102 protein-coding genes, 3 tRNA genes and 1 pseudogene (2 of these 106 running past the window's edge) are annotated in these 114,796 nt (G+C 68.4%); 57 read left to right on the top strand and 49 right to left on the bottom strand.

Annotated elements, in window-relative coordinates:
- On the top strand, window positions 1-2,523 hold the 3' portion of the coding sequence (locus ACEWX3_RS23770; protein WP_374157849.1) for a helicase HerA domain-containing protein. Its footprint begins 690 nt before the window's first position; the window shows 2,523 of its 3,213 coding nt (coding positions 691-3,213); its start codon lies beyond the left edge, outside the window; the stop codon is at window positions 2,521-2,523.
- Between the two features lie 49 nt (window positions 2,524-2,572).
- On the opposite strand, the gene ACEWX3_RS23765 is transcribed toward ACEWX3_RS23770, so the two are convergent.
- From ACEWX3_RS23765 to ACEWX3_RS23755, 3 genes are read right to left on the bottom strand one after another with little or no spacing between them, the layout of a single operon-like run.
- Window positions 2,573-3,931: an APC family permease gene (locus ACEWX3_RS23765; RefSeq protein ID WP_374157848.1), complete on the bottom strand. Its 1,359-nt coding sequence runs from the start codon at window positions 3,929-3,931 to the stop codon at window positions 2,573-2,575.
- A complete protein-coding gene (locus ACEWX3_RS23760) occupies window positions 3,928-5,559 on the bottom strand; it encodes an amidohydrolase (protein ID WP_374157847.1) in 1,632 nt (543 codons plus the stop codon). Before ACEWX3_RS23760 ends, ACEWX3_RS23765 begins: the two co-directional genes overlap by 4 nt.
- On the bottom strand, window positions 5,556-6,536 hold the full coding sequence (locus tag ACEWX3_RS23755) for a nitrilase-related carbon-nitrogen hydrolase (protein WP_221349570.1): 981 nt from the start codon (window positions 6,534-6,536) through the stop codon (window positions 5,556-5,558). The genes ACEWX3_RS23760 and ACEWX3_RS23755 overlap by 4 nt, the downstream gene beginning before the upstream one ends.
- 69 nt (window positions 6,537-6,605) lie before the next feature.
- Here ACEWX3_RS23755 and ACEWX3_RS23750 point away from each other — a divergent pair, with 69 nt between their 5' ends.
- From ACEWX3_RS23750 to ACEWX3_RS23735, 4 genes are read left to right on the top strand one after another with little or no spacing between them, the layout of a single operon-like run.
- Window positions 6,606-7,214 carry a TetR/AcrR family transcriptional regulator gene (locus tag ACEWX3_RS23750; RefSeq protein WP_374157846.1) on the top strand — a complete coding sequence of 203 codons (609 nt, stop codon included), beginning with the start codon at window positions 6,606-6,608 and terminating at the stop codon, window positions 7,212-7,214.
- A gap of 9 nt (window positions 7,215-7,223) precedes the next feature.
- Complete coding sequence (locus tag ACEWX3_RS23745; RefSeq protein WP_207064881.1) at window positions 7,224-7,655, top strand: nitroreductase/quinone reductase family protein; 432 nt, start codon at window positions 7,224-7,226, stop codon at window positions 7,653-7,655.
- A gap of 38 nt (window positions 7,656-7,693) precedes the next feature.
- On the top strand, window positions 7,694-8,110 hold the full coding sequence (locus ACEWX3_RS23740; protein ID WP_207064880.1) for a pyridoxamine 5'-phosphate oxidase family protein: 417 nt from the start codon (window positions 7,694-7,696) through the stop codon (window positions 8,108-8,110).
- 47 nt (window positions 8,111-8,157) lie between these two features.
- The gene (locus ACEWX3_RS23735) at window positions 8,158-9,021 is read left to right on the top strand and encodes a DUF4344 domain-containing metallopeptidase (protein WP_286182501.1); all 864 of its coding nucleotides are present in this window, start codon (window positions 8,158-8,160) and stop codon (window positions 9,019-9,021) included.
- A gap of 91 nt (window positions 9,022-9,112) precedes the next feature.
- On the opposite strand, the gene ACEWX3_RS23730 is transcribed toward ACEWX3_RS23735, so the two are convergent.
- The 3 genes from ACEWX3_RS23730 to ACEWX3_RS23720 form a co-directional block, all read right to left on the bottom strand.
- Window positions 9,113-10,108 carry an alpha/beta hydrolase family protein gene (locus tag ACEWX3_RS23730; RefSeq protein WP_221350874.1) on the bottom strand — a complete coding sequence of 332 codons (996 nt, stop codon included), beginning with the start codon at window positions 10,106-10,108 and terminating at the stop codon, window positions 9,113-9,115.
- A 195-nt stretch (window positions 10,109-10,303) separates the two neighbouring features.
- A complete protein-coding gene (locus tag ACEWX3_RS23725) occupies window positions 10,304-11,020 on the bottom strand; it encodes a phytanoyl-CoA dioxygenase family protein (RefSeq protein ID WP_374157845.1) in 717 nt (238 codons plus the stop codon).
- Between the two features lie 87 nt (window positions 11,021-11,107).
- Window positions 11,108-12,322, bottom strand: coding sequence for a multidrug effflux MFS transporter (locus ACEWX3_RS23720; protein ID WP_374157844.1), 1,215 nt, complete (start codon window positions 12,320-12,322; stop codon window positions 11,108-11,110).
- Window positions 12,323-12,386: 64 nt separating this feature from the next.
- Here ACEWX3_RS23720 and ACEWX3_RS23715 point away from each other — a divergent pair, with 64 nt between their 5' ends.
- The gene (locus ACEWX3_RS23715) at window positions 12,387-12,833 is read left to right on the top strand and encodes a MarR family winged helix-turn-helix transcriptional regulator (protein ID WP_207064876.1); all 447 of its coding nucleotides are present in this window, start codon (window positions 12,387-12,389) and stop codon (window positions 12,831-12,833) included.
- Window positions 12,834-12,888: 55 nt separating this feature from the next.
- On the opposite strand, the gene ACEWX3_RS23710 is transcribed toward ACEWX3_RS23715, so the two are convergent.
- Window positions 12,889-15,324 carry a glycogen/starch/alpha-glucan phosphorylase gene (locus tag ACEWX3_RS23710; RefSeq protein ID WP_374159932.1) on the bottom strand — a complete coding sequence of 812 codons (2,436 nt, stop codon included), beginning with the start codon at window positions 15,322-15,324 and terminating at the stop codon, window positions 12,889-12,891.
- A gap of 239 nt (window positions 15,325-15,563) precedes the next feature.
- On the opposite strand from ACEWX3_RS23710, the gene ACEWX3_RS23705 reads away from it, so the two are divergent.
- Window positions 15,564-17,576: a diguanylate cyclase domain-containing protein gene (locus ACEWX3_RS23705; protein ID WP_374157843.1), complete on the top strand. Its 2,013-nt coding sequence runs from the start codon at window positions 15,564-15,566 to the stop codon at window positions 17,574-17,576.
- Here ACEWX3_RS23705 and ACEWX3_RS23700 read toward each other — a convergent pair.
- The 5 genes from ACEWX3_RS23700 to ACEWX3_RS23680 all read right to left on the bottom strand — a co-directional run bounded on the left by ACEWX3_RS23700 (window position 17,505) and on the right by ACEWX3_RS23680 (window position 23,284).
- Complete coding sequence (locus tag ACEWX3_RS23700) at window positions 17,505-18,530, bottom strand: NAD(P)/FAD-dependent oxidoreductase (RefSeq protein ID WP_374157842.1); 1,026 nt, start codon at window positions 18,528-18,530, stop codon at window positions 17,505-17,507. The two genes, ACEWX3_RS23705 and ACEWX3_RS23700, sit on opposite strands and share 72 nt — an antisense overlap.
- Complete coding sequence (locus ACEWX3_RS23695; RefSeq protein ID WP_374157841.1) at window positions 18,527-19,051, bottom strand: isoprenylcysteine carboxyl methyltransferase family protein; 525 nt, start codon at window positions 19,049-19,051, stop codon at window positions 18,527-18,529. Before ACEWX3_RS23695 ends, ACEWX3_RS23700 begins: the two co-directional genes overlap by 4 nt.
- 8 nt (window positions 19,052-19,059) lie before the next feature.
- Window positions 19,060-20,121, bottom strand: a complete 1,062-nt coding sequence (locus tag ACEWX3_RS23690) for a type III polyketide synthase (protein WP_374159931.1) — start codon at window positions 20,119-20,121, stop codon at window positions 19,060-19,062.
- Between the two features lie 20 nt (window positions 20,122-20,141).
- A complete protein-coding gene (locus ACEWX3_RS23685; RefSeq protein ID WP_374157840.1) occupies window positions 20,142-22,421 on the bottom strand; it encodes an MMPL family transporter in 2,280 nt (759 codons plus the stop codon).
- Window positions 22,422-22,522: 101 nt separating this feature from the next.
- On the bottom strand, window positions 22,523-23,284 hold the full coding sequence (locus ACEWX3_RS23680) for a M15 family metallopeptidase (protein WP_374157839.1): 762 nt from the start codon (window positions 23,282-23,284) through the stop codon (window positions 22,523-22,525).
- Window positions 23,285-23,445: 161 nt separating this feature from the next.
- Between ACEWX3_RS23680 and ACEWX3_RS23675 the strand changes: the two genes are divergently transcribed.
- Window positions 23,446-23,667 (top strand): hypothetical protein, encoded by a 222-nt coding sequence (locus ACEWX3_RS23675; protein ID WP_207064869.1) that lies wholly within the window; start codon window positions 23,446-23,448, stop codon window positions 23,665-23,667.
- Here ACEWX3_RS23675 and ACEWX3_RS23670 read toward each other — a convergent pair.
- The 10 genes from ACEWX3_RS23670 to ACEWX3_RS23625 form a co-directional block, all read right to left on the bottom strand.
- Window positions 23,664-25,010, bottom strand: a complete 1,347-nt coding sequence (locus ACEWX3_RS23670) for an NAD(P)-binding domain-containing protein (RefSeq protein ID WP_374157838.1) — start codon at window positions 25,008-25,010, stop codon at window positions 23,664-23,666. The genes ACEWX3_RS23675 and ACEWX3_RS23670 overlap by 4 nt on opposite strands.
- 32 nt (window positions 25,011-25,042) lie before the next feature.
- Entirely contained in the window at window positions 25,043-27,361 is a 2,319-nt protein-coding gene (locus ACEWX3_RS23665; RefSeq protein WP_374157837.1) for a DUF1989 domain-containing protein, read from the bottom strand.
- Between the two features lie 16 nt (window positions 27,362-27,377).
- Window positions 27,378-27,752, bottom strand: a complete 375-nt coding sequence (locus ACEWX3_RS23660; RefSeq protein WP_152515628.1) for an ethanolamine utilization protein — start codon at window positions 27,750-27,752, stop codon at window positions 27,378-27,380.
- A gap of 182 nt (window positions 27,753-27,934) precedes the next feature.
- The gene (locus ACEWX3_RS23655; RefSeq protein WP_374157836.1) at window positions 27,935-30,325 is read right to left on the bottom strand and encodes a YbhN family protein; all 2,391 of its coding nucleotides are present in this window, start codon (window positions 30,323-30,325) and stop codon (window positions 27,935-27,937) included.
- Window positions 30,326-30,594: 269 nt separating this feature from the next.
- A complete protein-coding gene (locus ACEWX3_RS23650) occupies window positions 30,595-30,915 on the bottom strand; it encodes a hypothetical protein (RefSeq protein ID WP_207064865.1) in 321 nt (106 codons plus the stop codon).
- 372 nt (window positions 30,916-31,287) lie between these two features.
- Window positions 31,288-31,599 carry a hypothetical protein gene (locus tag ACEWX3_RS23645; RefSeq protein WP_221349540.1) on the bottom strand — a complete coding sequence of 104 codons (312 nt, stop codon included), beginning with the start codon at window positions 31,597-31,599 and terminating at the stop codon, window positions 31,288-31,290.
- Window positions 31,600-31,750: 151 nt separating this feature from the next.
- Window positions 31,751-33,436, bottom strand: a complete 1,686-nt coding sequence (gene recD, locus ACEWX3_RS23640; RefSeq protein WP_374159930.1) for an exodeoxyribonuclease V subunit alpha — start codon at window positions 33,434-33,436, stop codon at window positions 31,751-31,753.
- A gap of 2 nt (window positions 33,437-33,438) precedes the next feature.
- Window positions 33,439-36,726 carry an exodeoxyribonuclease V subunit beta gene (gene recB / locus ACEWX3_RS23635; RefSeq protein WP_374157835.1) on the bottom strand — a complete coding sequence of 1,096 codons (3,288 nt, stop codon included), beginning with the start codon at window positions 36,724-36,726 and terminating at the stop codon, window positions 33,439-33,441.
- Window positions 36,726-40,001 (bottom strand): exodeoxyribonuclease V subunit gamma, encoded by a 3,276-nt coding sequence (gene recC, locus ACEWX3_RS23630; protein WP_374157834.1) that lies wholly within the window; start codon window positions 39,999-40,001, stop codon window positions 36,726-36,728. Before recC ends, recB begins: the two co-directional genes overlap by 1 nt.
- Window positions 40,002-40,042: 41 nt before the next feature.
- A complete protein-coding gene (locus ACEWX3_RS23625; protein ID WP_374157833.1) occupies window positions 40,043-40,777 on the bottom strand; it encodes a DUF3060 domain-containing protein in 735 nt (244 codons plus the stop codon).
- A gap of 133 nt (window positions 40,778-40,910) precedes the next feature.
- Between ACEWX3_RS23625 and ACEWX3_RS23620 the strand changes: the two genes are divergently transcribed.
- Window positions 40,911-42,014: an NAD(P)/FAD-dependent oxidoreductase gene (locus tag ACEWX3_RS23620; RefSeq protein WP_207064923.1), complete on the top strand. Its 1,104-nt coding sequence runs from the start codon at window positions 40,911-40,913 to the stop codon at window positions 42,012-42,014.
- Here ACEWX3_RS23620 and ACEWX3_RS23615 read toward each other — a convergent pair.
- From ACEWX3_RS23615 to ACEWX3_RS23595, 5 genes are all read right to left on the bottom strand, one after another.
- Complete coding sequence (locus tag ACEWX3_RS23615) at window positions 41,992-42,981, bottom strand: magnesium transporter CorA family protein (RefSeq protein WP_374157832.1); 990 nt, start codon at window positions 42,979-42,981, stop codon at window positions 41,992-41,994. The genes ACEWX3_RS23620 and ACEWX3_RS23615 overlap by 23 nt on opposite strands.
- 118 nt (window positions 42,982-43,099) lie before the next feature.
- Window positions 43,100-43,801 carry a crotonase/enoyl-CoA hydratase family protein gene (locus tag ACEWX3_RS23610; protein ID WP_207064859.1) on the bottom strand — a complete coding sequence of 234 codons (702 nt, stop codon included), beginning with the start codon at window positions 43,799-43,801 and terminating at the stop codon, window positions 43,100-43,102.
- Window positions 43,802-43,876: 75 nt separating this feature from the next.
- A complete protein-coding gene (locus ACEWX3_RS23605; RefSeq protein WP_374157831.1) occupies window positions 43,877-44,911 on the bottom strand; it encodes a phospholipase effector Tle1 domain-containing protein in 1,035 nt (344 codons plus the stop codon).
- 60 nt (window positions 44,912-44,971) lie between these two features.
- The gene (locus tag ACEWX3_RS23600) at window positions 44,972-45,295 is read right to left on the bottom strand and encodes a DUF2510 domain-containing protein (RefSeq protein ID WP_207064857.1); all 324 of its coding nucleotides are present in this window, start codon (window positions 45,293-45,295) and stop codon (window positions 44,972-44,974) included.
- A gap of 16 nt (window positions 45,296-45,311) precedes the next feature.
- Entirely contained in the window at window positions 45,312-46,028 is a 717-nt protein-coding gene (locus tag ACEWX3_RS23595) for an MBL fold metallo-hydrolase (protein ID WP_374157830.1), read from the bottom strand.
- Between the two features lie 202 nt (window positions 46,029-46,230).
- Here ACEWX3_RS23595 and ACEWX3_RS23590 point away from each other — a divergent pair.
- The 11 genes from ACEWX3_RS23590 (at window position 46,231) to rplA (ending at window position 51,159) form a co-directional block, all read left to right on the top strand.
- A tRNA-Thr gene (locus tag ACEWX3_RS23590) sits at window positions 46,231-46,303 on the top strand.
- Window positions 46,304-46,354: 51 nt separating this feature from the next.
- A tRNA-Met gene (locus tag ACEWX3_RS23585) sits at window positions 46,355-46,428 on the top strand.
- A 41-nt stretch (window positions 46,429-46,469) separates the two neighbouring features.
- On the top strand, window positions 46,470-46,637 hold the full coding sequence (rpmG, locus tag ACEWX3_RS23580; RefSeq protein ID WP_003929651.1) for a 50S ribosomal protein L33: 168 nt from the start codon (window positions 46,470-46,472) through the stop codon (window positions 46,635-46,637).
- Between the two features lie 58 nt (window positions 46,638-46,695).
- Window positions 46,696-47,175 carry a (3R)-hydroxyacyl-ACP dehydratase subunit HadA gene (gene hadA / locus ACEWX3_RS23575; RefSeq protein ID WP_207064855.1) on the top strand — a complete coding sequence of 160 codons (480 nt, stop codon included), beginning with the start codon at window positions 46,696-46,698 and terminating at the stop codon, window positions 47,173-47,175.
- Window positions 47,162-47,590: a (3R)-hydroxyacyl-ACP dehydratase subunit HadB gene (hadB, locus tag ACEWX3_RS23570; RefSeq protein WP_374157829.1), complete on the top strand. Its 429-nt coding sequence runs from the start codon at window positions 47,162-47,164 to the stop codon at window positions 47,588-47,590. The genes hadA and hadB overlap by 14 nt, the downstream gene beginning before the upstream one ends.
- A gap of 12 nt (window positions 47,591-47,602) precedes the next feature.
- On the top strand, window positions 47,603-48,157 hold the full coding sequence (gene hadC, locus ACEWX3_RS23565; RefSeq protein WP_163673145.1) for a (3R)-hydroxyacyl-ACP dehydratase subunit HadC: 555 nt from the start codon (window positions 47,603-47,605) through the stop codon (window positions 48,155-48,157).
- A 167-nt stretch (window positions 48,158-48,324) separates the two neighbouring features.
- Window positions 48,325-48,397, top strand: a tRNA-Trp gene (locus tag ACEWX3_RS23560).
- Window positions 48,398-48,471: 74 nt separating this feature from the next.
- A complete protein-coding gene (secE, locus tag ACEWX3_RS23555; RefSeq protein WP_207064852.1) occupies window positions 48,472-48,939 on the top strand; it encodes a preprotein translocase subunit SecE in 468 nt (155 codons plus the stop codon).
- 28 nt (window positions 48,940-48,967) lie between these two features.
- Window positions 48,968-49,813, top strand: coding sequence for a transcription termination/antitermination protein NusG (nusG, locus tag ACEWX3_RS23550; protein WP_374157828.1), 846 nt, complete (start codon window positions 48,968-48,970; stop codon window positions 49,811-49,813).
- Between the two features lie 70 nt (window positions 49,814-49,883).
- Window positions 49,884-50,312: a 50S ribosomal protein L11 gene (gene rplK / locus ACEWX3_RS23545; protein WP_152515646.1), complete on the top strand. Its 429-nt coding sequence runs from the start codon at window positions 49,884-49,886 to the stop codon at window positions 50,310-50,312.
- A 139-nt stretch (window positions 50,313-50,451) separates the two neighbouring features.
- Complete coding sequence (gene rplA, locus ACEWX3_RS23540; protein WP_152515647.1) at window positions 50,452-51,159, top strand: 50S ribosomal protein L1; 708 nt, start codon at window positions 50,452-50,454, stop codon at window positions 51,157-51,159.
- Window positions 51,160-51,629: 470 nt separating this feature from the next.
- On the opposite strand, the gene ACEWX3_RS23535 is transcribed toward rplA, so the two are convergent.
- The 8 genes from ACEWX3_RS23535 to ACEWX3_RS23500 all read right to left on the bottom strand — a co-directional run bounded on the left by ACEWX3_RS23535 (window position 51,630) and on the right by ACEWX3_RS23500 (window position 59,728).
- Complete coding sequence (locus ACEWX3_RS23535) at window positions 51,630-51,989, bottom strand: hypothetical protein (protein ID WP_286182489.1); 360 nt, start codon at window positions 51,987-51,989, stop codon at window positions 51,630-51,632.
- A 46-nt stretch (window positions 51,990-52,035) separates the two neighbouring features.
- A complete protein-coding gene (locus ACEWX3_RS23530) occupies window positions 52,036-53,325 on the bottom strand; it encodes an RNA polymerase sigma factor (RefSeq protein WP_374157827.1) in 1,290 nt (429 codons plus the stop codon).
- 5 nt (window positions 53,326-53,330) lie between these two features.
- Window positions 53,331-54,032 (bottom strand): YciI family protein, encoded by a 702-nt coding sequence (locus ACEWX3_RS23525; protein ID WP_374157826.1) that lies wholly within the window; start codon window positions 54,030-54,032, stop codon window positions 53,331-53,333.
- 282 nt (window positions 54,033-54,314) lie between these two features.
- Window positions 54,315-55,211 (bottom strand): cyclopropane mycolic acid synthase family methyltransferase, encoded by an 897-nt coding sequence (locus ACEWX3_RS23520; protein ID WP_207064848.1) that lies wholly within the window; start codon window positions 55,209-55,211, stop codon window positions 54,315-54,317.
- 144 nt (window positions 55,212-55,355) lie between these two features.
- Window positions 55,356-56,240: a cyclopropane mycolic acid synthase family methyltransferase gene (locus ACEWX3_RS23515; protein ID WP_207064847.1), complete on the bottom strand. Its 885-nt coding sequence runs from the start codon at window positions 56,238-56,240 to the stop codon at window positions 55,356-55,358.
- Between the two features lie 112 nt (window positions 56,241-56,352).
- Window positions 56,353-57,255 carry an alpha/beta fold hydrolase gene (locus tag ACEWX3_RS23510; RefSeq protein WP_207064846.1) on the bottom strand — a complete coding sequence of 301 codons (903 nt, stop codon included), beginning with the start codon at window positions 57,253-57,255 and terminating at the stop codon, window positions 56,353-56,355.
- Window positions 57,255-58,661, bottom strand: a complete 1,407-nt coding sequence (locus ACEWX3_RS23505) for an AarF/ABC1/UbiB kinase family protein (RefSeq protein ID WP_207064845.1) — start codon at window positions 58,659-58,661, stop codon at window positions 57,255-57,257. Before ACEWX3_RS23505 ends, ACEWX3_RS23510 begins: the two co-directional genes overlap by 1 nt.
- Before the next feature lie 68 nt (window positions 58,662-58,729).
- Window positions 58,730-59,728, bottom strand: a complete 999-nt coding sequence (locus tag ACEWX3_RS23500) for an oxygenase MpaB family protein (RefSeq protein ID WP_207064844.1) — start codon at window positions 59,726-59,728, stop codon at window positions 58,730-58,732.
- Window positions 59,729-59,820: 92 nt separating this feature from the next.
- Here ACEWX3_RS23500 and ACEWX3_RS23495 point away from each other — a divergent pair, with 92 nt between their 5' ends.
- Window positions 59,821-60,429: a TetR/AcrR family transcriptional regulator gene (locus ACEWX3_RS23495; protein ID WP_374157825.1), complete on the top strand. Its 609-nt coding sequence runs from the start codon at window positions 59,821-59,823 to the stop codon at window positions 60,427-60,429.
- Between the two features lie 4 nt (window positions 60,430-60,433).
- Here ACEWX3_RS23495 and ACEWX3_RS23490 read toward each other — a convergent pair whose 3' ends face one another.
- Together ACEWX3_RS23490 and ACEWX3_RS23485 are read right to left on the bottom strand one after the other, a co-directional pair.
- Window positions 60,434-61,036, bottom strand: a complete 603-nt coding sequence (locus tag ACEWX3_RS23490) for a DinB family protein (protein ID WP_374157824.1) — start codon at window positions 61,034-61,036, stop codon at window positions 60,434-60,436.
- 1 nt (window position 61,037) lies between these two features.
- On the bottom strand, window positions 61,038-61,568 hold the full coding sequence (locus tag ACEWX3_RS23485) for a DinB family protein (RefSeq protein WP_221349512.1): 531 nt from the start codon (window positions 61,566-61,568) through the stop codon (window positions 61,038-61,040).
- A gap of 61 nt (window positions 61,569-61,629) precedes the next feature.
- Between ACEWX3_RS23485 and ACEWX3_RS23480 the strand changes: the two genes are divergently transcribed.
- Window positions 61,630-62,628: a helix-turn-helix transcriptional regulator gene (locus tag ACEWX3_RS23480; RefSeq protein WP_374157823.1), complete on the top strand. Its 999-nt coding sequence runs from the start codon at window positions 61,630-61,632 to the stop codon at window positions 62,626-62,628.
- Here ACEWX3_RS23480 and ACEWX3_RS23475 read toward each other — a convergent pair.
- Window positions 62,595-62,948: a hypothetical protein gene (locus tag ACEWX3_RS23475; protein WP_207064839.1), complete on the bottom strand. Its 354-nt coding sequence runs from the start codon at window positions 62,946-62,948 to the stop codon at window positions 62,595-62,597. The two genes, ACEWX3_RS23480 and ACEWX3_RS23475, sit on opposite strands and share 34 nt — an antisense overlap.
- Window positions 62,949-63,117: 169 nt before the next feature.
- Here ACEWX3_RS23475 and ACEWX3_RS23470 point away from each other — a divergent pair, with 169 nt between their 5' ends.
- The 10 genes from ACEWX3_RS23470 to ACEWX3_RS23425 all read left to right on the top strand — a co-directional run bounded on the left by ACEWX3_RS23470 (window position 63,118) and on the right by ACEWX3_RS23425 (window position 81,381).
- A complete protein-coding gene (locus ACEWX3_RS23470; RefSeq protein WP_374157822.1) occupies window positions 63,118-64,023 on the top strand; it encodes an ROK family protein in 906 nt (301 codons plus the stop codon).
- A gap of 272 nt (window positions 64,024-64,295) precedes the next feature.
- Window positions 64,296-64,823: a 50S ribosomal protein L10 gene (gene rplJ / locus ACEWX3_RS23465; RefSeq protein WP_152515659.1), complete on the top strand. Its 528-nt coding sequence runs from the start codon at window positions 64,296-64,298 to the stop codon at window positions 64,821-64,823.
- 51 nt (window positions 64,824-64,874) lie between these two features.
- On the top strand, window positions 64,875-65,270 hold the full coding sequence (gene rplL / locus ACEWX3_RS23460; protein WP_152515660.1) for a 50S ribosomal protein L7/L12: 396 nt from the start codon (window positions 64,875-64,877) through the stop codon (window positions 65,268-65,270).
- 224 nt (window positions 65,271-65,494) lie between these two features.
- Window positions 65,495-66,571 (top strand): ABC transporter ATP-binding protein, encoded by a 1,077-nt coding sequence (locus ACEWX3_RS23455; protein ID WP_207064837.1) that lies wholly within the window; start codon window positions 65,495-65,497, stop codon window positions 66,569-66,571.
- Window positions 66,572-67,180: 609 nt separating this feature from the next.
- Window positions 67,181-69,043 carry an alpha/beta hydrolase gene (locus ACEWX3_RS23450; RefSeq protein ID WP_374157821.1) on the top strand — a complete coding sequence of 621 codons (1,863 nt, stop codon included), beginning with the start codon at window positions 67,181-67,183 and terminating at the stop codon, window positions 69,041-69,043.
- A gap of 71 nt (window positions 69,044-69,114) precedes the next feature.
- Window positions 69,115-71,025, top strand: coding sequence for a hypothetical protein (locus ACEWX3_RS23445; protein ID WP_374157820.1), 1,911 nt, complete (start codon window positions 69,115-69,117; stop codon window positions 71,023-71,025).
- A gap of 272 nt (window positions 71,026-71,297) precedes the next feature.
- The gene (locus ACEWX3_RS23440) at window positions 71,298-74,810 is read left to right on the top strand and encodes a DNA-directed RNA polymerase subunit beta (RefSeq protein ID WP_207064834.1); all 3,513 of its coding nucleotides are present in this window, start codon (window positions 71,298-71,300) and stop codon (window positions 74,808-74,810) included.
- 59 nt (window positions 74,811-74,869) lie between these two features.
- Window positions 74,870-78,835 carry a DNA-directed RNA polymerase subunit beta' gene (locus tag ACEWX3_RS23435; protein WP_374157819.1) on the top strand — a complete coding sequence of 1,322 codons (3,966 nt, stop codon included), beginning with the start codon at window positions 74,870-74,872 and terminating at the stop codon, window positions 78,833-78,835.
- A 444-nt stretch (window positions 78,836-79,279) separates the two neighbouring features.
- Window positions 79,280-80,032: a deoxyribonuclease IV gene (locus ACEWX3_RS23430; protein WP_374157818.1), complete on the top strand. Its 753-nt coding sequence runs from the start codon at window positions 79,280-79,282 to the stop codon at window positions 80,030-80,032.
- Window positions 80,033-80,205: 173 nt separating this feature from the next.
- The gene (locus tag ACEWX3_RS23425) at window positions 80,206-81,381 is read left to right on the top strand and encodes a phosphatase PAP2 family protein (protein ID WP_307726958.1); all 1,176 of its coding nucleotides are present in this window, start codon (window positions 80,206-80,208) and stop codon (window positions 81,379-81,381) included.
- Here the strand turns inward: ACEWX3_RS23425 and ACEWX3_RS23420 are convergent.
- A pseudogene (locus tag ACEWX3_RS23420) lies at window positions 81,319-81,585 on the bottom strand (cupin domain-containing protein); the annotation flags it as partial. The gene ACEWX3_RS23425 and the pseudogene ACEWX3_RS23420 overlap by 63 nt on opposite strands.
- Before the next feature lie 244 nt (window positions 81,586-81,829).
- Here ACEWX3_RS23420 and ACEWX3_RS23415 point away from each other — a divergent pair.
- From ACEWX3_RS23415 to ACEWX3_RS23400, 4 genes are all read left to right on the top strand, one after another.
- Entirely contained in the window at window positions 81,830-83,482 is a 1,653-nt protein-coding gene (locus ACEWX3_RS23415; RefSeq protein WP_374157817.1) for an acyl-CoA dehydrogenase family protein, read from the top strand.
- A 73-nt stretch (window positions 83,483-83,555) separates the two neighbouring features.
- Window positions 83,556-84,494 (top strand): crotonase/enoyl-CoA hydratase family protein, encoded by a 939-nt coding sequence (locus ACEWX3_RS23410; RefSeq protein ID WP_374157816.1) that lies wholly within the window; start codon window positions 83,556-83,558, stop codon window positions 84,492-84,494.
- Window positions 84,495-84,505: 11 nt separating this feature from the next.
- The gene (locus ACEWX3_RS23405; RefSeq protein WP_207064921.1) at window positions 84,506-85,228 is read left to right on the top strand and encodes a PaaX family transcriptional regulator C-terminal domain-containing protein; all 723 of its coding nucleotides are present in this window, start codon (window positions 84,506-84,508) and stop codon (window positions 85,226-85,228) included.
- Window positions 85,225-85,998: a crotonase/enoyl-CoA hydratase family protein gene (locus ACEWX3_RS23400; RefSeq protein WP_374157815.1), complete on the top strand. Its 774-nt coding sequence runs from the start codon at window positions 85,225-85,227 to the stop codon at window positions 85,996-85,998. The genes ACEWX3_RS23405 and ACEWX3_RS23400 overlap by 4 nt, the downstream gene beginning before the upstream one ends.
- Window positions 85,999-86,001: 3 nt before the next feature.
- On the opposite strand, the gene ACEWX3_RS23395 is transcribed toward ACEWX3_RS23400, so the two are convergent.
- Together ACEWX3_RS23395 and ACEWX3_RS23390 are read right to left on the bottom strand one after the other, a co-directional pair.
- A complete protein-coding gene (locus ACEWX3_RS23395; protein WP_374157814.1) occupies window positions 86,002-86,400 on the bottom strand; it encodes a DUF3060 domain-containing protein in 399 nt (132 codons plus the stop codon).
- A 1-nt stretch (window position 86,401) separates the two neighbouring features.
- Entirely contained in the window at window positions 86,402-86,740 is a 339-nt protein-coding gene (locus ACEWX3_RS23390; protein WP_221350863.1) for a DUF3060 domain-containing protein, read from the bottom strand.
- Between the two features lie 195 nt (window positions 86,741-86,935).
- Here ACEWX3_RS23390 and ACEWX3_RS23385 point away from each other — a divergent pair, with 195 nt between their 5' ends.
- The 10 genes from ACEWX3_RS23385 to ACEWX3_RS23340 all read left to right on the top strand — a co-directional run bounded on the left by ACEWX3_RS23385 (window position 86,936) and on the right by ACEWX3_RS23340 (window position 96,349).
- Window positions 86,936-87,484 carry a DUF3558 domain-containing protein gene (locus tag ACEWX3_RS23385; protein ID WP_207065460.1) on the top strand — a complete coding sequence of 183 codons (549 nt, stop codon included), beginning with the start codon at window positions 86,936-86,938 and terminating at the stop codon, window positions 87,482-87,484.
- Between the two features lies 1 nt (window position 87,485).
- Window positions 87,486-88,016, top strand: coding sequence for a DUF3558 domain-containing protein (locus ACEWX3_RS23380; protein WP_221349490.1), 531 nt, complete (start codon window positions 87,486-87,488; stop codon window positions 88,014-88,016).
- Window positions 88,017-88,109: 93 nt separating this feature from the next.
- On the top strand, window positions 88,110-88,685 hold the full coding sequence (locus ACEWX3_RS23375) for a TetR/AcrR family transcriptional regulator (RefSeq protein WP_207065458.1): 576 nt from the start codon (window positions 88,110-88,112) through the stop codon (window positions 88,683-88,685).
- A gap of 317 nt (window positions 88,686-89,002) precedes the next feature.
- Window positions 89,003-89,377, top strand: a complete 375-nt coding sequence (gene rpsL, locus ACEWX3_RS23370) for a 30S ribosomal protein S12 (RefSeq protein ID WP_152515674.1) — start codon at window positions 89,003-89,005, stop codon at window positions 89,375-89,377.
- Window positions 89,377-89,847: a 30S ribosomal protein S7 gene (rpsG, locus tag ACEWX3_RS23365; protein ID WP_011558402.1), complete on the top strand. Its 471-nt coding sequence runs from the start codon at window positions 89,377-89,379 to the stop codon at window positions 89,845-89,847. Before rpsL ends, rpsG begins: the two co-directional genes overlap by 1 nt.
- An 80-nt stretch (window positions 89,848-89,927) precedes the next feature.
- Window positions 89,928-92,033 (top strand): elongation factor G, encoded by a 2,106-nt coding sequence (fusA, locus tag ACEWX3_RS23360; RefSeq protein WP_207065457.1) that lies wholly within the window; start codon window positions 89,928-89,930, stop codon window positions 92,031-92,033.
- 106 nt (window positions 92,034-92,139) lie between these two features.
- On the top strand, window positions 92,140-93,330 hold the full coding sequence (gene tuf / locus ACEWX3_RS23355; RefSeq protein ID WP_152515676.1) for an elongation factor Tu: 1,191 nt from the start codon (window positions 92,140-92,142) through the stop codon (window positions 93,328-93,330).
- A 306-nt stretch (window positions 93,331-93,636) separates the two neighbouring features.
- Window positions 93,637-94,485, top strand: coding sequence for a cutinase family protein (locus tag ACEWX3_RS23350; protein WP_207065456.1), 849 nt, complete (start codon window positions 93,637-93,639; stop codon window positions 94,483-94,485).
- 53 nt (window positions 94,486-94,538) lie between these two features.
- Entirely contained in the window at window positions 94,539-95,357 is an 819-nt protein-coding gene (locus ACEWX3_RS23345) for an SHOCT domain-containing protein (RefSeq protein WP_374157813.1), read from the top strand.
- A 131-nt stretch (window positions 95,358-95,488) separates the two neighbouring features.
- A complete protein-coding gene (locus ACEWX3_RS23340) occupies window positions 95,489-96,349 on the top strand; it encodes a mycofactocin-coupled SDR family oxidoreductase (RefSeq protein ID WP_286182624.1) in 861 nt (286 codons plus the stop codon).
- Here ACEWX3_RS23340 and rocD read toward each other — a convergent pair.
- Both rocD and ddaH read right to left on the bottom strand, forming a co-directional pair.
- Window positions 96,346-97,551: an ornithine--oxo-acid transaminase gene (rocD, locus tag ACEWX3_RS23335; protein WP_374157812.1), complete on the bottom strand. Its 1,206-nt coding sequence runs from the start codon at window positions 97,549-97,551 to the stop codon at window positions 96,346-96,348. The genes ACEWX3_RS23340 and rocD overlap by 4 nt on opposite strands.
- 14 nt (window positions 97,552-97,565) lie before the next feature.
- Entirely contained in the window at window positions 97,566-98,456 is an 891-nt protein-coding gene (gene ddaH, locus ACEWX3_RS23330) for a dimethylargininase (protein ID WP_221349483.1), read from the bottom strand.
- A 112-nt stretch (window positions 98,457-98,568) separates the two neighbouring features.
- On the opposite strand from ddaH, the gene ACEWX3_RS23325 reads away from it, so the two are divergent.
- Entirely contained in the window at window positions 98,569-99,015 is a 447-nt protein-coding gene (locus tag ACEWX3_RS23325; protein ID WP_207065451.1) for an Lrp/AsnC family transcriptional regulator, read from the top strand.
- A gap of 70 nt (window positions 99,016-99,085) precedes the next feature.
- Entirely contained in the window at window positions 99,086-100,279 is a 1,194-nt protein-coding gene (locus ACEWX3_RS23320; protein ID WP_221349481.1) for an FAD-dependent oxidoreductase, read from the top strand.
- Between the two features lie 131 nt (window positions 100,280-100,410).
- On the opposite strand, the gene ACEWX3_RS23315 is transcribed toward ACEWX3_RS23320, so the two are convergent.
- From ACEWX3_RS23315 to mftR, 3 genes are all read right to left on the bottom strand, one after another.
- Window positions 100,411-101,754, bottom strand: a complete 1,344-nt coding sequence (locus ACEWX3_RS23315) for a VOC family protein (RefSeq protein ID WP_374157811.1) — start codon at window positions 101,752-101,754, stop codon at window positions 100,411-100,413.
- Window positions 101,751-102,269 carry an RNA polymerase sigma factor gene (locus ACEWX3_RS23310; RefSeq protein WP_374157810.1) on the bottom strand — a complete coding sequence of 173 codons (519 nt, stop codon included), beginning with the start codon at window positions 102,267-102,269 and terminating at the stop codon, window positions 101,751-101,753. The genes ACEWX3_RS23315 and ACEWX3_RS23310 overlap by 4 nt, the downstream gene beginning before the upstream one ends.
- Before the next feature lie 175 nt (window positions 102,270-102,444).
- Window positions 102,445-103,023: a mycofactocin system transcriptional regulator gene (gene mftR / locus ACEWX3_RS23305; protein ID WP_207065447.1), complete on the bottom strand. Its 579-nt coding sequence runs from the start codon at window positions 103,021-103,023 to the stop codon at window positions 102,445-102,447.
- 82 nt (window positions 103,024-103,105) lie between these two features.
- On the opposite strand from mftR, the gene mftA reads away from it, so the two are divergent.
- The 7 genes from mftA (at window position 103,106) to mftG (ending at window position 109,620) form a co-directional block, all read left to right on the top strand.
- Window positions 103,106-103,198: a mycofactocin precursor MftA gene (gene mftA, locus ACEWX3_RS23300; RefSeq protein ID WP_207065446.1), complete on the top strand. Its 93-nt coding sequence runs from the start codon at window positions 103,106-103,108 to the stop codon at window positions 103,196-103,198.
- A gap of 2 nt (window positions 103,199-103,200) precedes the next feature.
- Window positions 103,201-103,512 carry a mycofactocin biosynthesis chaperone MftB gene (gene mftB, locus ACEWX3_RS23295; RefSeq protein WP_374157809.1) on the top strand — a complete coding sequence of 104 codons (312 nt, stop codon included), beginning with the start codon at window positions 103,201-103,203 and terminating at the stop codon, window positions 103,510-103,512.
- Window positions 103,509-104,696, top strand: coding sequence for a mycofactocin radical SAM maturase (mftC, locus tag ACEWX3_RS23290; RefSeq protein ID WP_207065444.1), 1,188 nt, complete (start codon window positions 103,509-103,511; stop codon window positions 104,694-104,696). The genes mftB and mftC overlap by 4 nt, the downstream gene beginning before the upstream one ends.
- 13 nt (window positions 104,697-104,709) lie before the next feature.
- Window positions 104,710-105,885 carry a pre-mycofactocin synthase MftD gene (mftD, locus tag ACEWX3_RS23285; protein ID WP_221349471.1) on the top strand — a complete coding sequence of 392 codons (1,176 nt, stop codon included), beginning with the start codon at window positions 104,710-104,712 and terminating at the stop codon, window positions 105,883-105,885.
- A 103-nt stretch (window positions 105,886-105,988) separates the two neighbouring features.
- The gene (mftE, locus tag ACEWX3_RS23280; protein WP_207065442.1) at window positions 105,989-106,744 is read left to right on the top strand and encodes a mycofactocin biosynthesis peptidyl-dipeptidase MftE; all 756 of its coding nucleotides are present in this window, start codon (window positions 105,989-105,991) and stop codon (window positions 106,742-106,744) included.
- Window positions 106,741-108,153, top strand: coding sequence for a mycofactocin biosynthesis glycosyltransferase MftF (gene mftF / locus ACEWX3_RS23275; protein ID WP_374157808.1), 1,413 nt, complete (start codon window positions 106,741-106,743; stop codon window positions 108,151-108,153). The genes mftE and mftF overlap by 4 nt, the downstream gene beginning before the upstream one ends.
- A gap of 3 nt (window positions 108,154-108,156) precedes the next feature.
- Window positions 108,157-109,620 (top strand): mycofactocin system GMC family oxidoreductase MftG, encoded by a 1,464-nt coding sequence (gene mftG / locus ACEWX3_RS23270; protein WP_374159929.1) that lies wholly within the window; start codon window positions 108,157-108,159, stop codon window positions 109,618-109,620.
- Here mftG and ACEWX3_RS23265 read toward each other — a convergent pair.
- Together ACEWX3_RS23265 and ACEWX3_RS23260 are read right to left on the bottom strand one after the other, a co-directional pair.
- On the bottom strand, window positions 109,613-110,272 hold the full coding sequence (locus tag ACEWX3_RS23265) for an aspartate/glutamate racemase family protein (RefSeq protein ID WP_207065440.1): 660 nt from the start codon (window positions 110,270-110,272) through the stop codon (window positions 109,613-109,615). The genes mftG and ACEWX3_RS23265 overlap by 8 nt on opposite strands.
- 11 nt (window positions 110,273-110,283) lie before the next feature.
- Window positions 110,284-111,912: an MFS transporter gene (locus tag ACEWX3_RS23260; protein WP_374157807.1), complete on the bottom strand. Its 1,629-nt coding sequence runs from the start codon at window positions 111,910-111,912 to the stop codon at window positions 110,284-110,286.
- A 122-nt stretch (window positions 111,913-112,034) separates the two neighbouring features.
- Between ACEWX3_RS23260 and ACEWX3_RS23255 the strand changes: the two genes are divergently transcribed.
- Complete coding sequence (locus ACEWX3_RS23255; RefSeq protein WP_207065439.1) at window positions 112,035-112,688, top strand: TetR/AcrR family transcriptional regulator; 654 nt, start codon at window positions 112,035-112,037, stop codon at window positions 112,686-112,688.
- Here ACEWX3_RS23255 and ACEWX3_RS23250 read toward each other — a convergent pair.
- Entirely contained in the window at window positions 112,654-113,931 is a 1,278-nt protein-coding gene (locus ACEWX3_RS23250; protein WP_374157806.1) for a cytochrome P450, read from the bottom strand. The genes ACEWX3_RS23255 and ACEWX3_RS23250 overlap by 35 nt on opposite strands.
- Window positions 113,932-114,052: 121 nt before the next feature.
- On the opposite strand from ACEWX3_RS23250, the gene ACEWX3_RS23245 reads away from it, so the two are divergent.
- Window positions 114,053-114,796 carry the beginning of a carboxylesterase/lipase family protein gene (locus ACEWX3_RS23245; protein WP_374159928.1) on the top strand. Its footprint extends 834 nt past the window's final position, so 744 of the gene's 1,578 nt are visible here — the first part of the coding sequence; it begins with the start codon at window positions 114,053-114,055; the stop codon falls past the right edge of the window.

The raw sequence follows: 114,796 nt of genomic DNA, 5'->3' as shown, positions 1-114,796 counted from the left end.
CTGGTGGCGCTGGTCGGCCCGTCGGTGCTGGCGGTCGACCAGATCGACACGCTGCTGGCGGCGTCCCTCGCGCAGCCGGGTGACGCCGGGGACACGCTGCTCGAGCAGGTCGCCCACGGGTTGATGGCGCTGCGACAGACGACACGGCGCACGGTGTCGGTGGTCGCGTGCCTGCCCGCGGTGTGGGAGAGCATCCGTGACCGCGCCACCGCCAGCGTGGCCGACCGGTTCCGGGTCACCGGGGTGCTGACGCCGGTGCCGTCCGCCGACATCGGCCGGGCGATCCTGGAGCGCCGCTTCAGCGCCAGCTACGCGTCGGTCGACTTCCGGCCGCCGTATCCGAGCTGGCCGATCCGGCCGTCGGCGTTCGACGAGGCGCTGGACTACACGCCCCGTCAGCTGCTGATCCGCGCCGACACCCACGTGCGGCAGTGCCTGCGTCACCGCGAGGTCCTCGAGCTCGACCACCTCGCCGAAGACGACGGCCCGGTCTGGGACACGCAGGAGGGCGACCGGAACGTCGCACCGTCCTCCGAGCTGGACCGCGCCTTCGCCGACTACCGGCGTCGCGCGGTGCCCGCCGCCGCGCTGGACCCGGAGGGCGAGGACGTCACGATGCCCGAGCTGCTGGGCGCGGCGCTGACCGCCTGGATCGCCGAACGCGACGGTGACCAGGCATACCTGTGCGATCCGCCGCCCGGCGCGCACGTCATGCTGCACGGCCGGTTACGCCAGAGCCTGGACGCCGCGACCGACGACGAACGGCACTGGGCGTTCCGCGCGGTGGCCGCCAGCAACGCGCTGTCCGCGCAGAGCCGGGTCCGCAAGGCGTTCACCGCCGCCGGTCTGCAGGCCGGTTCCGACCGCAGGCAGCTGTTCCTGCTGCGCAACACGCCGTGGCCGACGGGCCCCAAGACCGCCGAGCTGATGGCCGACGTGCACGCCGCCGGCGCGCGCACCCTCGAGCTCGGTGACGACGACCTGCGCACGATGATCGCGCTGCGCGACCTGATCAACGACGACCATCACGACCTGCCCGGGTGGTTGCGCCGCAACCGGCCCGCCCACGGTTTGACGCTGCTGCGCCAGGCGCTCGGCGGCGAGGGGGACACCCCCGCGCCGGCTGTCGAGGAAGCCGGGCCCCGGCTCGAGGAAGCCGGGCTTGGTCCCGAGGACGCCGGGCCCGGGCTCGAGGACGCCGGCACCGAGGACGCCGGCACCGAGGACGCCGGCACCGAGGACGCCGGCACCGAACCCGACGTCATCGACGTGCCCGACATCCCGGTGCCCGACAACGAGATTCCGCTCGGCCGGGACCTGCACACCGAGGCGCCGGTGACGATCGAGCTGTCCGCGTTGCGCAAGCATGTGGCGATCTTCGCCGGATCGGGATCGGGCAAGACCGTGCTGATCCGCCGGCTGGTCGAAGAGTGCGCGCTGCGCGGGGTGTCGGCGATCGTGCTGGACCCCAACAACGATCTGTCCCGGCTCGGCACCGCCTGGCCCGAGCCGCCGTCGGGATGGCGGCGCCCCGACGGTGCGGCCGCCGCCGAGTACCTGCAGCACACCGACGTCCGGATCTGGACACCGCGACGCGCCAACGGCGCCCCGCTGGCCTTCCAGCCGCTGCCCGACTTCGCCAGCGTCGTCGACGACCACGACGAGTTCATCGATGCCGTCGAATCCGCCTGCGCGGCACTGGAACCGCGGGCACTGATCTCCGGTCAGACCCAGAAAGCCGGCCGGGCGCGTGCGGTGCTGCGAGAAGCGTTGCAGTACTACGGCACCACACCCGCGCCGACCCTGCCCGGCTTCATCGGCCTGCTCGCCGACCTGCCCGACGACGTCAGCGGGCTGGCAGACGCCCGCAAGATCGCCGGCAACATCGCCCAGGATCTGCAGGCGGCGATGGTCAATGACCCGCTGTTCGGCGGCTCGGGCACCCCGGTCGACCCCGGCGTGCTGCTCACCCCGGCCGACGGGTACCGGGCGCGGGTGTCGGTGATCAGCATGATCGGACTGACCTCCGAGGAACAGCGGCAGAGCTTCGTCAACCAGCTGCAGATGGCGCTGTTCGCGTGGATCAAGCGCAACCCCGCCGGGGAGCGTCCGCTCGGCGGGCTGCTGGTGATGGACGAAGCGCAGACCCTCGCCCCGTCACGAGGATTCACCGCCTGCAAGCGCAGCACCCTGGCGCTGTCGTCGCAGGCCCGCAAGTACGGCCTGGGGTTGGTGTTCGCCACCCAACATCCCAAGGCGCTCGACAACAGCATCCCGGGCAACGCGGCGACCCAGTTCTACGGCCTGTTGAACTCGCCCGCCCAGATCGAGACGGCGCGTGAAATGGCCCGCGCCAAGGGCGGTCTGGTCGACGACATCAGCAGGCTGCGGGCCGGGAACTTCTACGTCGCCACCGAAGGCGAGGCGTTCCACCGCATCGTCGCGCCGTGGTGCCTGTCGTATCACCCGGCCAGCCCGCCGCCCGCCGAGGACGTCCTCGCCCTCGCCGCTGCGTCCCGCTGACGTCGTCGTGGCTGGTCGCGCACGGCGCGACTCGGCTACGCCGACCCGCTCATTCGGCCAGGTCGAGCACCGGGGTGGGGCGACGGAAGCCGTGGGTGACCACCAGCAGCCACACGAAACCGAGGGCCAGCCAGATCAACCCGAGCACCAGCGTCATCCCCGACAGGCTGGTCCACAGCCACGCCGTCAACAGGAAGCCCACCCCCGGCGCGATCAGGTTCAGCGCCACCCTGGAACGGTCCCGCAGGTCGACGAAGAAGTGCTTGATCACCGACAGGTTCACCGCCGAGAACGCCACCAGCGCACCGAAACTGATCAGCGACGCGAGGGTGGCCAGATCGATCACGATCGCCAGCAGCGACACCACACTTACCACCAGGATGGCGTAGACGGGCGTGCTGAACCGCGGGGAGATGTGTCCGAACAGCTTGCGCGGCAAGATGCCGTCGCGGCCCATCGCGTAGAGGATCCGGGCCACCGACGCCTGCGACGTCAACGCCGACCCCAACGCGCCCGCGACATAGGCGGCGGTGAAGAAATTGTTCAGGAACTGCCCGCCCGCGGCGACCATCACGTCCAGCGACCCGGAGTCGACGTCGGCGAATTCGTTGGATGGATACACCAATTGACCCACGTAGGACAGCAGGATGAAGATCAGGCCCGCGGAGATGGTGGCGATCATGATGGCCCGCGGCACTCCGCGCCGGGGGTCCTTGGCTTCCTCCGACAGCGTGGACACCGCGTCGAACCCGAGGAACGACAGACACAGGATCGCCGCACCGGCGAGCACCGGACCCAGGCCGGTGGCCGTGCCGTCGCCGGTGAACGGCGCCGCCAGGTCGACGCTGCCGCCGCCGAGAGTCTCACCCAGCGCGAGCACGACGAACGTGACGATGAAGATCGCCTGCACGGCGATGATCAGGAAGTTGGCCCGCGCCACCGACACGATGCCGACGATGTTGAGCACGGTGACGACACCGATCGCGACGAGCACGATCACCCACTCGGGCAGCGCGGGCAGCGCGGCATTGAGATAGATGCCGATGACCAGATAGTTGATCATCGGCAGGAACAGGTAGTCCAGCAGCAGCGACCACCCCGCCAGGAAGCCGGTCGGGGCGCCGAACGACTTCTGGGTGTAGGTGTAGGCCGACCCCGCCAGCGGGAACGCCGCCGACATCCGCGCGTAGGACAACGCGGTGAAGACCATCGCCACCAGCGTCACCACGTAGGACAGCGGCAGCCGGCCCCCGGAGGTCTCGGTGACGATGCCGTAGGTGGTGAACACCGTCAGCGGCACCATGTACACCAGCCCGAACAGCGCCAGCGAGGGCGTGCCCAGTGCACGCTTCAGATGCCCCTGGGAGGCGTCGACGCCGGCCGTGGCAGGCTGGGTTGGCTTGGTCATGACTCTGCCCTTCCGTTGTCGGCCTCATAGACCGGTTCGCCCTGCAGATAGGTGGCGCGGACGCCGATGTGCGGGAGCTCCAGCGGCGCGGTCCGGCGGGGGTCGCGGTTCAGCCACACCAGGTCGGCGGCTGCGCCGGGAAGTATCCGCCCCCAGCGGTTCTCGGCGAATGCCTGCGCTGCGACCGCCGCGGTGTAGGCGCTCAGCGCCTGCTCGACGGGCAGGATCTCCTGCGGCGTCCACCCGCCCTCGGGTTCACCGTCGGCCGTGCGCCGCGACACCGCCACCGCGATTCCGTCCAACGGCGCGCCGGAGGAAACCGGCCAGTCCGACCCGAAGCTCAGTGCCGCGCCGGAACGCTGCAGCGTCGCGATCCGGTACTGCCGGTCGGCCCGCTCCTGACCGAGCCGCGGGATGGTCAGCACGGTCATCAACGAATCCAGCTGAGCCCACAGCGGTTGCATGTTCGGGATGACGCCGAGACGGGCGAAGCGGTCGATGTCGGTGTCGTCGACCAGCTGCGCGTGCGCGATGACGGGCCGCCGGTCCCGGGGACCGTTTCGCCGCACCACCTCGTCGATGGCGTCGAGAGCCTGGCGCACCGCGGCGTCGCCGATGGCGTGGATGTGGATCTGCAGGCCGAGTTCGTCGACCCGGCAGGCCGCCTCGGCCAGCGCATCGCCCTCCCAGTTGCGCATGCCGCGGTTGTCACCCGAATGGCTGTGCAGCCCCGAACAGTACGGTGCCAACAACGCGCCGGTCTCGTTCTCGACCACGCCGTCGGCGAAGAACTTGACCGTGTGCGCGGTCAGCAGGTCGTTGCCGGCCGCGTCGGCCCGGCGGCGCTGTTCGGCGAACTGGGTGACCTGCTCGTCGAAGTGCCGCGGATCGGCGTAGAGGGCGAGGTTGAACCGCATCCGCAAGGCGCCCTGGCGCGCGGCCGCTGCGTAGGTCTCGACGTCGGCCGGCTCCACCCATGCGTCCTGCACCCAGGTCACCCCGCGCGCCGCGTAGTAGTCGGCGGCCGTGCCCAGCGCCGCGATGCGGACCTGCTCGTCGCGGGCCGGCATGACGCGCATCATCAGATCGGTGGCGCCCCATTCGCGCAGGGTGCCCAGCACCGAACCGTCCTCGCGGTGCGGGATCTCGCCCAGCGGCGGGTCGGGGGTGTCGGCCGTGATCCCGGCTCGCTGCAGGGCAGCCGAGTTGCACCACAGCGTGTGATAGTCCCAGGCGCGCAACACGACCGGACGGTCCGGTACCGCGGCGTCCAGCCAGCGCGCGTCGAACAGCCCGTTCGGGGCCAAACTGCCGTCGTAAGAGGCGCCGACGATCCACTCGTCGTCGGGATGCGCGTCGGCGTAACGCCGGACCGCGGTGACGATCTCGTCGACCGAGCCGCAGGCCCGTACGGCGGGTCCGACGGCCTCCAGACCCCCGTAGAGGGGGTGGGCGTGACCGTCGCCGAACGACGGCATCAGGAAGCCGCCACCCAGGTCGACGACGTGCGCGTCGTCTCGCTGCGCCGCCCGCCCGGTGGCGGTGACGACGCCGTCGGTGACGAGCAGCGCGTCGGTGTCACCGTCGCCGGTCCAGATCGTGCCGCCGGTGAACAGCGTCGAGCTCACTTGACCACCGCCGTCTGCCGGTGTCCCGCGCCGTAGGGGCGTTGCGGGTCAACAGGTTCGGTGAGGCTTCGATAGGTGTCCGGGCGGCGGGTGAGCAGGAACGGGAACAGTTCCAACCAGTCCCGGCGCTGGTCGAGATCCAGGTCTGCCACCAGCACCGCCTCCTCGTCGCGGGGTGCCTGGACCAGCACCCGGCCGTACGGATCGGAGATGAACGACGAGCCGTAGAACGTGACCGAGCCCTCGTCACCCACCCGGTTCGGGACCACCATGAACAGCCCGCTGCTGATGCCGTTGGCGACGATGACCTGCTGCCACAGCGGGCGGGTGTCGAAGTCGGGGAACACCGGTTCCGACCCGATGGCGGTCGGGAAGACCAGCAGTTCGGCGCCACCGAGCGAATAGCTGCGGGCCACCTCGGGGAACCATTCGTCCCAACACGTCGGCAGGCCGATCCGCGCGCCCAGCCCGTCGGGTTCGTAGACCGGGTAGGGGTCCCCGGCGGGGCCCGGCCGGAAGTAGGTGTCCTCGTAGTAGCCGGCGGAGATGGGGATGTGCAGCTTGCGGGTGCGGGCGACCAGGTTCCCCGCCGGGTCCACCAGGATCGCGGTGTTGAAGCCCAATCCGTCTGGGCCCGGAGCCTTCTCGTAGAGCGAGGCGTGGACGAAGATTCCATGGGCCCGCGCCGCGTCGGCGGCCAACGTGACGGTGGGCCCGCCTGCGAGGTCCTCGGCGAGCGCGCCGGGGTCGGCGCCCCCAGGCTGGTCGGCGGGGTAACGCAGCAGCGTGATCTCGGGCAGGAACACCGCCGTGGCGCCCTCCGCGGCGGCCCGGTCGATACCGGCGCGCAGTGTGGCGGCCAGTTCGTCGGCGTCGGGCCGCCAGCGGTGCTGGACCAGTCCGACGCGCAGCGGCGCTCGCTGCGACTCGGTCGAGCGCGACAACGGCGGGGGCGCGGTGGCGGTCAGGGTGAGCATCCGACTCCTAAAACGAATGAAGTTCGTTTATTGTGAACTGGGTCACCGGCGAGCGCAAGAGGAGACAGCATGGGACGACCCCGCACGCCGTTGCTGTCCGCCGACCGCATCGCCGACGCCGCGCTGGAGCTGGTCAACGCCACCGGTGGATTCACCATGCCCGCGCTCGCGGCCCGCCTCGGAGTGCGGCCGTCTTCGCTCTACAACCACGTCGCCGGGCGCGACGCGATCGTCGAACTGCTGCGGGAACGCGCGATGTCGGAGGTGGAGCTGCCCAGCTACGACCCGGGCCAGCCTCCGCTTCCCTGGCGCGAGGCCGTCGCCGACATCGCCCGCTCCTACCGGCGCAGCTACGCCCGCTACCCGCGGTTGATCCCGCTGCTGACCGCGTATCCGGTCAACAGCGCATCGGCGATCACGATGTACAACACGCTGGCGGTCACGTTGGTACAGGCGGGTTTCGACCACGCCGACACCCTGCGCGTGATCACGCTGATCGACTACCTCGTGCTCGGTTCGGCCCTCGACGTCGCCGCGCCGGAGGAACCGTGGCTCGCCAGCGCAGAGGTCGGCCCGGAGTTCGCCGCCGCGCTGGCGACGGCCACGCCCAATCCGCACCGCGCCGACGACGCCTTCGAGTACGGACTTTCGGTGCTGCTGACCGGGCTCGAGGCATAGGCTGTTGTTATGGCCGACGAGCTCAGCGGTGAACGTGACTTCAACCAGCGCAACATCGACGAGTTCCGCGCCAACGGCGGCAAGGTCGGAGGTCAGTTCGAGGGATTTCCGTTGCTGCTGCTGACCTCCACGGGGGCCAAGAGCGGGCAGCAGCGCATCAATCCCGTCGCCTACTTCGACATCGACGACCGCCTCTACATCGTCGGATCCTCTGCCGGTCGCGACTCGGACCCCTCCTGGGCGTTCAACATTCGGGCCCACCCGCAGGCCAGCGTCGAGATCGGGGCCGACCCGCCGCGCCGCGTCAGCGTGCGGGAACTGCCCCGCGACGAGAGAGACCGCATCTACCCGGTGATCACCGAGCGCGCGCCGGGCTTCGCCGAGTACGAGACCCGCACCGACCGCGTCATCCCCGTCTTCGAACTGCTGCCCGTCGACTGACGGGAATGTGACGCGCGTCGCCGCGGTTGGCACCCGGTATGGCGACGATGACCCCTGCCGAACGAGAGCGCTACCTGGCCGACGTCCATGTCGGCGTGATTGCCGTCGAGCGCCCGGAGCGTGCCCCGCTGGCGGTGCCGATCTGGTACGGATATGAGCCCGGTGGTGAGGTGCTGCTGTGGACCGACGCGGACTCGTTGAAACACAAGCTGATTCGATCAGCCGGCCGTTTCGCGATCACCGTGCAGGACGAACAGCCGCCCTACAAGTACGTCACCGCCGAAGGCGACGTGACGTCGATCGACGCGGCCGATGCCGCCGAAGTCCGCGCCCTCGCCGTGCGCTACCTGGGCGAAGAGGCCGGCGGCCAGTTCACCGATGAGAACCTGGGCCCGTCGTCGGTGGTCATCCGCATGCGCCCGCAACGCTGGTTGTCGACCGACTACAGCAGATAGCGGCCGGCTGGCTCTACAATCTCCCGACAACGTCGAGAGGGGGCCGGGTGGCGCATCGAGGAGTTCTTCCGGTTGTGGCAGCGGTGGTGCTCCTGACGGGATGCGGTGGCCCGCAGCCGGCCGAGCCGCCGCCTCCGACGGCGCAGGAGAAGGTGGCCGACGGCGGCGCCGAAACGGACACCGACGACTCCCATGCCGAGGACACCGGCGAGATGGTGGTCAGCTATGAAGACGCCACCACCGCGGAAGCGATCAACGGCCGTGCGCTGCTGCAGGACAACACCGTGCTCGAAGACCTCGCCGAGGACGTGAACGACTCGTTGTGGCTGCCCTATGACATCCCGGTCATCGGCGCGCAGTGCGATGAGGCCAACGCGTTCTGGGATCCGGAGGAGAAGTCGATGACGATCTGCTACGAAGACGCCGACCTGAGCCAGCAGATCTTCCGCGACGCCGGCGACGACGATCCCGACGCGTCGGCGATCAACGCCGAGATCGCCACCTTCTACCACGAGCTCGGCCACATGGCGATCGACCTGTACGACCTGCCGGCCACCGGCCGCGAGGAGGACGTCGCCGATCAGCTCGCCGCCTACGTGCTGCTGCAGCCCGGCGAGGACGGCGCACCCGACCCCGAATCCGTCGCGGCGGTCAAGGATTTCGCGCGGGAGTTCGGTGCCTACGGGCAGCGCCGCGGCGACGCCGGGCTGGACGACTTCGCCGATGTGCACTCGCTGAGCGAGACGCGGATGTTCAATCTGCAGTGCTGGATCTACGGCGCCGATCCCGACGCCAACGCCGACCTGGTGGCCAGCGGCGAGCTCCCCGAAGACCGTGCCGACGGATGCGACGACGAGTGGGCCAAGCTCGACCGCGCCTGGAGCACCCTGCTCGAGCCGCACGTCCGGTAGCGGCTTAGCGCGACGCACCCTCGTTGAGACTGCGTCCACGGTGGAGGTCACTCGAACTTTCCCGCGGTGGACGCAGCCTCAACGGATGTCGCTAGGCCGGCGCCGGAGCCGGTGGTGGTGGCGCGGGAGCCGGCGGTGGCGGCGGTGGCAGTGCAGGAGGCGGCGGTGGCGGTGGCGGCGCGGTCAGCAACCGGACGATGTCGGGTTTCATCGCTTGCAGCTGCGCACCCCAGTAGCCCCAGCTGTGGGTGCCGTTGGGCGGGAAGTTGAACACCGCGTTGCGTCCGCCCGCCGCGAGGTACTTGTCGCGGAACTCCTTGTTGGTGCTCAGCGTGATGTTCTCCAGATACTGCGCGCTGAACCGGGTGCCGAAGTCACCCCCGCCGCCGTCGAGATCCGAGGACACCCCGTTGCCGCAGTAGATCCACAGCGCGGTGCGGTTGGCGACCAGCCGGTTGACGTTGACCGTCGGGTCGTTGCGCTGCCAGGCTCCCGAACCGGGCTGGCCCCACATGTCGTTGGAGTCGAAGCCGCCCGCGTCCTGCATCGCGAAGTCGATCAACGTCGGCCACAGGCCCTGCGACGGGGCCAGATATCCCGACAGCGACGCGGCGAACTTGTACTGGCGGGGATACCACGCCGCCATCGTCAACGCGGCGCTGCCCGACATGGACAACCCGACCACCGCGTTGCCGAACGGATCCTGGCCGCGGTTGGCGGCCAGCCACTCCGGCAGCTCACGGGTCAGGAACGTCTCCCACTTGTAGGTCAGGGTTCCGGCGCGGCCCCGGGCGGGTCGATACCAGTCGGCGTAGAAACTGGACTGGCCGCCGACCGGCATGATCACCGACACCCCGGACTGGTGGAACCACTCGAACGCCGCGGTGTTGATGTCCCAGCCGTTGAAGTCGTCCTGCGCGCGCAGGCCGTCGAGCAGCAGCACCGAATGGGGTCCGCCGCCCTGGAACTCGACGCGGATGGTGCGGCCCATCGACGGTGACGGCACGTCGAGCTGCTCGATCGGCAGGCCCGCCGGGGAGAAGGCGTACCCGGTCGGGGCGGGTGCTGCGGACAGCGCCGCGGACATCAGCAGCGTCGCCGCGGCCAGGCGTGCGCAGGCGCGGGAGAACCGCAGCCGTAGGGAGGTCACGGCTGGCGAAGCTAGCAGCGCGTCGTGGTGGGGCCGCAGAACGCGCGGGCCGGTGACCGCCTTGTTACCGAGCTGTTGTCTCGGCGGATCCGGCGCGCAATGCGACACCGTGGGTGCCTGGGCGCGCCGAATTCACCGGTAGGCACGGGCCAGCGGCGACAGCGACTCGGGAGTCAGCGGTTCGGTCAGCATGACCGGTGACTGGGCCATGAAACGCGGTGTGCAGCCCCGGTGTTCGTCGGCCGCGTGCACGGTGAACGGGTGCAGCAGATACACGTCACCGGGCACCCCGGTCGCGTGGTGCACCGGCCGGGCACTGCTGGCTGTCTCGGCCAGGGCAGCGGCCTCGGCGGCGTCGAGCAGGTCGTCCCCGAGCACTGCAGCGGTGTCACGATGCGAGCCCGCCCGGATTCGCGTCGGCGCGTCGTCGACGGTGACCTCCGACAGCAGGGTCAACACCAGGACGGTGTGCGGGCGGGCGCTGACCGCCCACAGACCGTCGGACTGCGGAGTGTTCAGGTCGAGATGCCAGCCCCGGTCGTCGGCGGCGGGGGACACCGGGAAGCGCACAGGGATGTTGCCCAGCGAGCCACGCGGCACCCAGCCACCGACACCGCACACCCCGTCCAGTGCCGCGGCCAACACCGGGTTGTGAGTCAACCCACCGAACGGGCCGGCTCCGGTCAGGTCGGCGGCCCACCGCACGGGCGCGGTCCACGAGGACGGGTCGTCGGGGGACAGCCCGAGCTGCGCCCACAGCACCGACCGGGCGGCGTCGGCGATCTGCCGCGGTGCCGCGCCGGCAAGCTTGACGTAACCGTCGGCCGCGAACCTCTCGACGTCGACCATGCGGGCAGCGTGGCACGCGCAGACATCGCCGCGCCAACGGTTTTCCGGCGCGCAATGCGACACCTGAGGTGCCTGCGCGCGCCGGATTCACTCCGACGCGGGGCGGGCCAGTGCAAAGCCGGCGCAGGCGAGCACCGATGCGACCACCATGACCACCGCGAGCGGCTGGGCGGTGTGCTCACCACCGATGCTGACCAGTGGCGAAACCAGCGCGGCCAGCAGGAACTGGGTGGCCCCGAGCGCGGCCGAGGCGGTGCCGGCAGCGCGTGGTGCGGCCGACAGGGCCAGCGCCGTGGTGTTGCCGAAGATCAGGCCCATCGCGGCCACCGCGGTGAACAGCGGCAGTGCCAGCCAGCCGGCCGGCGCCGGCGATATCGCGAGCGCCCACACCACCACGCTGGACACGACGATCACCACGAGGCCGGCTCGGGCCAGGGCGCGTGGTTCGGCGCGCGCGGTCCAGCGGGCGCTGAGCGCGCTCATCAGCAGCAGTCCGAACGCGTTGACCCCGAACATCATTCCGTACTCGGCCGAGCTCAGACCCATCATCGTCTGGTAGACGAATGGCGACGCGGAGATGTAGGCCATCATGACCGCGAAGGCGAAGCCGAAGGCGATCATGTTGCCCAGGTAGCTGCGCCCGGCCAGGTCGCGCAATGGCGAACCGGCTGCGGCCGTCTGGTCGCGAAGCCTGGCGCGGCGCTCGCTGGTGTGCGTCTCGCGGACCACGGCGAGTACAGCCACCAGCATGAGGACGACCAGACCGAGAATCACCGCCAGCGCCCCGCGCCAGCCGAGCGGCTCGACCAGGAACCCGCCGGCCAGCGGAGCGACGATGGGGGCGACGCCGGCGACGATCATCATCAGGCTGAACGCGCGTGCGGCGTCCCGGCCGGTGGCCAGGTCGGAGATGATGGCCCGACCGATCACCATGCCTGCCGCTCCGGTCAGGCCCTGCGCGAACCGGGCGGCGACCAGAACCTCGACCGACGGGGCCAGCACCGCGGCCAGGCTCGCGAGCACACAGACGGCGGCACCGATCACCAGCGGCCTGACCCTGCCGAAGCGGTCCGACAGCGGACCGAAGACCAGCTGCCCGCTGGCCAACCCGAGCAGGAAGGCCGTCAGGGTGAGCTGCACAGCGGTCGGCGAGGTGTGCAGGTCGGTGACCATCGCCGGGAATGCGGGCAGATAGAGGTCGGTGGCGAACGGGGCGACCGCGGACAGCAGCGCGAGGGTGATGAGCAGCCCCGCGCTCAGCCCGGGCACGGTGTCGCGCCGCGAATCGACAGCAGTGCTCATGAGGATCTCCAGGTGATTATCGAAACATAATTATCAGTACATAACTATCAGGTAGGGTGGCTCTGTGCAAGCCAGACGACCGCGTGGTGATCAGCTCGCCGACCTCGCCGACCTGGTGATGACGGTCTCTCGCGCGGTCAAGGCCCACGTCGCCGATGAACCGTCGGTCTTCGAGCTGTCGGTGACCGAAGTGACGGTGCTGCGCTACCTCGACCACCATCCCGACGTCAGCCCCAGCACTGTCGCCGCGGCGACCGGTCTGCAACGCAGCAACCTGAGCCGGGCTCTGCGCGATCTGGAATCCAAGGGGTTGGTCCGCCGCTCAGTCGACCCGGCCGACAGCCGTGGTGTGGTGGTGCGCTCGACCGAGCTCGCCGCCGAGAACCTCACGACCCTGCGCGGCATCTGGGCCCGGTTGCTCGGCGACGCACTGGAAGCCTCCGGCGAACAGCACGACATCGCGTCCGCGGTCGCGGTGCTGCGTGCGCTCGAACGCGGCCTCCACGCGTGAATCCGGCGCGCTATGCGACACCTGGGGTGCCTGCGCGCGCCCGATTCGCCAGGAGCTAGAGGTCGACCGACATGGGGCCGACACCCCAGATCTCGTCGCAGTACTCCTTGATGGCACGGTCGGAGGAGAACTTGCCGCTGCGCGCGGTATTGCGGATCGACATCCGCGACCACGTGTCCCGATCCAGCCAGGCCCGCGACACCTCGTCCTGGCAGTCGACATAGGCGCGGTAGTCGGCCAGCGCCAGGAACGGGTCGTGGTGGATCAGGTTGTCGACGATCGGGCGCAACACCTCGGTGTCGCCGTGGGTGAACTCTCCGCGTGCGATGAGTTCCAGCACGGCGGCCAACTCGGGATCGGACTCCACGTAGCTCAGCGGCCGGTAACCCTCGGCCTTGACCTTCTCCACCTGGCCTTCAGTCAGGCCGAACAGGAAGAAGTTCTCGGCGCCGGCCTCCTGGCGGATCTCGACGTTCGCGCCGTCGAGTGTGCCGATCGTCAGCGCTCCGTTGATCATGAACTTCATGTTGCCGGTGCCCGAGGCCTCCTTGCCCGCAGTGGAGATCTGCTCGCTCAAGTTCGCCGCCGGATAGACCAGGTGGGCGTTCTTGACGTTGAAGTTCGGCAGGAACACCACCTTCAGGCAACGGTTGACGTCCGGGTCGTTGTTGACGGTGGCGCCCACCGCGGTGATCAGCCGGATGATCCGTTTGGCCATGAAGTACCCCGGCGCGGCCTTGCCGCCGAAGATGAACACCCGCGGCGGAACCGACAGGCCCGGGTTGGTCTTCAGGCGGTGATACAGCGCGATGATGTGCAGCACCATCAGGTGCTGGCGCTTGTATTCGTGGATCCGCTTCACCTGCACGTCGAACATCCACGTCGGGTCCAGCTCGATGCCCGTCGTCGCGTGCACATACTCGGCCAGGCGGGACTTGTTGGCGCGCTTGACATCCCGCCAGCGCTGTCGGAACGCCGGATCGTCGACGAACGACTCCAGGCCGCGCAGCCGGCCCAGATCGGTGATCCAGCCGGGCCCGATGGTGTCGTCGAGCAGCTCGCGCAGGCCCGGGTTGGCCAGCGCCAGGAACCGTCGCGGCGTCACCCCGTTGGTGACGTTGCCGAAGCGTTCCGGCCACATCTCGTAGAAGTCCTTGAGCACGCTGGCCTTCAGCAGCTCCGAATGCAGCGCCGCAACCCCGTTGACCGTGTGACTGCCCACCGTGGCCAGATGCGCCATCCGGACGCACTTGCCGTCGTCCTCACCGATCAGCGACATCCGCCCCACCCGCTCCTCGTCACCGGGAAAGCGCTCGCGCACCTGCTCGAGGAACCGCTCGTTGATCTCGTAGATCAGTTCCAGGTGCCGCGGCAGCGCCTCACCGAAGATGCGCAGCGGCCACGTTTCCAGCGCCTCGGGCAACAGGGTGTGATTGGTGTAGCCGAACGTGCGCACCGTCAGATCCCAGGCCGCATCCCAGGACAGCTGGTACTCGTCGATGAGCAACCGCATCAGCTCCGCGACTGCGATCGACGGGTGGGTGTCGTTGAGCTGGATGGCCCACTTGTCCGGCAGCGCCGACAGCGGCAGGTGCGCACGCTGCAGGTGGATGTTGAGGATGTCCTGCAGCGAGCACGTCACGAAGAAGTACTGCTGCAGCAGCCGTAGCCGCTTACCGGCCTCCGGCTCGTCATTGGGGTAGAGCACCTTCGACACCGTCTCGGACACGACCTCCTCGTCGACGGCCTTGTAGAAGTCGCCGGTGTTGAACGCATCCAGTGCGAACGACTCGACCGCCCGCGCGCTCCACAGCGTCAGCGTGTTGCAGGTGTTGACGCCGTAACCCTGGACCGGGGTGTCGTAGGAGACGCCCTTGAGGACCCGCTGCGGAACCCAGCGCACCCGGAACCGTCCGGTGACGTCCTCGTAGGTCTCGGTGTGGCCGCCCCAGTTGACGGTGTAGGCGGCGTCCGGCTTGTCGATCTCCCACGGGTTGCCGTGCACCAGCCAGTTGTCGGTCTTCTCGACCTGCCAGCCGTCGGCCAGTTCCTGCTTGAAGATGCCGAACTCGTAGCGGATGCCGTAGCCGATCGACGGGCGCTCCAGCGTGGCCATCGAGTCCAGGTAGCAGGCCGCCAGCCGGCCCAGCCCGCCGTTGCCCAGGCCCGGCTCGCCTTCACAGTCGAGGATGACGTCGAGGTCCTGGCCGAGGTCGGCCAGCGCCTGACGCGCCTGCGCCTCGATGCCCAGATTGAGCAGGTTGTTGCCCAGCTGCGGGCCCATCAGGAACTCCGCGGACAGGTAACAGGTGACCTTGCACGACAGGTCCAGCCAGTCCTGGGTGGTCGCCATCCAGCGCTTCTGCATGCGGTCGCGCACCGCCAGCGACAGCGCCTTGTAGTAGTGCTCGGGGGTGAGCACCGCCGGCGGGCGGGCGATCGAATAGACCAGGTGATCGGACACCGCGGCGCGCAGCGCGTCGGCGGTCATGCCGGAACGGGTCTGTCCGGTGGGGGCGAGGTTGGCGCCGTTGTGGTCGGTGGAATCTTCCGGCGTGGAGGTCACGACGTCGGTCACTGCGTCTCCTGGTATCCGAGCCTGCGAGCGTGGACGCGTCATTGTGTCGCGCGCGTGTTTCCCGACAAAGTCGGGAATGTGAACTCCGCGCTAGCCTCGGATGGGCAGTCGGGGGATTGCCGAGACGAATATTGACGCGGTTGACTAGACGCATGGCAGCGGGCGCCGAAGCAGACGGCTGGTGGGCCGGTCTGCGTGCCCGCGTGCGCGGTGCTGGTCTGCGCGCACTTGTGCGCGGTGCTGGTTTGCGCGCACTTGTGCGCGGTGCTGGTCTGCGCGCACCCGTGCGCGGTGCTGGTCTGCGCGCACCCGTGCGCGGTGCCGACCTGGTTCCCCCTCTCTGGCAGCTCATCGGCTGGACCGCCGCCGTCGCCTCCGCGTCCTATCTGGTGCGCTGGCTGGCCAGCGTCGACGGGCGCACCTTCACCGTGGTCTGGCTGGCCGCAGCGCCGCAGTTGGTGGCGCTGTTGACCTCCCGTCGCCGGCACTGGCCGGTGTATCTGCTGGCATTCGCGGTGACGCAGTACCTGCCGGCCTGGCTGCTGCTCGGCCAGCGCCCGGAGCTCGCCGCCCTGTCCACTGTCAGCGCGGTGCTGTTCGCCGCGACCGTCCTGCACCCCGACCGGGACTGGGTGTTCGGGCGCAGTGATTCAGTGCGCAGCTGGCGGCGCTTCGTCATCTACGCCGTATTGGTGGCCCCGATGCTGGCCGGACTGATCGGCGCGGCCAGCGTGCTGGTGCACCAGCAGGGAAACCCCGACCCGCAGAGCCTCGCGCGCACCGCGCTGATCTGGTACCTCGCCGAAGCCGTCGGCATCGCGTTCCTGACCCCGGTGCTGCTGCGCTGGCGCCGATACTGGCGGCGCTACACCGGACGGCAACTGATCTCCACCGCCGGGCTCACGCTGCTGATGTTGGGCCTCGGCGCGGTGGCGGCCTCCGAGTCGAACTTCCTGCTGATGTTCCTCACCGGCGTACCGGCACTGCTGATGCTCATCGAGTTCGGCATCGCCGCGGCGTTCTGGCAGCTGGCGGTCGGCGCCGTCATCATCCTGGGCACCACCTTCGCCGGGCGCGGACCGTTCATCGCCACCGCAGACACCGCGACGCAGGCGATGATCCACGCCCAGGCGTTCCTGCTCGCCGGGTACGCGATGGTGGTGATCGTCGCCGCGGCGCTCGAGGAGCGCAACCGGCTGTCCGCCCTCGACCACGTCAGCCGCGAGATCTACGACCTCGTCGCCGATCTGACCGGTGACCTGGTGCTGGTGCTCGACCCCCGCGGCGACGTGCTGCACCACGCCTACACCGGCCACACCCACCTGGACCTGCCGCAGGGCCGGATCAGCCGGACCGAATGGCTCGAGCATGTCCATCCCGAGGACCAGCACCTGATCACCAACCGGATGGCGTCCCGGAGCGAAGGGGTGTCGCTGCCGTTTCGCGTGCGCTCCCGCGAGGGCGGATGGCGCTGGTATGTCGTGCACAGCCGGCGCGCGGCGCACGGGATGTCGGCGGCCATCCTGCGCGACGTCACACTCGAACGGGAAATGCAGGAGTCGCTGACCGACCTGGCCAACTCCGATGCGTTGACCGGCCTGGCCAACCGGCGCGGGCTCACTCAACGGGCCCGCGAGATCTGGCTGCGCGCCCACGAACTCGACCAACCCCTGACGGCGCTGTTCGTCGACGTCGACCACTTCAAGGCGTTCAACGACGAGTTCGGCCACCAGGCCGGTGATGCGTGCCTGCGCGACGTCTCCGACGTCCTGCAGAATCTGGCCGCCCCGGAGACGTGTGTGGCCGCGCGGTACGGCGGGGAGGAGTTCGCCGTCGTGCTGGCCGGCTGCGACGACCCGTACACGTTCGCCAAGGGGGTGGCTGCGGCGATCCGTGCGCTCGGAATCGACCATCCGGCCTCGCCGTGCGGCGTCTTGACGATCAGCATCGGGGTCGCGACCGCCTACCCCCGCACCGTGCACGGCGTGGACCCGGACGCCGCGGTGGGCCAGGTGCTCGAGCGCGCCGACCAGGCGCTGTACGTGGCGAAGTCGCAGGGCCGCAACGCCATCGCGCTGGCCCGCGACGAAGCGCTAGTCGGCGAGCAGGTTCACCGCACCGGCGAAGAGGCGCGGGAAGCGGGCGGCGGCGGGCACGACGACTGAGCGCAGCGGCGACGTGCCGACGGCCAGCATGCCCTCCGTGAGCAGCCGGTAGCGACGCGTAGCTTGGCGCCACTGCCGTTCGTAGTCCTGCGGACGATCGGCCACCACGCTGTCGACCAGCAGCCGCGACGCCGCGAACGCCAACCCGAGCCCCTCACCGGTCAGCGCGTCGACGTAGCCGGCCGCGTCCCCGACCAGCAGCACCCGGCCCGCAGTGCGGCGGTGGACCCGCTGCCGCAGCGGACCGGCCGCCCGGTCGGGCCCGTGCGCGTGCCCGTCCAGACGGTCGCGCAACGTGGGGAAGGCGGCGAGGTGCTGCTCGAAGCGTGCCTGCCGGGATGTCAGGATCGCGATGCCGACGCAGTCGTCGGCGACCGGCGTGAGGTAGGCCTCGGTGTCGGCCGACCAGTACACCTCCACGAACTCGCTCCACGGCGCTACGGCGACATGGCGTTTGAGGCCCCATCGCCGCGCACGGCCGGCCGGGCGCTCGAGGTGCAGGCTCGCGCGGATCGGGGAGTGCAGGCCGTCGGCAGCAGCGACGTAGCGGGCGCGGAGGTCTGCCCGCGTGGTGTGCACCGTCGCCGCGTCGTGGTCCTGGCTCACCTCGCGCACCGAGTCCTGCACGATGTCGACCCCGGCGGCGACCGCTGCGTCGAGCAGCGCGGCATGCAGCGTGGTGCGGCGCACGCCCAGCCCGGCCCCGGAGTCGAACTGCGCGGTGACCTGGTGGCGCGCGTCGAGGTAGGACACCCCGCGAAACGCCCTGCCCGGCGGGGCCACGCCGAGCAGTTCCAGCTGCCGGGTCGCATGCGGCATCAGGCCCTCGCCGCACGCCTTGTCTATTGGGCCGGAACGCTTTTCGACGACGGTGGTGTGCAACCCCGCCCGGGCGGCGTGGATGGCGGTGGCCAGACCGGCCGGGCCACCGCCGACCACCGCGAGGTCGATCACGTCGGCGGCCTCTCACCGGTGTCCAGCGACCGCAGCGCATCGTTTTCCACCGAGATCCTGGTTCGCAGCAGCGCGGCGTTCAGGACGGTGAACACCAGAGCGGTGAGCCACGCCGTATGCACCAGCGGCAACGCGATCCCCTCGACGACGACGGCGACGTAGTTGGGGTGCGACAGGAACCGGTAGGGCCCGCCGGTGATGCGCCCGGCGCCGGGGACGACGACCACACGGGTGTTCCACTGGCGGCCCAGAGTGAGAATGCACCACCAGCGCAACGCCTGAGCGGCCGCCACGAGCGCCAGCATGGGCCAACCCAGGGCGGGCAGGAACTCGCGGTGCGCGGCCTCGAGCAGACAACTGGCCAGCAGCGCGGTGTGCAGCACCACCATCACCGGGTAGTGGCCGGCGCCGAACTCGACGCCGCCGTGTTGTCTGCTCCACGCCAGGTTGCGTTGCGAGACAACGAGTTCAGCGACTCGCTCGACGGCGACGAGGGCGATCAGCAGGGTGTAGGCCAGCATCGGGATCCTCAGCGCCAGCGCAGCAGCACGAGTTCGGAGCAGAAGCCCGGGCCCATCGCCATCAGCAACCCGGGGCGGCCGGCCGGCGGTTTCTTCGCGCGGGTGTCGCGCAACACGTGCAGTACCGACGACGAGGACAGGTTGCCCACCTCGGCAAGTGAACGCCACGTCAGCTCCAGCGCGTCGTCGGCGAGGCCGAGCGCGGCGGTGATCGCCTCGATCACCTTGGGGCCGCCGGGGTGGGACACCCACGCGGCGATGTCGCCGAGGGTCAGGTCGTGGTCGGTGAGAAAGCCGCTCATGTCGTCGGCCAGGTACCGGTCGATCAGCTCGGGCAGGTTCGGGGACAGGATCAGCTGCAATCCGGCCGGGCCGACTTTCCAGCCCATGGTGTCCAGCGAATCCGGATACATCCGGCTGCGGGAGTCGAGCACGTCGGGTCCGCCGGCGCCGATTTTTTCGGCGCGGCGTTCACCGGCGGCGATCACCGCCGCAGCGCCGTCCCCGAACAGCGCACTGCCGACCAGGCTGGCCATGGTCGGCTCGGCCGCGGTGTAGGTGAGCGAGCACAGCTCCACCGACACCAGCGCGGCGACGTGATCGGGTGCACCGCGCAGGTAGTCGTGCATGCGGGCGACCCCCGCGGCCCCGGCCACACACCCCAAACCGAACAACGGGACCCGGCGCACGTCCGGGCGAAGACCCAGCCGGCCGGCGATCCTGGCGTCCAGCGAGGGCACCGCGATGCCGGTGACAGTGGTGGTCATGATCATATCGAGGTCACCGGGTCCGAGGGCGGCCTCGTCCAGCGCGGCGGAGAGCGCCTCGCAGGCCAGCTCGACCGCATGCTCGAGGTAGAGGTCGTTGGCCGCACCGAAATCGGTCAGCGTCGGGTAACGCTCCAACGGCAGCACGAAGTTGCGGGTGGACACCTTCGCGTGTGCGTGCAGGCCGCGCACCACGTCGCCGAGATCGGCGAACGCGGGCACCGCGAGGAAGGCCTCGGTGATCTCGTCTTGGCGGTAGCGGTGTTTCGGCAGTGCTCCCTGGACACCGGTGATGACGCTGATCGGGTTGCCGGAAGTGGGGCTCATGTGATGATCCGTTCGGACTTCTCGTCGGGGACCTCGGTGTCGGGGTCTTCGGGTTCCGTGGTGCCGGGGAGCTGGGAGAGGGGCGCTGCGGGTTCGTCGGCGATCCCCAGGCGGTCGTGCACCCGTCTGAGCCAGCGCGGCGCCCACCAGTTGGCGCTGCCCATGACGTGCATGAAGGCGGGCACCAACACCATCCGCACCAGCGTGGCGTCGGCGAGGACGGCCAGCGTCAGCCCGAGGCCGAACATCCGCATCACCGAGGTACTCGCGGCGATCAACGCTGCGAACGAGATCGACATGATCAGCGCGGCCGCGGTGATCACCCGGCCGGTATGGGCGATACCGAGCGCCACCGCCTCGTCATTGGACATGCCGGGCCTGAGCCAGAACTCGCGGATGCGCGCGACCAGGAACACCTCGTAGTCCATCGAGAGGCCGAACGCGATGCAGAACAACAGCACCGGCATGTTGGCCACCAGGGTGCCGGTGTGGGTGGTACCGAGCCCGCCGAGGTGGCCGTCCTGGAAGATCCACACCAGCGCACCGAACGCCGCGGTCAGTGAAAGCATGTTCAGCACCAGGGCTTTCAGCGGCACCACGACGCTGCCGGTGAGCAGGAACAGCAGGCCGAACATGATGACGGCGATCAGGCCGAGCACCAGCGGCAGGGTGGACGTGATCGCGTTCACGCTGTCGCGGTTGGTTTGTGCGGTACCGGTGAACTCGACGGTGCGCCCACCGGGCCCGGCGACGTCGTGCATGCGGTCGAGCTGAGCCTCCGAGGCGTCGGAGAACAACGGCGCGGTGGTGGCGACAGTCAGGAACATGCTGCCGTCGCGTGCGGCGGTCGGCGCGGTCGGTGGGCCGGAACGGCTGCCCGCGACGAAGGTGCCGGTCGGCGCGGACACCGCGGCGACGTCGGCAACCCGTGACAGATCGGCGGCGTAGCCGGACACCTGCTCGGGGGACAGACCGGCGCTGTCGGGGACGACGACGGTCACGGCGGTGTCGGAGTTGGCGGCGAACTGCTCGCGCAGCTGATCGCCGACCTGATGGGCCGAGGCCGACGGCGGCAGCACCCGGTCGTCGGGGAACCCCCAGCGCACTCCGAGGAACGGTGCCCCCAGAACGAGCAGGAGCGCCACGACGGCCAGGCCCAGCGGCAGCGCCCGGCGCATCACGCCGTGTGCGCAGCGATACCAGAACCGCTGCTGCACCGGCACCGGACCGGGGTCGGGGCGGCGCAGCAGGCGACGGGCCAGCCGGGCAACGTTCAGCGAGTCGATCCGGTCGCCGAGCAGCACCAGGGCGGCGGGGGTGATGACGACCGCTGCCGCGGCGGCGAACGCGACGGTGGCGACCCCGGCGTAGGCGAAGGACTTGAGGAAGTGCATCGGAAACAGCACCATCACCGACATCGACAGCGCCACGGTCGTCGCCGAGAACAGCACGGTGCGGCCGGCGGTGTTCATCGTCCGCGAGAGTGCGGTGGCGCGGTCGGCGCCGCCGGACAGTTCGTCGCGGTAGCGGGAGATGATCAGCAGCGTGTAGTCGATGGCCAGCGCCAGGCCCATCGCCGCGGCCAGGTTGAGCGCGAAGATCGAGACGTCGGTGGCGAATGTGACCACGCGCAGCACCGCCAGTGCGCCGATCACCGTCATGGCGCCGATGGCCACCGGCAACGCCGCGGCCAGGAGCCCGCCGAACACCCACACCAGGACCAGGAAGCTCAGCGGGATGGCGAGCGACTCCATCAGCAGCAGGTCACGTTGGGACTGCTCGGTGATCTGCACGTTGACCATCGCGGTACCGCCGGTGCGCACCGAGACGCCATCGCGCTCGCCGCTGACCCGCTCGGAGATGTCCTTGGCGTAGGTCTGTTGCTGCGCTTCGGTGCCGGTGATGCCCGCGACGATCAGTCCGGCGGTGCGGTCGGTGCTGATCAGCTCCGGTGTGACGGGGGTGGACCAGGCCGAGGAGATGTCGGCGACGTGCGGATTGTCGTCGAGTGCGGTGACGATGTCCTGGGCCGCCGTGCGCGCGGCGGGGCTGTCGACCCCGTCGGGGGACGACACCACGATGACCATCTCGACGTCACCGCGACCGAAGCGCTCGGTGAGTAACCGTGCCGCGCTGGCGGACTCGGAGCCGGGGTCCTGAAAACCGCTGGGGGAGAGGTGATTGGCGACGGGTACGCCGAACACGGCCAACGCAACCGTCAGCACGGCCGCACCGGCGATGATGCGTCGCGGCGCGGCCAAGGCCAGCACTGTCATTCGATGCAGCAGGGCAACCTCCGCTCCTTGACGGCGCCCGAATTTACGCTACCGCAAGCCCGCGCGGGGGCTCACCTGATCAGCGCCCTGTCAGCATTTGGTCAGGGAAGCTCGAAATGCTGGTAGTCCAGCGGGGTGCGCCAATGGCCGCCCCACGTCCAGCCGCGGTCGGTGAACGCGAGCACCGCGGCGTCACCGTCGTGCAGCATGCCTGGTTCGGTGCGGGTGCGGTCGACCCACCGAGCGGCGTTGGCCGGCTGGTAGTCGCCGCGGCGATCCACGAAGGGGTTCAGCCGCGGGTTGACGTCGATCGCCCGGCCGTAGGCGTGATACGACCACTGCCCGGTTCCGGGAATGTCGCGGCAGTTGAACGCCGAGGTGTTGTTGTCGCGCATCGACAGCTCGTCGTCGGCGTCGGGGTAGTTCTCGACCGTGCGCATCCGCTCGATCGGATAGCCGATGCGGTAGAGCTCGGCAAACACGTCGATGACCTCGTCGGTGAGATCCTCGTGGACCACCAGCTGGCCGCGGTGGGTCTGCCCGTCGAAACCCCGGTAGTCCAGTTCGACCTGTCGTAACCGCTCCGGGGGCACGGGGCAGCCCGCCCTCCAGGTGCTGTCCAGGTCAGCGGCCGTGACGGAGCTGATCTCGGCCGGGCCGGCAGTCGGCGGAGGCGGAGGCGGAGGCGGAGGCGGCGGCGGCCGCGGAACGGTGCGGAACGTCTCCGGTGCCGGCTCGGCTGCCGTCGAGGTGGCCGGTGATGGCGTGGCCGGCGACGGCGTGGCCGGGTGACCCCGATCGGGCGCGCACTGCACCAGCGCTGCCGTCACGGCCACCAGCGCGGCCAGCCTCGCGATCACCATCGGACCCAACGTACCGAAGCATCCAGATCCGATTAGCACCGCTAATCAGTTCTGTTAGTACGGCTTTCGAAATCGACGCCAAGGTCACAAACTCGGGCGCATCGGTGTGATCTGTGCCATGGCCGGGTTATAGTGTGTCCGCAGTCACAGAAAGGGCGGCCATGGTTGGAATTGGCGAAGGCGCGATGATCCCGCAGCACAGCGAGACTCCTCGGCCGACACACGCTTCCCACTCGGCCAACTGGCTGCTCGCCACGCTGCTGAGCCTGATCCTGATCGCCGCGATCGCCGGCGTGGTCGTGGCACTGTCCAGCGGTATGCCCACGGTCGCGATCGTCGTCGCGCTCGTCACCGGGGCCGTGTTCGCCGGCGTGCTCTGTTAACGCTGCAAGAACCGCGCAAGGCTGTCGTCGGGCTCGTCCCACCAGGTGGTGCTCGGTGTCGGTCCCACGCTGCCCGTGCACGGTGAGGCGAATGACTTGTCCCGGTAGCCGGTGATGCTCTCGTCCTTATCGTGCTCCCACTCGATGAAGTGTTGCCTGACCAGGTCGAGATCGAACGACGGATAGTCGGTCAACGTCATCAGGTCGCGCACGTACTCGGTCTGGAAGTCGATCTGCTCCATGATGCTGTCGACCTGGGCGTACCGGGCCCGCCACGCAGCCACGTCGGCCGCCATCTCCTGCGGCGACGGCAACGGCAACCGGCCCAGCACGAGGTCGCGGGCGACGAACGCCTGAGCGTCGAACATTGTGAACGTGTAGTACTGGTCCTGCATGCCGAGATACATCAACCGCGGGTTGGCGGTCCAGGCCACGCCCTTGTACAAGCCGTCGGGGTAGAGGTTGTTCGGGGTGCTCAGTCGCAGTTCCGGGTCGATGAACGGGAAATGGTGCAGGTAACCGGTGCACAGGATGACCGCATCGACATCGCGGCTGGTGCCGTCGGCGAAATACGCTGTGCGGCCCTCGAGGTGGCGTAGCGCGGGAACCTCGGTGATGCCGTCGGGCCAGTCGAAACCCATGGCGGCGGTGCGGTAGGCCACGGTGATCGACGCAGCTCCGTACTTCAGCGCCTGCAGCGCGATGTCCTCGGCCGAGTAGCTGCTGCCCAGTATCAACAGATCCCTGCCGGTGAACTCGGCGGCGTCGCGGAAGTCGTGGGAGTGCAGGATGCGCCCGGGAAATCGGTCGAAACCGGGATACTCGGGCACGTTCGGGGTGGAGAAGTGCCCGGTTGCGACAATCACATGGTCGAAGGACTCGGTGCGCAGCACGCTGTCCCCGGACGGTTCCCACGTCTGCACCGTCACCTCGAACATCCGGGTGGATCCGTCGAACGACACGGCGCGCACCGGCGACTCGAATTGGATGTACTGGCGCACATCGCTTTTCTTCGCGCGGCCGACGATGTAGTCGTAGAGCACCTCGCGCGGCGGGAACGACGGTATCGCGCGGCCGAAGTGTTCGTCGAAGGTGTAGTCGGAGAACTCCAGGCACTCCTTGGGCCCGTTGGACCACAGGTAGCGGTACATGCTGCCGTGCACGGGATCTCCGCGCTCGTCGAGTCCGGTGCGCCAGGTGTAGTTCCACAACCCGCCCCAGTCGCTCTGCTTCTCGAAGCACACGATGTCACCGATGTCGGCGCCCGCCAGGCGGGCCTGTTCGAAGGCATGCAGTTGGGCGAGACCGCACGGGCCTGCGCCGATCACGGCGGTTCGGGTCATGGTTCCTCCTGGTAGTCGACGAGTGGGCGGTGTCAGGAACGGGGCCGGGTCTTGTCCGGGTCGTAGAACGGCAGCGTGGTGACGGTGGCGCCGAGCCGCTTGCGGTGCCCGTCGAGCTTGCCGACCTCGACGCGGGTGCCGGCGGTCGCGTGCTGAACAGCGATGCGGCACAGCGCAATACTGGACCCCAGTACCGGAGAGCGGGTGCCGCTGGTCACCACCCCGACCTGGAATCGACCGACGTGCACACAGTCGCCGTGCCCGGCGACCTCGTTGCCGTCCAGCAGCAGCCCGACCAGGGCCCGCTGCGGGTGCGCCTGGCGTTCGAGCAGAGCGGCCCGTCCCACGAAGTCGTCGTGTTTCGACCTCAGCGGCACAGTGAAACCGATGCCGGCCTCGAACGGGTCGGTCTGGTCGTCGAACTCGTGGCCCGCGGCGACCAGTCCCGACTCCACCCGCAACAGCTCCAGCGCCTCGAGACCCAACGGGGCCAGCCCGTACGGCTGCCCGGCTTCCCACACCGCGTCCCACACCGTCTCGGCGGTGTCGGGGTGCATCCACAGTTCGTAACCCAGCTCGCCGGTGTACCCGGTGCGCGAGATGACCAGCGGCACTCCGTCAGGCCCGCCGAGCCGGCCGATCAGGAACCGGAACCACCCCAGCTCGGGCAGCGCGGGCTGGGTCGGCGGCGTCCAGATCAGCTCGGCGAGCAGGTCGCGGCTGAGGGGCCCCTGGACGGCGAGGTTGTGCAGATGATCGGTGGAGTCCTTGATCCACACCTGAGAAAGACCCAGCCGGTCGGCCTGGCTACGCAGCCACTGGCCGTCGTAGGGGTCGCCGCCGACGAGGCGGAAGGTGTTCTCGCCCAGCCGCAGCACGGTGCAGTCGTCGATCACACCCCCGGCCTCGGTGCACATCGCGGAGTAGACGACCTGCCCGCGCGCCAGCCGGCGGATGTTGCGGGTCAGCGTGGCCTGCAACAACGCTTCGGCATCGGGGCCGAGGATTTCGAACTTGCGCAGCGCCGACAGGTCCATCACCGCGACCCGTTCGCGGCATGCCCAGTACTCGTCCTGGGGGCCGAAGTTGTCGTACGCGGTGGGAAGCCAGTAGCCGCGGTACTCGCTGAACTGTTGCGTCAGGGCACGGGTGCGTGCCGCGAAGGCGGTCGGCTTGGTGAGTACCGTGTCGGCGTCGGGCGTGAGCCGATGTCCCAGCGCCACGGAGAACCTCCTCGTGGAGTCGTAGACGCGGACGTGGATGTCGGTCGGCATCCAGCCGTTGGACGGGTCGATGTCGTCCGGGCAGGCCGACGAGGCGCACACCAGATCGGTACAGGCCCGAAACAGCACGTAATCGCCTGCCCGGGACCACGGTTCGTCGGTGACCAGCTGCTGGTCGGCGTCGAAGGCGGTGTTGTAGAACAGGTTCAGCGCCGGCCAGCCGGCGCGCGCTGTCACCCCGAACCGCGACAGCGTGGCGTTGAAGTTGTCGGTGCAGTTCACGTGGCCCGGGTAGCCCAGGTCGGCGTAGTACTTGGCGGTGCACGCCAGGGCGAACGTATCGTGGCGACCCACGGTGTCGCGGACCACCTCGACGAGGGGACGGGCTCGCGGGTCGAAGAACTTGCCCGCCAACCCCGGTCGCGGGTAGGCGCCGCCCCCGACGGTGCGCGTGGTGGTGGCGTCGAGGCCGTACTCGGTGCCGTCGTGCAATGTGCGGGCGTCGAAGGCCAGGAAATCCGAGCACTGCCTGCCCTGGACATCGATGACCTGGATGAACTGTCCGGCGCGAACCTCGTAGGCCGAGGCGGTCATGGCGTCGATGCGCATGTCGCACAACGGTTCGGCCAGCGGCTCGGGCAGCTCGGCGGCCTCGAGGCGGCGCGGGTCGGCGCGGCGCACCTCGACCCAGACCTCCGACGGTGGGTTCGGGTCCTCGGCCGTCGGCGACATCGGCGCTGCGGGTGCGGCGACCAGCACCACGGCGTCGGCGCCGACGGTGAAACCGGCCCGCGCACCGGCGGGCGAGCGACCGTCGAACAGCCGCGTCGCCACCGCGGCCGGCGGATCGATCCGATACTCGGACAAGAGCGTCAGGATTCGCGCCGCGGCACAGCCGGCCTCGCTGGACCCGGCGGACAGTCGCCGCAGCACACTGGCCGGGGCGTCGGGTGCCGTGCCGGGCACCGCGGCGGGATCGGCGGACAACACGGTCAGTTCGGCCGGCTGACGGCCATGCGGATCGATGACGTCGAGGCGGTCGCCGCCGCAGACCCGCAGTGCGGTGACCGCCCCCGGGCGGACTCGGAACCGCTCGACCGGGTCGTCGAGGCCGGCAGGTGCGCGCATTCCTGCTGCGGCGAGGTCAGGGGGCGAAAGAGCGGTAGCCGACGTAGAACGCCAGCGCACGATCGGGTGTGGAGAACAGGATTCGTGACCCCTTCGGGAAGAAGATCGCGTCCTTGGCGCGGGCGATCTCGACCTGTCCGGTGTCGACGTTCTCCAGCCGGAATTCGCCCTCCAGGACGATCTTCATCTCGTCGTAGTCGTAGTAGTAGTCCAGCGGCGCGTCGGTGTTGCGCAGTTCGAAGTAGCCCGAGCACATCGGCACTCCATTGGGGTTGGCGTAGACGTCGTCGATGAAGCCCTCGGTACCGGGATACTGCTCCAGCGGCATCTGGGGCAGGGTCTTCCAGAACCCGGACGTCACCAGGAAGGTCGGCGCGGCGGTACTCGTCATCAAGCCTCCAGCATGATCTCTGTCAGGAAACAGCGTCTGATGAGAGGAAACCACGGCTGCGTTTCGGGCAGATTAATCCCGGTAGCGCGCAGGTATCACCTCCGGTGACCCGGTCGCGAACGTGCATTCCCGGTAGCGCCGCGCGCACGACAACGACAGGGAACGCACGTTCGCGGGTGGTGCTAGATCATCTGCTTGCGGGTCAGCCATCGCATGATCGGCCAGCCCAGGAACACCGGCAGCCAGCAGGTCAGGATCCGGTACAGCAGCACGGCGGGCACCGCCACCGCCGCGGACACCCCGAACGCGGCCAGGCCGCCGATGAGCGCCGCTTCGACGGCCCCCACCCCGCCCGGTGTCGGGGCAGCCGACGCCAGCGTTCCGCCGACCATCGTCACGATCGTCACGGTCACGAAGTTCACGTCACCGCCGAACGCTTCGATGCTGGCCCACAGCGCCAGCGCCGAGCCGAGTGTCGTTGTGGCGCAACCCAGAATGATCACCGCAAGCCGCTTGGGCTCCCGGGCGAGCACCACGAGATCGTCGATGACCTCTTTCAGCCGCGGCCGCAGTGAACTGCCCAGCCAGCGCCGCAGCTTGGGCACGATCAGGAACACCCCCACCGCGCCCAACGCGGCGCCGGCGATCAGGTAGATCACCGTCGTGCTCGGCACGAACTGCGACAGGTCCGCCGACGCGCCCGCCGCGGCACTGAAGAACACCAGCAACGTGATGTGGGTGAGCACCTGCACCGACTGCTGCAGCGCCACCGCGGTGGTCGCCCGCAACGCGCCGAGCCCAGCCTTCTGCAGGAAGCGGGTGCTCAACGCCAGTCCGCCCACCCCGGCCGGGGTCGTCGTCGCCGCGAACGTGTTGGCGACCTGCATGATCGTCAGCGTGCGGAACTTGACCAGCCCGTCGGCGCACGCCCACAACGCCGCAGCGGCGCCGACGTACTTCAGCGCCGAGACCGCCAACCCAGCCAGCGCCCACCACCAGTTCGCGTTGCGCAATTCAGAGAAGAACACCGGCACCGAGCTGATGAACGGGTAGGCGACGTAGACGAGCGCCACCAGCAGCACCATCTGGATGATCTGGTTGCGGGTGAACCGCGTGATGGTCGCGGTGGTGATCTGGTCGGCGCCGGTCTGGCGTTTGACCTCGTCTCGCGCCGCCGTCATGACGGACCCGGCATCGCTCACCGCGTCGCGGACCCGCTTGGGCATCGCCACCTTGGTCAGCCGCCGCGACGCGGCGAGCACCGCCTCGTTGCCGAACACCGTGATCGCGGCGGCCACCGCGTCCTCGGCGCCGTACAACTCGGTGGTGGTGATCAGCAGTTGGGCGATGTCGGTGTGCAGATGCGCCTCGGAGGCCCCGTATTCGGCGTGGGCGAACCCGCCGAACATCGGGGTGCCGTCGACGACGGTGATCTCCTTGGCGCGCAGGTCGCCGTGCGAGATCTGCTGGCTGTGCAGCATGGCCAGCGAGTCCCACACCCGCGCGACCGGGGTGGTGTCCATGCACCGGGGCAGGTCGATGCCCTCGGCGGGGCGGTGCGCATACAGCGTCCAGCCGCGCTCGAGCGCCGCCACCGCGATCGGGGTGGAGTTCGACAACGCAAGCTCACCGACGGCGATGGCCATCAGCGCGCGATGCTCCACTGCCCGGCGCATCGACGGCTGGATCGGCGCCGTCTCGCTGTCGCGCAGCCGGACCTTGCGCCAGAACTGCCGCAGAAAGCCGCCACCACGTTGATGAGGACCGTACAACTCGACCACGGCGGCCCGTGCCTCGCCGTCGCCGTCGCCGCGATCGCGCCGCGCGGACAACAGCATGGGGCCACGGCCGGCCGGGCGCAGCACCGCCAACGCCGACACCGTGAACCCGCGACGCGCCATCGCACGCACCGCACCGTCCAGCGGCACCTCCAGGGCCGGCGTGCCCACCACCAGCACCACCAGCGCCCCGACGAACCAGCCGACGGCCAGCCCCAACAACGAGCGGGCCGGTACGACGGCGCTGACCACCAGATGGATCGGCACGAACGCCAGCAGCAACGCCCACCACCAGTGCCGCCAGCGGGCCGGCAGCCACGGGCCGGACACCGTCAGCACCGCTGCCAGCATCGCGATCCACCGCGGGTCGTCGAGGAACTGTGACAACACCGTGTCCAGGCGGTCGGACAGATCGAAGTGCCAGCGCGGCGCGGCGATGCCGTTTCCGGTGATCGACAACAGCAGCAGTGCGCTGAGCCCGGCCGCGGCGTAGGCACCCAACAGCTTCCATTGCCGCGACGCGATCAGGCCGATCAGGATCACGAACGGCAACGCGAAGATCGCTACGCCGTAGATGAGGTAGACGGTGTTGGACTGCGTCGGGGTGAGCACGCCGATGATCTCGGAGATCGATCGCTCCAGCGTCTCCCACTCGTATCGGGTGATCAGCGAGCTGGTCACGACGATGAGCAGGAAGATGCCGGACAGCGCCAGCCGCAGGATGTCGTTGGTGCGACGGATCAACGGCTGAAGCAAGCTGCCTGTTACGGCAATCTCGCGTCCGTCAACTCGCATGACTCAACGATCTCTCGACTCGGCCCGGGAGCCGTGCTCGGCTCACCGACAACTTAGCGATTGTTTGTGCGGCGTTGGCAGAGGTTGACAGGCGCGGACCGAAAAGGGGTGCGGTTGGGCGCGGGCGCACACCGCCCCCGGGTCAGAAAGTCGTCAGATTTTCGGCGGACGGTGTCTTTTCTCGTCCACTCAATGGGTGTCTATTTGTCAGCCGTACACCAAAAGAAAAAGGGCGCCCCTGAAAAGGGGCGCCCCGATTCCGGGAACGGTCACTCGACGGTGACGTAATACACCATGCCGACGGGCACATCCTGCCGCGTCTCGTTGATGACGTACTGGTCGTTCTCGTAAACCGTGTCGTTGATGGTGGGTCCCGGAATCACCGACACGATGTCCGCCTCGGACAGCGGCGCGCCGGAACGGTTCTCCACGATCACGCGGTCGCCGCCGGACTTCAGCTCGGCGATCGCCTCAGCAGCGTTGTCGCCGGGGTTCGGCAACGCTGCAGCAGGCGCAGCCAGCCCCAGAACCAGGGCCGAAAGCCCGGTGCCAACCACAGTCGCGCCGGCGGTGATGAACTTCTTCGTCATACGGGTGATGCTCCCTTCTTTCCACATCGGAGCCGTGGAGCAATCTGCGACGTCTTGACACAATCGTCCGATCAGCTCTCGTACACACCGGGTTTCCCCGATCTTCTTGTTGAAACAACCCGGGGGAAGTGACAATTTCATTGCGACGGGGTCGTTCGCATATTGGTCAGGACCGTGGCGGGAAGGCGCATCAGCGAGATACCGCACTCTGCTTCGAGCTGCCACAGAATGAGTTCGGGTTGTTGATAGCTCGGCGCTTCACGCCGGCGATTTCGGAGGTGGAAGCCATCTCGGCTCCCACGCCACGCGTGCGTGCAAAGCAGGACTGTGCGCCCCTGGGGACGCACAGTCCTGTCACTCACACCTGTGTGGTCATTCCACTGTGAGGTAGTACACCTGACCCACCGGGACGTCCTGGCGGTTCTCGTTGTTGGCATACGGATCCTGCACACCGATCGTTTCACGGATGTCGGGCCCTGGGGTGATGGCCACCACTTGCGCCTCGGCGAGTGGGGCATCGCTGAGGTTCTCGACATACACGCGGTTGCCGCCACCTTTCAACTCGGCGACGGCGTCAGCGGCGTTGTCGCCGACCACCGGTTCGGCCACGGCGGGGGACGCCACCAAGAGCGCAGCGGCAGACAACCCGCCTGCGACACCGGCAATCACGTTTGCTTTCTTCATCTTTGGTTCTCCTGCAGATTCGGTTCTACGAAACACGAACAAGCCAACAAGTGTTGAGGCTGTAAGGTCATTGACGGGGTTGCCAATTCACCAGCTCGTCAAACGTCTGCAACCGGAGCACCTCGTGGTCAGCAGTATCGATGTTGTCCTGCTACGGATCTGTAGGACGCCGATTCTGCAGTCGCTTGGCCAGCCCCGAGGCTCGCATCGCGCGTTGGCCGATCGCCGCGCGGACAGCTGACTCGGGGCCGACCACCACGACACGCTTCTTGGCTCGCGTCACTGCGGTGTAGAACAATTCCCTTGTCAGCAAACGGGATTCCGGTGGGGGAAGCAGCACGGTCACCTCATCGGCCTGACTGCCCTGGCTCTTGTGGATCGTCATCGCGAACATCGTCTCCACCTCGCCCAACCGGCTGGGCGCAAAGTCCGCCGAACCGATGTGCGCCCGTAATCCCTGGGTGGAGGCCACCACCACACCGGCATCGCCGTTGTAGACGCCCAATCCGTAGTCGTTGGCGGTGACCAACACCGGCCGTCCCGCATACCACGGCGTCCACAACGGCTGGCCGGAGTCCTCGGCCAACCAGCCCTCGACCCGCCGATTCCACACCGCGACCCCGAACGGTCCGCGCCGATGCGCACAGAGCAGACGGTGCTCCTCGAGAATCGACCGCGCCGCCGGCGCGTCACCGAGGACCGCGGCCCGGCGCATACGGACGGCCCGCTCGAGCAGCGAGCCGCGCAGAGCGTCGACCGCGTCGGTCGTGTCCACCCAGCCGATGGCGTCGCCCCCGCGGCGGAGCACGTCCATCGCCGCGTCGTCGTCACCGGTGCGCACCGCGTGCGCCAACGCCCCGATCGACTGGCCGAACCGGTGGGGCGTCTTGAGCTCCACGACACCGACGTCGCCGAGCCCCTCGACCAGGTCCGCGAGCACCGCGCCGGCATCGACCGACGCCAGCTGGTCGGGATCACCGACGAGCACCAGCCGCGCATCCGGCCGCACCGCTTCCAGCAGCCGCGCCATCATCGTCAGCGACACCATCGAGGTTTCGTCGATCACCACGACGTCATACGGCAGCCGATTGTGGCGGTGGTGCCGGAACCGTGACGAGGTGTCGGGCCTGCTGCCCAACAACCGGTGCAGCGTCGTCGAGCGCACACCCGCCAGCCGGCGCTGGTCGACCGGAGACAGCCGCGCGACCTCCAGGGCGACCGCCTCCTGCAGTCGGGCAGCGGCCTTACCCGTCGGCGCGGCCAGTGCCATCCGCAGCCCGGTGCCGCCGGTGAGGTCTGCCTGTTCGGCCAGAGCCGCAAGCAACCGGGCCACTGTCGTCGTCTTGCCCGTGCCCGGACCGCCGGTCAGGATCGTGAGCCGTTGCGCCACAGCGGCCTCCGCGGCCGCCCGCTGCTCGGCGTAGCCCTCGGGGAACAGACGTGTCAGGTCGGGCGCCGCCGCGTCGGGTGCCGGGTAGGCAGCCAGCCGCGCCGCGACGTCACTACACACCTGCTGCTCTTCGAGCCAGTACCGGTCGAAATACAGCAGCTCGTCGAGAAGTCTGAGCACCGGCGGGTTGCCCGCCAGCGGGCTGGCGCGCACCGCAGCCAGCCATGCCTGCGGCTCCGGCCAGGGGAGGTCGACCGCGACGTCCGCCGCGTCCCGGCCGCGCACCGACGCCAGGTCCACGCAGACCGACCCATTGCGCAATGCGGCGACCAGCAGGCCCACCGCGAGTCCCACCCGAGAGTCGGATTCGCCGGCCATCTCACAAAGCCGCTGAGCGACAACGGTGTCCGAGAGATCGAGGGTGCCGGCGTCGACCCACTGCGTCAGGTTCACCGGGTGGCTCCCGTGTGCAGCAGGTCGGACAACGCTGCCACGAGCGCGCCCGGCGGGTGCCAGCTGAACACCCCGGCGGGCACGCCGTCCTCTGTCGGGGTGGCGGGGCCGCACATTCCACGCAAGAACAGATACAACACGCCGCCGAGATGGCGCTCCGGGTCGTAACCCGGCTGCCGCCAACGCAGGAAACGATGCAGTGCAACGAGATACAGCAATGCCTGCAGGGGATAGTCGGAATGCAGCATCGCCTCGACCAGCCTGGGCTGCCGGTAGTCGGCAGCGGTGAGCGGCGCATCAGAGGTGCCGAGCCAGTTCGTCTTGTAATCCACCACCAGGTATCTGTCGTCGAGGCGAATCACCGCGTCCACCGAGCCGGTCAGATACCCACGCAACGACTGCCGCCCCAGCGGTGCGCTGCTGAGCCGCGTGGAATACCCGGCGAGTGGATCGGCGGCCGGCAGATGCGCGGCGAGCAACGCGCCCACGTCGGCGAGTCGGATGTCGGGTGTCCGGTCGCCGGCGTCACCACCGGCCAGCGGGAGCTCGAAGTCGAGTTCTGTCAGGCGATCCCGCAGACCGATCCGCCTCAGGGTGGTGTTGCCGGCCAGCGGACCCAACGGGGTGTCGTGCAGCGGCACCAGTGCGGCCGCCAATTCGTTGTCCGGCACGTCGACCGGCCACCACACCGAGTGCACCTCGACCTGCTCCGCCAGTTCGGCGGCCAGGTCGGCGGCGAACGGATCTGCGGTCTGCAGCACAGCGTGCACGAGGGTGCCGAACTTGGCCCCGGTCGGCAGTGCAGCCATCGGTGAGGGCATGTCGACGCCGGCGGCCGCCGGCGCCGGTGTCAAACCTGCCGTCTCACCCACCTCGTCGTCGAGTTCGGCGACTTCGGGTTCGCTGCTCACCCCGGCGGGCTCGACGTCGCGGATCAGCCCGGAGTACGACGTGCGCCGCCACGTGGTGTCGATCGAGCGGTGGAAATGCCGCACCGCCAAGCCGTGAGGGGACGGGATGGGCGGTGGTGCCGGGGCCGGGGTGATGACGGACTCCTCGAGCACCAGACCGCCCGCGGTTTCCCACTCGCGCAGTCTGGTCCGCGCTTCGTCATCGGTCACGCGGTCCGGACACCGGTCGGGCACCGTGGACTCCCCGGGGCCGCGGCCCCGCAGCAGACGCGAAAGCCCGCCGCTCGGCTCGTCCCACGCGGGCGCCCACCAGGCCACCAGCTGAGACTGCGCGCGGGTCATTGCGACATACGTCAGGCGGATGTGATCACCGGCCTGCTCGTGACCGCCCTGGACGGTGACCGGGTTGAAGTCGGGGCTGTCCGGGCCGCCGATGTGCAGACATCGGGTGTGGCCGTCATGGAAACCGACGAACTCCGAGTCGTGCAGCCGGCGGTTGAACCCGAACGGCAGATACACCACCGGGAACTGCAGCCCCTTGCTGGCGAACACCGTCATGATCTGCACTGCCGCCGCATCGCTGTCGAGGCGCCGGCTGTGTTCGGTGGCGCCGCGGGCCTCGCGTTGGGTGCGGAGCCAATCGCGCAGCGCCGGAAGGCCGTAGTGTTCGCGGTGCGCGGTCTCGTGCAGCAGCTGGGCGATGTGGGCGAGGTCGGTCATGTGCCGCTCACCGCCCGCATAGGACAGCACGCGGCGGCTCAGCCCGCTCTGCTGCGCCGCCTCGAAGACGGCGGCGATGCCGCGCTCGCGGGCGTGATCGGCACACTCCCGCAGCGTCTCGGTGACGCGGTCGGTCAGCTCGTCGCCGCCGCGGGCGAGGCTCTCGGCGGTCTCGCCGAAGAACCGGGTCGCGGCCGCCGCGCGCACCAGGCCGCTGCGGTGCGGCTGGTCGAATGCCTCCAGCAGGTAGAGCCAGTCGTCGGCGGCCGGCGAGCGATAGACGTCGGAGTCACCGGTGTACACGCTCGGGATTCCGGCGGCGGCGAGCGCTTCGTGACAGCGGCGGGCGTCGTCGTGCAACTCGACGATGACAGCGATGTCGCGGGCCTGGACCGGGGCGCCGTCGAACGTCGCGTCACTGCCGAGCAGCGTGGCCACGTCGGCGGCCAGGTCGGCGCAGATGTGCCGGCGCAGCTTCGCGATCGGGATCGTGCTGCCCTGACGGGTACCGAAGGTGTCGCGGCCGACGACTCTCATCCGAAACGGCTCGCCGTGGGGGGCGCCCGTCAACCGGCGGGTTTGGTGGTGGGCCGAGACCTCGCGGACCTTGATGTCGGGGTCGCCGAGTTCGGCGCCACCGAGCACCACCTGCAGGCAGTCGACCAGCGCACGATCACTGCGCCAGTTCACGCTCAGGGTGCGTTGATCAGCGGCGCCGCGGGCAGCGTCGAGGTAGGTCACGATGTCGCCGCCGCGGAAACCGTAGATGGCCTGTTTGGGGTCGCCGATGAGGATCACCGTCGACCGGCCGGAGAAGGCGCGGTCGATGACCTGCCACTGCACCGGGTCGGTGTCCTGGAATTCGTCGACCATCACGATGGACCAGCGCTGGTACATGCGGGCGCGTGCGGGGGAGTCGGGCGTGCGCAGCGCGTCGGCGAGCCGGGACAGCAGGTCGTCGTAGCTGAGGATGCCGAGCCGCCGTTTGCGCTGGTCCAGTTGGCGCAGAACGTCTTCGGCGAACATCACCCGCACGGCCGGCTCCGAACCCGGTGCGGGGTCGGTGGGCCGCAACTGCGCGTGCGGATTCCGAACCACCTCCCGGGCCAGCCGAAGCGTGTCCTTGCGGGTCAGCACCGGTTCGCCCGGCGCCGCCCCGAAGTGCGCCAGGTACAGGTCATCGACGATCTCGGTGACCAGGTCGTCGAGGCTTTCGACGAGCGTCACCCCCGCGTCGGTGTCCCCGGCGACGCCCAGCGATCTGAGCACCAGATGGCAGAACTGGTGGGTGGTCGCGATCGTCGCGGCGTCGAAACCGGCGAGCGCATCACGCAGACGTTCCCGGCGCGCGGCGAGGTCGGCCGGCGACCCGTCGACGATGTGGCGGACGACGTCATTGTGGGTCGGATCGTGGGGATGATCGAGCGCATGCAGAGTGTCCAGGACGGCCCGGCGCACCCGCTCCCGCAACTCCTGGCTGGCCGCCCTTGAAAACGTGATCAGCAGCATCTCGTCCAATGTGGCCACGCCCTCGGCGAGGTAGCGGGTCACCAGGCCGGCCAGCGCGAAAGTCTTTCCCGTGCCGGCGCTGGCTTCCAGCACCGTCGTCGAGCAGGCGGCGGGCAGTGGCCCCAGCAGATCGAACCGTTGCATCAGTGTCCGGTCCTCTCGGCACGCAGCAGCGGTGACCACAGCCGTGCCGCGTAAGCACCGAGCCGGGTGCGTTCGCCGTCGAACTCCTCGCCGTCTCGCACCGGCTCGAGCAGGACGTCCAACGGTGCGCCCACGCCCCAAACCCGTTGCACGGCGGGCTCGTCCCTGTCCCACTTCCACTTCGCGGCGGCGTCGCGTTCGGGCAACCCGGCGGTGTGGCGTGCCTCCGCCCAGGCATAGGACGTCTTGACCGGCAGCGGCAGCGGCTCCCTGCGGCCGGCGTCGTAGATGGCGACCAGATCTGTCAGCACGGCGACCGCGTCGGCGGGCGCGCCCAGCAGCCGTTGCACGGGTTCGTGCCCTCGCCGGCCTCGGCCGATCACCAGCGCGGTCCAGTCACCGCCGGGATGGCACGCCGCCAATGCCAGCAGCGCGAGCCACGGTTCCAGTAGATGACGACCGTCGAGTTTGGAGTAGGTCACCTCGACGATGCGCTGCCCGTGCACCCCGGGCACCGTGCCGGTGAGCCGGCGACCGCCGCCGAGCTGCAGGTCGATGTCGAAGGCGCGGGGTTGTGAGTCGCGGTGTGGCTGTGCGGCGGTGGCGAGCTGAGCCGCCTGGTCGCGCAGCTCCTGCGCTTTGCGCCAACCCAGCCGCCCGGGCGGCAGAGAGCCGCGCCGCCACTCCATCTGGCGTGCCCGGTCGGGCGGATGACCGCGCAGCATGTCCTGCAACATCCGATCTCCGACGACCCACTCCTGCAACGCGTCGATCTCCACGGGTATCGCGTCGGCCACGCCGTCGACGTCCCACGGCAGCGTGTAGTCCAGCGCGCGGAAGAACCCCTTCACCGGGTCTTTGACGAACGCGGTCAGCTCGCTCAGCGCGACGTCCGCGGCAAGCGGTGCGGTCACCGGTCCGCTCAGGAAGCCGGGCTCGGGGCCGCGGTCCGTCGAGGCGGCCTCGGCCGCTGTCAACGCGGTCGGGTCGAATGTGAACGGCGTGTCGGCCGGCATGCCGAGTGCACCGCGGGTCACGTTGCGAACATCGAAGGGCTGCAACGGATGCCGGATGACGATGCGGTCGCTGACCGGCTCAGGGGTGGTCCCGTCCAGCGCGTCGAGCAGCTCCACGAGCGGAACGGCGGGCGGACGGTGGGCGCCGCTGTACTCGTTGGCGCCGGTATAGGTGATCACCAGCCGTTCGGTCGCCGAACAGATCGCGTCGAGGAGCAGCTGGCGGTCCTCGGAACGCGGATCGCGCTCACCGGTCAGCGGATCGCGGGCCAGCACGTCATCACCGTCGACGACACCGGAGCGCGGGAACACGCCGTCGTCGAGACCGACCAGGCACACCACGCGGTGCGGTACGGCGCGCATCGGCACCATCGTGCACACCGTGAGCGTGCCGGTGCGGAAGTTGGCCCGGGTCGGCCGTCCGCTCAGCTGGCGCCTCAGCAGGGCCCGCACATCGGGCAGCCGCAACACCGTCTCGGCCCGCGGGCCCGCATCGGCCAGGATGGTGGCGAGCTCACGCTCCAATTGCGAAGCCTGCCAGGCATTGTCGTCGTCGACCGTGGTCAGCGATGCGACGCCGTCAGACACCGCGGTCAGCCACTGCCGCAGCGGCTTCGTCCCCGACAAGGCCTGCACCGTGGCCTGCAGCCGCGCGACGAACTCGGCCAACCGGCCTGCCAGTTCGACACGGTTGCTGCTCACGTCGTCCAACGGCAGCGTGGTGTCCAGCCACGCCTGCGAATCGTCGGACATCGCCACCCCGGCCAGAATGCGGTCGATGCCGAAACGCCAGGTGTTGTGGATGAATTCGCCGACTCCGAACGGTTCGCGGTGCGTCGAGTCGAAACCCCAGCGGATGTTGGCCTCGCGCACCCAGGCCGTCACGGCGTCGAGGTCGTCGTCGGTGAACCCGAAGCGGGCCCGCACCGGCGCCGCCACGGCCACATCGAGCACCTCACTGGCGGTGGCCCGGCCCGCGGCCAGGGCGAGCAGCTGCCCGGCCAGACCCAGCAGCGGGTTGGTCTGGACCAGCGCCCGGTCGGCGAGCCGCACCCGCAGGTGATGCGCCGGGTGGGGATCGCCCACCACCTCACCGAGCCCGAACCCGGCCACGATCAGCGGCGCGTAGGTCTCGATGTCGGGGCACATGACCAGGATGTCGCGGGGCTGCAGCGACGGGTCGTCGGCCAGCAACCCCAACAGCACCTCGCGCAGGACGTCGACCTGCCGGGCGGCGCCGTGACAGCTGTGCACCTGCACCGAACGGTCATCTGTTGCGAGCGATCGGCCTTCGGGGCGAACGGCGTTGGCGGCGATGTCGGACTGCAGCCAGCCCAGCAGCGTGTCCGGGCGGGCCCCAGCCGGGCGGTGCTCGTCGGTGGCGCGCTCGGCGGGCAGGATGCGTTGCAGCTCTCTGGTGTCGCGGCCCAGTGTCACCAGAAGGGGATGTGCGGCGCCACGATGGCTGGTGTCGGCCCGGCGCGGCACCGCACCGCACACCTCGGTCAGTCGATCCCACAGCGCACCGCTCGGATGTGGCAGCCACAGATGCAGGTCATGGTGCACCGACAGCGCCTCGAGCAGTTCCAGGTCGGTCCGGGGCAGTCGGGTGTGACCGAACAACGACACCCGGGCGGGCAGATCGCCGGGCGCGGTGCGCAACCGGGCCACGGCCCGGGCATGCCGCACGTGCGGCGGGTCGTCGGCAATGCGGTCGACCAGCTCGCGCCACAGCTGCGGCTGCCACTGCAGATCGGCCCCCAGCTCCCCGGTGTCACCGTCGAGCCAGTCGATCAACAGCTGCGGGCGTTGCCGGGCATACGAATCGAACAACCCGGCCAGCCGGCGCGCCACCGCATAGCGGCGACCCAACCGCAGTTCACGTTCCTCACCACTGTCGAAGTGCCCGAGATGGGCGGCCAGCGTCGCGCACCAGGGTGCGTCGAGACCGGCGTCGATGACCTCTAGCAACGGCCACACCAACGCGTCCGGTGCCCACAGATCCTCGTCACCGGTGCCGGTCAGTTCGGCGAGCAGCGAACGTGGGTGACGAAACGTCACCCCGGCGCAGACGCCGTCGCCGCCGGGGCCGGCGCCCAAGACATGGGACAGACGCTGACTGAGCCAACGCTCCATGCCGCGCGCCGACACCAACACGAGATCCTCGGCGAACGGATCGGCCAGAGGGGCGGCCAGCACGTCACCGAGTCCGTCGGCGAGCAGATCGGTGCGGTCGGCCCGATGGAGATGAAGCGCCATCGCCGTTCACAGTACGGTCACCCCGCGCGGCGGCGACCGGCTCAGCCCGATTCCACCACGTTGCCGAGGCCGGAGTTACCGATCTGCGGCTCGCCGCGGGCATAGGTGACGCGGTTGTCGAAACCCGAGGCGGTGATGCTCTGCGCGAACTCCACCGTCACGACGTTGTCGAACCCCGAGACCGTGACCACCGCGCACTCACCTCGGATGTCGACCGAGTTGCGCATCCCGCTGACACTGACCGCGCCGCCGGCGCAGACCACGCTGCGCTGTTCATCGATGCCGCTGACGCTCAGCGACTGGCCAGCGACGACGGTGGGGGCTGGATCGGCCTCGACGGTGCGCGGCTCGCGCGGCTCGGCGACGGGCGTGTCGAGCCGCCCGCCGCCGCCCGCGATCGTGGGCGTGCCGGGACCGTCGGTCCCGGGTCCGGCGGTCCGGGCGACGTGCACGGCGAGCAACGCCGCCATTCCGATCACGACCACCCCGAGGATGGTCAGCGGTAGCACCCACAGCAGTCTGCTGCTCTTGCGCACCACATGCTGAGGCGGCGAATAGTACGGCGAACCCCACTGCGGACCGGACGGCGGAGGCGCCGACCACGGCGGGGGCTGGACATGGCCCGGGACGTCCTGATGCCAATACTGCGGACCTGATCCGTCAGAGGGGGGTGCCGATCGATACGGTCGGGTGCCCAGTTCGCTGGCGTCGGCCTGCTGGGCAAGCGGGCGCTCGAGGTCGCGGATGCGCGCCTCGGGGTCCCCGTCCGGCTCCATGCGCAGATGGTTGCACACCGATCGTCGCTGCTCAACGGTTGTTCGGCCGACGTGCCGACGGCCGATCTGACCAAACGCTGACCTCCACGCAGCGTCAGGGTTCGCCGCATCGGTGCGGTGGTATTCCTCCGACATGGTGGCGGCAGGTCTGGTGGCCATCGGCAGTGGTCCTGCCGGTGTCAGCGCGGCGGAGACGTTCCGCGCCCGGCACCGCGGCATTCCTGTGCGCATCCTGTCCAGCGACCCCGCCCTGCCCTACGCCAAACCGCCGCTGAGCAAGCAGTTCCTGTGCGGGCGGCCCGCCGACCTCGATCTGCACAGTGAGGGCTGGTTCGAGCGCAACCGCATCGACCTGCTGCGCGGTGTGACGGTGCAGCGCATCGACGTCGACGCCCAGGAGGTCGTCACCGCGGGCGGTGCCCGCTACCCCTACTGGCATCTGGTGATCGCCTCCGGTGCCGCCCCGGTACCACCGGCCGTGCCCGGCGGCCGCACCGCGCAGCCGCTGCGCTCGTTCGCCGATGCGGTGGCGTTGAAGATGGCGGCACGGCACGCCGGCACCGCCGTGGTGATCGGCGCGGGTCTGATCGGCTGTGAGGCCGCGGGCTGCCTCGCCGCGCTCGGAGTGGCCACCACCGTCGTCGCGCCCGAACCGGTGCCGCTGCTGCGACGATTCGGTGTCGACGTCGGCGAGCGGGTGGTCAAGATGCTCTTCGACGCCGGGGTGCGCTTCGTCGGATCGGCCGATGTCACGGCGGTCGTGGAGTCGGGCGTGGTCCTCGCCGGCGGTGAGAGTGTCGACGGGGACGTCGTGGTGGCGGCGACCGGCGTGCGGCCCGACGTGCGGCTCGCCGCCGAAGCCGGCCTGACCATCCGCGCCGGACGGATCGTCGTCGACGAGCAGATGCGCACGTCGGCGCGCAACATCTACGCCGCCGGCGATGTCACGCTGGCCTACAACGTCGCCGCCGGCCGACAGGTCGTCTCCGAGCACTGGCGCGACGCGGCCCTGCAGGGACGCGTCGCCGGCCTGACCGCCGCCGGGGTCCCCGCACAATGGGACACCGCAAGCGGGTTCTCGTGCACGATAGGCACATCCCGGTTGGCCTACCGCGGCTGGGGAGGCCCGTACGAGCGATGCCGTGTGGTGGACCAGCGCGACGGCTTCGTCGCGACCTACCACGACGGCGGCGACATCGTGGGGCGGCTGGTCGCTACAACCAGTCCCGTTTCCTGAACATCACGAACAGCACGATCACCAACAGCACGATCACCGCCGAGCTGGTGACGAAACCGCCGACCGTGTCGATGCCCGGATAGACGACGTTCTGGCCGTAGAAGCCGGTGATCGCGGTGGGCACGGCGATGATCGCGGCCCATCCGGTGAGCTTCTTCATCACCACGTTCAGGCGGGCGTCCTGCATCGACAGGTTCGTCTCGAACACCGTGGTGACCATGTCGCGCAGCGACTCCGTCCACTCCGAGGCGCGCAGCACGTGGTCGTAGAGATCGGCGTAGACCGGGTCGAGCTCGGGAGCCGTCTTGGCGTCCATCCGGCGGTGCTGGATCACCGTGACCACTTCGCGCATCGGCAGCACCACGCGGCGCAACGCGACCAGGTCTTTGCGCAACTGAAATGTCCTGCGCTGCAGGTCTGCCCGGGCCGACCCGTCGAACAAATCGTCCTCCAGGCCCTCGATGCCGTCATCGAGGGCCTGGACCGCGTCGAAGTGACCGTCGACGATGACGTCGAGCAGCCCGTGCACGAGCGAGCCGACCCCGTGCTCCTGACCGCCGAGCTCGTCGAATCGGCGTGAGACGGTGTCGATGTCGAAGTGCGGCGACAGTCGCACCGTGATCAGGCCGCGGGGCAGCACGAACCCGGAGATGCGGTGGATCTCCAGGGTGGACTCCGACATGTCCTCCGGCGCCGGCGACTTGACCGTCACGCCGTAGACGGTGAAGAACGTGTGCGTCTTGTAGACGACGGCCTTGGTGCGTTCGGCGTCGGCGAGCGCATCCTCGACCGCCCACGCATTGAGGGCGAGCTCCTCGGCCAGGTCGGTGAGGATCTCGTGGTCCGGGTCGTAGATGTCGCACCACACCAACGTGTCCGCGGCGGCCAGGCAGTCCGATATCTCGCTGAAGACGAAGTCGTCGACGGGTTTGCCGTGCCGCCACACCCGACCGCGCACATGTGTCACCGCATCATCATCGCCGACGCTGCCGGGGCTGGGCGCGCTGTGTGAGAAGTCAGGGCTGCGATCGGGCCTGCGATCACAGCCAGGAATCCTATTCCGCGTGGGCCCAGCCCGCCGATACCTAGCCGAGCGTGAACTCCTGGGCCAGGCCGTCGATTCCGGCCCGGATCGCCTTCAGTGCGTTCTCCCGCGCCTTGAGTTTGGTGGCCAGATGAGCCCCGGCGTTCAGCGTCGTGGCCGCCTCCTGGGCCACCTGCTGGGCCCGGGACAGGACCTGATCGGCGTCGACGATCTCGTCGAGCCAGCCCGCCGCGATCGCCTCGTCCCCGACATAGGTCGATGCCAGGGCCGTGGCGCGCTGGAACGCCGCCGGCGTCAACCGCATCCGCATCATCTCGATGGCCGAGATCGGGATGGTCATGCCGATCGCCACCTCGATGGCCTGGCATCGCGACTTCGGGCCGCCGACGCGGTGATCGGCCGAGCACAGCAGAAACGAGCCCATCGCGATGGCCGGCCCGGTCGCGGCGATGATCACCGGCACCGGGAAGGTCAACGTCCGCACCGCCAGCTCGAACCCGCCCGAGAGCATGCCCAGCGCTGCCGCCGGATCACCGGACTGGAAGACCGCCAGGTCGAACCCGCCGCTGAACACCCGCGAGTTTCCCGCCAGCACCACGGCCTTGGCGGAGTCGGCCTCGGCCCGGTCCAGCGCTTCGTTGATGGCGCTCTGCATGGCGGGCCCGAGGACGTTGACCTTGCCGTCGTCCAGAGCGATGGTCGCCACGGAGTCCGCGAGTTCGTAGGAAACGATGCCGGTCATGGTCCTCCTGTCGGGTTCAGCCGGACCGAACGTAGCAGCGTTCTCGCCGTCGGCGCCCCCGGGGTGACGAGCCGTTCAGCCAGAACCCACCAGCTGCGGTCCACGCACCTCCACCGGATCCGCCAGCCGTTCGGCGCGGGCGGCCCATTCCGGGTCGGCCCACACGAAGTGGGCCGGCAACCGCCGCCAATAGGACGGATGTGCCCGCAGGTAGGTCTGCACACTCGCGTGGACTGCCGCGCCGGCGGGCACACGGGCGCCGGGCAGCGGACGCAGATGAGTGGGGGCGATGTCGGCGAGATCCGGCGCCAGCGCGCCGTGGGCCCGGACTGACGGATCGATCACTATGCCGGCGCGAACCGCGCCGTCGAGCACCCAGTCCAGGGACAGCTCGGCCAGCGCCGCGCAGGCGTGCGGGCCGCCCGCCACGTCGCAGTGCGCTCCGCGGAACCAGACCTCTTCGATGCCAGGCGAGTCGGGACCGACAGTCGGGGCGAGCGAGTGGGCGCTGCCGTCGATGGCGCGGGCGTGACGCGCGGCGCGCACAGAGGGCAGCGTCTCGAGAGCGCCCGCCCGCGGGGTACCGGGGACGGGCGTGCTGTCCCACAGACCCAGATACTGCACCTCGACGGCGACGTCGTCGCCCCCGGAGATCTGGCTCGCCAGTTCCCGCACCCGCTGCCAGTCCGACGGTTCGCGCGGCGTGCGCGGCACGGCGTAGGTGGCCAGCACGTACTGGCGGAACTCGGCGGTCGTCCACCCGGTCAGCTCGGCGGCGCGCACGACGCCCACGGCGCCGAGGAGGCGGGCCAGGGCCTGGGCGCACGCGGCTCCGCGTCCGGACCCGAACAGGAAGAGGCGGTCGCCGGGCGACCAACGCTCCACGAGCACGGTGTAGGCCGCGGCGACGCGGGCGCGCGCCGAGTCCAGGTGCGTACGGCGGGACGTGAACCGGTGGACGTCGGTGGGGCAGGGACACCACCACACCAACTGCTGGTCGTCGGCGACGAGCAGCTCGGTCAGCGCGGCGGCATTGGTGGCAACACCCGGCGAGGTTCCCGGGCCGCGCCGATCACGGACACGGTCGAAACACAGCGCGATGTTCTTCACGAAGACCCCCGACGTGAGACTGCTGACGGCGCCGGGTCCTACTTTGCCAGAACGGCCTGCTCAGCGGGCGATTCCGGGCAGATCGACCGCTGCGGGGACGGCGGTGTCCCGGGGCGCGGCGGCGGGGACGATCATCGAGGTGTCCCCGACGCTGCATGCCGCGTAGATGATCAGCGCGAGCAGCACCGCCAGCAGCCCCAGACAGATGACCAGATACCGCACCAGCAAGGTGTGCCTGCCGTCGTCGAGTGCGGGCCGCGGAGGCGCTGGGGCTGCCCGGTACCCGGTCCAGGTGTGGCCGTCCCAGTAACGGTGCCCACCCGACCCGTTCGGGTCGGGATACCAGCCGGCAGACACGTGCGGCTGGTCCTCATCGGGCGGCATCACCGCTTTCTCCGGATCAGCCGCCCATCAGCATGCGCCACTGGTCCAGGTTGCCCGCCCGGTAGACGTAGTTGCTGCCGCGCACCTCCGACAGTGCGGCGCTCGGCTCCGCCGAGTACCAGTGGCCGGGGAACACGGTCGGGTCACCGGGCAGGCGCGCCAGCGCCTGCAGGCTGCGGAACATGTCGTCGACGTTGCCGCCGGGGAAGTCGGTGCGGCCGCAACCCTCCAGGAACAGGGTGTCGCCGGCGACCAGCCGACCGTCGAGCAGGAAGCACTGGCTGCCCGGCGTGTGGCCCGGGGTGTGCAGCAGCTCGATGTCGATGTCGCCGACCAGAACCCTGTCACCGTGTTCGTGCGCGGTCAGCTCGCTGCGTGCGATCCCGGTGACCTTGGCCACCCAGTCGGCCTCGTGGACGTTGACGTGCACCGGGACGCTGACCCGCTCGAGCAGCTCAGCCAGCCCCTTCAACGTGAACCCCATCATCGAGCCACCGACGTGGTCGGGGTGGTGGTGGGTCACCAACACCCCGGACAGGTGCATGCCGTCGGCCTCGAGGACGTCCACGAGATCCTGCGCCGCGTAGGCGGGATCCACCACGACGGTGTCACCGGTCTGCCGGTCCCCGATCAGGTAGGCGAAGTTGCGCATCTGCTGGGCGATCATGTCGCCGGCCGCGAAGTCGCGGCCCGACAGCAGCTGCCGGAAGTAGAGACGCTCGGTGTCGGCCATACCGGCCAGCGTATGCATCCGCGGGGCGCCGAATCGAGATCAGGGTCGCCCGGCGCACGGAACGAAACGATGGCCCCCGCTCGGGCGAATGGGCGCCGACAGCCCGATCACCCGCCCGAAGAGCGGCAACGACCAGCGGTTTGGCGCCTGAAACCGGGAGAATGTACCCTCTTTAAGGCCCGCCACTCGACGGTGGGTCGCGGCCCCCTTAGCTCAGTCGGCAGAGCGTTTCCATGGTAAGGAAAAGGTCAACGGTTCGATTCCGTTAGGGGGCTCGGTGGAAAAGGGCGGAGCGACGCGAAAGCGCCCAGCCCGGATCCGGCCGGGGCGGTGTAGCTCAGCTGGTTAGAGCGCACGACTCATAATCGTGAGGTCGGGGGATCGAGCCCCCCCACCGCTACAGACCTGTGCACTGAACGTAGAAGAAGAAGGACGACTGACGTGGCCTCCAGTACCGACGTACGGCCGAAGATCACTTTGGCCTGCGAGGTGTGCAAGCACCGCAACTACATCACCAAGAAGAACCGCCGTAACGATCCCGACCGCCTGGAGATCAAGAAGTTCTGCCCCAACTGCGGCAAGCACCAGGCTCACAAAGAGTCGCGCTGAGCGAACCGGCCGGGTCCATCTCGCGATGGCCGGGGCCGACTAGGTAGGTTCATCACCCGTGTCCTTTCTGGATGACTTCGTCGGAGCGCACTTTCGCTATCCCGACCACTACGTCGTGGGCCGCGAGAAGATCCGGGAGTACGCGACCGCGGTCAAGAACGACGACGCCGCCTTCTTCGACGACGCAGCGGCCGGCGAACTGGGATACGACGCCTTGCCTGCCCCGCTGACGTTCATCTCGGTGTTCGGCTATCAGGCGCAGTCGGCGATGTTCGCGGCCAACAACATCGCGATCAGCGACGCGCAGATCGTCCAGGTCGACCAGTCGCTCAAGTTCGTCAGGCCGATCAAGGCCGGCGACAAGCTGTACTGCGACGTGTGGATCGACTCGATCCGCAAGGCGCACGGCACCGACATCATCGTCACCAAGAACATCGTCAGCAACGAGAACGGCGATGTCGTCCAGGAGTCCTACACCACCCTTGCTGGACGCAGCGAAGAAGACGGAGAGAGTGGCTTTTCACATGGCACTGCGTGAGTTCGGTTCGGTCAATGTGGGCGATCAATTGCCCGAGAAGGTCATCACCCTGACGCGGGCCGACCTGGTCAACTACGCCGGCGTGTCCGGCGATCTGAACCCGATCCACTGGGACGACGACATCGCCAAGCAGGTCGGTCTCGACACCGCGATCGCCCACGGCATGTTGACGATGGGTCTCGGCGGCGGATACGTGACCTCGTGGGTCGGTGACCCCGGTGCCGTCACCGAGTACAACGTGCGCTTCACCGCCGTCGTGCCGGTGCCCAACGACGGCAAGGGCGCCGAGATCGTCTTCAACGGCCGCGTGAAGTCCACTGATCCGGAGTCCAAGTCGGTGACGATCGCGTTGACCGCGACCGCCGGCGGCAAGAAGATCTTCGGTCGCGCCGTCGCCGTCGCGAAGCTGGCGTAGGCGGGCACGGACATGGCACTGAAAACAGACATCCGCGGGATGGTCTGGAAGTATCCGGACACCTTCGTCGTCGGCCGCGAGCAGATCCGCCAGTACGCCGCATCGGTGAAGGCGTTCGATCCGGGTTCGCACGACGTCACCGCCGCTTCGGACCTGGGTCACGACGGATTGGTCGCCCCGCCGACGTTCATGTCGATCTTCGCGGTGATGATCCAACGGCATTTCTTCCAGCACGTCGACGTCGGCTTCGAAACGCTGCAGATCATCCAGGTCGACCAGAAGTTCCTGTTCCACCGCCCCATCAAGGAGGGTGACCGGCTCGACGGCACGATGCACGTCCAGACCGTCGACGAGCGCTTCGGCGCCGACATCGTCACCACTCGCAACGTGCTGACCGACCACACCGGCGAGATCGTGATGGAGTCGTTCACCACGCTGATGGGCCACGAAGGTGACAATTCGATCTCGGCAGGGTGGGATCCCGAGACGGGGCAGGTGGTGCGCAAACCGGTCGCCCGCGAAGCCGAGACGAGTGAGAGCGGCGAGGAAGCCGGCGTCGCGGATTAGTAACTCGGTGGCCCGGCGCGCTACACTCGGACCTCGGGGTTTTCCCAGTTGAGCGCGCTGTCCGTCGGGCCTTGATCGACCGAACGGGGAGCGCGCGAATTGTGTGGGCCCCGGCGCCGGACAACGGTGTTGGCTCCGTATGGCAGGGTCAGCGGTGTGGTCCATGAAGGGGCGTAGCTCAACTGGCAGAGCAGCGGTCTCCAAAACCGCAGGTTGCAGGTTCAAGTCCTGTCGCCCCTGCTCAACTGGATACTCGACAAGTGTGGACACTGGAAGGTGACGCACACGACCGACGATCAGAGAAGGAAGCAGCGGTGAGCGACGAGCGCGACGGTGCAGGCTCAGCCGGCACCGACAGCGGCGCAGCGACGGGCGCGGCGACCGACGACGGTGACAACCGCAGCCATTCCGCGCTGGTGACCCGCCCGCAGCGGCCCACCGGCAAGCGGTCGCGGCGCGTGGTCGACACCCAGACCGACGACGTCGAGGACAAACCCGACACCGAAAGCGGCAGCTCGAAGGACGACGGGTCCAAGAACGGCTCGAAGGCGGTGAAGAAGACCGCTCGCAAGCCGCAGGACGGTCCGTCGAGCAACCCGATCACCTACGTCGTGAACTTCCTCAAGGAGGTCGTCGGCGAGCTGCGGAAGGTCATCTGGCCGAACCGCAAGCAGATGGTCAACTACACGACCGTCGTGCTGGTCTTCCTGGCCTTCATGGTGGCGATGATCGGATTCGCCGACCTGGGCCTGGGCAAGCTCGTGATGCTGGTTTTCGGCTGACGTAGTGACATTGAGAGAGGACTGACCTGTGACTAGCTTCGACGGCGAAGCGCCTTCGGGTGACACCGTCGACACCGTGGACGTCGACGAGACCACCAGCCAGGCCGATACGGATGCCGAGACCTTGAACACCGAGACCATGGACAGCGAGACCTTGGACACCGGGGCGGTGGGTGCCGACGAGGACGCCGCGCCGGCCGAGGTGGCCGACGAGACCGAAGGTGCAGCCGCCACGCCGGACGAGGACGAAGACCCGGCCGTCGCCCTGAAGAAGGAGCTGCGCCTCAAGCCGGGTGAGTGGTACGTCATCCACTCCTACGCCGGCTACGAGAACAAGGTGAAGGCCAACCTCGAGACCCGCGTGCAGAACCTGGACGTCGGCGACTACATCTTCCAGGTCGAGGTGCCCACCGAAGAGGTCACCGAGATCAAGAACGGCCAGCGCAAGCAGGTCAACCGCAAGGTGCTGCCCGGCTACATCCTGGTCCGCATGGAGCTCAACGACGAGTCGTGGGGCGCGGTGCGCAACACCCCGGGCGTGACCGGATTCGTCGGCGCCACGTCGCGGCCGTCGCCGCTGACGCTGGACGACGTGGTGAAGTTCCTGCTGCCGCCGGCCGCGGCGAAGAAGCCGGGCAAGGCCGCTGCGTCGACCGCCGCGGCGGCGACCGAGACCGGAGGCATCGAGCGGCCCGCCATCGAGGTCGACTTCGAGGTCGGCGAGTCGGTCACCGTCATGGACGGTCCGTTCGCCACGCTGCCCGCGTCCATCAGCGAGGTCAACGCCGAGCAGCAGAAGCTCAAGGTTCTGGTGTCCATCTTCGGGCGCGAGACCCCTGTGGAACTGACCTTCAACCAGGTCGCCAAGATTTAGCGATTCCGGTGTAGTCCGTCACCTCTGACGTGCCGAACTGCGCCCGAATCGTGCAGAAAGGAAAGGAACAATGCCCCCGAAGAAAAAGGTCGCCGGGCTGATCAAGTTGCAGATCCAGGCCGGGCAGGCCAACCCCGCCCCGCCGGTCGGTCCCGCACTCGGCCAGCACGGCGTCAACATCATGGAGTTCTGCAAGGCGTACAACGCCGCGACCGAGTCGCAGCGCGGGAACGTCATCCCGGTGGAGATCACGGTCTACGAGGACCGCACCTTCACGTTCGCGCTGAAAACGCCGCCCGCAGCGAAGCTGCTGCTCAAGGCGGCGGGCGTGCAGAAGGGTTCCGGTGAGCCGCACAAGACCAAGGTCGCCAAGGTGACCTGGGATCAGGTGCGCGAGATCGCCGAGACCAAGAAGGAAGATCTCAACGCGAACGACATCGACGCCGCGTCGAAGATCATCGCCGGCACCGCCCGGTCCATGGGGATCACAGTCGAGTAGTCGAGTGATTCCTTCGTCGAGACTGCGCTGACGGCGACGAAGTTCGAGTGAACATCGCCGTGACTGCAGTCTCAACGCAAGAGAAATCGTGGGAGAGCTGGCATCGGCTCGCAACCACAACTTCTGAACAGGAGAACCAATGAGCAAGATCAGCAAGGCATACCGCGAAGCGGCCGAGAAGGTCGACAAGACCCGGCTGTACACGCCCTTGGAAGCTGCGAAGCTGGCCAAGGAGACGTCGTCGAAGAAGCAGGACGCCACCGTCGAGGTCGCCATCCGCCTCGGTGTCGACCCCCGCAAGGCCGACCAGATGGTGCGCGGCACCGTCAACCTGCCGCACGGCACCGGCAAGACCGCCCGTGTCGCGGTGTTCGCCGTCGGTGACAAGGCCGAGGCCGCCGAGGCCGCCGGCGCCGACGTGGTGGGCAGCGACGACCTGATCGAACGGATCCAGGGCGGGTTCCTGGATTTCGACGCCGCGATCGCGACGCCCGATCAAATGGCCAAGGTCGGCCGGATCGCGCGCATCCTGGGCCCGCGTGGCCTGATGCCCAACCCCAAGACGGGTACCGTGACGCCGGACGTGGCCAAGGCCGTCGCCGACATCAAGGGCGGCAAGATCAACTTCCGTGTCGACAAGCAGGCCAACCTGCACTTCGTGATCGGCAAGGCCTCCTTCGACGAGAAGTCGCTGGCGGAGAACTACGGCGCCGCGCTCGACGAGATCCTGCGCGCCAAGCCGTCGTCGTCGAAGGGCCGCTATCTGAAGAAGGTCGTCGTGTCGACGACGACGGGCCCGGGGATCCAGGTGGATCCGTCGGTCACCCGGAACTTCGCGGAGGCGTAGGCGTCAGCCGGAGCCGACCAGACCGGCACGGAGGCTTAAAAACAGGGCCAGGCGTCAGCCGGAGCCGACCAGACCGGCACGGAGGCGTAAAAACAGGGCCAGGCGTCAGCCGGAGCCGACCAGACCGTCAAAACCCCGCACCTGAACGGTGCGGGGTTTTGCGTCTCTCACGTTGTTGGGAGTGCTCCTCGGCCACCACTTGCCTGGCTGCGGCCGCTACCTACCGCCCCCCACGAACGGCGGCTCGGCCCTGCCCGGCCGATCGACGCCCGCGTCCCCCTGTCCGCGAACCTCGATGTGGTGGTCGAGAAGCACCCCCGCAGCAACATATCACCGAATGGTCACGGATGAGGGTTCAACCGTGATGTTCGGGTGCGGAAAGGCCGTTTCCAGTACTTTTCCCGCATTGGCGGCACGCGGGTACGCCACGCACCGGCGTGAGGCGCAGCTCCAAGAAGTTCGACAGCAAACTAGATTTCCGACGGCGGTGCGAGCTTTTCCGGTATATCGCGTGGCGATTCGGCATCTGGGCAACCATGTGAGCGCCGGTCGACTCGCGCCACCACCGGAGTCGACAGCCGCAGATGCGGAATGCCCGCGCGTTGGCACGCGAGGACGACGGCCTCGGACGAGGCGGCATCGAACACGCCGTAGAGCACCTCGTCGGAGGGGTTGGCAAGAGTCATCGTCAACCGCACCGGCGTTCCTTCGCCGGTGACGGCCGACGCCGCCGCGGACAGTCGGGCCACGACATCGTCCACGGTCGGCTCGGCCAGATTGGGCAGATACCACTCCGCGAGGTAGCTCTCGGCGCGTCGGCCGTCGGTCATCGCCCGACCGTATCGGCGTCTGGCGGCGGGGGAATCGGGCGTTTCCCTATGGTTCTGCGGTCGTGCGTCGTTCTGCGGTAGTGCGCCCGCTGACGGCGTCACCGGCAGCGGCCCCGATCTGGCGGCACAGGTCGCGGCGTCGGCGCAGAAACGCCCGGGCCGGCGCGGATCCGCTGACTGCCAGAGCCTGCTCGTAGCACCGCGCGGCCTCCGAGAAGCGGCCCGCCCGGCGCAACAGATCTGCCCGGATCGAGGCCACCGTGCTCGAGCGCGCCAACCGCGGGTCGTCGGCCACGGCGTCCAACGCGGCCAACCCGGCGGCGAAGTCGTCGCGGAAACCGATCGCCAGGGCGCGGTTCGCTCGCGCTACGGGTGAGTCGGTCAGGTCGATCACGCGGTCATAGGCGATGCAGATCGTGTCCCAATCCGTGCTCTGCCAGGCCGGCGCGGTCGCATGCACCGCGGCGATCACCGCCTGCGGGAGATAGGGCCCGGCGGCGCCCGCCGCGTTCTGCAGGTGTTGCAACCCGCGGGTGATCTTGCTCCTGCTCCAGGCCCGCCGATCCTGCTCGTCGAGGGGGATCAGGGCCCCGTCGCGGTCGACGCGACTGTCCCGCCGCGAATCGTGCAACAGGATCAGGGCCGCGAGTGCCTGCGCGTCGCGGGAGTCCGGGAGCAGAGCGCACAGCTCGGCACTGATCCGGACGGCTTCGTCGCACAGGTCGTCCCGGATCGCCGACGGTCCGGCCGTCGACCAGTAGCCCTCGGTGAACACCGAATAGATGCAGCTCAACACGTGCTCGGTGCGCTCGGGGAGCATGTGCGGTGGCGGAACCCGAAGCGGGATGTTGGCCTGCCGGATCTTGTTCTTCGCGCGGGTGATGCGCTGGCCCACGGCGGCTTCGGTCTGCAGCAGTGCCCGCGCGATCTCCGCGACGCTCAGACCCGAGATCAACCTCAGCGTCAACGCCAGCTGCGACACCCGGTCGAGCGCCGGATGCGCACAGGTGAACATCATCCGCAGCTCGTCATCGCGGACGGGATGCGGTGGCGGAGTTCGCTCGGTACGGGTGCGGATGTCGTCCAGCACGGCGGCGAACTCCTTTCCCGGACGCAGGGATTCACGTCGGATGCGGTCGAGGGCCCGGTTGCGCGCGACCCGGACCAACCAGGCGCCGGGGTTGTCGGGCATGCCGTCCCGAGACCAGGCATCGACCGCCTCGGCACACGCTTCCTGGACGGCGTCTTCGGCGATCGACAGGTCACCGCTCCAGCGCGCCAACGTGGCGACCGCCGGGCCCCAGTGTCGGCGGAAGACGCCGTCCAGTGCGCTCACCTGTCCTACAGACCCGAAATCCCCGCCAGCCGGCGCACCTCGACGGTGGATGCGGGGATCATCGAGGCCAGCTTCACGGCCTCGTCACGGTCGGAGGCTGCGAGGACGTAGAACCCGTGGGCCACCTCGGCTCCCTCGACGAACGGCCCGTCGGTCAGTGCCGCCTTGCCGTCCCGGACCTGCACCGTCGTGGCTGTGCTGTGGTGGTGCAGCGCCGCGCCGGTGAGGATGTGCTCGTCGGCCGCCCGCCCGAACGCTTCGTGCGCGCGTGCTCCGTCGTTCCACTCCGCGCTGCCCGGCGCGGACGCGGTTTCCACTGGTTCCAGCAGCAGCGCCAACCAGTCCGCGGCCAACGCACGGGCGGGCGTGCGCCATTCGACCATCGGCCACACCTCCACGGCACCGAATCGGGCGGCGGGGATGTCCTGGGCGATCGCCAGCGCGGCATCGAGGTCGTCGGCTTCGAACACGTAGTAGCCGCCGGCCACCTCGGCGCCCTCGGCGTACGGGCCCTCGGTGACGACGGGAGCGTCGGGTCCGCCGGTGATGCGCACGGCGCCCGCCGCCGGGGCCAGGGCATCACCGGCCCGGATCGCCGAGGCGGCGCGTTCGTGAAACCGCTCCCACTCGGCCATCTCGACGGCCTGCTGGTCGGGCGACGGCGGAGTGGTGCGTTCCGGGTGCAGCAGCAGCGCGAAGTAGTGCATCGTCGTGTCTTCCTGTCCGGGAGCAGGACCTCGCGTCCCACTCTCTACCTGACTGACGAATGAGCGCGCGTCAATCCGACACACGAGACAGAAAATTGCGACAGTTCGCGGGTTTCGCAGCCCACCGGCCCCGAGATATGTGAGGGTGATCACACCGATGACGGCGCTGGGCGCCGAGGGAACAAGCCGCGGCCCGAGGGCCATCATGAAGAATCCCCCGCAGTCAGGCGTGCGGGGGATTCTTCATGTCCGGGCGGGTGGCGGGCCGATCCGGCCGCGCCGTCAGGCCGCCAGGGCGGGCTTCAGGTACGTCACCAAGCTGACGTCGATGGCCTCGTCGATGAAGTAGTACTGGCAACCCTTCAGGTACCGCATGTAGCGGTGGTAGTTCTCCTCGTCGGTGGCGGCGATCGCAGCGTCCTTGTTGCGTTCGAGCCGGTCGGCCCAGATGCCGAGCGTCTTGATGTAGTGGTTGCGCAGCGACAGCGTCTCAGGCACCACGAACCCGGCCTTCTCGCCGTGCTCGACCATCATCTGCGTCGTCGGGATGCGCCCGCCGGGGAAGATCTCGGTGATCATGAACTTGATGAAGCGGGCCAGCTCGAAGGTCAGCTTCTTGCCGCGCTCGGCCAGGTCGTAGGGGTGATACCCGACGCTGCTCTGGATCGTCATCCGGCCGTCCTCGGGCAGGACGTCGTAGCACGTCTTGAAGAAGTCGTCGTAACGCTCGAAGCCGAAGTGTTCGAATGCCTCGATCGACACGATCCGATCGACCGGGCTGTGGAACTGCTCCCACCCCTCCAGCCGCACATCGAAGGTGCGCTCGGTGTCGATCTTGGCGAGCAGCTGGTCGCAGTAGACCTTCTGGTTCTTCGACAAGGTCAGCCCGATGACGTTGACGTCGTACTTCTCCATCGCCCGCTGCAGCGTCAGCCCCCAGCCGCAGCCCACCTCGAGCAGGGTCATTCCCGGCTTGAGATCCAGCCGGTCGAGGTGCTGATCCACGTTGGCGATCTGGGCCTCCGAGAGTGTGGCGTCGGGGCCGGTGAAGAATGCGCAGCTGTACTTGCGGGTGGGATCCTGGAACACCCCGAAGAAGTCGTCCGACAGGTCGTAGTGAGCCTGGATGTCCTCGAAATGAGGCGTCATATCCTTGGTGCCGGTGGATTGATCAGACATGTGTCCCTGCGTCCCTTTACTTCGAGTGCTCCCATGAGATGGCGCGGTTGCCGACGACCGTACCCAACCACGGCCGGGCCTTGCTGCAAACACGCTTCTAGGGCGACCAGCCTATCTGTAGGCAGGTCGCCCGATCCAATCCGCTCAGGTGGCGGGCTGTTTGGCCAAGGTGAACTGGTTGACGTCGGTGTAGCCCTTGCGGAAGGAGTCCGCGCAACCGGTCAGGTAGTGCATGTACCGGTCGTAGACCTCTTCGGACTGCACCGCGATCGCCTCGTCCCGGTGTTCCTGCAGCGCGGCTGACCAGTGGTCGAGAGTGCGGGCGTAGTGCGGTTGCAGGGACTGCTCCCGGGTGAGCGTGAACCCGGCCTGCGCCGAGTGCTCGCCGACGAGCTCGATCGTCGGCAGGTACCCGCCGGGGAAGATCTCGGTGAGGATGAACTTGATGAACCTCGCCACCGAGAACGTCAGCGGGATGCCGCGTTCGATCATCTGCGGAATCGTCAACGCGGTGATGGTGTGTAGCAGCATCACGCCGTCGTCGGGCAGCACCCGGTAGGCGGTCGCGAAGAAGTCGTCCCAGCGGTCCTTGCCGAAGTGCTCGAAGGCGCCGATGGAGACGATGCGGTCGACGGGTTGGTCGAAGCTCTCCCAGCCTTCCAGCCGGATCTCTTTGCTGCGGGGGCTGTCGGAGTCGGCGAAGATCTTCTCGACGTGCGCCTTCTGGTTCTCGCTGAGCGTCAGCCCGATGACGTTGACGTCGTAGCACTCGATCGCCCGCATCATCGTGTAGCCCCAGCCGCAGCCGACGTCGAGCAGCGTCATGCCCGGCTCCAGACCCAGCTTGCCCAGCGCGAGGTCCACCTTGGCGCGTTGAGCTTCTTCGAGCGTCATGTCGTCGCGCTCGAAGTACGCGCAGCTGTACATCTGCGACGGGTCCAGAAAAAGCCGGAAGAACTCATCCGACAGGTCGTAGTGCGCTTGGACGTCGTCGAAGTGCGGCTTCAAGCTCTTCTTGGTCGAGGCCATGAGGGCCTTCCTTGGGACGCTGCCCGAAGAGGTTCTCCTGAGACGGCGGTCATGCGTACCCGTCAGGCATGGTACGTGTTTTCGCGAACTTGTGAATTGACGGAGACGCAGGTCACCCCGCGTGCGCGAACGTCGTCTGCAGCTCGCCGACAATGTCGTCCCACAGCGGTTCGGGCAGCTCGTGTCCCATGCCGTCGAACAGCACCAACCGGGCGCCGGGGATCGCGCGGGCGATGGCGCGTCCGCCCGAGGGGCGCATCAGTTTGTCCGCCTTGCCGTGGATGACCACGGTCGGCGCGGCGGTCTGACGGTTGTAGCGGCGCAGGCTGCCGCTGCCGAGGATCGCCGCGAACTGCCTGCCCACGCCGGCGGGGTAGTAGGACCGGTCATGGACCTCGACAGCCTCGGCGCGAATCGCGTCGTCGGGGCGGGGAAAGCCGGGACTGCCGATGACCTTGGTGACCCGCACCGCATTGTCGATGATGGCGTCACGCCCGGTGCCGGCGGGCTTGGACAGGACCGCCAGCAGCTGCTGCGGACCGGGCGGCGGCAGCACCGGCTGGTTGTTGCTCGAGAAGATCACGCCGAGGGCCCTGGTGCGCGCGCGATGCCGCGCTGCGAACACCTGGGCGATCATGCCGCCCATCGACGCCCCCACCACGTGTGCGCGGTCGACGCCGAGGTGGTCGAGCAGCGCCGCGGCGTCGTCGGCCATGTCCTCCAGCGTGTACGCCGCCGGGCTGGCCAGCCCGAGGAACGACCGCGCCATCCGTGGCAGCAGCGGTGCCCCGGAGTGGTGGTCGGGCAATTTGCCGGACAGTCCGACGTCGCGGTTGTCGAAGCGGATCACCCGCAGCCCCCGGTCGATCAGCTTCTGGCAGAACTCCGTGCGCCAGAAGATCATCTGCGCGCCCAGGCCCATGATCAGCAGCACGGCCGGATCGGCCGGATCGCCCATGTCCTCGTAGTGGATGTCGACCCCGCCAGAGGACGCCGTGCCGGTGCGTACCTGCATCACGCGTTCGGGTCTGTTCTGGTCTGCTCGTCGGTTCCGCTCTTCGCACCCGCCGCGTCCGAGGAATCGGAGTGTTCGCGCGAGACTTCCACCATGAAGTTGGCGAAGTATCCCGTCAGTGCGGGGTCGTTCATCATCTGCCAGCGGGGAGCCAGCAGCTTCATGTAGCGCTCGACGTAGAGGAATTGTTTCCCGATGAGCACCAGCTCGCGCGGCAGCTTGACGTCGTAGGCGTCGGCGAGCGCGGACAGCTGCTTGCCTATCTCGGCATAGCTCAGATCGCCGAGCGATGTCATCGTCAGCGGTGTGGCGAACTTCTCGAGATCCTTGGCCGCCTGCGCCTCGGGCTTCACCGTCCCCACCGCGCCCATCAGCACGACGATCTTGCCGGCCGCGGCGTGGTCCTTCTTGACCAGCAGCGCATAGACCAGCTCGCGCAGCAGCCAGCGGGTGCGCGGGTCGATGCGGCCCATGATGCCGAAGTCGAAGAACACGATCTTGCCGTCGTCATCGACATAGAGGTTGCCCGCGTGCAGGTCGCCGTGGAACAGCCCATGCCGCAGCCCGCCCTCGAACACGCTGAACAGCAGCGCTTTGACCAGTTCGGTGCCGTCGAAGCCACGCTTGCGGATCTCGGCGACATCGTCGATGCGCACGCCGGTGATGCGTTCCATCGTCAGCACGCGCTCGCTGGTCAGATCCCAGTACACCTGCGGCACCCGGATGTTGCTGCCCAGCGGGGAGGCATGCATGTGGGCCACCCACGCGTCCATCGACTGGGCCTCGAGGCGGAAGTCCAGTTCCTCGGCGAGGTTGTCGGCGAAGTCGGCCACCACGTCCTGCGCGGACAGCCTCCGACCCATCTTGGCCAGCTCCACCAGTTGCGCACCGCGCTTGAGGATCTGGAGGTCGGCGGCCACCCGGCGACGGATGCCGGGCCGTTGGATCTTGACCACGACCTCTTCGCCGGAGTGCAGGGTCGCGTAGTGCACCTGCGCGATGGATGCCGAGGCGAACGGCTTCTCGTCGAACGACTTGAACAGGTTGGCCGGGTCGTCGCCGAGTTCTTCCTGGAAAAGCCGGTGGACGGCCTTGGGATCGGCGGGCGGCACCCGGTCCAGCAGACCACGGAACTCGCGGCTCAGCGGTTCGCCGAACGCCCCCGGGCTCGACGCGATGATCTGTCCGAACTTGACGTAGGTGGGCCCGAGATCGGCGAACGCCTGCGGGATCTGCTTGACGACCTTCTGCTGCAACGAGCCGCGACTGCCCAGCTTGGACACGACGCGGGCGCCGGTGCGAGTGACCTGCCAACCGGTGACACCGATACGGGCCGCCTCGACCGGCAACGGAACCCGGTCCAGCCTGGCGACCTCACGGTGCTGCGCTTTTCGGGGTGTAGTCATAGCTGCAGTGTCTCAAAACCAACCGGTCAGGGGAAAAACAGTGTGGACCGGGTCACACGGCGACGGCGTCACATGAAGGCGTGCTCGACCTCGGCGCGGCCCCGGGCGGGGTCGCTGCCGGGCCGGTAGCTGGGCTCGGTGTGCGGTGCCAGGTCCGGGTCGACTCCCTCGGCCACCCGTGCCTTGGCCTGTTCGAACTCGGCGAGCGGACCCGAGCCGACATGGATTCCGTTGATGATCGACCACACCACGGCGCGCCGCGCGCTGCGCTCGACGATGTTGGGGTTGCGGTGCTGGATCAGCCGCTGCGCCCACGGCGGCATCGTGTCGCGCACGGCCCAGTCCAGGGCGCTCTGCGGCATGGGCAGATTCGGTCCGGTCGCCATCGCGGTGCCGTAGGTGACGGCCAGCCGGGGCAGATAGGACTCGAGGCAGTCGAGTGTCTCGTGCTTGGTCGCCGGGAGGTCCGTGCCGCCGAGTGCGTGGCCGACCCGGACGAACTCACCGTAGTAGCGGTCCAGGTCCTTTCCGCGCAGCGGCTGGGGGTGGTAGAGCTCGTGGGCGGTGGCCAGGCCCCACACGACGGTCGCGTAGTTCCACCGCAGCCACTCGGGGTCGTCGGCGTCATATCGCGCGCCGTCTGGCCGCACCCCTTTGACCGTGTGGTGCATCGAACGGACCGCCAGCGCGAGGCGCTCGGCCGTAGGCGTCGAACCGTAGGCGGTGCCGATGAAGAACGCGACCGAATGACCGAGACGAACCGCCGCTCCCTTGGGGTCGATCTGCGGTGCCGGGTCGGTCCGGGTGTCCGGCCGGACCAGACGGGAGTGGTGGACTCCCATCCAGTAGATCGACGGATCGAGACGCTCCAGATAGGCCGCACATTGCAGGCCGAAGACCAGAGCCTGGGTGTGCGAATGCACATGCCATACCGCGCTTCCCGGTCCGAACCACCCGGGATCTCCCTGCGGACCGGCGAAATCCATGCCGCGGAAGAAATGTCGGCGGACGTCTTTGTCGAACTGCTTGTTGAGTAGGTCTCCGACGATCTGATGGGGCATCAGCATGGCGCCTCCCAATCTGGTTACGAGTGTCACCAGAATAGCGTGCATGGAGCTGATCTGACCAGAACCAGCCGGTGGCGGCTTAGGCTGAGCCGATGCCCGATCCGACGTCGAATGCGACCAGATGGGCGGGTGTGCCTCTGGTCGATCGCCGGGCGGAACGGCGTGCGCTGCTGGTCGACGCGGCCTTCCGGTTGTTCGGCGACGGCGGGGAAGCGGCGCTGTCGGTGCGGTCCGTGTCGCGGGAGTCCGGAATGAACACCCGGTACTTCTACGAGAGCTTTCGGGGTACCGACGATCTCCTGGGCGCGGTGTACGACCGCGTCAGTGCCGAACTGGCCGAGGTGGTCGACGAGGCAATGACCGAGGCGGGACCCTCGTTGCGCGCACGTACCCGCGCCGGGATGGCCGCCGTGCTCCACTTCAGCTCGGCCGACCCGCGCCGGGGGCGAATCCTGTTCACCGACGCTCGCGCGAACCCGGTGCTCACCAGCCGTCGGGCCGCCACACAGGACCTGCTGCGCGAGGCGGTGCTCACCGAGGGCTGGCGGCTGCACCCCGACAGCGACGCCGTCGCCGCGCTCGTGGGCGCGGCGATGTACACCGGTGCGATGGCCGAACTGGCGCAGCAGTGGCTGGCGGGCCACCTGGGTGACGACCTGGAAGCGGTCGTCGACCACGCCCTCGGCCTCGTCTTGCGTTGAGCGCCTAGCGGGGTGAAGGCGGCTGCCACGGGGTCAGCCAGTCGGTGGCCGGCCAGTCCTCCAGACCGGCGAGCAGTTCGTAGAGGGTGGCCCCGTCGATGCTCTCCCTGATGATGTCGCCGTGACCGGCGTGCCGGGCCAGTTCCTCGATCATGTGGAAGAACACCCACCGCACGGACCAGGCGGACACATCTTTGGGGAACCACGGCACATCGTGGGGAATGGGCACCGACGCACCGAGATCGGCGGTCTCGAGCAGGCGCATCGTCTCGGCATTCTGCTCATCGAAGGCGTGCAGAATGTCGGCCAGCCTTTCCTCGCCGCGCATGACGAACTCGTTCTCGTACTCTGCGGCTTGGCTGTCCATCGGGCGGCTATCGCGCTCGCAGAGCTCAGGTGCGGCCGCGACCCGCTGCATCCAACCCCGCTGGCAGTTGGTGACGTGCTTGATAAGACCGCCCACCGACAGTGCGCTGACCGACGGGGTGGCGCGGGCCTGCTCGTCGGTCAGGCCGTAGGCGAGGGCGTGGAACGCGTACTGCTGGGCGGCGAGGTACTCCCGCAGTCCGGCGCGTTCGTCGGCTACGGGCGGGGGCATCGCGGGCATCTCAGGTTTCCTTCTGATGGGTGTGGATGTACAGGTCGCGCAGCAGTGCGATCTCGGCTCCGTGGTGGATCACCTCACGGTTGATGTGAAGCACGAGTTCGATCATCGGGTGCTCGGCCCAGTCGCCTTCGGCGGCGCCGACGGGCCGGGCGAGATCTGCCTCCGACAGCCGGCGCGCTCCGTCGTTCCAGCGACGGTAGGCCTCGTCGAGCTGCTGCAGCGCGGTGTCGGCATCGGTGGCGTACGACCAGGACAGGTAGTCGGCCGGCGGCCCGTCGAAATGCGCGTGATTTCGCATGGCCAGCACGCCGACGATGACGTGGGCCAGCCGCCACGCGATCGTCGTGACCGGTTCCGGCTGCGGCGGCGGGTGGCTGAAGTCGATGGACCCGTCTGGATGAAGGCTCCAGCACTTCGCCACGGGCTCCCAGAAGTACTCGTGATCGGTCAGACCCGTAAGGCGGGGACGCAGCTGTGTGCACCAATGGAAGTCGAGTTGATCGGCCAGTCGAGACGCCAGGTCGGTGGGCATGCACCCACTGTGACAGCCTTTGCGGACAGTTCCGGTCCTCGAAGTCCGGCAGACTTGTCGTATGGCGGAAACCACCGGACGGATCCTGCAGCTGCTCGGTCTGCTGCAGTCGCGCCGCGGGTGGAGCGGCCCGGAGCTGGCCGAGCGGTTGGGGGTGACCACGCGCAGCGTGCGCCGCGATGTCGAACGACTCAGGGAACTCGGCTACCCGGTGCATGCGAGTGCCGGCCACGGCGGCGGGTATCAGCTGGGCGCCGGCGCGGCGCTACCCCCGTTGCTGCTCGACCCCGACGAGGCGGTCGCGATGGCGGTGTGTCTGCGGGTCGCGGCGGGAGGCAGTGTGGCCGGGATCGGCGAATCGGCGCTGCGGGCGCTGAGCAAGTTGGACCAGGTGATGCCGAGCCGGCTGCGGTCACAGGTCAGTGCGGTCCACGACGCGACGGTGACGCTGAGCTCGGCGACCGACACCCCCGTCGATCCCGACGTGCTGATGACACTGGCCAGAGCCTGCCGCGACCGCGAACACGTGACCGCCGGCTATGTCGACATCCGTGGAGACGCCAGTTCCCGGCGTGTGGAGCCCTACCAGCTCGTCACGACCGGGCGACGCTGGTATCTGCTGTGCTACGACCGCGACAAGGCCGACTGGCGCAGCCTGCGCCTCGACCGGATGACCGATGTCAGTGCCGTGGGCAGCACCTTCGTCCCACGGCAAGCTCCGGACGCGGCGTCCTACGTACGCAGGTCCATCAGCTCGTCGCCGTATCCCTATATCGCGCGGGTGCGGTACTTCGCGCCCGCCGCACGGATCGCCCAGACGTTCTCCACCGCATCGGTCGACATCGAACCCGACGGGCCGCAGGCCTGCATCGTCACCACGGGGGCCGACGATCCCGAACGCATGGTCGCGTGGCTCGCCGTGCCAGGGTGCGACTTCGAGGTGCTCGAGCCGCCGGCAGTGGTGGCGGCGGCGCGTGCGGTGGCCGCGCGCATCGCGCGGGCATGCCGACTGTCAGGTGTTGATGATCACCAGTCGCCGATGGCCGGGCCCACGGGGTAGCCGCCGCGGAAGCCCCTGGCCTTGCCACCCGGCACGGCCTTGATGTTGTCGCGGATCTCGCCCTGCGCGCTGATCTCGCCGGCGTCGGCCAGGCGGGTTTCGGAGATCCCGCGCGCCACGCCGTAGTCGTTGATGCGGATCACGGAGTTCTGCGAGGCCTGCCGGCTGGTCACGGTCGGGCTGGGGCCCACCTCGTCCACGTCCGCACCGGCAACGCCGCTTCCCACGCCGACGGACAGTGCGCCGGCGGCCAGACCGCCCAGGCCGATCAGGCCGGCTTTCTTGACTCCTCGGGCAAGGGCATCTGAAGGGCCGGTCATCAGCGATCTCCTCTGGTTTCGTGGCGGTGCGTGGCTACGTGACGAACGAAGTCCACATGCTGCCATAGATAGATCGGTTGATGTGCAGCAACTGTTACGACTCCCCGTCCGGGTAGGTCCGCGAGCGGATCGCCGGCATCGGCACCACCGGTCGCCCTACAGTGCTGGCGTGTCCGACCATGTGCTGGCGCTCGACATCGGCGGGACCAAGGTCGCCGCCGCTCTCGTCGACGACGCCGGACGGCTCACTCATCTCCGGCAGCGCCGGACCCCGCACGGCGATGCGGAGGCGCTGTGGGCCGTGATCGCCGCGCTGGTGCGCGAGGTCCGCGGCGCTGGTTCCGTGGTGGCGGTGGGCGTGGCATCAGCCGGCCCGGTCGACATCCCGGCCGGCACGATCAGTCCGATCAACATCGCGGGCGTGCGGGGCTTCCCGGTGGTGGACCGGATCGGTGAGCTCACCGGGCTGCCGGTGCACCTCGGCGGCGACGGGCTGTGCATGGCAATGGGCGAGTCCCGTGCCGGCGCTGGGCGGGGCGCCCGATTCATGCTGGGCATGGTGGTGTCCACCGGTATCGGCGGAGGTCTCGTGCTCGACGGCATCCCGTACCACGGCCGCACCGGCAACGCCGGGCACGTCGGTCACGTGGTCGTCGACGCGGGCGGGCAGCCGTGTTCGTGCGGCGGTCGCGGCTGCGTCGAAACGGTGGCCTCGGGCCCGAACCTGGTGCGATGGGCCCGGGACAACGGGTGGCAGGCTGCGCCGGATGCCGACGCGAAGACGCTGGCCGCCGCCGCCGTGCGAGGTGACGACGTGGCGTTGCGCGCGTTCCGGCGCGGTGCCGGGGCGCTCGCCGCCGCCGTCGCCTCGGCCGCTGCGGTGGTCGACCTGGAACTCGTCGTCATCGGTGGGGGAGTCGCTCGGGCCGGCGCGGTGTTGTTCGATCCGTTGCGCGGCCTACTGGGGACGTACGCGGGACTCGACTTTCTGCGGGGCATCGAGGTGGTGCCCGCCGCTCTCGGCGCCGACGCAGGCCTCGTCGGCGCCGCGGCTCTGGCCCGGGAGCGACGCTAGCGGCGGCGGTCCGCCAGACGCTCGGGTCCGCCGTTTTGGCTGATGGGCGTGCGGCGCGCTATTCTTGCCCAGTTCCACCGAAGACCGTCGGTTACCGAGTGATCGGTTGAAGGTCCGGGCCAGCCCGGCGACCCACGCAGGAGGACGAGGCTGATCTTGTGTGCGCCCCGACCTGTCTGCGTCGGGGCGTTCGTGGTTTCCGGGGTTGATCCGGCTGCTCGGTGACGAGGGTCTGAGGCGGAACACTCGATACCAACCACGAGGAGGCATGCATGGCCAAGGATGACAAGGCCGCAGCGATTGCCGACATCGTCGAGCGGTTCAACTCGTCGACGGCGACGCTCGTCACCGAGTACCGCGGCCTCTCGGTCACCAGTCTGGCCGAGCTGCGCCGATCCCTCGGCGATTCCGCAAGCTATCGCGTCGCCAAGAACACGCTGGTCAAGCGTGCGGCGGCGGAGGCGGGCATCGAAGGACTCGACGAACTGTTCGTCGGTCCGACGGCGATCGCGTTCGTCAAGGGCGAGGCCGTCGACGCGGCCAAGGCGATCAAGACCTTCGCCAAGGATCACAAGGCGCTGGTCATCAAGGGTGGCTACATGGACGGCCGCCCGCTGAGCGTCGCCGAGGTCGAGGCGATCGCCGACCTCGAGTCCCGCGAGGTGCTGCTCGCCAAGATGGCCGGCGCGATGAAGGCCAACCTGTCCAAGGCTGCGGGCCTGTTCAACGCTCCGGCGTCGCAGGTTGCCCGCCTGGCCGCGGCGCTGCAGGAAAAGAAATCCGACGAGGAAGCCGCGTAGCGGCGTTCCGCACACCCCCAGCCACGAAGTAGAAACAAGGAAGGACCAACCATGGCCAAGCTGTCCACCGACGAATTGCTCGACGCTTTCAAAGAGCTGACCCTGCTCGAGCTGTCCGAGTTCGTCAAGAAGTTCGAGGAGACCTTCGAGGTCACCGCTGCGGCTCCGGTCGCCGTCGCCGCCGCCCCGGGTGCGGCCGGTGGCGGGGCCGCCGCTGAGGCCGCCGAGGAGCAGTCCGAGTTCGACGTCATCCTCGAGGGTGCCGGCGACAAGAAGATCGGCGTCATCAAGGTCGTCCGTGAGATCGTGTCCGGTCTGGGCCTCAAGGAGGCCAAGGATCTGGTCGACGGCGCTCCCAAGCCGCTGCTCGAGAAGGTCACCAAGGAGGCCGCCGACGACGCCAAGGCCAAGCTCGAGGCTGCCGGCGCGTCGGTCACCGTCAAGTAGTTCCGGGTTCCACCCGTCCCACCGGCGCATGACGTCGGTGTGGAGAACGTTGAGCTGTGGGGCCGGTCTGGCAAACAGGCCGGCCCCACAGTCGTCTCCACGGCATCTCCGAGGCAGCGGTGTTCGCCGACCAAGTGTTCTCGGATGGGCCGGTAGGTTACAGTGACTCAAGCCACAGGCGGGGAGCGTGTGGTCGGAGTCCGGTATTGGCGAGAGGATTTTGCGTGGGCATTGGCATTCAGATCGAAGGCCTGACCAAGTCCTTCGGGCCCCAGCGAATCTGGGAGGACGTCACCTTCGACCTCCCCGCTGGCGAAGTGAGCGTGCTGCTCGGGCCTTCCGGTACCGGTAAGTCGGTGTTCCTGAAGTCGCTGATCGGTCTGCTGCGTCCTGAGCGCGGAAAGATCATCGTCGACGGCACGAACATCATCGAGTGTTCCGCGAAAGAGCTCTACGAGATCCGCACGCTGTTCGGGGTGATGTTCCAGGACGGCGCACTGTTCGGCTCGATGAGCCTGTACGACAACACCGCTTTCCCGCTGCGCGAGCACACCAAGAAGAAGGAAAGCGAAATCCGTCAGATCGTGATGGAGAAGCTGGACCTCGTCGGTCTGGCCGGGGACGAGAACAAGTTCCCGGGCGAGATCTCCGGCGGTATGCGCAAGCGTGCCGGCCTGGCGCGGTCGCTGGTGCTCGATCCGCAGATCATCCTCTGCGACGAGCCGGACTCCGGTCTGGACCCGGTGCGTACCGCTTATCTGTCGCAGCTGCTGATCGACATCAACGCCCAGATCGACGCGACGATCCTGATCGTGACGCACAACATCAACATCGCGCGCACGGTGCCCGACAACATGGGCATGCTGTTCCGCAAGAAGCTCGTCATGTTCGGCCCGCGGGAAGTGCTGCTGACCAGCGACGAGCCCGTCGTCAAGCAGTTCCTCAACGGTCGTCGTCTCGGCCCGATCGGCATGTCCGAGGAGAAGGACGAAGGCACGATGGCCGAAGAGCAGGCCATGGCCGACGCCGGTCACCACGACGGTGGCGTCGAGGAGATCGAGGGTGTGCCGCCACAGATCCAGGCCACGCCGGGCATGCCCGAGCGTAAGGCCGTCGGGCGGCGTCAGGCCCGCGTCCGCGAGATCATGCACACGCTGCCGCCCGCGGCTCAGGAAGCCATCCGCGACGATCTCGAGGGCACCAACAAGTACCCGGTGCACGAGTTCAGCGACGACTCGACCCAGCGACATGCTGCGGATGACGCGCCGACCGGCCGCATCCCGGTCGCCGGCGAGCGCTGAGCACCTAGCTTCACGTCCAGACGGGCGCCGCGTGACACACGCGGCGCCCGTCGGCGTCTCTACTGCGCCTGACTGTCGGTGAGCGGCGGGGCGCCGCGCCTGCACTGGACGCGGCCCCGCACACCCCCGGTGCAGCTGCCGGACGAAGGCCTACCGCGCAGCCCGGCAACGCCCCGTCGCTGACGTGGGTGGTGCTGCCGAGTCGTGCCGCGCGACGACTGCGGTGGCTCGAACAGCGGTTTCCCCAATTGTGACCTGTCTCCAATTGCGCGCTCAGCTGCGATTACAGCAACTCGGCAAATATTGTCGAGGGAAATATCGCCACCATGTGTGGCGCCTGTGTCAATAGTTGCTGTTTTGCACAAGCGTGGCGCAATGTGGCGATACAGACGGCAGTCGAGTGTGCTCGTCGGCCGCAGTGGCGTACAGAAAGAACCGCAGGAACAGCGTCATTGCGAATTTCTTCCCGATTCGTCAATTTTCTGGCACGGCGCCCTTGCGGGTTGCTCTGCTCGGCTATACAGTTTGCCAGAATTGTCCGTTCAGGTCGCAGAAGTTGCTTGCCGGCTACCTGCGTTGCGACGGTCCGCGACTCTTGACAGGAGAAAGATGGTCGACCGCTATCGGGTCTGGCTGGGGGCAGGCTTTCTGGCGGGGGGAATGTCGGCGGCGATGCTGACCGGCGCGGGCATCGCGACCGCCGACGACGGTGCTTCGGCGGGATCGGAGTCGCAGCCGGCGTCGGGGTCGAAGGACTCCGGTGAGTCAGACGGGGACGCCTCGGGGCCGGGCAGGGCCACCTCGTCGACCGGCGCGGACAAGCCCGGCAAGCACCGCAAGGACGACGACGCCGATGCGGAGTCGGTGTCGGACGGCCAGGAACCGGACGGCCACGATGACGTGTCCGTCGACGATGGCGGCGGCAGCGACCTCAGCGACGACGAACACCAGGACGACGAGGACGCCGACGACCTCGAGCAGGAGATCACCGACGACGGTGACGACGAGGTGGGCGATCACGGCGTCGGCGTGGATGCCGAAGCGTCCCCGCCTGAGACGTCACCCTCCGGCGAATCGGAGACCCCGGCCGACGACTCTGCCGGAGCTCCAGAGCGCTCGGACGACGCGACCGCGGAACCGGACGTCGACGACCCGTCCGCAGTCGCGCCTGACACCGCGGCGGGGGGCCTTCCGTTCGAGCAGACCGATGCTGCCGAGGCCGCACCGCCGTCCGCTGAGTCCGGAGAGGACGCCGGCGACGACGCGGTCACCACGCCGGACGCCGAGCCGTCGTCGTTCGTGACGAGTGTCGAGACCGACCTCGGGGCGACCGACGCCGCAGTCGTCATGCGCGCGGCCGCCGTGCAGGCACCCTGGCTGCAGGCCGTGCAGGACTTCGCCGAGATGCTCGACGACATCGGCACCGCCATCTACAACTTCTACACCGGCGCAATGCAGTTCCTCGCCGGCCCGGTGCGGGCGCCGCTGGGCAGCAACGTGCGGGTCGAGAGCTCGACGCTGCAGATCGGTGACGTCGAGGTGCCCGCCGACTGGTACTTCCCCGACACCGACAAGCCCGCCGGCATCATCTATCTGCAGCACGGGTTCATGGCCACGGCGTCGTTCTACAGCGCCACCGCGGCGTACCTGGCAGAGAAGACGCTGAGCATCGTCGTGGCACCGACCTTGACGTGGAACATCTTCGACATCGACGGTTATCCGCTGATGCTGTCCCGGACGCACCGGGCGGTCGCCGACCTGTTCACCGGTGACCGAGCGGCTCTGAACGCCAGCGCGCAAGCGGCCGGGTATCACAAGACCCTGCCGAGCCGGGTGGTCCTGGCCGGTCACTCCGCAGGTGGCGGGCTCGCCGTGGGCGTGGCCGGGTACCTGGCCGATCTGGATGCCACCGACGACCTCGCCGGTGTGGTCATGCTCGACGGCGTCGGGTTCGGCGACCACCTCAGCTCGGACCTGGCCAAGATCCCGCGAGACATCCCGGTCTACAACCTCGCCGGCGAACCGTACGGCTGGAACGACTTCGGTGGCGCCAGCACAGATCTCGCCGAGGCGCGTCCCGGGGAATTCACCGGTGTTCTCGTCAACGGTGGATTGCACGCCGACGCCATGCAGAGCAGCAGTCCGATGATCCAGTTCGCGTCCTACCTCGCGACCGGATTCTCCAAGCCGTGGAACGTCGCAGCGGGCGAGATGCTGTCTGCGGGATGGATCACCGACATGCTCTACGGCACCCACACGGCCCGCCTCTACGGCACGCCCGGCTCGATGCTCAACATCTTCACCGGCTGGTGGGTGCCGTCGGTGGCGCAGGTCTACCCCGTCGTGCACCAGTACGTCGGACCGCTCGACGTGCTTTTCACGTGTCTGTTGAACCCGGGGACCGTGCAGTGCACCTACGTCACGCCCGGTTACACGCGCCAGGCGTCGAAGGCGACCACCCGGGTGGCGTGATTCGACGCAAACTCCGGCGGCCGGTCCGGCGGCCGCGATAGGTTTCGCTGGATTTCCTGACGGGAGCTGCGATGTTCGACCGGTGGTCGGTGGTTGTGGGGGCCGGCGTCGTCGCCGCCGGAATGTCGGCAGCGATGCTGGGCGGAGCCGGACTGGCGCTCGCGGCCGCGGACGGGGCAACCGGCGGGGGCGCCGACGCGGCGGAAACACAGCCGAGCACGCGCCCGGACTCCGAGGACAAGGACGGCAGCGCCGAGGCCGCCGCGTCGTCCGACGGTGCGGATCCGTCCGACCTCGCGGACGCTGTCGCCGAGGACGATTTCGGCGAGACCGATGATCTCGACGAGGGTGAGGCCGCTCCCGCTGACGACGGAGCCGTCGACGATGCGGACACCGGCGAGGCTGACGAGCCGCCGGCAGCGGTCGACGACGAGGCCGAGGACGCGAATATCCCCGAGGCCTCCGACGAGACTGATGGCGTCGACGACAGCGCCTCCGGGCGTGCGGCCGAGCCGGAAGGTGCCGCCGCGCCCGAGCGCGACGCGGAGCCGGAGCGCGACGCGGCGGAGACCGCAACGAACGAGCCGGTCGGCAACCCCACCGGCGACCCTGTCTTATCCAGCGACAGCGACAGAGACACCGGCTCCGGCACCGCGCCGGTCCCTGGGGAGGCCGCCGTCCCGGCCCCCTCAGCACCGTCGGCCGAGGCCGCGGCAGATCGCGCGCCCGTCGCCTCGCTGCGGTCCGTGCCGGCCTCGACGCAACTGGCCCTGACGTCGACGACGGCCGATGCCGACGACGCGACCAGTCACGCCGCCCCGCCCGCCCGGCAGACGCTGCTCAGCCTGCTGGGCACCATCGTGTTCAACGTCTACGGCGGATTGATCCGGGTGTTCGGTGGGCCCGCCCAGCTGCCCCGCGACAGCACCGTGACGGTGCGCAGCTCGACGCTGGAGATCGATTGCGGCGAGGGCTACGAGGTGCCCGCCGACTGGTACGTGCCGGCGGGGCCGACTCCGCAGCGGCTGGTCTATCTGCAGCACGGCTTCCTGGCTGCCGGACCGTTCTACAGCTACACCGCGGCCCGGCTGGCCGAGTCGACCAACAGCATCGTCGTCACGACGTCGCTGACGTCGAACTTCCTGGCCTGCGACGGCTGTTGGCTGGGCGGTTCGCCGATGCACCGCGCCGTCGCCGACCTGTTCGCCGACGGCAACACTGCGCTGGCGGAGAGCGCCCTGGCCGCCGGCTACAGCGCCACGCTGCTCGACGGCGTCGAGCAGGTCGCACTGACCGGACACTCGCTGGGCGGCGGGCTGGTCGCGGGCACTGCGGGCTACATGGTCGGCAACGGCAGCGCCGACCGGCTCGCCGGAGTCGTCATGCTCGACGGGGTGGGCTTCGGCTCGGTGGTTCCGGACGCGCTGGACGCGCTGCCCGATGACGTGCCCATCTACAACCTCGCCGGCCGGTCCTACTTCTGGAACATCAGCGGTGCGGCGAACACGGCCCTCAGCGACGCCCGCCCCGGTGAGTTCGTCGGGGTAAGACTGGTCGACGGTCTGCACTCGGACACCATGCTGGGTGGCAACCCGCTGGTCCAGTTTGCGCTGTACCTCGTCACGGGGTTCTCGCGGGAGCAGAACATCGACGCCTCCGAGATCCTGAACGCAGCCTGGCTCAATGACATGTTCGCCGGTCAGGCCACCGCGCCCTACTACGGCGACCCGGGTGAGGTGCTGCAGATCGACACCCCGCGGGGGCTTGCGACCGCCTATGTGACCCCGGGCCCGGCGGAGCGCTTGAGTCTGATCGACCATCTGTTGACCTTCGGCGCGACCATCCTGTTCGGCATCGACTTCGCGACCTGTGCCGACGAGCCGGCAGAAAACGTGTCATTTTCTGGGCCGGACACGCTCCTATCTCTTGACGGAAGGACGAAACCGGGCCAATCTATTGGCCAGCATGTTTGCACGGGTTGAGATGGCCAGCCAGCGCCTGACCGCCCTCGCGTGGGCTTGTTGAGGAATACGCCGTCCTGCGGTACTGTTGGACGTTGCGCTGGCTGCATCCTGCCCACCCTCCATCACCGCGCTGATCACGTGGACCACGCCTGAGCCGAAACACCACGCTCAGTGATCTGGTCGCGTGCCGTGCGTCGGGGGTTCTCCGGGCTTGACGGGCCAGCCGAACCGACGCAGATATCGCGGCTCATAGGGATCCGGCTTGCCGGTCCCCCGAATGGTCGCATGAGGTGCTGGAAGGATGCATCTTGGCAGGGTCCCGCCAGATCAGTTCAGAAGTAGCTACCGATTACTCCGTTCCCGGAGCACCTAACCGAATTTCTTTCGCCAAGCTCCGTGAGCCGTTGAAGGTTCCCGGGCTGCTGGACGTCCAAACCGAGTCATTCGAGTGGCTGGTCGGCTCCGACGACTGGTTCCAGCGAGCCGTCGACCGCGGTGACGTGGAACCGCGCGGCGGTCTCCAGGAGGTGCTCGAAGAGCTGTCGCCGATCGAGGATTTCTCGGGCTCGATGTCCCTGTCGTTCTCCGATCCGCGCTTCGACGAGGTCAAGGCGCCCGTCGACGAGTGCAAAGACAAGGACATGACGTACGCGGCCCCGCTGTTCGTCACGGCCGAGTTCATCAACAACAACACCGGTGAGATCAAGAGCCAGACGGTGTTCATGGGTGACTTCCCGATGATGACCGAGAAGGGCACCTTCATCATCAACGGCACCGAGCGCGTCGTCGTGTCGCAGCTCGTCCGTTCGCCCGGTGTCTATTTCGACGAGAGCATCGACAAGTCCACCGAGAAGCTGCTGCACAGCGTCAAGGTGATCCCCGGCCGCGGCGCGTGGCTGGAGTTCGACGTCGACAAGCGCGACACCGTCGGCGTGCGCATCGACCGCAAGCGCCGCCAGCCGGTCACCGTGCTGCTCAAGGCGTTGGGCTGGACAAACGAGCAGATCACCGAGCGTTTCGGGTTCTCCGAGATCATGATGTCCACGCTGGAGAAGGACAACACGGCCGGCACCGACGAGGCGCTGCTCGACATCTACCGCAAGCTGCGCCCGGGCGAGCCGCCGACCAAGGAATCCGCGCAGACGCTGCTGGAGAACCTGTTCTTCAAGGAGAAGCGCTACGACCTGGCCCGGGTGGGCCGCTACAAGGTCAACAAGAAGCTGGGTCTGCACTCCGGTGAACCGATCACCAGCTCGACGCTGACCGAAGAGGACATCGTCGCCACCATCGAGTACCTGGTGCGGCTGCACGCCGGGGACACCACGATGACGGTGCCCGGCGGAGTCGAGGTGCCCGTCGAGGTCGATGACATCGACCACTTCGGCAACCGTCGTCTGCGCACCGTCGGCGAGCTGATCCAGAACCAGATCCGGGTCGGCCTGTCGCGGATGGAACGCGTCGTGCGTGAGCGCATGACCACTCAGGACGTCGAGGCCATCACGCCGCAGACCCTGATCAACATCCGTCCCGTCGTGGCGGCGATCAAGGAGTTCTTCGGCACCAGCCAGCTGTCGCAGTTCATGGACCAGAACAACCCGCTGTCGGGTCTGACCCACAAGCGCCGCCTGTCGGCGCTGGGCCCCGGCGGTCTGTCCCGTGAGCGCGCCGGCCTCGAGGTCCGCGACGTGCACCCCAGCCACTACGGCCGGATGTGCCCGATCGAGACCCCGGAGGGCCCGAACATCGGCCTGATCGGCTCGCTGTCGGTGTACGCCCGGGTCAACCCGTTCGGGTTCATCGAGACGCCGTACCGCAAGGTCGTCGACGGTGTCGTCACCGATGACATCGTCTACCTGACCGCCGACGAGGAGGACCGCCACGTCGTGGCGCAGGCCAACTCGCCGCTGGATCCGGAATCGCAGCGCTTCACCGAGGACCGCGTCCTGGTCCGCCGCAAGGGCGGCGAGGTCGAGTACGTCTCCTCGGCCGAGGTGGACTACATGGACGTCTCGCCGCGCCAGATGGTGTCGGTCGCGACGGCGATGATCCCGTTCCTCGAACACGACGACGCCAACCGCGCCCTCATGGGTGCCAACATGCAGCGCCAGGCCGTTCCGCTGGTGCGCAGCGAGGCCCCGCTGGTCGGTACCGGGATGGAGTTGCGCGCCGCGATCGACGCGGGCGACGTCGTCGTCGCCGACAAGGCCGGCGTGATCGAGGAGGTCAGCGCCGACTACGTCACCGTGATGGCCGACGACGGCACCCGGCACACCTACCGGATGCGCAAGTTCGCCCGCTCCAACCACGGCACGTGCGCCAACCAGCGTCCGATCGTGGACGCCGGTCAGCGGGTCGAGGCGGGTCAGGTCATCGCCGACGGGCCGTGCACCGAGAACGGTGAGATGGCGCTGGGCAAGAACCTGCTCGTCGCGATCATGCCGTGGGAGGGCCACAACTACGAGGACGCGATCATCCTCAGCAACCGTCTGGTCGAAGAGGATGTGCTCACCTCGATCCACATCGAGGAGCACGAGATCGACGCCCGCGACACCAAGCTGGGCGCCGAGGAGATCACCCGGGACATCCCGAACGTCTCCGATGAGGTGCTGGCCGACCTCGACGAGCGCGGCATCGTCCGCATCGGCGCCGAGGTCCGCGACGGCGACATCCTGGTCGGCAAGGTCACCCCGAAGGGCGAGACCGAGCTGACCCCGGAGGAGCGGCTGCTCCGCGCGATCTTCGGTGAGAAGGCGCGCGAGGTCCGCGACACGTCGCTGAAGGTGCCGCACGGTGAGTCCGGCAAGGTCATCGGCATCCGCGTGTTCTCCCGTGAGGACGACGACGAGCTGCCCGCCGGCGTCAACGAGTTGGTGCGCGTCTACGTCGCGCAGAAGCGCAAGATCTCCGACGGCGACAAGCTGGCCGGACGCCACGGCAACAAGGGCGTCATCGGCAAGATCCTGCCCGTCGAGGACATGCCGTTCCTGCCTGACGGCACCCCGGTGGACATCATCCTGAACACCCACGGTGTGCCGCGTCGTATGAACATCGGCCAGATCCTGGAAACCCACCTCGGGTGGGTCGCCAAGGCCGGCTGGAACATCGACGTGGTGGGTGGCACGCCCGACTGGGCGTCGAACCTGCCGGAGGACCTGCTGTCGGCGCCGTCCGACAGCATCGTCGCCACCCCGGTGTTCGACGGTGCCCGCGAGAACGAGCTGTCGGGTCTGCTCGGTTCGACGCTGCCCAACCGCGACGGCGAGACGATGGTCAACTCCGACGGCAAGGCGGTGCTGTTCGACGGCCGCAGCGGAGAGCCGTTCCCGTACCCGGTGACGGTCGGCTACATGTACATCCTCAAGCTGCACCACCTGGTGGACGACAAGATCCACGCCCGCTCGACCGGTCCGTACTCGATGATCACCCAGCAGCCGCTGGGCGGTAAGGCGCAGTTCGGTGGTCAGCGGTTCGGTGAGATGGAGTGCTGGGCCATGCAGGCCTACGGCGCGGCCTACACGCTGCAGGAGCTGTTGACCATCAAGTCCGACGACACCGTCGGCCGGGTCAAGGTGTACGAGGCGATCGTCAAGGGCGAGAACATCCCCGAGCCGGGCATCCCCGAGTCGTTCAAGGTGCTGCTCAAGGAGCTGCAGTCACTGTGCCTCAACGTCGAGGTGTTGTCGTCGGACGGCGCCGCGATCGAGATGCGTGACGGTGACGACGAGGACCTGGAGCGCGCTGCGGCCAACCTCGGCATCAACCTGTCCCGCAACGAGTCCGCGTCGGTTGAGGATCTCGCCTGATCCTCGAGCTCGCTTAAGTAGTGATTGTTTTCTAATCCCGAAAGGGGAAAGGGAGTTACGTGTTAGACGTCAACTTCTTCGATGAACTCCGCATCGGTCTGGCCACCGCGGACGACATCCGTAACTGGTCCTACGGTGAGGTCAAGAAGCCGGAGACCATCAACTACCGCACGCTCAAGCCGGAAAAGGACGGCCTGTTCTGCGAGAAGATCTTCGGACCGACTCGCGACTGGGAGTGCTACTGCGGCAAGTACAAGCGCGTCCGCTTCAAGGGCATCATCTGTGAGCGCTGCGGCGTCGAGGTGACCCGCGCCAAGGTGCGTCGTGAGCGGATGGGCCACATCGAGCTGGCCGCGCCGGTCACCCACATCTGGTACTTCAAGGGTGTGCCGTCGCGGCTCGGGTATCTGCTCGACCTGGCGCCCAAGGATCTCGAGAAGATCATCTACTTCGCGGCCTACGTCATCACCGCGGTCGACGACGAGATGCGGCACAACGAGCTGTCCACCCTCGAAGCCGAGATGGCCGTCGAGCGCAAGGCCGTCGAGGACCAGCGTGACGCCGACCTCGAGGCGCGGGCGCAGAAGCTCGAGGCCGACATGAAGGAGCTCGAGGACGAGGGCGCCAAGTCCGACGTCAAGCGCAAGGTGCGTGACGGCGGCGAGCGCGAGATGCGTCAGCTGCGCGACCGGGCCCAGCGCGAGCTGGACCGGCTCGAGGAGATCTGGACGACGTTCACCAAGCTGGCTCCCAAGCAGCTGATCGTCGACGAGTTGCTCTACCGCGAGCTGCAGGACCGCTACGGCGAGTACTTCGAGGGCGCCATGGGTGCCGAGTCGATCAAGAAGCTCATCGAGAACTTCGACATCGAGGCCGAGGCCGAGAACCTGCGCGAGGTCATCCGCAGCGGCAAGGGTCAGAAGAAGCTGCGCGCGCTCAAGCGCCTCAAGGTCGTCGCGGCCTTCCAGACCAACAGCAACTCGCCGATGGGCATGGTGCTCGACGCGGTTCCGGTGATCCCGCCGGAGCTGCGACCGATGGTTCAGCTCGACGGTGGCCGCTTCGCCACCTCCGACCTGAACGACCTGTACCGCCGCGTCATCAACCGCAACAACCGGCTCAAGCGTCTGATCGACCTCGGTGCGCCCGAGATCATCGTCAACAACGAGAAGCGCATGCTCCAGGAGTCGGTGGACGCGCTGTTCGACAACGGCCGCCGCGGCCGCCCGGTCACCGGACCGGGCAACCGTCCGCTGAAGTCGCTGTCGGATCTGCTCAAGGGCAAGCAGGGCCGGTTCCGGCAGAACCTGCTCGGTAAGCGTGTCGACTACTCGGGCCGTTCGGTCATCGTGGTCGGTCCGCAGCTCAAGCTGCACCAGTGCGGTCTGCCCAAGCTGATGGCGCTCGAGCTGTTCAAGCCGTTCGTGATGAAGCGCCTGGTCGACCTGAACCACGCGCAGAACATCAAGAGCGCCAAGCGCATGGTCGAGCGTCAGCGGCCCCAGGTGTGGGACGTCCTCGAAGAGGTCATCGCCGAGCACCCGGTGCTGCTCAACCGCGCGCCCACGCTGCACCGCCTCGGTATCCAGGCCTTCGAGCCGCAGCTGGTGGAGGGCAAGGCCATCCAGCTGCACCCGCTGGTGTGTGAGGCGTTCAACGCCGACTTCGACGGCGACCAGATGGCCGTGCACCTGCCGCTGAGCGCGGAGGCACAGGCCGAGGCCCGCATTTTGATGCTGTCCTCGAACAACATCCTGTCGCCGGCGTCGGGTCGTCCGCTGGCCATGCCCCGTCTGGACATGGTGACCGGTCTGTACTACCTGACCACCGAGATCGACGGTGACCTCGGCGAGTACACCGCTGCCGCCAAGGATCAGCCGGAGACCGGTGTGTTCAGCTCGCCGGCCGAGGCCATCATGGCGATGGATCGCGGTGCGCTGAGCGTGCGGGCCAAGATCCGGGTGCGGCTGAGCCAGCTGCGTCCGCCCGCCGACGTCGAGGCCGAGTTGTTCCCGGACGGCTGGAAGCCCGGCGATGCCTGGACCGCGCACACCACGTTGGGCCGGGTGCTGTTCAACGAGCTGCTGCCGCCGACGTACGCGTTCGTCAACGAGCAGATGCACAAGAAGGTGCAGGCGCGGATCATCAACGATCTGGCCGAGCGCTTCCCGATGATCGTCGTCGCGCAGACCGTCGACAAGCTCAAGGACGCCGGCTTCTTCTGGGCGACCCGCTCCGGTGTGACGGTCTCCATGGCCGACGTGCTGGTGCCGCCGCAGAAGCAGGAGATCCTGGACCGGTACGAGACCGAGGCCGACGGCATCGAGAAGAAGTACCAGCGCGGCGCGCTCAACCACGACGAGCGCAACGAGGCCCTGGTCAAGATCTGGCAGGACGCCACCGAAGAGGTCGGTGAGGCGCTGCGCGCCCACTACCCGAAGGACAACCCGATCATCACGATCGTGGATTCGGGCGCCACGGGTAACTTCACCCAGACGCGGACCCTGGCCGGCATGAAGGGTCTGGTGACCAACCCGAAGGGTGAGTTCATCCCGCGTCCGATCAAGTCCTCGTTCCGTGAGGGCCTGACGGTGCTGGAGTACTTCATCAACACCCACGGCGCCCGTAAGGGTCTGGCGGACACGGCGCTGCGTACGGCCGACTCGGGTTACCTGACCCGTCGTCTGGTCGACGTGTCGCAGGACGTCATCGTCCGCGAGACCGACTGCGAGACCGAGCGCGGCATCAACGTCACGCTGGCCGAGCGGGCCGACGGTGCTGATGGGGGGGCTACGCTCGTCCGCGATCAGCACATCGAGACGTCGGCGTATGCCCGCACGCTGGCCACCGACGCGGTCGACGCCGACGGCAACGTGGTCGTCGAGCGTGGTCACGACCTGGGCGATCCGGCCATCGAGGCGCTGCTGGCCGCGGGTATCACCGAGGTGAAGGTCCGCTCCGTGCTGACCTGCGCGACCGGCACCGGCGTCTGCGCGATGTGCTACGGCCGTTCGATGGCGACCGGCAAGCTGGTCGACATCGGCGAGGCGGTCGGCATCGTGGCCGCGCAGTCCATCGGTGAGCCCGGTACGCAGCTGACGATGCGTACCTTCCACCAGGGCGGTGTGACCGGTGGCGCCGACATCGTCGGTGGTCTGCCGCGTGTGCAGGAGCTGTTCGAGGCTCGTGTTCCGCGCAACCGGGCCCCGATCGCCGACGTCTCCGGACGGGTGCAGCTGGAGGAGAGCGAGAAGTTCTACAAGATCACCATCGTTCCCGATGACGGGGGCGAGGAGGTCGTGTACGACAAGCTCTCCCGTCGTCAGCGCCTGAAGGTGTTCAAGCACGAGGACGGCTCCGAGCGTCTGCTGACCGACGGCGATCACGTCGAGGTGGGCCAGCAGCTGCTGGAAGGTTCGGCCGATCCGCACGAGGTGCTGCGCGTCCAGGGTCCCCGCGAGGTGCAGATCCACCTCGTCAAGGAGGTCCAGGAGGTCTACCGGGCCCAGGGTGTGTCGATCCACGACAAGCACATCGAGGTCATCGTGCGGCAGATGCTGCGTCGCGTGACGATCATCGATTCGGGTGCGACGGAGTTCCTGCCCGGTTCGCTGACCGAGCGTGCCGAGTTCGAGTCGGAGAACCGCCGGGTCGTCGCCGAGGGTGGCGAGCCCGCGGCCGGTCGTCCGGTGCTGATGGGTATCACGAAGGCGTCGCTGGCCACCGATTCGTGGCTGTCGGCGGCGTCGTTCCAGGAGACCACGCGCGTGCTGACCGATGCGGCGATCAACTGCCGCAGCGACAAGCTGCAGGGTCTGAAGGAGAACGTGATCATCGGCAAGCTGATCCCGGCCGGTACCGGCATCAACCGGTACCGCAACATCCAGGTGCAGCCGACCGAAGAGGCCCGTGCCGCGGCGTACACGATCCCGTCCTACGAGGATCAGTACTACAGCCCGGACTTCGGCCAGGCCACCGGCGCTGCGGTGCCGCTGGACGACTACGGCTACTCGGACTACCGGTAGTCAGTCTCGGAAATGCCCCCGCCTCTTCGGAGGCGGGGGCTTTTTCGTGCGCCTCTGCGCGGCGAGACAGTGGCGGTGCGGGCCGAGCGTGGCGGTGCGCGCCGAGCGTGGTGCGCGCAGGCCGCGGTGAGCGCAGGCCGCGGTGAGCTCCGGTCGCCCTGCGTGCCGAGAGTGAATGCCGGTCGCCTCTGCGCGCCGAGCGTGAAGTGTGTGCGACATCCGGTGCCCGTTTTCGCACAGGATTCACACTGGGCGAGCGTCGATACGGGGATCCGCTGTCGACGTTCGTGCCGCCAACGGTGCCGGAGCCGGTACGGGAGTCGGCCGTCGACGTTCGTGCCGCCAACGGTGCCGGAGCCGGTACGGGAGTCGGCCGCCGACGACCGTCCCGACGACTCCTCCCGCACAGGCGTGCTGTCCGGACTGCCGCCTAGACTCGGGGCCGTGTTGATCGGATCCCATGTCCACGGTGATGACCCCCTGGCGGCGGCCCAGTCAGACGGAGCCGATGTGGTGCAGTTCTTCCTCGGCAACCCGCAGAGCTGGAAGAAGCCGCCGCCCCGTGAGGATGCCGACGTGCTGAAGGCGTCGCCGATTCCGATCTACGTACACGCCCCCTACCTGATCAACGTGGCCTCGGCCAACAATCGGGTGCGGATCCCGTCCCGCAAGATCTTGCAGGAGACCTGCAATGCCGCTGCGGCGGTCAACGCCACCGCCGTGATCGTGCACGGCGGCCACGCGGACGACAACGACATGGACGCCGGTTTCGAGCGCTGGGTCAAGGCACTGGACTACCTCGAGACCGACGTGCCCGTCTACCTGGAGAACACGGCAGGCGGAGATCACGCCATGGCCCGGCACTTCGACACCATCGCCAGACTGTGGGACCACATCGGCGACAAGGGCATCGGGTTCTGCCTGGACACCTGCCACGCCTGGGCTGCGGGTGAAGCGCTGATCGATGCAGTGGAGCGGATCCAGTCGATCACCGGCCGCATCGACCTGGTGCACTGCAACGACTCGCGGGATGCGGCCGGATCCGGGGCCGACCGGCACGCCAACTTCGGCACCGGCCAGATCGATCCCCAACTGCTTGTCGCGGTCGTCGAAGCCGCGGACGCGCCGGTCATCTGTGAAACCGCCGACGAGGGGCGCAAGGACGACATCGCGTTCCTGCGCGACAACCTTCGCTGATCCGGCTGATGGGTCACGCTCAGATCCCAGAACGAGCGTTGAACGGCGGGTAGCGGCGCGGTTAATTAGTCTGACCCGGGGAATGCCCTCCGTTCCCGCGTCGGAAGGCAGCCGTGTCCGTATCTGATCAGTCGTCGAGTGAGCTGGCGTCGGACCAGGGGTCCCCGGCCGATGTGGGTCGCGACGGCTGGTTGCGCGTCGCCCGGTGGGTGGCTGTCGCGGTGTGGGCGACCGTCATCGTGTGGCGCACCGTCACCGACGGCTTCGCCTTCAACCGCGAGCTGCTGCTGCTCTACATCTGCACAGGTCTGGTAGCGGCGAGCATCGGGCAGGGTCGCCGCGTGCTCTATGTGGTGCGCGACTGGCTGCCGTTCGCCGTGGTCCTGCTGGCCTACGACCTGAGCAGGGGAGCGGCCTCCGTCGTGGGCCGTCCGACCCTGTGGCAATGGCAGGCCGACGTGGATCGGTGGATGTTCTTCGGCGTGATGCCGACCGTATGGCTGCAGGAACGTCTGAAGCTGCCGCACCCGCCGTGGTGGGAAGTGGTCATCAGCAGCGTCTACATGTCGTTCTTCATCCTGCCGTACGTGATCGCCGGTGCCCTGTGGCTGCGCAACCGCGACGAGTGGAAGGCCTTCGTCCGGCTGTTCGTGACGCTGTCGTTCACGGCGCTGGTCATCTACGCGTTGGTGCCGGCGGCACCCCCGTGGGCGGCGGCGCGCTGCACGGCGGCAGATGTCGACGGCGGTCCGTCGGGGCCGCGCTGCATGTTCCGCTCGGCCCGCGGCGTGGAAGACGGGGGTCTACTCGGCGCGATGCAGGTATCCCAGGACGGCGCGAACGGCTGGATCGAGCGCATCGTCGGGCGGGGCTGGGGCAAGCTGAACCTGCATTCGGCCAGTGCACTGATCGATCAGGGGCAAGCCAGCGTCAATCTGGTGGCGGCGATCCCGTCGCTGCATGCCGGGCTGTCGGCAGCCATCGCGGTGTTCCTGTGGAACCGCGTTCAGCGCCGCTGGCGACCGGTGCTGGTGGCCTATCCGTTGACCATGGCGTTCACGCTGGTCTACACCGCTGAGCATTACGTCGTCGACATCCTGTTGGGCTGGGTGCTGGCCGCGGTCGTGCTCACGGGGCTCACCCGGTGGGACGCGATGCGCGCGGCGCGGCGTAACCGGCGCGACGCTGTCCCGTCGCGTGAGCCGGCCCCGCTAGAGCTGCGTGAGATAGACCTTGCGCAGAGTCTCGTGCACCGTCCACACCGTCTGCGTCGCCGCCGCGAGCCGAACGATGTCGCCGGGGCCGAGGCGCAGCGACGGGCTGCCGTCGACGAAGTCAACGCTGGCTGAGCCCGACAGGACGACGAACACCTCGTCGGCCTCGATGTCCCGCATGACGCCGGGGGTCATCTCCCATATCCCGACCTCGAGCCCGCCGAAGTCGGTCAGCGTCGCGGCTGCGGTGCTGGGCGTCCCGTCGACGCGTTGATCGGCCGGAACGGGTTCCGGTTCGAGGTGCAGGGAGCTGGCCGCCACGACGGAGTTGGGCTTCATCGGACAAGTATGCGGACACCGGTGCGCATTCACCGGCGCGCGGTCGCTGCATGCGAGGTCACTGCCCGCGAGGTCACTGCACGCGCAGCCGCCGTGCGGTCATCGGCGCGTTCACCGGCCGCGAGCGGGCGTTGACTGCCAGAAATTGCGAGCGTTTCGCCGCGCAGACGCGCACTCACGGAAATGCCCGGCCATCGTATTACAGTTTGTTGTGCGACTGCAGAAAAGATGTAACACTGCCACCATGGCTGCTTCCGACACGCATGTCGTCACCAACCAGGTTCCGCCGCTGGAGAACTACAACCCGGCCACCTCGCCCGTCCTGGCCGAGGCGCTGATCCGCGAAGGCGGTCAATGGGGCACCGACGAGGTGTTCGAACTGGGCGCACTCTCGGGTTCGGCGCAGGCTCAACGATGGGGCGAGCTTGCCGATCGCCACCGTCCGGTGCTGCACACCCACGACAGCGTCGGTCACCGCGTCGACGAGGTGGAGTACGACCCCGCCTATCACGAACTGATGAGTGTGGCGGTCGGCCACGGCCTGCACGCCGCTCCCTGGGCGGATGACCGGCCGGGTGCGCACGTGGTGCGGGCGGCCAAGACCTCGGTGTGGACCCCCGAGCCGGGCCACATCTGCCCGATCTCGATGACCTACGCCGTGGTGCCGGCGCTGCGTCACAACCCCGAACTGGCGGCCGTCTACGAACCGCTGCTGACCAGCCGCGCCTACGATCCGGTGCTTGCCGTACCCACGACGAAGGCGGGCATCACCGCAGGCATGTCGATGACCGAGAAGCAGGGCGGCTCCGACGTGCGGGCCGGCACCACGCAGGCTGTGCCGAACGGTGACGGGACCTACCGGCTCACCGGACACAAGTGGTTCACCTCCGCGCCGATGTGCGACATCTTCCTGGTGCTCGCCCAAACAGCCGGGGTCGAGCGAAGCGACGGGGGATTGAGCTGCTTCTTCCTGCCCCGGATCCTCCCCGACGGCAGCCGCAACCGGATGTTCCTGCAGCGGCTGAAGGACAAACTGGGCAACCACGCCAACGCGTCCAGTGAGGTCGAGTACGACGGCGCCACCGCGTGGCTCGTCGGCGAGGAGGGTCGCGGGGTAGCGACCATCATCGAGATGGTCAACCTGACCCGGCTGGATTGCACGCTGGGTAGTGCGACCAGCATGCGAAACGGCCTCACCCGCGCGATCCACCACGCGCAGCACCGAAAAGCCTTCGGCGCCTACCTGATCGATCAGCCGTTGATGCGCAATGTGCTGGCCGATCTCGCTGTCGAGGCCGAGGCGGCGACGATGCTGGCGATGCGGATGGCCGGCGCCACCGACCGGGCGGTGCGCGGCGACGAGCGGGAGACACTGCTGCGCCGCATCGGTCTGGCCGCGGCCAAGTACTGGGTGTGCAAGCGGGCGACCCCGCACGCCGCCGAGGCGATGGAGTGCCTCGGCGGCAACGGCTACGTCGAGGACTCCGGGATGCCGCGGCTCTACCGCGAAGCACCGCTGATGGGGATCTGGGAGGGCTCCGGCAACGTCAGCGCGCTGGACACCCTGCGCGCGATGGCGACCAAGCCCGAATGCATCGACGTGCTGTTCGACGAGCTCGCCGGCACCGAGGGGCAGGACGTCCGGCAGGATCGCCGCGTGGCGGAGCTCAAGGCGTCTCTCGGCGACGCCGAGACGATTCAGTACCGGGCCCGCAAGGTGGCCGAGGACATCTCGCTGGCGCTGCAGGGCTCGTTGCTGCTGCGCCACGGTCACCCGGCGGTGGCCGAAGTGTTCCTCGCCAGCCGGCTGGGCGGACAGTGGGGCGGGGCGTTCGGCACGCTGCCCACCGGCCTGGACCTCGCGCCGGTCCTCGAACGAGCCATGGTCAAGGCGTGAGCGCGCGCGACATGCCAGAACTGCGCGGCCTGTGGTGTGCCGACGCGCGCGCTGGCGGGGACATGGTGACCTCATGACCCACGCGATCAGGCCCGTCGACTTCGACGATCTGAAGACGATGACCTACGAGGTCACCGACCGGGTCGCCCGCATCACGTTCAACCGCCCGGAGAAGGGCAACGCGATCATCGCCGACACGCCGCTGGAACTCTCGGCGCTGGTGGAGCGGGCCGACCTGGATCCCGACGTGCACGTCATCCTGGTGTCGGGGCGCGGCGAAGGATTCTGCGCCGGATTCGACCTGTCCGCCTACGCCGAGGGATCGTCGTCGGCCGGCGGTGGCAGCCCCTACCGCGACACCGTGTTGTCGGGCCGGACGCAGGCCGTCAACCATCTGCCCGATCAACCGTGGGACCCGATGATCGACTATCAGATGATGAGCCGGTTCGTCCGCGGGTTCGCCAGCCTCATGCACGCCGACAAGCCGACGGTCGTCAAGATCCACGGGTACTGCATCGCCGGGGGCACCGACATCGCCCTGCACGCCGACCAGGTGATCGCCGCTGCCGACGCCAAGATCGGTTACCCGCCGACCCGGGTGTGGGGGGTGCCGGCCGCCGGGATGTGGGCGCACCGCCTGGGTGATCAACGCGCCAAACGGCTTCTGCTGACCGGCGACTGCCTCACCGGGGCGCAGGCCGCCGAGTGGGGACTCGCCGTCGAGGCACCCGACGCCGCGGATCTCGACGAGCGCACCGAACGGCTGGTGCAGCGCATTGCCGCGGTTCCGGTCAACCAGCTGATCATGGTCAAGCTCGCGATGAACAGCGCGCTGTACAACCAGGGCGTGGCCAACAGCGCGATGATCTCCACCGTGTTCGACGGCGTCGCCCGACACACCCCCGAAGGGCACGCGTTCGTCGCCGACGCCCGCGAGCACGGCTTCCGTGACGCCGTGCGCCGCCGCGACGAGCCGTTCGGCGACCACGGCCGGAAGGCTTCCGGGGTGTGACGGTGGCGACCCTGTCGCGGATGACCGCTCGCTCGGTGGTGCTCAGCGTGCTGCTGGGCGCCCACCCCGCTTCGGCCACGGCAAGCGAGTTGCTCAGGCTGACAGCGGATTTCGACCTCAAAGAGCCGACTGTGCGGGTCGCGCTGACCCGCATGGTGGGGGCGGGGGACCTGGTGCGGTCCGCGGACGGCTACCGGCTGTCCGACCGCCTGCTGGCCCGGCAGCGACGCCAGGACGACGCCATCGACCCGCACACCCGCCCATGGGACGGTTCGTGGCGGACGGTGGTGATCACCGGCGTCGGCGGTGACGCGCGTACCCGCGCTGCACTGCGAACGGCCCTGCAGGACCGGCGGTTCGGCGAACTGCGCGAAGGGGTGTGGATGCGTCCGGCCAACCTGGACATCGATACCGACCCGGAGCTGAGCGACCGGGTCCGGACGCTGACGGCCCGCGACGACGCTCCGGCTCAGCTGGCGGCACTGCTGTGGGATCTGCCCGCGTGGGCGCGCTCCGGACACGCCCTGCTCGACGAGATGGCCTCGGCGCCCGACATTCCCGCACGCTTCGTCGTCGCGGCGGGCATCGTCCGGCACCTGCTCACCGATCCGGTGCTGCCCGACGAGCTGCTACCGGCGGCCTGGCCCGGCGCCGCACTGCGCCGCGCCTACCACGACTTCGCCGCCGAACTGGTCGCGCGGCGTGACGATGTCGACCTGATGGAGGCGAAATGACCGATTCGGCAGGCGGGGTGCGCGTCGAGAGGAACGGCGCGGTCACCACGGTCATCATGGACCGCCCGCACGCGCGCAACGCCGTCAACGGCCCGGCCGCCGCCGAGTTGCACGCCGCGTTCGACGACTTCGATTCCGACGACAGCGCCGCCGTCGCGGTGCTGTGGGGTGACAACGGCACCTTCTGCGCCGGAGCCGATCTCAAGGCGTTCGGTACCGCTGAGTCCAATCCCGTGCACCGCAGCGGTCCCGGCCCGATGGGGCCCAGCCGGATGGTGTTGTCCAAGCCGGTGATCGCGGCGATCAGCGGCTTCGCCGTCGCCGGAGGGCTGGAACTGGCGCTGTGGGCCGATCTGCGGGTGGTCGAGGAGGACGCCACCATGGGGGTGTTCTGCCGGCGTTGGGGGGTGCCGCTGATCGACGGCGGCACCGTACGGCTGCCCCGCCTGATCGGGCACAGCCGGGCGATGGACCTGATCCTGACCGGCCGTGCCGTAGGAGCCGAGGAAGCCCTGGCGATCGGGTTGGCCAACCGGGTGGTGCCCACCGGCCAAGCCCGGGACAAGGCCGAGGAACTGGCCGCCGAACTCGCCGCCCTACCTCAGCAGTGCCTGCGCGCGGACCGCCTGTCGGTGCTGCACCAATGGGGCCGATCCGAGGCCGAGGCGATGGACTTCGAGTTCGGCAGCATGTCCCGAGTGGCGGCCGAATCGCTCGAGGGTGCTTCCCGGTTCGCGGCCGGCGCCGGCCGTCACGGCGCCAAGGCCTGAGAGTCAGCCCTTGGAGATGTTGTTGTTGGTCCCGGTGTCGTTGACCGTCGGCTCACCCTGCTGATACGTCACGGTGTTGTTCAATCCGACCACGGTCAGCTCGTTGTCGACCCGCTCGAAGGTCACTTTGTTGTCCGCTCCGCCGATGTTGACGTTGGCGCACGCGCCGCTGACCGTCAGCGTGTTGTTGGACCCGCCGATGTTCAGCGACTTGCCCTCGCCGCAGTCGAGGTCGGCGGTGGTGCCGAACGACCCGTAGTTGATCGTGTTGCCGATCTCCACCTGGGCACCCGAGGTGCCCGCTGTCACCGTCGGGCTACCGTCCTGGTCGCCCGAGCCGCACCCGGCCAGGGCCAGCGCGGCCACGGCTGTGACGATCCCGGCGCCGATCCTGCGACGCATGTCAGGCCGGCACCTGGTTGATCCGGTTGGTCATGCCGAGCTCGCGGCCCCGGTCCCACACGATGGGTGCGCCGTTCTTGTAGAACACGGTCTGATCCCACCCGTAGACGGTGATGTCGTTGATCACGTTGTCGGCGACGATGACGTTGGACGAGCCCTGCACCGTCACGGCCCAGCAGGTGCCGAGCGCGTTGATCTGGTTGGCGGTGCCGTTGACGTGCAGCGTGCCGTTGTTGCAGTCCAAGGTCTGCACGACACCTTGTCCGGTGATGTGGGTGTCGCCGTTGATGGCGTGCGCGGCCGGCGCCCCGCCCAGCAGGACGGCCGACGCCGTCACCATGCCGGCCGTCAGTGCCCGACCCACGATCCTGGCAGCCGTTGTTGTCACGGTGCACCCCTTTGCTCGTCCGCGTGCGGCCCCGACAGCCACCGAAAGCTTACGATGCCGGTCGCCGTCGGCGACGCCGTTCCCGGGTTCGCTCCTTGCGCTGATACGGGTCGCCCGCGGCGGCGGTGCTCGGTAGCGTGAGCGGCGATGCGCCGAGGTGTCCCACAGATTTCTCTCGCCGCGGTCACCGTGACAGCGACCGTGGTCGCGTGCTCGCAGACCGTGACCGGAACGGCCCAGCGCGCCGAATCCGAGGCGGTCGACGCCACTCGCAGCTACGGATACGTCGACGACCGGTGCGGACTGCTCGACGACAGCTCGGTGCAGGAGACGCTGGGCGCGGCCGAGGTGACCCGGCCTTACAGCGGTGCCGTGTGCCAGTACATCCTGGCGCGGCGGTCCGGGTCGGGTTCGTCGACGACGATCGACGTCACGTTCTCCTGGTTCGAGACCGGCGAACTCGAGCGGGAACGTCGGCTCGCCGAGGCCCGCGGCGCCGTCATCACCGAGTTCGACGTCGAACGCCACAAAGCCTTCTCCGCGCGCCGCGACACCACCGGCGCCGCGTGCTCGGTCACCGCGGCCGCCGGCACCGGCGTGCTCAGCTGGTGGGTGCAGATGCGCGGGCAGAGAACCGGGGATCCGTGCGCGGAGGCGCAGAAATTGATGGCCGCGACGCTGCAGTCGGACCTCTGACATGCGCGGCGCGCGCGTCGCGGCCCGGCTCGCCGCATCGGCGGGGGCGGCGGTGATGCTGGCCGGCTGCGGCGGCGCCCCGGCACCCGATCAGCAGGCCGCCGGCGCCGAGCCCGGGCCCGGGTTCGACAGTGCGGACTGCAATGGCGTCACGACGGCCGACATCGAGCGGGTGGTCGGGTCGAACCTGTTCAAGCAGGCGGTGATCGGCGACGCCGGCTGTTTCTGGCAGGAGAACACCATGATCGGCAGCGTCGGGGCCGGGATGGGGATCTCGACCTGGTGGTACCGGGGCAGCGACATGGCGACCGAACGCGAACTCGAGGGGCTGGCCGGCCGGGAAGTCACCGAGCTGGCGATGGAGGGTAACGACGGGTTCATGGCCTTCGACGACACGGCGTGCAGCATCTACGTGGCCAAGGGCGACGACGTCATCACCTGGTCGATCCAGACGATGAACTCGGCCACGCTGCCCGATCTGTGCGGGATCGTCGACGAGCTCGCCCAGCTCAGCCAGGACCGGGTGAACTGAGCGCCGCAGCAGGCCGGTTGCGGAGAGCAGCTAGAGTTTCTCGCTGACCCGGCTGCTTCCGCGGCCGGTCAGGCACCGACCAGGGGGATGAAAATGGCAGCTCGGCCGCCGCGATCGGCGAGGCTGAGCCGCGACTCCATCGTCAACGCGGCCCTGACGTTCCTCGACCGCGAAGGCTGGGACGCGCTGACGATCAACGCGCTGGCCAATCAGCTGGGCACCAAGGGCCCGTCGCTGTACAACCACGTGCACAGCCTCGACGACCTGCGCCGCACGGTGCGGATGCGCGTGGTCGGCGACATCATCGACATGCTCACCACGGTGGGCCAGGGCCGCACTCCCGACGACGCGGTTACGGTCATGGCCAGCGCCTATCGCAGCTACGCCCACCACCACCCGGGCCGGTACTCGGCGTTCACCCGCATGCCGTTGGGCGGTGACGACCCCGAGTTCACCGAGGCCACCCATGCCGCAGCCGCCCCCGTCATCGCGGTGCTGTCGTCCTACGGCCTCGACGACGAGGCCGCGTTCTACGCCGCGCTGGAGTTCTGGTCCGCGATGCACGGGTTCGTGCTCCTGGAGATGACCGGGGTGATGAACGGCATCGACACCGATGTCGTATTCACCGACATGGTGATGAGATTGGCCGCGGGTATGCGGTCGCGGTGATAGGTCTGCGAGCAGGAGCCGCAGGTCAGCGGGTTTTGTCGAGGTCGGCGGCCCTGGTATTGTGGACCGTCGTGCCTGGCAGACAAGGCGCGTTGTGGTTCTCGCATGTCGGGGATTCGGCAAGCTTGCCTACACGCCGGGCCAATTTGCATGTCTGCGCCGTGGGTGCCTTGGAAATTACTCCGAGAACACGCGGCGGCCGCATGCGACACGCCCGGAAGCGGGGTAGCGCAACCGGGTGAAACCGCAGTACGACAGAACTTAAAAGCAATTTCGAGCACGACCGTCACACGACGAGGAACACAGAAAGCCGGTACATGCCAACCATCAACCAGCTGGTCCGCAAGGGTCGCCACGACAAGGTCGCCAAGGTCAAGACCGCGGCTCTGAAGGGCAGCCCGCAGCGTCGCGGCGTGTGCACCCGCGTGTACACGACCACCCCCAAGAAGCCGAACTCCGCGCTTCGCAAGGTTGCGCGCGTGCGTCTGACCAGTGCGGTCGAGGTCACCGCCTACATCCCGGGCGAAGGGCACAACCTGCAGGAGCACTCGATGGTGCTCGTGCGCGGCGGTCGTGTGAAGGACCTGCCCGGTGTGCGCTACAAGATCATCCGCGGGTCGCTGGACACCCAGGGCGTCAAGAACCGTAAGCAAGCCCGCAGCCGTTACGGCGCGAAGAAGGAGAAGAGCTGATGCCGCGCAAGGGACCCGCGCCCAAGCGTCCGTTGGTCAACGACCCCGTCTACGGGTCGCAGCTGGTCACCCAGCTGGTGAACAAGGTGCTGCTGGACGGGAAGAAATCGCTGGCCGAGCGCATTGTCTATGGTGCGCTCGAACAGGCCCGCGACAAGACCGGCACCGATCCGGTCGTCACCCTCAAGCGCGCGCTGGACAACGTCAAGCCCGCCCTCGAGGTGCGCAGCCGCCGCGTCGGCGGCGCGACCTACCAGGTGCCGGTGGAGGTCCGTCCGGACCGTTCGGTGACCCTGGCGCTGCGTTGGCTGGTGAGCTTCTCCAAGGCCCGCCGCGAGAAGACCATGGTCGAGCGCCTGGCGAACGAGATCCTCGACGCCAGCAACGGCCTGGGTGCCGCCGTCAAGCGACGCGAGGACACCCACAAGATGGCCGAGGCCAACCGCGCCTTCGCGCACTACCGCTGGTGATTTCAGCGCCGGCGTAGCGAAGAGGCTGCGGACGGCGGCACGACACACCTAACTAGAAGCGAAAGAGTGGGAATTTAGCCGTGGCACAGAAGGACGTGCTGACCGACCTCACGAAGGTCCGCAACATCGGCATCATGGCGCACATCGATGCCGGCAAGACGACGACGACCGAGCGCATCCTCTTCTACACCGGCATCAGCTACAAGATCGGTGAAGTGCACGACGGTGCCGCCGTCATGGACTGGATGGAGCAGGAGCAGGAGCGTGGTATCACCATCACCTCCGCTGCGACGACCTGTTTCTGGGGCGACAACCAGATCAACATCATCGACACCCCCGGCCACGTCGACTTCACCGTCGAGGTGGAGCGGTCGCTGCGCGTGCTCGACGGCGCAGTGGCGGTGTTCGACGGCAAAGAGGGTGTCGAGCCGCAGTCCGAGCAGGTGTGGCGCCAGGCCGACAAGTACGACGTTCCCCGCATCTGCTTCGTCAACAAGATGGACAAGCTGGGCGCCGACTTCTACTTCTCGGTGCGCACCATGGAAGAGCGCCTCGGCGCCAACGTGATTCCGATCCAGCTGCCGATCGGCGCCGAGGGCGACTTCTCCGGCGTCGTCGACCTGGTGGAGATGAACGCCAAGGTGTGGAGCGCCGAAGCCAAGCTCGGCGAGAAGTACGACACCGTCGAGATCCCCGCCGACATGGCCGAGAAGGCCGAGGAGTACCGCACCAAGCTGCTCGAGGCGGTCGCCGAGACCGACGAGGCGCTGCTGGAGAAGTACGTCGGCGGCGAGGAGCTGTCGATCGACGAGGTCAAGGGCGCGATCCGCAAGCTGACGATCACCTCCGAGGCCTACCCGGTGCTGTGCGGCAGCGCGTTCAAGAACAAGGGCGTGCAGCCCATGCTCGACGCGGTCATCGACTACCTGCCGTCGCCGCTGGACGTGCCGCCGGCCGAGGGGCACGCCCCCGGCAAGGAAGACGAGCTGCTGACCCGCAACCCGAACACCGACGAGCCGTTCTCGGGCCTGGCGTTCAAGGTGGCGACGCACCCGTTCTTCGGCAAGCTGACCTACGTGCGCGTGTACTCGGGCACCGTCGAGTCGGGCAGCCAGGTCATCAACGCGACCAAGGGCAAGAAGGAGCGGCTGGGCAAGCTGTTCCAGATGCACTCCAACAAGGAGAACCCCGTCGAGCGCGCGTCCGCCGGGCACATCTACGCCGTCATCGGACTCAAGGACACCACCACCGGTGACACCCTGAGCGACCCGAACGAGCAGATCGTGCTCGAGTCGATGACGTTCCCGGACCCGGTCATCGAGGTCGCCATCGAGCCCAAGACCAAGAGCGACCAGGAGAAGCTGGGCACCGCGATCCAGAAGCTCGCCGAAGAGGATCCCACCTTCAAGGTGCACCTGGACCAGGAGACCGGCCAGACCGTCATCGGCGGCATGGGCGAGCTGCACCTGGACATCCTGGTGGACCGCATGAAGCGCGAGTTCAAGGTCGAGGCCAACGTCGGCAAGCCGCAGGTGGCCTACCGCGAGACCATCCGCCGCAAGGTGGAGAAGGTCGAGTTCACCCACAAGAAGCAGACGGGTGGCTCGGGTCAGTTCGCGAAGGTGCTCATCGACCTCGAACCGTTCACCGGCGAGGACGGTGCGACCTACGAGTTCGAGAACAAGGTCACCGGTGGCCGCATCCCGCGTGAGTACATCCCGTCGGTGGACGCCGGCGCCCAGGACGCCATGCAGTACGGCGTGCTGGCCGGCTATCCGCTGGTGAACATCAAGGTGACGCTGCTCGACGGCGCCTTCCACGAGGTCGACTCGTCGGAAATGGCGTTCAAGGTGGCCGGCTCGCAGGTGCTGAAGAAGGCCGCGCAGGCTGCGCAGCCCGTCATCCTCGAGCCCATCATGGCCGTCGAGGTCACGACGCCCGAGGACTACATGGGCGACGTGATCGGCGACCTGAACTCCCGCCGTGGTCAGATCCAGGCCATGGAAGAGCGCAGCGGTGCGCGCGTCGTCAAGGCGCAGGTTCCGCTGTCGGAGATGTTCGGCTACGTCGGCGACCTGCGGTCGCGGACCCAGGGCCGGGCGAACTACTCCATGGTGTTCGACTCGTACGCCGAGGTTCCGGCGAACGTGGCGAAGGAGATCATCGCGAAGGCGACGGGTCAGTAAGCTGACCCGCCGCCCTGGCGGGACCGCACAACTGCAAAAATTTCGGTAGAACGACGATCAACCCTGCTTTAACCAGAAGCACCAACAAGTCCAGGAGGACACAGAAGTGGCGAAGGCGAAGTTCGAGCGGACGAAGCCGCACGTCAACATCGGGACCATCGGTCACGTTGACCACGGCAAGACCACGCTGACTGCAGCAATCACCAAGGTTCTGCACGACAAATTCCCCGAGTTGAACGAGTCGCGCGCATTCGACCAGATCGACAATGCGCCCGAGGAGCGTCAGCGCGGTATCACGATCAACATCTCCCACGTGGAGTACCAGACCGACAAGCGTCACTACGCACACGTCGACGCCCCCGGTCACGCTGACTACATCAAGAACATGATCACCGGTGCCGCCCAGATGGACGGCGCGATCCTGGTGGTCGCCGCCACGGACGGCCCGATGCCGCAGACCCGCGAGCACGTGCTGCTCGCCCGTCAGGTCGGTGTGCCCTACATCCTGGTCGCACTGAACAAGTCCGACGCCGTCGACGACGAGGAGCTCATCGAGCTCGTCGAGATGGAGGTCCGCGAACTGCTGGCCGCCCAGGACTTCGACGAGGACGCCCCGGTCGTGCGCGTCTCGGCGCTCAAGGCGCTCGAGGGCGACGAGAAGTGGGTCAAGTCGGTCGAGGAGCTCATGGAGGCCGTCGACGCGTCCATCCCGGACCCGGTCCGCGAGACCGACAAGCCGTTCCTGATGCCCGTCGAGGACGTCTTCACCATCACCGGCCGCGGCACCGTGGTCACCGGTCGTGTGGAGCGCGGCGTGGTCAACGTGAACGAGGAAGTCGAGATCGTCGGCATCCGTCCCGGCACCACCAAGACCACGGTCACCGGTGTCGAGATGTTCCGCAAGCTGCTCGACCAGGGCCAGGCCGGCGACAACGTCGGTCTGCTGCTGCGCGGCATCAAGCGTGAGGACGTCGAGCGCGGCCAGGTCGTGACCAAGCCGGGCACCACCACCCCGCACACCGACTTCGAGGGCCAGGTCTACATCCTGTCCAAGGACGAGGGTGGCCGTCACACGCCGTTCTTCAACAACTACCGTCCGCAGTTCTACTTCCGCACCACCGACGTGACCGGTGTGGTGACGCTGCCGGAGGGCACCGAGATGGTGATGCCGGGCGACAACACCGACATCTCCGTCAAGCTGATCCAGCCCGTCGCCATGGACGAGGGCCTGCGCTTCGCGATCCGCGAGGGCGGCCGCACCGTCGGCGCCGGCCGGGTCACGAAGATCATCAAGTAGGCCCGCCTACGGGATCATCAAGTAGGCACCGCCTACGGGATCATCAAGTGATCTAGGCACCTGCCAACGAAAGTGGCGCTCACCCCAACGGGTGGGCGCCACTTTTGTCTGTCCGGGAGATCTCGTCTGTCTCCGCGAGTGCGCGTGTCAGGACCGCGACGCGCCGGGCCAGGCGGGCATTCTCCGCAAGCTCGGTCGCTGCGACGGTGCGTGTAACGCCCCTGCTGGGACCGGCGATGTACTGGTCAACGGCTGTCGAGGGGTCGGCCGGGTCTCTTTGTCACGAGGGTTGGGTTCACACAACTGATGCGTATCTCGAAAACGGCGGCGGTCGCGGCTGCCGCCATCACCAGCGGGGCGGCCGCCGTCGGCCTGACGACGGGCGTCGCCTCCGCGCAACCGCAATGCCCCGACGTCCACTGGATCGGGGCAGCCGGATCCGGTGAGCGGGCCGGGGACCTGACCGCCGACGGCGGCATGGGCAGGGTCATCCACAAGTCCTACCGGGATTTCGCACAGCTGGTCGCCCAGGACGGGCGCACCGTCACCGGGGAAGCGGTCCAGTACCCGGCCACCGCGGTTCCCGAAGACGGCGGGATTCTGGACTGGGCGAACTTCATGAGCAGTGTCGACACCGGCGCCGAGGCGCTGGGCCAGCAGTACGCGACGTTCGTCGCGCAGTGCCCCACGAGCCAGGTCGTGCTCGCCGGCTACTCGCAGGGCGCGATGGTCGTGCACCGCAATCTGCATGCGCTGGACGCCAGCCCGAACCTCGCGGCGGCCCTGTTGGTCGCCGACGGTGATCGCCTGCCCCAGGATCCGACGATCAACCTCGGTTCGGTCACGTCGGTCCCGGGCGCCGGCAAGGGCGTCGCTCAGGACTGGCCGATCCTGGCTCACGCTCCGGCGCCGCTTCCGGTGACGATGGGCAGCCGCACGATCAGCGTCTGCGACCTCGGTGACGCGGTGTGTGACTACGATCCGGACGCCGAGGACGAGATGAACCCGGCGGCGGTCGCGGTGCACACCAGCTATGCGCGGTCGGCGACGGACTCCTGGACGTTGCCGCTGTACCAGATCGTGGACGCCACTCCCGGATCGGTGGTGCCGGTGGATCCGCCGGCCGGCCAGATCGTGGCCAGCGCCGGGTCCTGAGTCGGGCCTCAAGCTGCGGCGGCGCGTCCCGTCTGCGGTCATAATGCTGAAGCATGTCCACCTTCTGGCGGTATGTGCGGGTTCAGCTGTTCGTGCTGCTGTGCGGGATCGTCGGGCCGATCTTCCTGGCGGCGTACTTTCTGCTCGGCGCTGATCCGACGCTGAAGTGGATGTTCTGGACGGGCCTCGGAATCACTGCCGCCGACGTGCTGATCGCGCTGGCGATCACCGGCTACGGCGCGAAAGCCGCCGCCCGGACCAAGGCCCTGGAAGCCTCGGGGGTGCTGGCGCTGGCCCAGGTCACCGGCATCCATGAGACCAACACCCGGATCAACGACAACCCGCTGGTGAAGCTCGACCTGCACGTGTCCGGACCCGGGTTCACGGCGTTCGCCACCCAGGACCAGGTGATCGCCTCGGTGGGCCGGCTTCCGATGATCACCAACCGTAAGTTGGTCGCGCTGGTCGATCCCGCGACCCACGAGTATCGGATCGACTGGGAGCGCAGCGCTCTGGTCAGCGGGATGATGCCCGCGACATTCAGCGTCTCCGAAGACAACCGCACCTATGACCTGACCGGCCAGGTCGAACCGCTGATGGAGATCCTGCAGGTGCTCAAGGCGCACCGCATCGACCTCGACAACATGATCGACATCCGGTCGAATCCTGCTGCTCGCCAACACGTCCAGGAGATCGTGCGGCGCGCCGCGGCGGTGATGCCGCCGCCGGTCGTCGCGTCGGCACCGTTCAGCGGCCCGGCCGAGCCCACCACGGGTCAGCGGCTGCAGGAGCTGGAGACGTTGCGGGCCACCGGGTCGATCACCGAGGACGAGTACCGGATCAAGCGCGAGCAGATCATCGCGGAGCTGTGACCGACGGGTTTCTGGAACACGTTCTAGTTGTGGTGTTAGCCTGAGCCTCGTCGGGCGCGAGCGTGCGATGGTGCACGTCGTAGGACGGCGTGTCGGCCTGCAGACCCGCGCGCTCGCGGAGAAGAGAGGACATACCCGTGGCAGCTGCTGGGGCGCCCCTGGAGGGGCGGGTCGCGTTGGTCACCGGCGCGGCGCGCGGACAGGGGCGGGCGCACGCTGTCCGGCTCGCCAACGACGGCGCCGACGTGATCGCGGTCGACGTGTGCGCGCCGGTGTCGGACACCGTGACCTACCCGATGCCGACGCCCGACGATCTCGCCGAAACGGTGCGTCTGGTCGAGGACGCCGGACGCAAGGCGATCGGCCGTCAGCTCGACATCCGGGATCTGGCCGCCCAGCAACAGGTCGTCGCCGACGCCATGGAGCAGTTCGGTCGCCTGGACATCGTGGTGGCCAACGCCGGGGTGCTCAGCTGGGGCCGCATCTGGGAGATGTCCGAAGAGCAGTGGGACACCGTCATCGACGTCAACCTCAACGGCACCTGGCGCACGATCCGAGCGGCCGTGCCCGCCATGATCGAAGCCGGCAACGGCGGATCGATCATCATCGTCAGCTCGTCGGCCGGCACCAAGGCGACCCCGGGCAACGCCCACTATTCGGCGTCCAAGCACGGTCTGGTCGCGCTGACCAACGCGCTGGCGATCGAAGCGGGGGAGTTCGGTATCAGGGTGAACTCGATCCACCCGTACTCGATCGACACGCCGATGGTCGAGCCGGAGGCGATGATGGAGATCTTCAGCAAGTATCCCGCATTCCTGCACAGCTTCTCGCCGATGCCGTACAAACCCGTTGCGCACGAGGGCAAGCCAGGGCTGCAGGAGTTCATGACACCGGAAGAGGTGTCCGACGTGGTGGCCTGGCTGGCCGGCGACGGATCGGCCACGATCTCCGGGTCGCAGATCGCCGTCGACAGGGGCACGGCGAAGTACTAGTGGCCCAGCACCTCGGCCAACCGGTCGACGGCCCAGTCGATCTCGTCGGCGGTGATCACCAACGGCGGAGCGAAGCGCAGCGTGGACCCGTGGGTGTCCTTGACGAGGACCCCGCGCTCGGCGAGGCGGAGGCTGACCTGCTTCCCGCTGCCCAGCGCCGGGTCGATGTCGACGCCGGCCCACAACCCCTTCCCGCGGACGTCGATGACCCCTCGACCTGTCAGGCGCTGGAGCCGGTCATGTAGGCGCGCACCGAGTTCGGCTGAGCGGCGCTGGAATTCGCCGCGCCGCAGCATGTCGACGACGGTGGTGCCGATGGCCGCGGCGAGCGGGTTTCCGCCGAAGGTCGAGCCGTGTTCGCCCGGGTGCAACACCCCGAGGACCTGCTCGTCGGCGACCACTGCCGACAGGGGCACCACCCCGCCGCCGAGCGCCTTGCCGAGCAGGTACACGTCGGGCACCACCGACCAGTGGTCGCAGGCGAAGGTGCGACCCGTGCGAGCCAGGCCGGACTGGATTTCGTCGGCGATCATCAGCACGTTGTGCTGGGTGCACAACCGGCGCACCCGAGGTAGGTAGTCGTCGGGGGGCACGACGATGCCCGCCTCGCCCTGGATGGGTTCGAGCAGCACGGCGACGGTGTCATCATCGATGGCGTCGGCCAGCGCGTCGGCATCACCGAACTCGACGCTGCGGAATCCGGGGGTGTACGGTCCGAACCCGCGGCGCGCCGTGTCGTCGTCGGAGAAGCTGATGATGGTCGTGGTCCGGCCGTGAAAATTGTTGCGCGCCACGATGATCGTGCCCTGCCCGGTGGGCACGCCCTTGACATCGGCACCCCATTTGCGGGCGACCTTGATGGCGCTCTCGACCGCCTCGGCGCCGCTGTTCATCGGTAGCACCATGTCCTTGCCGCACAGCTGGGCCAGCGCGGCGCAGAACGGTGCCAGGCGATCGCTGTGGAACGCACGACTGACCAGGGTCAGCGCGTCGAGCTGGGCATGGGCGGAAGCGATCACCTCCGGGTTGCGGTGACCGAAGTTCACCGCGGAGTACGCGGCGAGGCAGTCGAGGTACCGCCGCCCCTCGACGTCGGTGATCCAGGCGCCCAGCGCGCTGGTTGCGACCACCGGCAGCGGCGCGTAGTTGTGCGCGACGTGGCGGCGGTCGAGGGCGATCGTGTCCTCGGTGCGCGTGCTCATACTGCCCAGCATCGTCACGGGTGGACTTCCAGCGTGCAGCATTTCACCGATCCGCCACCTTTGAGCAGCTCGGACAGTTCCACGCCGACGGGGCGGAAGCCCAGCACCCGAAGTTGCTCGGCGAAACCGGTGGCGGCGGCGGGCAACACGACGTTCAGGCCGTCGGAGACGACGTTGAGCCCCAGTACGAAGGCATCGGCGCTGCAGACCTCGATCGCATCGGGGAACAGTTCGGTCAACACCGACCGCGAGTGTGCCGCGAACGCCGGCGGGTAGTAGGCGATCGTGGCGTCGTCGAGCACTGCGAGCGCGGTGTCGAGGTGATAGAACCGCGGGTCGACGAGCTCGAGGCTGACGACGGGAAGCCCGGTGTGAGCGGCGATTTCGTCGTGCGCTCGACGATCGGTTCGGAACCCGTGCCCGGCGAGGATCGTCGCCCCGACGACCAGCAGGTCGCCCTGGCCCTCATTGACGTGGCGGGTGTACGCCGGGGCGTAGCCGGCTGCTGCCATCCAATCGCGGTGGGCAGGAGCTTCCCCCGCCCGTCCGTCGTAGGCGAAGCGGGCCACCACGGCCTGACCGTTGACGATCACGCCGCCGTTGGCGGCGTAGACCATGTCCGGTAGTCCGCGCACGGGTTCGAGCAGGTCGACGGTGTGGCCGAGCGTGAGATAGACCTGCCGCAGCGTGTCCCATTGCTGCGCAGCGAGTGCAACGTCGACGGGTGCGGACGGGTCCATCCACGGATTGATCACATATTCGACGGCGAAGAAAGTCGGCGGCGCCATCACATAGCGGCGCGGACGGGCGGAGCGGCTCGCGGTGTCGACCGCGGAGGATGCCTCAGCGGTCCGGGCGGCCCCGGCGTCGGTGGTCGCGTCGGTGGTGGCGTCGGTCAACGTCATGATCAAACGGTATGGCCTGGTCGCGACGCAAACAATCGAATAGTGTTGCGGACAGAGCGGTTATTTGTTGCGTGATTTCGTTGTTGACGGCAATTCGTTGTGTGAGGTGGCCATGGAGCGTCTCGACGAGACGGACGAGCGCATCCTGGTCGAGCTCGCCGACCACGCCCGGGCGACGTTCGCCGAGATCGGGCAGCGGGTGAACCTGTCGGCACCCGCGGTCAAGCGGCGGGTCGACCGCATGCTCGACGCCGGCGTGATCCGCGGCTTCACCACGATCGTCGACCGCAACGCGCTCGGCTGGACCACCGAGGCCTACGTCCAGGTCTACTGCCAAGGCACCATTGCGCCCGACGAACTGCGCGCGGCCTGGCGCGACATCCCCGAGGTGGTCAGTGCCGCGACGGTCACCGGCACGTCGGACGCCATACTGCGCGTGCTGGCCCGCGACATGCGGCACCTGGAGGAAGCGCTCGAGCGGATCCGGGCCAGTGCGAGCATCGAGCGCAGCGAGAGCATCGTCGTGTTGTCCAACCTGATCGACCGGGCGCCGGGCTGAGGGGTGTCTCCTCCGGCACAACCTGTGGGGTGGCACACATCGCTTCGCTGCCATCGTGTAAAACCACCACGTGACCACATCAGAGGGACAGAGTGGCTCAGGCGGCGTGGTGATCGTCGGCGGTGGGCTCGCGGCTGCGCGGACGGCTGAACAGCTGCGGCGCGCGGAGTATGCCGGAGCCATCACGATCGTCAGTGACGAGAACCACCTGCCGTACGATCGGCCGCCGCTGTCGAAGGAAGTGTTGCGCGCCGAGACCGACGACGTCACCCTCAAGCCGGCGGAGTTCTACGCCGACAACAACATCACCGTGTTGCTCGGTAACGGGGCGAGGTCGGTGGACACCGTGGCCAAGTCGTTGACCCTGGCCGATGGCGCCACGCTGGGTTACGACGAGCTGGTGATCGCGACGGGCCTGGTGCCCAAGCGCATTCCATCCTTCCCGGATCTGCCCGGCATCCATGTGCTGCGCTCCCTCGATGAGAGTCGCGCGCTGCGCAGCGAGGCACGCGACGCCACCCGGGCGGTGGTGGTCGGCGCCGGGTTCATCGGCTGCGAGGTCGCCGCGAGCCTGCGCGCGCTCGACGTGAACGTGACTCTGGTCGAGCCGCAGCCCGCCCCGCTTGCCTCGGTGCTCGGCGAGCAGATCGGTGGGCTGATCACCCGGCTGCACCAGGCGGAGGGCGTCGACGTCCGCTGCGGCGTGGGCGTCGCCGAGGTCAGCGGTGACGACCGCGTCCGCAAGGTCGCTCTCAGCGACGGCTCCGAGCTCGACGCCGATCTGGTCATCGTCGGGATCGGCTCGAAACCGGCCACCGACTGGCTGGAAGACAGCGGTATCACGATCGACAACGGCGTGGTCTGCGACGAGGTCGGCCGCACGACGGCGCCACACGTCTGGGCCATCGGCGACGTCGCGTCCTGGCTCGACGTGGTGGCCGGCCAAGTGCGCGTGGAGCATTGGAGCAACGTCGCCGACCAGGCCCGGGCGATGGTGCCGGCCATGCTCGGTCACGAGGCCTCGGCGGCGGTCACCGTCCCCTATTTCTGGAGCGACCAGTACGACGTCAAGATCCAGTGCCTCGGTGAACCGGAAGCCACCGACACGGTGCACATCGTCGAGGACGACGGCCGCAAGTTCCTGGCGTACTACGAGCGTGACGGCGTCGTGGTCGGTGTCGTGGGCGGCGGTATGCCCGGCAAGGTGATGAAGACGCGCGCGAAGATCGCCGCAGGTGTGCCGATCGGCGACGTCCTCGGCTGAGGGTTCTTCGGCGTGGTCGAGTCTGACGCGCCGGTGCTGGGAGCGAGATCGACGTGGAGGCTGTGCAAACTAGCCTGCCGGCGCCGAATCGCGGCCACGATGTCGATCTCGCCCCGAGCACGGGCGATCGGTCACAGCTCGCCGAGGTAGAAGCGAGTTCCCTGGTCGTCGGTGCACAGTGCCGACTTGCCATAGGGCTGCACTGAGGGCCCCTCGATCACCGTCCCCCCGGCCTGACGCACGCGGCCGACCGCGGCGTCGATGTCCTCGACGGTCCACATGGGCACCACGGCTGCTGTCTCGTTGCCGCCGGCCACTCCCGCCATCGGATGGGTCGGCGTCACCTGCCAGCCGTCGTCGATGCGGCCGGGTTCGAAGGTCCAGAACAGCAACCGGCTGTAGAACGCTTTGAAGGAAGCCGAATCCGGGACCTGATAGGTGAGATAGGACAGTTCGCCGGGGCCTGTCCCGTTCAATGCCGGACGGGGTTCACCGGTGTGAGGCTGGAAGACGGCGAACTCGAGTCCCTGCGGATCGGTCGCGTCGAGAACCGTGCCGAACGCGAACTCGCGCTCATCGCCCACTGCGCCGCCGCCGGCGACGATGCCGTCGCGTGCGCCGTTGAGGTCGGCCACCGCATAGCAGCAGTACAGGGTGCTCCGGTCCGGGACAGAGGACAGGGCGATGTGCTGGTCGGTGTTCGTGACCAGCTGGGTGGCCGGGTCGTAGCTCCACCCGAGCACGTGGCCGTAGAACGACGCCGCCCGCCCGGCGTCCGGAGTCCACACCGACACGAAACCCACGTCGCCGTGCTGGATGGGCGCCGCGGCGCCGGTGACCGGCCCGGTCAGCATCCAGCGGTGTCCGAAGGGGTCGACGATCGTGGCGTTCCGGCCGCCGTGCGCCTCGTACGGTTCGCGCTGGACGTCGGCCCCCTTCTCCCGAGCCAGTTCGAGCGCAACGTCGGTGTCGGGCACCGCGAGCATCAAGCTGACCGAGACCTCCTGTGGCCGTGGCGCTTTGAGTCCGATCTCGGGATATTCGTCGGCCAGGTACAGCACGCCCCCGGACAGCGCCAGTTCGGCGTGCCCGATGCGGCCGTCGTCCATCTCGACCGGGTCGCCGATCAGCGCGGCGCCGAGGGCCTGCTGGTACCAGGTGAGGGCGGCGCGGGCGTCGGCGACTGCCAGGTAGGGGACCGCGGCGGGCCGCGGAGTGGATGTGGCGGCGGGCCGCGGGGTGGATGTGGCGGCGGGCCGCGGGGTGGATGTGGCGGCGGGCCGCGGGGTGGATGTGGTGAGGTCGGCGAGCGCCGTGTCGGTTCCGCTCATGATCACTCCTTCGGTTCGGTCTGGTTGCTGCTCGAAGAGGTTCGCGGCGGCCTCGAGCCTGGCGCGCAGCCGGGTGGCGAATCCGGGGTCGGGGGAGACCGGAAGGTCGCCGTCGCTCAGCACATCCAGTGGATCGTCGTTCACGGCATTCCTCCTTCCAGCGTGGGGTAATGCGCTCGGAAGGCGCGACGTGCCCGCACGAGCAACGCCTCGGTGGCGTGCACGGTGCGCCCGATCAGCTCGGCGCACTCCGGCACCGAGCAGTCGTCCATGTAGCGCAGTGCCAGCACCGTGCGGTGGTGCTCGGGCAGCTGCGAGAGGACCTGCTCGGCGACGAGGCGGTCCAGTTCGGTGTCCCATGGGTCGGTCGGGTCATGTTCGGGTGGTTCGGCGACCGGAACCGTGAATCGGTCGTGGCGCCTGCGGTAGTGGTCGGCCAGTTTGTGCCGCGCCACTCCGATGAGCCACGGCACCGAGATCGACGGCGGATGGGGCTTGCGGGCGGCGTCCATCGCCGCCAGGAAGGTCTCCGACGTCAGGTCCTCGGCCGTTCCGCGGTCACTGCAGCGCCTCACGAAGTACCCGTAGACGACCGGTAGGGCCTCGTCGTAGAGCGTCAGCAGTGCGCGCGGACCGTGGTCATCCGGTTCGGCGCTCACACCTCCATCGTCGCGCCCGGGGGAGGAACTCCGACGCCCTGATCGACAACAATTTCGGGTCGGGCGCGGGTGGGGCGAGCGCGCGCTGCGGGTACGACCACGTGTCGTTGTGCAGACGCGCGCCCTCGCGCAAGGACGGGGAGGAGGGGAGCGGGCTTCGTCTCGCCCGCCTCAGTCACAGGCCGGCGGCGAGGGTGTCGAAGGCGTTGCCGAGAGCGGCCGACAACGCCACCGCCTCGTCGGCCAGCCAGTTCTCGTAGGCCGCCAGCGCGACACCGAGCATCGTCCACGCCACGGTCTGAGGGGCCAGATCGGCTGCCGAACAGTTGAGCCGGGCCGCCACGAATGCGGCCACCACGGCCCGCCATCCGGCGTACATCGTCATCGAATACGCCTGCAGCGCTTCGGTTTGCAGAATCAACCGCATGCGCTCGCGGTGCCGGTCGGTGTCGTCGAACTCGTTGAATGCCAACAGCGCGGTGCGCAGCGCGTCGCGCATCGGCACGCTGGGCTCGAGCGCGTCGAGCAGGGCGCGCATGTGGTCGAGGTGGGCGTCGAAGTCACCCCACGGCAGCGCATTCTTCGACGGGTAATAGCGGAACAGGGTGCGACGGCCGATTCCGGCCGCGGCGGCCACGTCGTCAACGCTGACCTCGTCGAAACCACGGGCCATGAACAGGTCGATCGCCACGTCGCTGATGTGCTCCCAGCTCGTGGATCGCCGTCGGCCCACACGCGCCTTGGCAGCGGGCATCGCACACCACCCTTCCGTTTAGGCACCCGATGCCATATTATTGCGACCTGCATCACAAAGTCGAGCAGAAAGGCGGGAATCGATGGATCAGAATCAGCAGCACGAGGCCGACGAGCTGGTGGCCGAGAGCCTGGTCGAGGAAGTGTCGATCGACGGGATGTGCGGGGTCTACTGAGCGTGAGCGCGCCGATCGTGAACACCGAAACCTCGAAGGGTTCGTTCGACCCGGACCGACGTTGGCGGTTGCACCCGCAGGTGGCCGTCCGGCCCGAGCCGTTCGGCGCGTTGCTCTATCACTTCGGGACCCGCAAGCTCTCGTTCCTGAAGAACCGGACGATCGTCGAGGTGGTCAACCTGCTGGCTGATCACCCCGACGTTCGCTCCGCCTGCCGGGCCGCCGGGGTCGATGACGACGCGCAGGCCCCCTACCTGCACGCGCTGGGCGTGTTGGCCCAGTCGAAAATGCTTGTTGCGGAAGAGGATCAATGACTGTCACTGCACCGGTACCCCGTCTGGTCGACCAGTTCGAAAGGGGCTTGGACGCTCCGATCTGCCTGACCTGGGAGCTGACCTACGCCTGCAACCTGTCGTGCGTGCACTGTCTGTCCTCGTCGGGCAAGCGTGACCCCCGCGAGTTGTCCACCCGGCAGTGCAAGGACATCATCGACGAGCTCGAACGCATGCAGGTGTTCTACGTCAACATCGGCGGCGGCGAACCGACCGTGCGATCGGACTTCTGGGAGCTCGTCGACTACGCCACCGAGCACCATGTCGGCGTCAAATTCTCCACCAACGGCGTGCGGATCACCCCCGAGGTGGCCGCCAAGCTGGCCGCCAGTGACTACGTGGACGTGCAGATCTCACTCGACGGCGCGACGGCCGAGGTCAACGACGCGGTCCGCGGCCCCGGCTCGTTCGCGATGGCCGTGCGGGCCCTGGAGAACCTGCGCGACGCCGGGTTCGGCGACGCGAAGATCTCGGTCGTGGTGACCCGCCACAACGTCGACCAGCTCGACGATTTCAAGGAGCTTGCCGACCGGTACGGCGCCACGCTGCGGATCACCCGGTTGCGCCCCTCGGGCCGCGGCGCCGACGTGTGGGACGAGCTGCATCCCACGCCGGCTCAGCAGGTGCAGCTCTACGACTGGTTGGTCGCCCATGGTGAAGGCGTGCTGACCGGCGACTCGTTCTTCCACCTGTCCGGATTGGGCGAGCCCGGCGCGCTGGCCGGGCTGAACCTGTGCGGGGCGGGCCGCGTGGTCTGCCTGATCGACCCGGTGGGCGACGTGTACGCCTGCCCGTTCGCCATCCACGAGAATTTTCTTGCCGGAAACATTCTGTCCGACAACGGCTTCCAGAACATCTGGCAGAACTCCGAGTTGTTCCGCGACCTGCGTGAGCCGCAGTCCGCCGGCGCGTGCGGTAGTTGCGGGCACTACGACAGTTGCCGGGGTGGGTGCATGGCGGCCAAGTTCTTCACCGGGCTGCCGATGGACGGTCCCGACCCCGAATGCGTCCAGGGCTACGGTGAGCCTGCGCTCGCCCGTGAGCGCGACAAGCCCAAGTCCAGCGTCGACCATTCCCGCTCGGGCGGTCGCAAGGCCTCCGGGCCGGTTCCGCTGACACTGCTCAGCGCGCCCCCGAAGAAGTTCTGCAACGAAAGCCCTGTGTAGTTCGGAGTTCCTCATGGCACGTGATACCTGGTTCGAGACTGTCGCCATCGCTCAGCAGCGGGCGAAGAAACGCCTCCCGAAGTCGGCCTACTCGTCGCTGATCTCGGCGTCGGAGAAGGGCGTGACGGTTTCCGACAACGTCGAATCGTTCGGTGAACTCGGCTTCGCGCCGCATGTCATCGGAGCGACCGAGAAGCGCGACATGGCGACGACGGTGATGGGGCAGGACATTTCGCTTCCGGTCATCATCTCGCCGACGGGCGTGCAGGCAGTGCACCCCGAGGGCGAGGTCGCCGTCGCGCGGGCCGCCGCGGCGCGTGGGACGGCGATGGGGCTGTCCTCGTTCGCGAGCAAGCCCATGGAAGAGGTCGTCGCGGTCAACGACAAGATCTTCTTCCAGATCTACTGGCTGGGCAGCCGCGACGAGATCCTGGCCCGGATGGAGCGCGCCCGGGCGGCCGGGGCCAAGGGCCTGATCCTGACCACCGACTGGAGTTTCGCGCACGGCCGGGACTGGGGCAGTCCGAAGATCCCCGAGCGCATGGATCTCAAGACGATGATCAAGATGTCCCCGGAGGTGATCACCAAGCCGGGCTGGCTGTGGAGCTTCGGAAAGCACCTGCGTCCGCCGGATCTGCGCGTGCCCAACCAGGGCAGGCCGGGCGAGGCCGGTCCCACGTTCTTCGAGGCGTACGGACAGTGGATGGGCACACCGCCACCTACCTGGGAAGATGTCGCCTGGTTACGCGAACAGTGGGGCGGTCCGTTCCTGCTCAAAGGCACGGTCAGGGTCGACGACGCGAAACGGGCTGTGGACGCGGGCGTTTCGGCGATCACCGTGTCCAACCACGGCGGGAACAACATCGACGGAACTCCGGCGGCCATTCGCTGTCTTCCGGCGATCGCCGAGGCGGTCGGAGACCAGGTCGAGGTTTTGCTGGACGGTGGCGTCCGCCGCGGGAGCGATGTCGTCAAGGCCGTTGCTCTGGGCGCCCGCGCGGTGATGATCGGCAGGGCGTATCTGTGGGGCCTGGCGGCCAACGGTCAGGCCGGCGTCGAGAACGTTCTGGACATCATGCGGGGTGGCATCGACTCCGCGCTGATGGGGCTCGGTAAGTCATCGATCCATGAATTGAATCCCGACGACGTGCTGGTCCCGGACGGCTTCACCCGCACCCTGGGTGTCTGATACAGACGGGGCGCAGGAGACGGGCGTTAACCCCGGACCGCCGGCGGGGATCGCCAGCGCGAAATCCGGTAGTCCTCATGCGGCAACATCCGGCGCACAGCAGGTGAATTCGGCCTACCATCGTCGCGTGGCTTTCCCCAACGAGCTTGGGATCTCAACGTCGAGGCAGCTGCAGAACACAACGTCGACGCAGAGGCCCGGGCTCATCGTCCCCGTCGGTTCCACCGAGCAGCACGGTCCGCATCTGCCGTTGGACACCGACACCCGGATCGCGGCAGCGGTGTCGGACGTGCTCGCTGCCCGGTTGCAGGCCTACGAGGATTCCAGCTGGCTGGTCGCGCCGGCCGTCGCGTACGGCGCCAGTGGTGAGCACGAGGGCTTTTCCGGCACCGTTTCCATCGGCACACCGGCACTGGCGAAACTGGTCGTGGAATTCGCCCGTTCTGCGTGCCGCTGGGCCGGCCGCCTGGTGTTCGTCAACGGGCACGGTGGAAATGTCGCGGCGCTGCGGGACGCGGCCGCTCTGCTGCGCCACGAGGGCCGCGACGCCGCGTGGTGTCCATGTGCGGCCCGCGATTCCGACGCCCACGCCGGCCATACCGAAACTTCTGTATTGCTACATATTTCGCCGGAGGTCGTCAGGCAAGATGAACTGGTGCCCGGTAACCGGGCCCCGCTGACCGATCTGATGCCGGCGATGCGCCGTGGCGGCGTCGCCGCCGTCAGTTCGCTGGGGGTGCTCGGGGACCCGACCACAGCGACGGCCGAAGACGGGGGGCGGATCTTTGCTGAGATGGTTGACGGCTGCGTCGAACGGGTTCGTCGATGGACGCCCGACCGCGAGGGGATGCTGAGATGACCGGGCCGCGGCTTCCCGACGGATTCGCCGTCCAGGTGGACCGGCGGGTCCGGGTGCTCGGCGAAGGTGCCGCGCTGCTCGGAGGTTCGCCGACCCGGCTGCTTCGGCTCGCGCCGGCCGCCCAGACCATGCTCAACGGCGGCCGGTTGGAGGTCCACGACGCGCTCAGCGCGCATCTCGCCCGGACCCTGCTGGACGCCACCGTCGCGCACCCGCGCCCGTTGAGCGGCCCCTCGCATCGCGATGTCACGGTCGTTGTCCCGGTGCGCGACAACCCTTCTGGGCTGCTCCGCCTGGTTTCGGCCCTGCGTGGGTTGCGGGTCGTCGTCGTGGACGACGGATCGGTGACACCGGTCGCCGAGGCCGACTTCAGCGGTATGCACTGCGATGTCCGGGTGATACGGCATCCCCGGAGCAAGGGGCCGGCCGCTGCCCGCAACACGGGTCTGGCCGCGTGTGGCACCGACTTCGTCGCGTTCCTGGACTCCGACGTGGTCCCACGCCGCGGCTGGCTCGAGGCCCTGCTCGGGCACTTCTGCGACCCCGCCGTGGCCCTGGTGGCGCCGCGGATCGTTGCGCTGCATCCCTCCGAGAGCGTGGTCGCCCGCTACGAGGCGGTGCGGTCCTCTCTGGACCTCGGTCTGCGGGAGGCCCCGGTCGTCCCGTTCGGCACGGTGTCGTACGTGCCCAGTGCCGCGATCATCTGCAGGCGGTCCGCGCTGCTCGATGTGGGGGGCTTCGACGAGTCGATGAACTCCGGTGAGGATGTCGACCTGTGCTGGCGCCTGAACGAGGCGGGGGCCCGCCTGCGCTACGAGCCGATCGCGACGGTGGCTCACGACCATCGCACCGAACTGCGAAAGTGGTTCGTCCGCAAATCCTTCTACGGCGGGTCCGCGGCGCCGTTGGCGATCCGGCATCCCGGTAAGACCGCTCCGCTGGTGATCTCGGGGTGGACGCTGGTGGTGTGGATGCTGGTCGCCCTCGGCTCGGGGATCGGCTACCTCGCCTCGGTGGCCGTTGCCGCGATCACCGGTCAGCGCATCGCGAAGTCGCTGTCCAGCGTGCCCACCGAGCCCATCGAGGTCGCGGCCGTGGCGGCGCAGGGACTGTGGTCGGCAGCGCTGCAACTGTCCTCGGCGATCTGCCGGCATTACTGGCCGGTGGCGCTGATCGCCGCCGTGCTGTCGCGACGTTGCCGGCGCGTGGTGCTCGTCGCCGCGGTCCTGGATGGGGTGTTCGACTGGGTCACCCGCAACGGCAACGCCGACGAAGACACCAAGCGGGTGGGGCTGGTGACCTACATCCTGCTCAAACGACTCGACGACATCGCCTACGGTCTGGGGCTCTGGAGCGGGGTGGTGCGGGAACGCCACGCCGGAGCCCTCAAGCCCCAGATCCGGACCTGACCCATCACCAGCGACGATCTCCAGGGAAGCCACGGCTGCCGCGGCAGCGACGTCCTGATCGTCGGCGCGGGCAGCGCGGGATCGGTGCTGGCCGAGCGGCTTTCCGCCGACGAACGGTGCCGGGTCACGGTGATCGAGGCCGGTCCCGGTCCCCATGACCCGCGGGTCGGGACACAGATCACCGACGGTCTGCGGTTGCCGATCGGAGCGGCGAGCTCCGTGGTGCAGCGGTTCAGCACCGCGCTGACCGATCATCCGGTCCGGCATGCGCAGATCATGCGTGGCGCGGTGGTGGGCGGGTCCGGTGCGGTCAACGGTGGGTACTTCTGCCGCGCGCTGCCCCCCGACATCGAGTCCTGGGACCTCGACGGCTGGCGCTGGGCCGATGTCCTGCCGCACTTCAAGGCGATCGAGAGCGACCTCGACTTCCCGGGTGAGCCGCACGGCTCGACAGGGCCCATCACCGTGCGTCGTGTCGCCGAATTCAACGGTTGCACAGCATCGTTCGTGACGGCCTGCGGTAAAGCGGGTTACCCGTGGGTGGCGGATCTGAACGGCTCGTCACCTGAGCATCCGCTGTTCGCCGGGGTCGGCGCGGTTCCGCTGAACATCGAGCGCGGCACCCGTGTGGGACCCGGTGGAGCCTTCCTGCAGCCTGCGCTCGACCGGCCCAACCTGACGCTGCGGACCGACACCCGCGCACGCACGATCCGACTGCGTGACGGCCGCGCCGTGGCGGTCGACTGCGTCGGCCCGGACGGGGCGGTCACTCTGTCTGCCGATCGCATCGTCGTCTCGGCCGGCGCCATCGCCTCGGCGCATCTGTTGATGTTGTCGGGAATCGGACCGCAGGAGGTCCTGCGCGCTGCGGGGGTGCCTGTCACCGTCGACCTGCCCGTCGGTGTCGACACCGTCGACCACCCGGAGTGGGTGCTGCCGGTGAACTGGCCGCCGACGCAGGGGCGGCCGCCTCTGGAGGCGGTGCTGAGCACCGCCGATGGTATCGAGATACGCCCGTACACAGTCGGTTTCGGTGCAATGATGTCAGGTCGGCGGGACGACCCGACAGACCGGCCGCATCTCGGGATCACCTTGATGCGGCCACAGTCTCGGGGGCGCATCACGCTTGTCTCGGACGATCCGATGTCGGCGCCGGTCATCGAGCACCGCTACGACGGCTCGGCCGCCGACGTCGAATCGCTGCGGCGCGGCACCGGACTGGCCCGCGAGATCGCCGGCGCCACAGCGCAAGAGCAGGCTTTCTGGGCGACGTCGCAACACCTGTGCGGTTCGGCGCGCATGGGCCGGGACGGCGACGAGACCGCCGTCGTCGACCGCCGGTGCCGCGTGCGGGGTGTCCGAGGACTGTGGGTGATCGACGGTTCCGTGCTGCCGCGCATCCCGAGTCGTGGTCCGCACGCGACGATCGTGATGATCGGACACCGGGCCGCCGAATTCGTCAGCTGAACACAGCGAGCGCCTCGGCCAGGACTGTGGCGGCGACCACGCCGTCGATGACCGGAACGCCCAGACGTCGGGACAGCGACGTGGCGAAGGGCGCCATCGCGGCGCAGCCCAGCACGATCGCCCGGCTGGAGTCTTCGGCCAGCGCCCGCTCGCACAGGTCGCCGATCGGGTTGATCGAGGCGGGGTCCGAGTCGATCTGCAGCACCGGGATGTCGCACGCGTGCACCCCGGCGCACTGGTGCGGGGTGTACGACTTGGCCAACTGCCACGCCCGCGACGTGGTCGACGACATCGACGTGACGACCGAGAATGTCCCCGCGGTCAGCGCGGCGGCGTGCATGGCGGCCTGCGCGATGCCGAGTACCGGGACATCCAGCATCGCGCGCGCTTCCTCGAGGCCGGGGTCGCCGAAGCAGGCCACCACACACACGTGCGGTCTGAGGTGAGCAGGCCGTCGCTGGGACTGCTGGAGCAGATCGAGAAGTCCTGGAACGCAACGCTGTTCGTCCTGCTCGGTCTCGATGCTCGGCGGCCCGGCGGCGGGGTTGACGGCCTCGACGACGGTTTCGGGCCGGGCCACCGCGGACGCGCTGGCTGCGATGGCGGCCGTCATCGAGGCGGTGGAGTTCGGGTTGACCAGCAGCAGGTGCACGCCTGCCGAGCTTACGGTCCGGTGCCGGTCTGCGCTGAACTCGCCGGACCGGACGCGCGGTGAGCCCCCCGGCGGCGCATACGCCGGATGAAGCCGGCCTGGCGGCCGTCCCGCCCGGGCGACCACACCGCGACGAACGCCGCAGCGGCGGCGATCACCACCGCCATGACGAGCAGCGCCCGGTCCATCGATTGCATGAAGGCGTCGAGGGCGAGCGTGGCCAGTTGCTCGCCCTGCGGACCCATCAGCTCCGAGGCGCGCAGCGCCGACGCCAGCGAGTCGGTTGCGCTGTCGCGGATCTCGGCGGGAAACGGACTCAGATGCGGTGTCAGCGCTCCGTGATACACCGCGGCCAGGATCGACCCGGCCACCGCGATGCCGACTGCAGCGCCGATCTCACGGGTGGCGTCGTTGACCGCCGATGCGACGCCCTGCTTCTCGTCGGGCACGGCGCCCATGATCGCCGACGTCGTCGGCGCCGTGCAGATGCCGATTCCGCAGGCCATGACCAGCAGCGGCCAGGCCAGGTCGAGGAACGTGGCGTCCGCGGTCAGAAAGCGCATCAGGAACAGCCCCCCGGCCAGCAGCAGCAGACCGATCGAAGCGCAGCCCCGCAACCCGAGTCGCGGAAGGTAGAGATGCACGGTGGCACTGAGAATCAGCACCGGCAGGGCGAGCGGCGCCAGCGCGAAGGCGGTCTGCAGCGGGGTGTAATCCATGACCAGCTGCATGAACTGCATGACGATGTAGAAGAAGCCGAAGTTGGCGAAGAACAGGAACGTGATGCCGACCGCGCCGGTGGCGAAATCTGCTCTGGCGAAAAGTCGGACGTCGAGCAGGGGGTGGTGGCGGCGGAGTTCGACGAGTGCGAACCCACCGCCCAGGAGGACGCCGGCGGCGAGACACCCCAACACCAGCGGATCGCCCCACCCCCGAACAGGTGCCTCGACCACACCGAGGACGAAGACGGCGATGGCCAGTCCGATCAGCGAGGCCCCCAGCCAGTCGATGGGGGTGGCGGATTCATCGCGCGACGAACCGATGGTGCCGGTCAGGACAAGCATCACCAGGGCTGCTCCGGCGAGGGCGTAGAAGATCGACTGCCATCCGAAGAACTCCAACAGGACCCCGGTGCCCAGGAACCCGATGATGGCGCCCGAGCCGGCCACCCCGGCCCAGATTCCGACCGCTTTGCTGCGCTCGGACTTCGGGAACGCCGCCGTGAGCAGCGACAGCGTGGCGGGCATGATGAACGCCGCCCCGACACCGGCCGCGGCGCGCGCGACGATGATCTGGGTCGGGCTGTCCAGCAGGGTGGGAGCCAGCGAGGCGACCAGGAAGACAGCCATCCCCACCAGCAGCGCGCCGCGGCGGCCGTAGCGGTCCCCGACGGCGCCGGCGGGCAGCAGCAGGCATGCCAGTGCCAGGGTGTAACCGTCGACGATCCAGGTGAGTTGTGACTGGCTGGCCGAGGTCTGTACGGCGATGTCCGGCAACGCGGCGTTCAGCGCCACCATGGACGAGATGACCAGCAGGACATCCATGCTGGCGACGGCCAGCAACCAGATTCGTGCGCGGGACGACAGCCCGTCCGCGGCCGCGCCGAGGTTCGGGGTGGACCGTGTCGAGGTTTCGGCCACGTCATTTCCTTCTCGGCGGAGGTACTTTGAGACCTCAGGTCTCGAAAGGTGAAACGAGACTAACAGTCTTGTACGGAGACTGACAGTCTCGAAGAGGTTCCCGTCGAGGAGGTGGGTGAAACGTGGCGCAGGAGGGTGGTGGTGACCCGCGGCCGGCGCGGTCGCGGGCGCGACTGCTCGAGGCGGCAACCGCGTTGCTGCGCGCGGGGGGACCGAGTGCGGTCACCATCGACGCCGTCACCCGCCGGGCCGACGTCGCGCGCGCGACCCTCTACCGGCATTTCCCCAGTGCGAATGACCTTGTGGCGGCGGCGTTCACCAGCCTGATCCCCCCGCCGCCGATGCCGCCGGAGAGCGGCAGTCTGCGGGACCGGCTGCTCGCGGTCGTGTCCGGCTGGGCGGAGTCGATCGCCGAGGCGCCCACGACGCTGACCGCCATGGCGTGGTTGTCGCTGGGGCCGGACATGGGGGAACTGCCCGACGCCGGGCGGGCCCGCGGCGCGAGTCCGCAGGTGCTCTCGCTGCGTGAGCGGATCGCCGAACAGTATTCGGCCCCGTTCGACGCGGTGTTCGGCGGCCGGTCGGCCGCAGAGGAACTCCGCCCGGTGGACCGGCCCACCGCCTTCGCGTTGCTGATCGGGCCGCTGGCCTTCGGCCGGATCAGCACGCTGACCGACTTCGACTACCGGACCGTGGCCACCGCCGCGGTGGACGGTTTCCTGGCGGTGTTCGCCCGCGAGGTCAGCGGATCGAGTACCGAATCGGGAGGTGCTTGAGCCCACCGACGAACGTGGTGGCCGACAGCTCGGGCCGTCCGGCGAACTCGATGGACTCCAGCCGCGGGACCAGCTCGTTGAAGAAGCTGTTCATCTCCATCCGGGCCAGTGCGGCGCCCAGGCAGAAGTGCACGCCGTAGCCGAAGGCCAGGTGCTTGTTCGGGTCGCGGCCGACGTCGAAGCGGTAGGGATCGGCGAAGACGTCCTCGTCCCGGTTGGCCGACACGTAGGCCAGATAGACGGAGTCGCCCTCGGCGATCGGGACTCCGCGGATCTCGGTGTCGGCGGTCGCGGTGCGCATGAACTCCTTGACCGGGGTGGCCCACCGGATCATCTCCTCGACCGCGGTTCCCATCAGGCCCATGTCACCGCGCAACCGGTCGAGCTGATCGGGGTTGTCGATCAGCGCGTGCAGCCCTCCCGAGATCGCGTCCTTGGTGGTGTCGTGACCGGCGCTGGCCACGATCACGTAGTACGACACGGTGTCCATGTCGGACAGCGGCTCGCCGTTGATGGTGCCGTTGGCGATCGCCGAGGCGAGGTCGCCGGTGGGGTTCTCCCGTCGCGAGGCCGTCAGCGCGGAGAAGTAGGTGAAGAAGTCCATGAGCACCGCGAGCAGATCCTCGGTGGTGCCTTCGCCCCGCTTGTGTTCGGTGTCGTCACCGCCGAACATCTCCTGGGTGAGCTTGAGCATGCGCGGGAAGTCCTCTTCGGGCATGCCGAGCAGCGACAGGATCACATACAGCGGGTAGTTCACGGCGACCTCGGTGACGAAGTCGCACTCGGGTCCGATCTCCCGCATCCGGTCGACGTAGCGTCTGGCCAGCTCGTCGACTCGAACCTTCAAGTCGCGCATGGCTTTCGGGCGGAACCAGTCGGCGCCGATCTTGCGTACGTCGCGGTGGTGCGGGTCGTCCATGTGGATCAGCGTGCGCAGCCCGATCCCGGCGTCCTGCTGCTGCTTCATCACGTCGTCGCCCTCGGCGGGCATGAGCAGGGGGCGCGGGCCGCTGATGAACAGTTCGTTGTCCCGCTCCACCGTCATGATGTCGGCGTGCTTGGTGATCGCCCAGAACGGCCGGTAGGGCTCGTGGTCCACCCACGCCACCGGGCGGTGGGCCCGCAGGTGCGCCAGCGCCGGATGGAGCCGGTCGTCGTCGGCGTAGGCGGTCGGATCGGCCAGGACCGTCGTGGCCTCCTTGGTCTTCGAGTCCATATTCAGATCCGGTGCCGATGTGCTCATGGGTCTCCTCGTCGGGGCTGTGACGAACTTGACGGGTGTCAACTGGGCCAGTGTATGTGACGGGGGCCACGTCGCGAAAGAGCCCGACGACTCCGTCACCGCTAGGCTTTCGAAGATGCTGATGCGCGCCTCGGTCCCCGGCCGCATCGGGTCCGTCCTCGCGGTGCTGGTGCTGGCCGCGGCGGGCTGTTCCTCGGCCCCGGCCGAGCGCCCGGCTCCGACCGACCCCGCCGTCGTCCACACCGAGGCCGGTGCTCTGCGCGGGGTCAGTGCCGACGACCACCGCTTGTTCGCCGGTATCCCGTACGCGGCGCCCCCGATCGGGCCGCTGCGGTTCCAGCCGCCGCGGCCCGCGCCGCCGTGGGACGGGGTGCGCGACGCCACCCACTACGGGCCACGCTGCCTGCAGGACCTCAGTGGCGATCTCGAGCTGGGTCGCCAGACCGACGAGGACTGTCTGAACCTCAACGTCTGGACGCCGGCCTCCGACACCGTCGAGAAACGGCCGGTGATGGTGTGGATCCACGGCGGCGCCTTCGTCAACGGCAGCGGCCGGATCTATGACGCGCGCCGGCTCGTCGCCCGCGGCGACATCATCGTCGTCACGATCAACTACCGCCTCGGGGCGCTCGGCTTCCTGGCCCATCCCGCGTTGGGCCCGCCCGGCGAGGTGGGCAACTACGGGCTCGCCGATCAGCAAGCCGCGCTGCGCTGGGTGCGCGACAACATCGACACCTTCGGCGGAGACCCCGACCGGGTCACGGTGGCGGGGGAGTCGGCGGGGGGCATGTCGGTGTGTGATCACCTGGTCGCGCCGGCCTCGCAGGACCTGTTCTCGGCCGCGGCCATCATGAGCGCCCCCTGT

The sequence above is a fragment of the Mycobacterium sp. G7A2 genome, from assembly GCF_041902445.1.
Taxonomy (GTDB): Bacteria; Actinomycetota; Actinomycetes; order Mycobacteriales; family Mycobacteriaceae; genus Mycobacterium.
The sequence above is the reverse complement of the archived record's forward strand: the minus strand, read 5'-3'. Positions and strand labels throughout refer to the sequence as shown.

What these genes read in the sequence shown, in the direction of transcription:
- ACEWX3_RS23600 (WP_207064857.1), bottom strand. Translation starts at nt 45,295, where the DNA reads ATGCCGCCCGATGAGGACCAGCCGCACGTGTCTGCCGGCTGGTATCCC.
- rplA (WP_152515647.1), top strand. Translation starts at nt 50,452, where the DNA reads ATGAGCAAGATCAGCAAGGCATACCGCGAAGCGGCCGAGAAGGTCGAC.
- rpsG (WP_011558402.1), top strand. Translation starts at nt 89,377, where the DNA reads ATGCCGCGCAAGGGACCCGCGCCCAAGCGTCCGTTGGTCAACGACCCC.
- ACEWX3_RS23750 (WP_374157846.1), top strand. Translation starts at nt 6,606, where the DNA reads ATGGGACGACCCCGCACGCCGTTGCTGTCCGCCGACCGCATCGCCGAC.
- rpsL (WP_152515674.1), top strand. Translation starts at nt 89,003, where the DNA reads ATGCCAACCATCAACCAGCTGGTCCGCAAGGGTCGCCACGACAAGGTC.
- ACEWX3_RS23525 (WP_374157826.1), bottom strand. Translation starts at nt 54,032, where the DNA reads ATGCACTACTTCGCGCTGCTGCTGCACCCGGAACGCACCACTCCGCCG.
- ACEWX3_RS23505 (WP_207064845.1), bottom strand. Translation starts at nt 58,661, where the DNA reads ATGACTACACCCCGAAAAGCGCAGCACCGTGAGGTCGCCAGGCTGGAC.
- ACEWX3_RS23325 (WP_207065451.1), top strand. Translation starts at nt 98,569, where the DNA reads ATGGAGCGTCTCGACGAGACGGACGAGCGCATCCTGGTCGAGCTCGCC.
- mftA (WP_207065446.1), top strand. Translation starts at nt 103,106, where the DNA reads ATGGATCAGAATCAGCAGCACGAGGCCGACGAGCTGGTGGCCGAGAGC.
- mftF (WP_374157808.1), top strand. Translation starts at nt 106,741, where the DNA reads ATGACCGGGCCGCGGCTTCCCGACGGATTCGCCGTCCAGGTGGACCGG.
- ACEWX3_RS23445 (WP_374157820.1), top strand. Translation starts at nt 69,115, where the DNA reads ATGTTCGACCGGTGGTCGGTGGTTGTGGGGGCCGGCGTCGTCGCCGCC.
- hadB (WP_374157829.1), top strand. Translation starts at nt 47,162, where the DNA reads ATGGCACTGCGTGAGTTCGGTTCGGTCAATGTGGGCGATCAATTGCCC.
- rplJ (WP_152515659.1), top strand. Translation starts at nt 64,296, where the DNA reads ATGGCCAAGGATGACAAGGCCGCAGCGATTGCCGACATCGTCGAGCGG.
- hadC (WP_163673145.1), top strand. Translation starts at nt 47,603, where the DNA reads ATGGCACTGAAAACAGACATCCGCGGGATGGTCTGGAAGTATCCGGAC.
- ACEWX3_RS23685 (WP_374157840.1), bottom strand. Translation starts at nt 22,421, where the DNA reads ATGACAGTGCTGGCCTTGGCCGCGCCGCGACGCATCATCGCCGGTGCG.
- ACEWX3_RS23475 (WP_207064839.1), bottom strand. Translation starts at nt 62,948, where the DNA reads ATGACCGGCCCTTCAGATGCCCTTGCCCGAGGAGTCAAGAAAGCCGGC.
- ACEWX3_RS23710 (WP_374159932.1), bottom strand. Translation starts at nt 15,324, where the DNA reads ATGACCGCCGACGCGCTGCGCGCCGCGGTGTCCGATCACCTGGTCTAT.
- ACEWX3_RS23350 (WP_207065456.1), top strand. Translation starts at nt 93,637, where the DNA reads ATGCGTATCTCGAAAACGGCGGCGGTCGCGGCTGCCGCCATCACCAGC.
- ACEWX3_RS23250 (WP_374157806.1), bottom strand. Translation starts at nt 113,931, where the DNA reads ATGAGCACATCGGCACCGGATCTGAATATGGACTCGAAGACCAAGGAG.
- ACEWX3_RS23665 (WP_374157837.1), bottom strand. Translation starts at nt 27,361, where the DNA reads ATGCGCGCACCTGCCGGCCTCGACGACCCGGTCGAGCGGTTCCGAGTC.
- ACEWX3_RS23675 (WP_207064869.1), top strand. Translation starts at nt 23,446, where the DNA reads ATGGTTGGAATTGGCGAAGGCGCGATGATCCCGCAGCACAGCGAGACT.
- rplL (WP_152515660.1), top strand. Translation starts at nt 64,875, where the DNA reads ATGGCCAAGCTGTCCACCGACGAATTGCTCGACGCTTTCAAAGAGCTG.
- ACEWX3_RS23450 (WP_374157821.1), top strand. Translation starts at nt 67,181, where the DNA reads ATGGTCGACCGCTATCGGGTCTGGCTGGGGGCAGGCTTTCTGGCGGGG.
- recC (WP_374157834.1), bottom strand. Translation starts at nt 40,001, where the DNA reads ATGGCGCTTCATCTCCATCGGGCCGACCGCACCGATCTGCTCGCCGAC.
- ACEWX3_RS23610 (WP_207064859.1), bottom strand. Translation starts at nt 43,801, where the DNA reads ATGACCGGCATCGTTTCCTACGAACTCGCGGACTCCGTGGCGACCATC.
- ACEWX3_RS23380 (WP_221349490.1), top strand. Translation starts at nt 87,486, where the DNA reads ATGCGCGGCGCGCGCGTCGCGGCCCGGCTCGCCGCATCGGCGGGGGCG.
- ACEWX3_RS23485 (WP_221349512.1), bottom strand. Translation starts at nt 61,568, where the DNA reads ATGCCCACCGACCTGGCGTCTCGACTGGCCGATCAACTCGACTTCCAT.
- ACEWX3_RS23745 (WP_207064881.1), top strand. Translation starts at nt 7,224, where the DNA reads ATGGCCGACGAGCTCAGCGGTGAACGTGACTTCAACCAGCGCAACATC.
- ACEWX3_RS23385 (WP_207065460.1), top strand. Translation starts at nt 86,936, where the DNA reads ATGCGCCGAGGTGTCCCACAGATTTCTCTCGCCGCGGTCACCGTGACA.
- ACEWX3_RS23655 (WP_374157836.1), bottom strand. Translation starts at nt 30,325, where the DNA reads ATGCGAGTTGACGGACGCGAGATTGCCGTAACAGGCAGCTTGCTTCAG.
- mftR (WP_207065447.1), bottom strand. Translation starts at nt 103,023, where the DNA reads ATGCCCGCTGCCAAGGCGCGTGTGGGCCGACGGCGATCCACGAGCTGG.
- ddaH (WP_221349483.1), bottom strand. Translation starts at nt 98,456, where the DNA reads ATGACGTTGACCGACGCCACCACCGACGCGACCACCGACGCCGGGGCC.
- rplK (WP_152515646.1), top strand. Translation starts at nt 49,884, where the DNA reads ATGCCCCCGAAGAAAAAGGTCGCCGGGCTGATCAAGTTGCAGATCCAG.
- ACEWX3_RS23680 (WP_374157839.1), bottom strand. Translation starts at nt 23,284, where the DNA reads ATGGTGATCGCGAGGCTGGCCGCGCTGGTGGCCGTGACGGCAGCGCTG.
- ACEWX3_RS23650 (WP_207064865.1), bottom strand. Translation starts at nt 30,915, where the DNA reads ATGACGAAGAAGTTCATCACCGCCGGCGCGACTGTGGTTGGCACCGGG.
- recB (WP_374157835.1), bottom strand. Translation starts at nt 36,726, where the DNA reads ATGCAACGGTTCGATCTGCTGGGGCCACTGCCCGCCGCCTGCTCGACG.
- ACEWX3_RS23515 (WP_207064847.1), bottom strand. Translation starts at nt 56,240, where the DNA reads ATGGCCTCGACCAAGAAGAGCTTGAAGCCGCACTTCGACGACGTCCAA.
- ACEWX3_RS23755 (WP_221349570.1), bottom strand. Translation starts at nt 6,536, where the DNA reads ATGCTCACCCTGACCGCCACCGCGCCCCCGCCGTTGTCGCGCTCGACC.
- ACEWX3_RS23720 (WP_374157844.1), bottom strand. Translation starts at nt 12,322, where the DNA reads ATGAGCACTGCTGTCGATTCGCGGCGCGACACCGTGCCCGGGCTGAGC.
- ACEWX3_RS23620 (WP_207064923.1), top strand. Translation starts at nt 40,911, where the DNA reads ATGGTGGCGGCAGGTCTGGTGGCCATCGGCAGTGGTCCTGCCGGTGTC.
- mftD (WP_221349471.1), top strand. Translation starts at nt 104,710, where the DNA reads ATGGCACGTGATACCTGGTTCGAGACTGTCGCCATCGCTCAGCAGCGG.
- ACEWX3_RS23395 (WP_374157814.1), bottom strand. Translation starts at nt 86,400, where the DNA reads ATGCGTCGCAGGATCGGCGCCGGGATCGTCACAGCCGTGGCCGCGCTG.
- ACEWX3_RS23510 (WP_207064846.1), bottom strand. Translation starts at nt 57,255, where the DNA reads ATGCAGGTACGCACCGGCACGGCGTCCTCTGGCGGGGTCGACATCCAC.
- ACEWX3_RS23400 (WP_374157815.1), top strand. Translation starts at nt 85,225, where the DNA reads ATGACCGATTCGGCAGGCGGGGTGCGCGTCGAGAGGAACGGCGCGGTC.
- ACEWX3_RS23705 (WP_374157843.1), top strand. Translation starts at nt 15,564, where the DNA reads ATGGCAGCGGGCGCCGAAGCAGACGGCTGGTGGGCCGGTCTGCGTGCC.
- mftC (WP_207065444.1), top strand. Translation starts at nt 103,509, where the DNA reads ATGACTGTCACTGCACCGGTACCCCGTCTGGTCGACCAGTTCGAAAGG.
- ACEWX3_RS23625 (WP_374157833.1), bottom strand. Translation starts at nt 40,777, where the DNA reads ATGGAGCCGGACGGGGACCCCGAGGCGCGCATCCGCGACCTCGAGCGC.
- ACEWX3_RS23660 (WP_152515628.1), bottom strand. Translation starts at nt 27,752, where the DNA reads ATGACGAGTACCGCCGCGCCGACCTTCCTGGTGACGTCCGGGTTCTGG.
- ACEWX3_RS23730 (WP_221350874.1), bottom strand. Translation starts at nt 10,108, where the DNA reads ATGTCCGCGGCGCTGTCCGCAGCACCCGCCCCGACCGGGTACGCCTTC.
- ACEWX3_RS23345 (WP_374157813.1), top strand. Translation starts at nt 94,539, where the DNA reads ATGTCCACCTTCTGGCGGTATGTGCGGGTTCAGCTGTTCGTGCTGCTG.
- ACEWX3_RS23725 (WP_374157845.1), bottom strand. Translation starts at nt 11,020, where the DNA reads ATGGTCGACGTCGAGAGGTTCGCGGCCGACGGTTACGTCAAGCTTGCC.
- ACEWX3_RS23645 (WP_221349540.1), bottom strand. Translation starts at nt 31,599, where the DNA reads ATGAAGAAAGCAAACGTGATTGCCGGTGTCGCAGGCGGGTTGTCTGCC.
- ACEWX3_RS23765 (WP_374157848.1), bottom strand. Translation starts at nt 3,931, where the DNA reads ATGACCAAGCCAACCCAGCCTGCCACGGCCGGCGTCGACGCCTCCCAG.
- ACEWX3_RS23495 (WP_374157825.1), top strand. Translation starts at nt 59,821, where the DNA reads ATGCCCGATCCGACGTCGAATGCGACCAGATGGGCGGGTGTGCCTCTG.
- ACEWX3_RS23740 (WP_207064880.1), top strand. Translation starts at nt 7,694, where the DNA reads ATGGCGACGATGACCCCTGCCGAACGAGAGCGCTACCTGGCCGACGTC.
- ACEWX3_RS23520 (WP_207064848.1), bottom strand. Translation starts at nt 55,211, where the DNA reads ATGTCTGATCAATCCACCGGCACCAAGGATATGACGCCTCATTTCGAG.
- ACEWX3_RS23390 (WP_221350863.1), bottom strand. Translation starts at nt 86,740, where the DNA reads ATGGTGACGGCGTCGGCCGTCCTGCTGGGCGGGGCGCCGGCCGCGCAC.
- ACEWX3_RS23490 (WP_374157824.1), bottom strand. Translation starts at nt 61,036, where the DNA reads ATGCCCGCGATGCCCCCGCCCGTAGCCGACGAACGCGCCGGACTGCGG.
- ACEWX3_RS23410 (WP_374157816.1), top strand. Translation starts at nt 83,556, where the DNA reads ATGACCCACGCGATCAGGCCCGTCGACTTCGACGATCTGAAGACGATG.
- ACEWX3_RS23535 (WP_286182489.1), bottom strand. Translation starts at nt 51,989, where the DNA reads ATGACCGACGGCCGACGCGCCGAGAGCTACCTCGCGGAGTGGTATCTG.
- ACEWX3_RS23480 (WP_374157823.1), top strand. Translation starts at nt 61,630, where the DNA reads ATGGCGGAAACCACCGGACGGATCCTGCAGCTGCTCGGTCTGCTGCAG.
- rocD (WP_374157812.1), bottom strand. Translation starts at nt 97,551, where the DNA reads ATGAGCACGCGCACCGAGGACACGATCGCCCTCGACCGCCGCCACGTC.
- ACEWX3_RS23670 (WP_374157838.1), bottom strand. Translation starts at nt 25,010, where the DNA reads ATGACCCGAACCGCCGTGATCGGCGCAGGCCCGTGCGGTCTCGCCCAA.
- ACEWX3_RS23500 (WP_207064844.1), bottom strand. Translation starts at nt 59,728, where the DNA reads ATGCTGATGCCCCATCAGATCGTCGGAGACCTACTCAACAAGCAGTTC.
- ACEWX3_RS23595 (WP_374157830.1), bottom strand. Translation starts at nt 46,028, where the DNA reads ATGGCCGACACCGAGCGTCTCTACTTCCGGCAGCTGCTGTCGGGCCGC.
- ACEWX3_RS23695 (WP_374157841.1), bottom strand. Translation starts at nt 19,051, where the DNA reads ATGCTGGCCTACACCCTGCTGATCGCCCTCGTCGCCGTCGAGCGAGTC.
- ACEWX3_RS23415 (WP_374157817.1), top strand. Translation starts at nt 81,830, where the DNA reads ATGGCTGCTTCCGACACGCATGTCGTCACCAACCAGGTTCCGCCGCTG.
- ACEWX3_RS23375 (WP_207065458.1), top strand. Translation starts at nt 88,110, where the DNA reads ATGGCAGCTCGGCCGCCGCGATCGGCGAGGCTGAGCCGCGACTCCATC.